The 112,540-nt window shown below is 68.6% G+C and carries 110 protein-coding genes, 3 tRNA genes, 3 pseudogenes and 1 riboswitch (2 of these 117 cut by a window edge); of the genes and pseudogenes, 69 read left to right on the forward strand and 47 right to left on the reverse strand.

The window, feature by feature from the left end:
• The 4 genes from ACFYO0_RS29095 to ACFYO0_RS29110 all read left to right on the forward strand — a co-directional run.
• A protein-coding gene (locus ACFYO0_RS29095) for a DUF6531 domain-containing protein (protein WP_388681893.1) crosses the window boundary here: on the forward strand, positions 1 to 2,957 show its 3' portion. Its footprint begins 1,615 nt before the window's first position; the window shows 2,957 of its 4,572 coding nt (coding positions 1,616-4,572); its start codon lies off the left edge, out of view; the stop codon is at positions 2,955 to 2,957.
• 11 nt (positions 2,958 to 2,968) lie between these two features.
• Positions 2,969 to 3,715 (forward strand): hypothetical protein, encoded by a 747-nt coding sequence (locus ACFYO0_RS29100; protein WP_388681896.1) that lies wholly within the window; start codon positions 2,969 to 2,971, stop codon positions 3,713 to 3,715.
• A complete protein-coding gene (locus ACFYO0_RS29105) occupies positions 3,708 to 4,085 on the forward strand; it encodes a hypothetical protein (RefSeq protein ID WP_388681899.1) in 378 nt (125 codons plus the stop codon). The genes ACFYO0_RS29100 and ACFYO0_RS29105 overlap by 8 nt, the downstream gene beginning before the upstream one ends.
• A 663-nt stretch (positions 4,086 to 4,748) precedes the next feature.
• Positions 4,749 to 4,898: riboswitch (cyclic di-AMP (ydaO/yuaA leader) on the forward strand.
• Between the two features lie 4 nt (positions 4,899 to 4,902).
• Positions 4,903 to 5,637, forward strand: a complete 735-nt coding sequence (locus ACFYO0_RS29110; protein ID WP_388681902.1) for a transglycosylase SLT domain-containing protein — start codon at positions 4,903 to 4,905, stop codon at positions 5,635 to 5,637.
• A gap of 112 nt (positions 5,638 to 5,749) precedes the next feature.
• Here ACFYO0_RS29110 and ACFYO0_RS29115 read toward each other — a convergent pair whose 3' ends face one another.
• From ACFYO0_RS29115 to ACFYO0_RS29125, 3 genes are all read right to left on the reverse strand, one after another.
• A complete protein-coding gene (locus ACFYO0_RS29115; RefSeq protein WP_388681905.1) occupies positions 5,750 to 6,640 on the reverse strand; it encodes a hypothetical protein in 891 nt (296 codons plus the stop codon).
• A gap of 131 nt (positions 6,641 to 6,771) precedes the next feature.
• Positions 6,772 to 7,497: a hypothetical protein gene (locus tag ACFYO0_RS29120; protein ID WP_388681908.1), complete on the reverse strand. Its 726-nt coding sequence runs from the start codon at positions 7,495 to 7,497 to the stop codon at positions 6,772 to 6,774.
• A 132-nt stretch (positions 7,498 to 7,629) separates the two neighbouring features.
• Positions 7,630 to 8,238, reverse strand: coding sequence for a hypothetical protein (locus ACFYO0_RS29125; protein ID WP_388681911.1), 609 nt, complete (start codon positions 8,236 to 8,238; stop codon positions 7,630 to 7,632).
• Between the two features lie 722 nt (positions 8,239 to 8,960).
• On the opposite strand from ACFYO0_RS29125, the gene ACFYO0_RS29130 reads away from it, so the two are divergent.
• The 9 genes from ACFYO0_RS29130 to ACFYO0_RS29170 all read left to right on the forward strand — a co-directional run bounded on the left by ACFYO0_RS29130 (position 8,961) and on the right by ACFYO0_RS29170 (position 15,514).
• Positions 8,961 to 9,695, forward strand: a complete 735-nt coding sequence (locus ACFYO0_RS29130) for a hypothetical protein (RefSeq protein ID WP_388681914.1) — start codon at positions 8,961 to 8,963, stop codon at positions 9,693 to 9,695.
• A gap of 23 nt (positions 9,696 to 9,718) precedes the next feature.
• On the forward strand, positions 9,719 to 10,546 hold the full coding sequence (locus ACFYO0_RS29135) for a hypothetical protein (RefSeq protein ID WP_388681917.1): 828 nt from the start codon (positions 9,719 to 9,721) through the stop codon (positions 10,544 to 10,546).
• Positions 10,543 to 11,853, forward strand: coding sequence for a CpaF family protein (locus ACFYO0_RS29140; protein WP_386340670.1), 1,311 nt, complete (start codon positions 10,543 to 10,545; stop codon positions 11,851 to 11,853). Before ACFYO0_RS29135 ends, ACFYO0_RS29140 begins: the two co-directional genes overlap by 4 nt.
• Positions 11,854 to 11,942: 89 nt before the next feature.
• On the forward strand, positions 11,943 to 12,914 hold the full coding sequence (locus ACFYO0_RS29145) for a type II secretion system F family protein (protein ID WP_388682260.1): 972 nt from the start codon (positions 11,943 to 11,945) through the stop codon (positions 12,912 to 12,914).
• Positions 12,914 to 13,834 carry a type II secretion system F family protein gene (locus ACFYO0_RS29150; RefSeq protein ID WP_388681921.1) on the forward strand — a complete coding sequence of 307 codons (921 nt, stop codon included), beginning with the start codon at positions 12,914 to 12,916 and terminating at the stop codon, positions 13,832 to 13,834. The genes ACFYO0_RS29145 and ACFYO0_RS29150 overlap by 1 nt, the downstream gene beginning before the upstream one ends.
• A gap of 42 nt (positions 13,835 to 13,876) precedes the next feature.
• Positions 13,877 to 14,128: a hypothetical protein gene (locus tag ACFYO0_RS29155; protein WP_388681924.1), complete on the forward strand. Its 252-nt coding sequence runs from the start codon at positions 13,877 to 13,879 to the stop codon at positions 14,126 to 14,128.
• 22 nt (positions 14,129 to 14,150) lie between these two features.
• Entirely contained in the window at positions 14,151 to 14,597 is a 447-nt protein-coding gene (locus ACFYO0_RS29160) for a TadE family protein (protein ID WP_388681926.1), read from the forward strand.
• A 15-nt stretch (positions 14,598 to 14,612) separates the two neighbouring features.
• On the forward strand, positions 14,613 to 15,050 hold the full coding sequence (locus tag ACFYO0_RS29165) for a TadE/TadG family type IV pilus assembly protein (RefSeq protein ID WP_388682262.1): 438 nt from the start codon (positions 14,613 to 14,615) through the stop codon (positions 15,048 to 15,050).
• A gap of 2 nt (positions 15,051 to 15,052) precedes the next feature.
• Complete coding sequence (locus ACFYO0_RS29170) at positions 15,053 to 15,514, forward strand: pilus assembly protein TadG-related protein (protein WP_388682265.1); 462 nt, start codon at positions 15,053 to 15,055, stop codon at positions 15,512 to 15,514.
• Positions 15,515 to 15,530: 16 nt separating this feature from the next.
• Here the strand turns inward: ACFYO0_RS29170 and ACFYO0_RS29175 are convergent, their stop codons facing one another.
• Positions 15,531 to 17,375, reverse strand: a complete 1,845-nt coding sequence (locus ACFYO0_RS29175) for a serine/threonine-protein kinase (protein WP_388681928.1) — start codon at positions 17,373 to 17,375, stop codon at positions 15,531 to 15,533.
• A 95-nt stretch (positions 17,376 to 17,470) separates the two neighbouring features.
• The gene (locus tag ACFYO0_RS29180) at positions 17,471 to 17,809 is read right to left on the reverse strand and encodes a hypothetical protein (protein WP_386340680.1); all 339 of its coding nucleotides are present in this window, start codon (positions 17,807 to 17,809) and stop codon (positions 17,471 to 17,473) included.
• Between the two features lie 490 nt (positions 17,810 to 18,299).
• Between ACFYO0_RS29180 and ACFYO0_RS29185 the strand changes: the two genes are divergently transcribed.
• Positions 18,300 to 18,536 (forward strand): hypothetical protein, encoded by a 237-nt coding sequence (locus ACFYO0_RS29185; RefSeq protein WP_388681931.1) that lies wholly within the window; start codon positions 18,300 to 18,302, stop codon positions 18,534 to 18,536.
• Between the two features lie 192 nt (positions 18,537 to 18,728).
• Here the strand turns inward: ACFYO0_RS29185 and ACFYO0_RS29190 are convergent, their stop codons facing one another.
• Both ACFYO0_RS29190 and ACFYO0_RS29195 read right to left on the reverse strand, forming a co-directional pair.
• Positions 18,729 to 19,232 carry a hypothetical protein gene (locus ACFYO0_RS29190; RefSeq protein ID WP_388681934.1) on the reverse strand — a complete coding sequence of 168 codons (504 nt, stop codon included), beginning with the start codon at positions 19,230 to 19,232 and terminating at the stop codon, positions 18,729 to 18,731.
• 94 nt (positions 19,233 to 19,326) lie between these two features.
• A complete protein-coding gene (locus tag ACFYO0_RS29195) occupies positions 19,327 to 19,437 on the reverse strand; it encodes a helix-turn-helix domain-containing protein (RefSeq protein WP_388681937.1) in 111 nt (36 codons plus the stop codon).
• 209 nt (positions 19,438 to 19,646) lie between these two features.
• Here ACFYO0_RS29195 and ACFYO0_RS29200 point away from each other — a divergent pair, with 209 nt between their 5' ends.
• The 4 genes from ACFYO0_RS29200 to ACFYO0_RS29215 all read left to right on the forward strand — a co-directional run bounded on the left by ACFYO0_RS29200 (position 19,647) and on the right by ACFYO0_RS29215 (position 25,170).
• Positions 19,647 to 22,640, forward strand: a complete 2,994-nt coding sequence (locus tag ACFYO0_RS29200) for a BTAD domain-containing putative transcriptional regulator (protein WP_388681940.1) — start codon at positions 19,647 to 19,649, stop codon at positions 22,638 to 22,640.
• Positions 22,641 to 22,773: 133 nt separating this feature from the next.
• Positions 22,774 to 23,439, forward strand: coding sequence for a prepilin peptidase (locus ACFYO0_RS29205; protein ID WP_388682268.1), 666 nt, complete (start codon positions 22,774 to 22,776; stop codon positions 23,437 to 23,439).
• Positions 23,440 to 23,510: 71 nt separating this feature from the next.
• Positions 23,511 to 24,710 carry a cyclic dehypoxanthinyl futalosine synthase gene (mqnC, locus tag ACFYO0_RS29210; RefSeq protein WP_388681943.1) on the forward strand — a complete coding sequence of 400 codons (1,200 nt, stop codon included), beginning with the start codon at positions 23,511 to 23,513 and terminating at the stop codon, positions 24,708 to 24,710.
• Between the two features lie 7 nt (positions 24,711 to 24,717).
• Positions 24,718 to 25,170, forward strand: a complete 453-nt coding sequence (locus tag ACFYO0_RS29215; RefSeq protein WP_388681946.1) for a hypothetical protein — start codon at positions 24,718 to 24,720, stop codon at positions 25,168 to 25,170.
• A 3-nt stretch (positions 25,171 to 25,173) separates the two neighbouring features.
• Here ACFYO0_RS29215 and ACFYO0_RS29220 read toward each other — a convergent pair whose 3' ends face one another.
• Positions 25,174 to 26,229, reverse strand: a complete 1,056-nt coding sequence (locus ACFYO0_RS29220) for a hydrolase (RefSeq protein WP_388681948.1) — start codon at positions 26,227 to 26,229, stop codon at positions 25,174 to 25,176.
• Positions 26,230 to 26,456: 227 nt separating this feature from the next.
• On the opposite strand from ACFYO0_RS29220, the gene ACFYO0_RS29225 reads away from it, so the two are divergent.
• A complete protein-coding gene (locus ACFYO0_RS29225; RefSeq protein ID WP_388681951.1) occupies positions 26,457 to 27,152 on the forward strand; it encodes a demethylmenaquinone methyltransferase in 696 nt (231 codons plus the stop codon).
• A 38-nt stretch (positions 27,153 to 27,190) separates the two neighbouring features.
• Here ACFYO0_RS29225 and ACFYO0_RS29230 read toward each other — a convergent pair whose 3' ends face one another.
• Positions 27,191 to 27,529 carry a PASTA domain-containing protein gene (locus ACFYO0_RS29230; RefSeq protein WP_388681954.1) on the reverse strand — a complete coding sequence of 113 codons (339 nt, stop codon included), beginning with the start codon at positions 27,527 to 27,529 and terminating at the stop codon, positions 27,191 to 27,193.
• A gap of 169 nt (positions 27,530 to 27,698) precedes the next feature.
• Complete coding sequence (locus ACFYO0_RS29235) at positions 27,699 to 28,205, reverse strand: GNAT family N-acetyltransferase (protein WP_388681957.1); 507 nt, start codon at positions 28,203 to 28,205, stop codon at positions 27,699 to 27,701.
• A 98-nt stretch (positions 28,206 to 28,303) separates the two neighbouring features.
• Between ACFYO0_RS29235 and ACFYO0_RS29240 the strand changes: the two genes are divergently transcribed.
• Complete coding sequence (locus ACFYO0_RS29240; protein WP_388681961.1) at positions 28,304 to 29,608, forward strand: geranylgeranyl reductase family protein; 1,305 nt, start codon at positions 28,304 to 28,306, stop codon at positions 29,606 to 29,608.
• Between the two features lie 111 nt (positions 29,609 to 29,719).
• Here ACFYO0_RS29240 and ACFYO0_RS29245 read toward each other — a convergent pair whose 3' ends face one another.
• Positions 29,720 to 30,562, reverse strand: a complete 843-nt coding sequence (locus ACFYO0_RS29245; protein WP_388681964.1) for a C40 family peptidase — start codon at positions 30,560 to 30,562, stop codon at positions 29,720 to 29,722.
• 785 nt (positions 30,563 to 31,347) lie between these two features.
• Between ACFYO0_RS29245 and ACFYO0_RS29250 the strand changes: the two genes are divergently transcribed.
• The 15 genes from ACFYO0_RS29250 to recQ all read left to right on the forward strand — a co-directional run bounded on the left by ACFYO0_RS29250 (position 31,348) and on the right by recQ (position 49,664).
• Entirely contained in the window at positions 31,348 to 31,707 is a 360-nt protein-coding gene (locus tag ACFYO0_RS29250; RefSeq protein ID WP_033319564.1) for an NADH-quinone oxidoreductase subunit A, read from the forward strand.
• A 32-nt stretch (positions 31,708 to 31,739) separates the two neighbouring features.
• On the forward strand, positions 31,740 to 32,294 hold the full coding sequence (locus ACFYO0_RS29255; protein ID WP_010041554.1) for an NADH-quinone oxidoreductase subunit B family protein: 555 nt from the start codon (positions 31,740 to 31,742) through the stop codon (positions 32,292 to 32,294).
• On the forward strand, positions 32,291 to 33,040 hold the full coding sequence (locus ACFYO0_RS29260) for an NADH-quinone oxidoreductase subunit C (RefSeq protein ID WP_388681968.1): 750 nt from the start codon (positions 32,291 to 32,293) through the stop codon (positions 33,038 to 33,040). Before ACFYO0_RS29255 ends, ACFYO0_RS29260 begins: the two co-directional genes overlap by 4 nt.
• Positions 33,037 to 34,359 carry an NADH-quinone oxidoreductase subunit D gene (locus tag ACFYO0_RS29265; protein WP_388681971.1) on the forward strand — a complete coding sequence of 441 codons (1,323 nt, stop codon included), beginning with the start codon at positions 33,037 to 33,039 and terminating at the stop codon, positions 34,357 to 34,359. The genes ACFYO0_RS29260 and ACFYO0_RS29265 overlap by 4 nt, the downstream gene beginning before the upstream one ends.
• 50 nt (positions 34,360 to 34,409) lie before the next feature.
• The gene (gene nuoE / locus ACFYO0_RS29270; RefSeq protein ID WP_388682270.1) at positions 34,410 to 35,216 is read left to right on the forward strand and encodes an NADH-quinone oxidoreductase subunit NuoE; all 807 of its coding nucleotides are present in this window, start codon (positions 34,410 to 34,412) and stop codon (positions 35,214 to 35,216) included.
• Positions 35,213 to 36,565 (forward strand): NADH-quinone oxidoreductase subunit NuoF, encoded by a 1,353-nt coding sequence (gene nuoF / locus ACFYO0_RS29275; protein ID WP_388681974.1) that lies wholly within the window; start codon positions 35,213 to 35,215, stop codon positions 36,563 to 36,565. Before nuoE ends, nuoF begins: the two co-directional genes overlap by 4 nt.
• The gene (locus ACFYO0_RS29280; protein WP_388681977.1) at positions 36,562 to 39,090 is read left to right on the forward strand and encodes an NADH-quinone oxidoreductase subunit G; all 2,529 of its coding nucleotides are present in this window, start codon (positions 36,562 to 36,564) and stop codon (positions 39,088 to 39,090) included. Before nuoF ends, ACFYO0_RS29280 begins: the two co-directional genes overlap by 4 nt.
• Positions 39,087 to 40,472: an NADH-quinone oxidoreductase subunit NuoH gene (gene nuoH / locus ACFYO0_RS29285; protein WP_388681980.1), complete on the forward strand. Its 1,386-nt coding sequence runs from the start codon at positions 39,087 to 39,089 to the stop codon at positions 40,470 to 40,472. The genes ACFYO0_RS29280 and nuoH overlap by 4 nt, the downstream gene beginning before the upstream one ends.
• Positions 40,465 to 41,106, forward strand: a complete 642-nt coding sequence (gene nuoI, locus ACFYO0_RS29290) for an NADH-quinone oxidoreductase subunit NuoI (protein ID WP_388681983.1) — start codon at positions 40,465 to 40,467, stop codon at positions 41,104 to 41,106. Before nuoH ends, nuoI begins: the two co-directional genes overlap by 8 nt.
• Entirely contained in the window at positions 41,103 to 41,912 is an 810-nt protein-coding gene (locus ACFYO0_RS29295; RefSeq protein ID WP_388681986.1) for an NADH-quinone oxidoreductase subunit J, read from the forward strand. The genes nuoI and ACFYO0_RS29295 overlap by 4 nt, the downstream gene beginning before the upstream one ends.
• Positions 41,909 to 42,208: an NADH-quinone oxidoreductase subunit NuoK gene (nuoK, locus tag ACFYO0_RS29300; RefSeq protein WP_033319573.1), complete on the forward strand. Its 300-nt coding sequence runs from the start codon at positions 41,909 to 41,911 to the stop codon at positions 42,206 to 42,208. The genes ACFYO0_RS29295 and nuoK (ACFYO0_RS29300) overlap by 4 nt, the downstream gene beginning before the upstream one ends.
• 14 nt (positions 42,209 to 42,222) lie before the next feature.
• Positions 42,223 to 44,199, forward strand: a complete 1,977-nt coding sequence (gene nuoL, locus ACFYO0_RS29305) for an NADH-quinone oxidoreductase subunit L (RefSeq protein WP_388681991.1) — start codon at positions 42,223 to 42,225, stop codon at positions 44,197 to 44,199.
• A gap of 5 nt (positions 44,200 to 44,204) precedes the next feature.
• Positions 44,205 to 45,776 carry an NADH-quinone oxidoreductase subunit M gene (locus ACFYO0_RS29310; RefSeq protein WP_388681994.1) on the forward strand — a complete coding sequence of 524 codons (1,572 nt, stop codon included), beginning with the start codon at positions 44,205 to 44,207 and terminating at the stop codon, positions 45,774 to 45,776.
• Complete coding sequence (nuoN, locus tag ACFYO0_RS29315; protein ID WP_388681998.1) at positions 45,773 to 47,422, forward strand: NADH-quinone oxidoreductase subunit NuoN; 1,650 nt, start codon at positions 45,773 to 45,775, stop codon at positions 47,420 to 47,422. The genes ACFYO0_RS29310 and nuoN overlap by 4 nt, the downstream gene beginning before the upstream one ends.
• A 214-nt stretch (positions 47,423 to 47,636) precedes the next feature.
• A complete protein-coding gene (recQ, locus tag ACFYO0_RS29320) occupies positions 47,637 to 49,664 on the forward strand; it encodes a DNA helicase RecQ (protein ID WP_388682001.1) in 2,028 nt (675 codons plus the stop codon).
• Positions 49,665 to 49,715: 51 nt separating this feature from the next.
• Here recQ and fahA read toward each other — a convergent pair whose 3' ends face one another.
• A complete protein-coding gene (gene fahA, locus ACFYO0_RS29325; protein WP_388682004.1) occupies positions 49,716 to 50,930 on the reverse strand; it encodes a fumarylacetoacetase in 1,215 nt (404 codons plus the stop codon).
• A gap of 194 nt (positions 50,931 to 51,124) precedes the next feature.
• On the opposite strand from fahA, the gene ACFYO0_RS29330 reads away from it, so the two are divergent.
• The 6 genes from ACFYO0_RS29330 (at position 51,125) to ACFYO0_RS29355 (ending at position 58,048) form a co-directional block, all read left to right on the forward strand.
• Positions 51,125 to 51,931 (forward strand): Cof-type HAD-IIB family hydrolase, encoded by an 807-nt coding sequence (locus tag ACFYO0_RS29330; protein ID WP_388682007.1) that lies wholly within the window; start codon positions 51,125 to 51,127, stop codon positions 51,929 to 51,931.
• Positions 51,932 to 52,293: 362 nt separating this feature from the next.
• Positions 52,294 to 53,304, forward strand: coding sequence for a polyprenyl synthetase family protein (locus tag ACFYO0_RS29335; RefSeq protein ID WP_388682010.1), 1,011 nt, complete (start codon positions 52,294 to 52,296; stop codon positions 53,302 to 53,304).
• A 172-nt stretch (positions 53,305 to 53,476) separates the two neighbouring features.
• Complete coding sequence (locus ACFYO0_RS29340) at positions 53,477 to 54,505, forward strand: CHRD domain-containing protein (protein ID WP_388682014.1); 1,029 nt, start codon at positions 53,477 to 53,479, stop codon at positions 54,503 to 54,505.
• A 291-nt stretch (positions 54,506 to 54,796) separates the two neighbouring features.
• Positions 54,797 to 56,023 (forward strand): outer membrane lipoprotein carrier protein LolA, encoded by a 1,227-nt coding sequence (locus tag ACFYO0_RS29345; protein ID WP_388682018.1) that lies wholly within the window; start codon positions 54,797 to 54,799, stop codon positions 56,021 to 56,023.
• A 77-nt stretch (positions 56,024 to 56,100) separates the two neighbouring features.
• Positions 56,101 to 57,096 (forward strand): ABC transporter ATP-binding protein, encoded by a 996-nt coding sequence (locus ACFYO0_RS29350; protein ID WP_388682020.1) that lies wholly within the window; start codon positions 56,101 to 56,103, stop codon positions 57,094 to 57,096.
• Positions 57,083 to 58,048 (forward strand): ABC transporter permease, encoded by a 966-nt coding sequence (locus tag ACFYO0_RS29355; protein WP_388682023.1) that lies wholly within the window; start codon positions 57,083 to 57,085, stop codon positions 58,046 to 58,048. Before ACFYO0_RS29350 ends, ACFYO0_RS29355 begins: the two co-directional genes overlap by 14 nt.
• Positions 58,049 to 58,133: 85 nt before the next feature.
• Here the strand turns inward: ACFYO0_RS29355 and ACFYO0_RS29360 are convergent, their stop codons facing one another.
• A complete protein-coding gene (locus ACFYO0_RS29360) occupies positions 58,134 to 58,598 on the reverse strand; it encodes a VOC family protein (RefSeq protein ID WP_388682026.1) in 465 nt (154 codons plus the stop codon).
• Between the two features lie 78 nt (positions 58,599 to 58,676).
• Positions 58,677 to 59,060 carry a hypothetical protein gene (locus tag ACFYO0_RS29365; protein ID WP_388682029.1) on the reverse strand — a complete coding sequence of 128 codons (384 nt, stop codon included), beginning with the start codon at positions 59,058 to 59,060 and terminating at the stop codon, positions 58,677 to 58,679.
• 34 nt (positions 59,061 to 59,094) lie between these two features.
• On the opposite strand from ACFYO0_RS29365, the gene ACFYO0_RS29370 reads away from it, so the two are divergent.
• The gene (locus tag ACFYO0_RS29370) at positions 59,095 to 59,553 is read left to right on the forward strand and encodes a hypothetical protein (protein WP_388682031.1); all 459 of its coding nucleotides are present in this window, start codon (positions 59,095 to 59,097) and stop codon (positions 59,551 to 59,553) included.
• Positions 59,554 to 59,603: 50 nt separating this feature from the next.
• Positions 59,604 to 60,827 (forward strand): 4-hydroxybenzoate 3-monooxygenase, encoded by a 1,224-nt coding sequence (locus ACFYO0_RS29375; protein ID WP_388682034.1) that lies wholly within the window; start codon positions 59,604 to 59,606, stop codon positions 60,825 to 60,827.
• A 3-nt stretch (positions 60,828 to 60,830) separates the two neighbouring features.
• On the opposite strand, the gene rarD is transcribed toward ACFYO0_RS29375, so the two are convergent.
• Together rarD and ACFYO0_RS29385 are read right to left on the reverse strand one after the other, a co-directional pair.
• Complete coding sequence (gene rarD / locus ACFYO0_RS29380; RefSeq protein WP_388682273.1) at positions 60,831 to 61,793, reverse strand: EamA family transporter RarD; 963 nt, start codon at positions 61,791 to 61,793, stop codon at positions 60,831 to 60,833.
• Positions 61,794 to 61,994: 201 nt separating this feature from the next.
• On the reverse strand, positions 61,995 to 62,849 hold the full coding sequence (locus tag ACFYO0_RS29385) for an SDR family oxidoreductase (protein ID WP_388682037.1): 855 nt from the start codon (positions 62,847 to 62,849) through the stop codon (positions 61,995 to 61,997).
• Positions 62,850 to 62,940: 91 nt separating this feature from the next.
• On the opposite strand from ACFYO0_RS29385, the gene ACFYO0_RS29390 reads away from it, so the two are divergent.
• Positions 62,941 to 63,345, forward strand: coding sequence for a winged helix-turn-helix transcriptional regulator (locus ACFYO0_RS29390; protein WP_388682041.1), 405 nt, complete (start codon positions 62,941 to 62,943; stop codon positions 63,343 to 63,345).
• 90 nt (positions 63,346 to 63,435) lie between these two features.
• On the opposite strand, the gene ACFYO0_RS29395 is transcribed toward ACFYO0_RS29390, so the two are convergent.
• From ACFYO0_RS29395 to ACFYO0_RS29415, 5 genes are all read right to left on the reverse strand, one after another.
• The gene (locus tag ACFYO0_RS29395; RefSeq protein ID WP_388682044.1) at positions 63,436 to 64,515 is read right to left on the reverse strand and encodes a 2-oxoacid:ferredoxin oxidoreductase subunit beta; all 1,080 of its coding nucleotides are present in this window, start codon (positions 64,513 to 64,515) and stop codon (positions 63,436 to 63,438) included.
• On the reverse strand, positions 64,508 to 66,439 hold the full coding sequence (locus ACFYO0_RS29400) for a 2-oxoacid:acceptor oxidoreductase subunit alpha (protein ID WP_388682047.1): 1,932 nt from the start codon (positions 66,437 to 66,439) through the stop codon (positions 64,508 to 64,510). The genes ACFYO0_RS29395 and ACFYO0_RS29400 overlap by 8 nt, the downstream gene beginning before the upstream one ends.
• Positions 66,440 to 66,780: 341 nt before the next feature.
• On the reverse strand, positions 66,781 to 67,452 hold the full coding sequence (locus ACFYO0_RS29405) for a response regulator (RefSeq protein ID WP_388682050.1): 672 nt from the start codon (positions 67,450 to 67,452) through the stop codon (positions 66,781 to 66,783).
• Between the two features lie 403 nt (positions 67,453 to 67,855).
• Positions 67,856 to 69,223 (reverse strand): sensor histidine kinase, encoded by a 1,368-nt coding sequence (locus ACFYO0_RS29410; RefSeq protein WP_388682053.1) that lies wholly within the window; start codon positions 69,221 to 69,223, stop codon positions 67,856 to 67,858.
• Between the two features lie 313 nt (positions 69,224 to 69,536).
• The gene (locus ACFYO0_RS29415; RefSeq protein WP_388682056.1) at positions 69,537 to 70,733 is read right to left on the reverse strand and encodes a sensor histidine kinase; all 1,197 of its coding nucleotides are present in this window, start codon (positions 70,731 to 70,733) and stop codon (positions 69,537 to 69,539) included.
• Positions 70,734 to 71,124: 391 nt separating this feature from the next.
• Here ACFYO0_RS29415 and ACFYO0_RS29420 point away from each other — a divergent pair, with 391 nt between their 5' ends.
• The 13 genes from ACFYO0_RS29420 (at position 71,125) to ACFYO0_RS29480 (ending at position 83,861) form a co-directional block, all read left to right on the forward strand.
• Entirely contained in the window at positions 71,125 to 71,547 is a 423-nt protein-coding gene (locus ACFYO0_RS29420; protein ID WP_386340782.1) for an NADH-quinone oxidoreductase subunit A, read from the forward strand.
• A complete protein-coding gene (locus ACFYO0_RS29425) occupies positions 71,538 to 72,188 on the forward strand; it encodes an NADH-quinone oxidoreductase subunit B (RefSeq protein WP_388682060.1) in 651 nt (216 codons plus the stop codon). Before ACFYO0_RS29420 ends, ACFYO0_RS29425 begins: the two co-directional genes overlap by 10 nt.
• Complete coding sequence (locus ACFYO0_RS29430; protein ID WP_388682063.1) at positions 72,185 to 73,441, forward strand: NADH-quinone oxidoreductase subunit C; 1,257 nt, start codon at positions 72,185 to 72,187, stop codon at positions 73,439 to 73,441. The genes ACFYO0_RS29425 and ACFYO0_RS29430 overlap by 4 nt, the downstream gene beginning before the upstream one ends.
• Positions 73,438 to 74,406 (forward strand): NADH-quinone oxidoreductase subunit H, encoded by a 969-nt coding sequence (locus tag ACFYO0_RS29435; protein ID WP_388682066.1) that lies wholly within the window; start codon positions 73,438 to 73,440, stop codon positions 74,404 to 74,406. Before ACFYO0_RS29430 ends, ACFYO0_RS29435 begins: the two co-directional genes overlap by 4 nt.
• A gap of 2 nt (positions 74,407 to 74,408) precedes the next feature.
• Positions 74,409 to 75,023 carry a NuoI/complex I 23 kDa subunit family protein gene (locus ACFYO0_RS29440; protein WP_388682069.1) on the forward strand — a complete coding sequence of 205 codons (615 nt, stop codon included), beginning with the start codon at positions 74,409 to 74,411 and terminating at the stop codon, positions 75,021 to 75,023.
• Positions 75,020 to 75,733: an NADH-quinone oxidoreductase subunit J gene (locus tag ACFYO0_RS29445; protein ID WP_388682072.1), complete on the forward strand. Its 714-nt coding sequence runs from the start codon at positions 75,020 to 75,022 to the stop codon at positions 75,731 to 75,733. The genes ACFYO0_RS29440 and ACFYO0_RS29445 overlap by 4 nt, the downstream gene beginning before the upstream one ends.
• On the forward strand, positions 75,733 to 76,128 hold the full coding sequence (gene nuoK / locus ACFYO0_RS29450) for an NADH-quinone oxidoreductase subunit NuoK (RefSeq protein ID WP_388682075.1): 396 nt from the start codon (positions 75,733 to 75,735) through the stop codon (positions 76,126 to 76,128). The genes ACFYO0_RS29445 and nuoK (ACFYO0_RS29450) overlap by 1 nt, the downstream gene beginning before the upstream one ends.
• Entirely contained in the window at positions 76,125 to 78,119 is a 1,995-nt protein-coding gene (locus ACFYO0_RS29455) for an NADH-quinone oxidoreductase subunit L (RefSeq protein ID WP_388682078.1), read from the forward strand. The genes nuoK (ACFYO0_RS29450) and ACFYO0_RS29455 overlap by 4 nt, the downstream gene beginning before the upstream one ends.
• A gap of 6 nt (positions 78,120 to 78,125) precedes the next feature.
• Positions 78,126 to 79,700: a NuoM family protein gene (locus tag ACFYO0_RS29460; protein WP_388682081.1), complete on the forward strand. Its 1,575-nt coding sequence runs from the start codon at positions 78,126 to 78,128 to the stop codon at positions 79,698 to 79,700.
• Positions 79,697 to 81,220 (forward strand): NADH-quinone oxidoreductase subunit N, encoded by a 1,524-nt coding sequence (locus tag ACFYO0_RS29465; RefSeq protein WP_388682084.1) that lies wholly within the window; start codon positions 79,697 to 79,699, stop codon positions 81,218 to 81,220. Before ACFYO0_RS29460 ends, ACFYO0_RS29465 begins: the two co-directional genes overlap by 4 nt.
• Positions 81,221 to 81,456: 236 nt before the next feature.
• A complete protein-coding gene (gene htpX / locus ACFYO0_RS29470) occupies positions 81,457 to 82,320 on the forward strand; it encodes a zinc metalloprotease HtpX (protein WP_388682087.1) in 864 nt (287 codons plus the stop codon).
• Positions 82,317 to 82,715, forward strand: coding sequence for a YccF domain-containing protein (locus tag ACFYO0_RS29475; RefSeq protein WP_388682090.1), 399 nt, complete (start codon positions 82,317 to 82,319; stop codon positions 82,713 to 82,715). The genes htpX and ACFYO0_RS29475 overlap by 4 nt, the downstream gene beginning before the upstream one ends.
• A 12-nt stretch (positions 82,716 to 82,727) precedes the next feature.
• A complete protein-coding gene (locus ACFYO0_RS29480) occupies positions 82,728 to 83,861 on the forward strand; it encodes a barstar family protein (protein WP_388682094.1) in 1,134 nt (377 codons plus the stop codon).
• A 66-nt stretch (positions 83,862 to 83,927) separates the two neighbouring features.
• Here the strand turns inward: ACFYO0_RS29480 and ACFYO0_RS29485 are convergent.
• A pseudogene (locus ACFYO0_RS29485) lies at positions 83,928 to 84,168 on the reverse strand (amino acid permease); the annotation flags it as partial.
• 190 nt (positions 84,169 to 84,358) lie between these two features.
• On the opposite strand from ACFYO0_RS29485, the gene ACFYO0_RS29490 reads away from it, so the two are divergent.
• A complete protein-coding gene (locus tag ACFYO0_RS29490; RefSeq protein WP_328771051.1) occupies positions 84,359 to 84,625 on the forward strand; it encodes a GlsB/YeaQ/YmgE family stress response membrane protein in 267 nt (88 codons plus the stop codon).
• 88 nt (positions 84,626 to 84,713) lie between these two features.
• Here the strand turns inward: ACFYO0_RS29490 and ACFYO0_RS29495 are convergent, their stop codons facing one another.
• Entirely contained in the window at positions 84,714 to 85,202 is a 489-nt protein-coding gene (locus ACFYO0_RS29495; protein WP_386340809.1) for a YajQ family cyclic di-GMP-binding protein, read from the reverse strand.
• Positions 85,203 to 85,403: 201 nt separating this feature from the next.
• Between ACFYO0_RS29495 and ACFYO0_RS29500 the strand changes: the two genes are divergently transcribed.
• Positions 85,404 to 85,485 (forward strand) — tRNA-Tyr (locus ACFYO0_RS29500).
• A gap of 167 nt (positions 85,486 to 85,652) precedes the next feature.
• Here ACFYO0_RS29500 and ACFYO0_RS29505 read toward each other — a convergent pair.
• The 12 genes from ACFYO0_RS29505 to ACFYO0_RS29560 all read right to left on the reverse strand — a co-directional run bounded on the left by ACFYO0_RS29505 (position 85,653) and on the right by ACFYO0_RS29560 (position 95,849).
• On the reverse strand, positions 85,653 to 87,014 hold the full coding sequence (locus tag ACFYO0_RS29505) for a tyrosine-type recombinase/integrase (protein WP_388682098.1): 1,362 nt from the start codon (positions 87,012 to 87,014) through the stop codon (positions 85,653 to 85,655).
• A 52-nt stretch (positions 87,015 to 87,066) separates the two neighbouring features.
• Positions 87,067 to 87,255, reverse strand: coding sequence for a helix-turn-helix transcriptional regulator (locus tag ACFYO0_RS29510; protein ID WP_388682101.1), 189 nt, complete (start codon positions 87,253 to 87,255; stop codon positions 87,067 to 87,069).
• A gap of 482 nt (positions 87,256 to 87,737) precedes the next feature.
• A complete protein-coding gene (locus tag ACFYO0_RS29515; RefSeq protein ID WP_388682103.1) occupies positions 87,738 to 89,213 on the reverse strand; it encodes an ATP-binding protein in 1,476 nt (491 codons plus the stop codon).
• A 2-nt stretch (positions 89,214 to 89,215) separates the two neighbouring features.
• Complete coding sequence (locus ACFYO0_RS29520; protein WP_388682106.1) at positions 89,216 to 90,055, reverse strand: bifunctional DNA primase/polymerase; 840 nt, start codon at positions 90,053 to 90,055, stop codon at positions 89,216 to 89,218.
• Entirely contained in the window at positions 90,052 to 90,783 is a 732-nt protein-coding gene (locus ACFYO0_RS29525; RefSeq protein ID WP_388682109.1) for a DNA methylase, read from the reverse strand. The genes ACFYO0_RS29520 and ACFYO0_RS29525 overlap by 4 nt, the downstream gene beginning before the upstream one ends.
• A gap of 84 nt (positions 90,784 to 90,867) precedes the next feature.
• Complete coding sequence (locus ACFYO0_RS29530) at positions 90,868 to 91,332, reverse strand: hypothetical protein (RefSeq protein WP_388682112.1); 465 nt, start codon at positions 91,330 to 91,332, stop codon at positions 90,868 to 90,870.
• 31 nt (positions 91,333 to 91,363) lie between these two features.
• Positions 91,364 to 93,268 (reverse strand): FtsK/SpoIIIE domain-containing protein, encoded by a 1,905-nt coding sequence (locus ACFYO0_RS29535; RefSeq protein WP_388682115.1) that lies wholly within the window; start codon positions 93,266 to 93,268, stop codon positions 91,364 to 91,366.
• A gap of 329 nt (positions 93,269 to 93,597) precedes the next feature.
• Positions 93,598 to 93,909 (reverse strand): hypothetical protein, encoded by a 312-nt coding sequence (locus tag ACFYO0_RS29540; RefSeq protein WP_388682118.1) that lies wholly within the window; start codon positions 93,907 to 93,909, stop codon positions 93,598 to 93,600.
• Positions 93,909 to 94,328, reverse strand: coding sequence for an RRQRL motif-containing zinc-binding protein (locus ACFYO0_RS29545; RefSeq protein WP_388682121.1), 420 nt, complete (start codon positions 94,326 to 94,328; stop codon positions 93,909 to 93,911). Before ACFYO0_RS29545 ends, ACFYO0_RS29540 begins: the two co-directional genes overlap by 1 nt.
• Positions 94,328 to 95,290, reverse strand: coding sequence for a DUF2637 domain-containing protein (locus ACFYO0_RS29550; protein ID WP_388682124.1), 963 nt, complete (start codon positions 95,288 to 95,290; stop codon positions 94,328 to 94,330). Before ACFYO0_RS29550 ends, ACFYO0_RS29545 begins: the two co-directional genes overlap by 1 nt.
• Positions 95,287 to 95,583 (reverse strand): DUF6303 family protein, encoded by a 297-nt coding sequence (locus ACFYO0_RS29555; protein WP_388682127.1) that lies wholly within the window; start codon positions 95,581 to 95,583, stop codon positions 95,287 to 95,289. Before ACFYO0_RS29555 ends, ACFYO0_RS29550 begins: the two co-directional genes overlap by 4 nt.
• Entirely contained in the window at positions 95,580 to 95,849 is a 270-nt protein-coding gene (locus ACFYO0_RS29560) for a DUF6284 family protein (protein WP_388682130.1), read from the reverse strand. Before ACFYO0_RS29560 ends, ACFYO0_RS29555 begins: the two co-directional genes overlap by 4 nt.
• Positions 95,850 to 96,393: 544 nt before the next feature.
• Between ACFYO0_RS29560 and ACFYO0_RS29565 the strand changes: the two genes are divergently transcribed.
• Positions 96,394 to 97,776 carry a hypothetical protein gene (locus ACFYO0_RS29565; RefSeq protein WP_388682276.1) on the forward strand — a complete coding sequence of 461 codons (1,383 nt, stop codon included), beginning with the start codon at positions 96,394 to 96,396 and terminating at the stop codon, positions 97,774 to 97,776.
• Here the strand turns inward: ACFYO0_RS29565 and ACFYO0_RS29570 are convergent.
• Positions 97,773 to 98,675, reverse strand: coding sequence for a phosphotransferase enzyme family protein (locus ACFYO0_RS29570; protein WP_388682133.1), 903 nt, complete (start codon positions 98,673 to 98,675; stop codon positions 97,773 to 97,775). The genes ACFYO0_RS29565 and ACFYO0_RS29570 overlap by 4 nt on opposite strands.
• Positions 98,672 to 99,124: a GntR family transcriptional regulator gene (locus ACFYO0_RS29575; protein ID WP_388682136.1), complete on the reverse strand. Its 453-nt coding sequence runs from the start codon at positions 99,122 to 99,124 to the stop codon at positions 98,672 to 98,674. The genes ACFYO0_RS29570 and ACFYO0_RS29575 overlap by 4 nt, the downstream gene beginning before the upstream one ends.
• Positions 99,125 to 99,208: 84 nt before the next feature.
• Here ACFYO0_RS29575 and ACFYO0_RS29580 point away from each other — a divergent pair, with 84 nt between their 5' ends.
• Positions 99,209 to 99,655, forward strand: coding sequence for a hypothetical protein (locus tag ACFYO0_RS29580; protein WP_388682139.1), 447 nt, complete (start codon positions 99,209 to 99,211; stop codon positions 99,653 to 99,655).
• 329 nt (positions 99,656 to 99,984) lie between these two features.
• On the opposite strand, the gene ACFYO0_RS29585 is transcribed toward ACFYO0_RS29580, so the two are convergent.
• The 9 genes and pseudogenes from ACFYO0_RS29585 to ACFYO0_RS29625 form a co-directional block, all read right to left on the reverse strand.
• The gene (locus ACFYO0_RS29585; RefSeq protein ID WP_388682142.1) at positions 99,985 to 100,119 is read right to left on the reverse strand and encodes a hypothetical protein; all 135 of its coding nucleotides are present in this window, start codon (positions 100,117 to 100,119) and stop codon (positions 99,985 to 99,987) included.
• 369 nt (positions 100,120 to 100,488) lie between these two features.
• Positions 100,489 to 101,758, reverse strand: a pseudogene (locus ACFYO0_RS29590) (MFS transporter).
• Positions 101,755 to 101,973 (reverse strand): hypothetical protein, encoded by a 219-nt coding sequence (locus ACFYO0_RS29595; protein WP_388682145.1) that lies wholly within the window; start codon positions 101,971 to 101,973, stop codon positions 101,755 to 101,757. The pseudogene ACFYO0_RS29590 and the gene ACFYO0_RS29595 overlap by 4 nt, the downstream one beginning before the upstream one ends.
• 661 nt (positions 101,974 to 102,634) lie before the next feature.
• Entirely contained in the window at positions 102,635 to 103,495 is an 861-nt protein-coding gene (locus ACFYO0_RS29600) for an ABC transporter permease (protein ID WP_388682148.1), read from the reverse strand.
• An 11-nt stretch (positions 103,496 to 103,506) separates the two neighbouring features.
• Positions 103,507 to 104,439, reverse strand: a complete 933-nt coding sequence (locus tag ACFYO0_RS29605; protein ID WP_388682151.1) for an ABC transporter ATP-binding protein — start codon at positions 104,437 to 104,439, stop codon at positions 103,507 to 103,509.
• Entirely contained in the window at positions 104,436 to 104,777 is a 342-nt protein-coding gene (locus tag ACFYO0_RS29610; RefSeq protein WP_388682154.1) for a transcriptional regulator, read from the reverse strand. Before ACFYO0_RS29610 ends, ACFYO0_RS29605 begins: the two co-directional genes overlap by 4 nt.
• Positions 104,774 to 105,286, reverse strand: a complete 513-nt coding sequence (locus tag ACFYO0_RS29615; protein WP_388682156.1) for a hypothetical protein — start codon at positions 105,284 to 105,286, stop codon at positions 104,774 to 104,776. Before ACFYO0_RS29615 ends, ACFYO0_RS29610 begins: the two co-directional genes overlap by 4 nt.
• Before the next feature lie 113 nt (positions 105,287 to 105,399).
• Positions 105,400 to 105,654, reverse strand: a pseudogene (locus tag ACFYO0_RS29620) (MFS transporter); the annotation flags it as partial.
• A gap of 248 nt (positions 105,655 to 105,902) precedes the next feature.
• Positions 105,903 to 106,559: an SDR family oxidoreductase gene (locus ACFYO0_RS29625; protein WP_388682159.1), complete on the reverse strand. Its 657-nt coding sequence runs from the start codon at positions 106,557 to 106,559 to the stop codon at positions 105,903 to 105,905.
• 162 nt (positions 106,560 to 106,721) lie between these two features.
• Between ACFYO0_RS29625 and ACFYO0_RS29630 the strand changes: the two genes are divergently transcribed.
• Positions 106,722 to 107,747, forward strand: a complete 1,026-nt coding sequence (locus ACFYO0_RS29630; protein ID WP_388682162.1) for a hypothetical protein — start codon at positions 106,722 to 106,724, stop codon at positions 107,745 to 107,747.
• A gap of 105 nt (positions 107,748 to 107,852) precedes the next feature.
• Here ACFYO0_RS29630 and ACFYO0_RS29635 read toward each other — a convergent pair whose 3' ends face one another.
• On the reverse strand, positions 107,853 to 109,103 hold the full coding sequence (locus tag ACFYO0_RS29635; RefSeq protein ID WP_388682165.1) for an amidohydrolase family protein: 1,251 nt from the start codon (positions 109,101 to 109,103) through the stop codon (positions 107,853 to 107,855).
• A 256-nt stretch (positions 109,104 to 109,359) separates the two neighbouring features.
• Between ACFYO0_RS29635 and ACFYO0_RS29640 the strand changes: the two genes are divergently transcribed.
• The 7 genes from ACFYO0_RS29640 to ACFYO0_RS29670 all read left to right on the forward strand — a co-directional run.
• Positions 109,360 to 109,432: transfer RNA gene (locus ACFYO0_RS29640), tRNA-Thr, on the forward strand.
• 44 nt (positions 109,433 to 109,476) lie between these two features.
• Positions 109,477 to 109,549, forward strand: a tRNA-Met gene (locus ACFYO0_RS29645).
• Between the two features lie 89 nt (positions 109,550 to 109,638).
• Positions 109,639 to 109,803 carry a 50S ribosomal protein L33 gene (gene rpmG / locus ACFYO0_RS29650; RefSeq protein WP_003948671.1) on the forward strand — a complete coding sequence of 55 codons (165 nt, stop codon included), beginning with the start codon at positions 109,639 to 109,641 and terminating at the stop codon, positions 109,801 to 109,803.
• A gap of 127 nt (positions 109,804 to 109,930) precedes the next feature.
• Positions 109,931 to 110,383, forward strand: a complete 453-nt coding sequence (locus tag ACFYO0_RS29655) for a MaoC family dehydratase N-terminal domain-containing protein (protein ID WP_388682168.1) — start codon at positions 109,931 to 109,933, stop codon at positions 110,381 to 110,383.
• Between the two features lie 5 nt (positions 110,384 to 110,388).
• Positions 110,389 to 110,817, forward strand: a complete 429-nt coding sequence (locus tag ACFYO0_RS29660; RefSeq protein WP_388682171.1) for a MaoC family dehydratase — start codon at positions 110,389 to 110,391, stop codon at positions 110,815 to 110,817.
• Positions 110,818 to 110,933: 116 nt separating this feature from the next.
• Entirely contained in the window at positions 110,934 to 111,503 is a 570-nt protein-coding gene (locus ACFYO0_RS29665; RefSeq protein WP_388682174.1) for a TetR/AcrR family transcriptional regulator, read from the forward strand.
• A gap of 82 nt (positions 111,504 to 111,585) precedes the next feature.
• Positions 111,586 to 112,540, forward strand: partial view of an MFS transporter gene (locus ACFYO0_RS29670; protein WP_388682177.1) — the 5' portion only. It continues 491 nt past the right edge of the window; the window shows 955 of its 1,446 coding nt (coding positions 1-955); its start codon is at positions 111,586 to 111,588; its stop codon lies off the right edge, out of view.

Raw genomic sequence — 112,540 nt, forward strand, 5'->3', positions numbered from 1 at the left:
TGCTCCGTTATGCCTACAGCGCGGACGGCAACCTCACTGAGGTCTACAACTCCAGCGGCCTGCCGTACCGGCTGACCTATGACGACCGGGCGCGGATCACATCCTGGACCGACCGAAACGGGTTCTGGTACAGCTACACCTACGACGACCAGGACCGCTGCATACGCGGCGAGGGCATGGACGGTGTCCTCGACTGCACCATCGAGTACGACGCCGAAGAGCGGGAGACCCGCTACATCGACTCGCTCGGCCGCACCACGACTCATCGCTACAACGATCTCCTCCAGCGGACGGAGATCGTCGATGCGCAAGGCCGGGCCGTCAGAACCGAATGGGACCGCTACAACAGGCCGGTGTCCAGGACTGACGCACTGGGCCACGTCACCACCTTTGAACACGATAGGCGCGGCAACCTCGTCGCTGTCACACGGCCGGACGGCCTGCGCACCACGGCGGAGTACAACGAGCTGGATCTGCCGGTCCGAGTGGTCGAGGCCGACGGAGCCGAGTGGCAGCAGACCTTCGACGCACGGGGCAATCGGCTGACGATCGTCGATCCGACAGGGAACTCGAGGCAATACGCCTACGACGAGCAGGGGTGCCCAACGGCCGTGGTGGACGCCCTCGGCCATGTAACCCGCATCGAGTGCAACCCGGCGGGCCTCGCGACCGGGGATACCGACGCCCTCGGACACACAACGCGTGCCGAGCGCGATGCATTTGGCCGCATAGTTCGGCTCGTCAACGTAGAAGGCCATGTCGAGGGTATGGGCTGGACTGTCGAGGGAGCCCCTGCCTGGCGCCTTGCGGCCGACGGCAGCCGGGAGAGGTGGGAGTGGGATGGCGAGGGCCACCTGATCGCTCACACCGACAGGTCGGGCAACCGGTCCACCACGAAGACCGGACACTTCCACCAGCCGACCGCCCGCACCGGCCGCGACGGCACCCAGTATCGGTTCACCTACGACACCGAAGTGAACCTGACGAAGGTGACGAACCCGCAGGGCCGGACCTGGGAGTACGTATACGACGAGACCAACCGCCTCGTCTCGGAAACGGACTTCGAAGGGCGCACACTCACCTACACCTACGACGCGGCGGGGCGCGTCGCCTCCCGCACCAACGGCGTCGGCGACGAGATCGCCCTCGTCCGGGACGCACTGGGCCGGGTGGTCGAGCAGCGTAGCGGCGACCGGGTGTCCGTCTTCGCCTACGACCCGGCGGGACGCCTCGTGCACGCTGACAACGACGAGAGCACGCTGGAGTGTGCCTATGACGCCCGGGGGCACCTGGTGCGCGAGGTACTGGATGGTGCCGAGACCACGTACACGTACGACGCTTTGGGGCGACGCACGGAGCGCCGTACTCCCAGCGGGATCGTTTCCACCTGGACGTACGATGCCGTTGGGCGCCCGGCTTCGCTGGACGCCGCAGGACACAGGATCGCGTTCACCTACGATGCCCTTGGACGGGAGCTCAGCCGGGAGTTCGGGGCCGCAGCGACGCTCACCCAGACCTGGGATGCGATGGGGCGCCTGGCTGGGCAGTCGATCCGCGGCACCGGACAGGCCGGCGAGTCGCTCCTGCAGGAACGGACGTATACCTACCGTCCGGACGGGCTGCTCTCCGGGATCGCGGAACTCACCACCGGACAACGCGCATTCGACCTCGACCGCGCCGGACGCGTCACCACGGTCCGCGCGCGCGACTGGACCGAGACCTACGCGTACGACGGCCTCGGCAACGTCCGCGAGTCGACTGCCCCTTCGGCCGGTGACGCTCCAACGACGAGGGAGTACACCGGAAGCAGGCTGCTGAGGTCGGGGCGCACGAGTTACGAATACGACCGGCAAGGGCGGCCCGTCCGCACTGTGAAGCGGCTCCTCAACGGACAGAAGCGCATCGCCACTTTCGCTTGGGACCCGCAGGACAGGCTTACTTCGACCGTCACGCCGGACGGCGACCAATGGCGCTATCGGTACGACCCCACCGGACGGCGCTGCGCAAAGGCGCGCCTGGATACCGACGGGAAGGTGATCGAGGAAACCCGATTCACTTGGGATGGCACCCGTGTTGCTGAGCAGATCACCCACGATGAGCGAGCCACGGCCTGGGACTACTTCTCGGGCACGCATCGTTCCGTGGCCCAGGTAGACCGAGATGCGAGCGGGGTCCGCTGCCATGGTGTCGTCACGGACACGATCGGCACTCCTACTGAACTCGTCAGCTACGAGGGCGAGTTGGTATGGCATCGCAGGACGGAGTTGTGGGGATGCGAGCTGGCATCCGCCCCACTTCCTGCGGTCTCCGGCGCGGAAGTCGACTGCCCGTTGCGGTTTCCCGGACAGTACGCCGATGCCGAGACCGGCTGGAACTACAACTTTGCGCGGTACTACGATCCGCAGAACGCACGTTATGTCACCCCCGACCCGCTGGGACTCGCCCCGCAGCCGAATCACTACGGATACGTCCCGCACCCCTTGTTCTTTATCGACCCGCTGGGCCTGGCGCAGCCCCGCAACGGTCTCGGGCGGTGGGAGAGGGACCCCGACGCTCCGGCGACGCAGCACAACCGGTCGTCGGAGTATCCACACGGGTATTGGCCCGAGACCCACGAAGACATGGTCACGCGATTCACCGACGAGGGCCGTGCGGCCAACGGATGGCCATTGGACGAGAACGGAAACAGAATTCCGAGGGATCAGCTCACCTGGCGCAACAACGCGGGCGAAGTAATTCCGGGAGACTCGGCCATTCTCACGTACGACCACAACCCGCGTGTCGTCGAACATTGGAATGAAACGGGTCATAACAGCAGTTATGCGGACCGTGAAGCTTGGTATAATGACACAACCGATATGGAACCGATGACCCGGGCGGACAATGGCCGTGACGGTCAGCGCGCTCCGCGATACCGTCAGGACACTGGGCCGAATTACTCGTGCAGGGGTGCGTAAAGGAGGTTCATATGGATCCGGCCGCTGTTGTGTCCGGTTTTCCAGGAGTCGAAGAGTTTCCGGGTATCCCGGATTGCTGGCGTTGGTCGCCCGCACCCGGACTGGACTTCGCTGCGGCTCTCAGTGCGGACGGGCAGTACCTCTTCCAGGTCAACGCCCGTGATTCGTACGACGAAGCGCTGGTTGGCGCCATCCTGGCGGCTGCGCGGGAGGACGGTTCTCGTGCGCTCGCGGGTAATGTCTTGCTGAACACCATTACTGGATTCAGGTTTCCTGAGCGTGAATTCGATGTCGTCGGAGTCGCGCGGCCTGGTGTGCATCGTTATCACGAGGTCCAGCTGCCAGAACTCCAGCAGGTTACATGGGCGGTATTTCCTGGGTACGCGTGTGAATTCGCCGCCCCGGACCGGTACTCGCTCGACGACGCGCGCGAGAGTTTCATCAGGGTTCTCACTCCGGCCAACCTCGACAGGGGTCCCGTGCCCTTCCTCAAGATGCGGTACGACAACACCGTGACCAAGGGAGGAACGGATGGCCCGGACGGAGTCCTGGCAAAGCCGGAGACTCTGTACCGCGAAATCAAGCTACTCGACGGTGCGCCGGGAAGTTACGTCGAGTTCGAGAATTTCCGGGGCCAGGTGTTTCGAGTCGACTGGGACGGTGCCTGGGTTCTGTCCGGAGACCCCGAAAGGGCGGAACCGCACCGCGTTGAGCTTGAGGAACTGCTGGTGTTCGCAGAGAAGCGCCTCCGTGGCTGAGGCGCGGCTACGCGTCACCGACGAGACCGGTGAGACCTGGGACGACCCCTCCGAGCGGCAGATCCAGAGGCTCTACGCTGCGCTCAACCTGCGATGCCGGTTCCTCGTCTTGGAGCGACTCGACGTACCAGAGGTCGGCCAGCACTACCTGCAGGTCGCCCTCAACGACGACCTCACCGTCGTGGTCGAGTACCGGGAAGGTGGCTCTCACACGCACTACCGTGCCGAGGTGTCGCTGCCCTCGGACCGGGGTGGTGAGGAACTCGTGGTCCCGGTCCTGCTCGACTGGGCTGCCCGACGCGAGGGCTGGCGCCACGAGCTGCCGTGGGTGCGCTGGGATCCGAAGAATGAGCGGCCCCGGGAAAGCTGAAACCGTGTCTGTTCCTCACCCGCGCATCAGGCTGGGCGCGTCCGCCCCTGCCCTCTCGAAGTGCAGCTGATCGTGGAGGAATCATGGGCATTCGCGCCATCGGGCTGGACGAACTATTCGAGTTCGCGTCGGCTCGGTTGCGAGACTGAGCCGATGTCCCCGTTGTGACACATTACGGGCGATCTGTAACGTTTGTAGATCTGCCTGCCTGAGGGCAGCCGCTGTACGCCACGTGCGTGTACGCAACCTCATCCGCCGAGCACGTCGACGTAGCCGAGGCTGTGCTCCATGGCCCGCGCCTCAGCGGCCCCCCGAACACCGGTGCTCCGGCCTCCCCTTCAAGCTCAAAGCCGGACCGTTCCCCACGGGCGCAATGCCCGACTTGCCTCCATTGCCGCTTTGTTCAGGCTTGATGGTGCTTGATCGCGTGAAATGGGTCACGTTCGGGTGGATTGGGTGTTGAAGTCCCGTCTCGGCAACTTCTGCTTTGCAGAACGTAAGTTGAAGGTTGCGTTCCGGAGTAATCGGGCGATTTCCCCCTCGTTTTGGCTAGTTCATAAGGGGCGCACCGGGATTTCGGGGCTTGTTTCGGGTGTGTGCTCTCGCATACGTTCTCGTCGATCCGGGCGGAACGCCGAATCCTGCCGCCGCCCCGGAACCCCATTCATCCACGCGCTACGGCAGGAGCGGGGGACCCAGGTAAGTCGCCGATCCGGGCACCGGAACGGCTTGGGGTGAAGTCGTACTCACCGTGCGGCCGGGCATCTCCCGCCCGAACCCGACAGCTCACCTCGCAGGCGCCGGAGAGGAATTCGCCATGCCCGCACGAGGTAAGCACCGCCGTCCGAAAGCCCGCCGCATCGCCCGCGTCGTCGTCCCCGTAGGAACGGGCGGGGCCGCGCTCGCGCTCCCGTTCGTCGGGGTGACCGGCGCCCACGCCGCCCAGCCGGCGGCGCAGGTGGCACAGGTTGCGCAAGCCGCGGTTCCGCAGGTCGAGCTCGTCACGCACAAGGTGGTCAAGGGCGACACCCTGATCAGGATCGCGAAGAAGCACCCCAAGAGCGGCGGTTGGCAGAAGCTCTACAAGGCCAACCGTGCGGTCATCGGTGACAACCCCTCGCTGATCAGGCCGGGCCTCACCCTGACGGTCGGTACGAAGAAGGCGACCGCGTCCCCGGCTGCAGCCAAGTCCGCGGCGCCTGCTGCCACCCCCGCCGCCGCGAAGACGTACACGAACGACCTGGACGGTTGGATCAAGGAGGCGCTGGACGTCATGGCCCAGCATGGGATTCCGGGCTCGTACGACGGCATCCACCGCAACGTCATGCGTGAGTCGTCGGGGAATCCGCAGGCCATCAACAACTGGGACTCCAACGCCGCGGCCGGGACCCCGTCCAAGGGCCTCCTGCAGACCATCGATCCGACCTTCAGGGCCTACCACGTGCCCGGTACGTCGATGGACCCCTTCGACCCGGTCGCGAACATCGCGGCGGCCTGCAACTACGCCGCCGACCGATACGGCTCGATCGACAACGTCAACGGCCCTTACTGATCGGGCGTCTGGACCTGCGGGGCGGCCTCGTCACCGGATCGGCTGAGCGCGCCCCAAGGGTCGGCCGATCGGCGCCCGGGGGAAGCCCGGCCCTCTGACGGTGCCGGGACATTCACCGTCGCTCGTCGCCCTTCGCGTCCCGGAACAGATCTTCGACCTTGGCGGCCGTCACGGAGCGCTTCAGCCAGGCTCGGAGGGTCTCCAGGTCGGTGCATTCCATGATGCGCGCGCGTACGCCGTCCGGAACCTCGACGCCACGCTCGCCCAGGACCAGCAGGATGTCCTCGGCGTGACCTTCGACGCGGCCTTCCGCGCGCAGGCGCTGGGAGGTCTCCGAGCGGAAGAAGGAGAGGTCGACGGACATCAATTGCCTCCAGATCTTTGCGGCCGGGGCGGTCCCGAGGCCGAGTTCGGTGAATTCGGCGAAGATCCTCGCGGTCTCTTCGTCGACGGTCTTCAGCGCGGCGGCCAGGGCTTTCAGTATGGCAGCGACGTTGTCGTCCTTGCCATGAGTGATGGCAGACAGTGTCGCCAGGGGAATGTCGCGGGCCGCGGTGGACGGGTCGGTGATGGCGGGGACGTTGTGCGGGCCCAGGACGAGGGGACGCAGTGTGAGAGTGCGCCACTGCCTGGGCCCGATCGTGATGGGTTCGGAGGCCCAGGTGGCGGTGGCCTTGTCCTGGCAGGTGACGAGCAGGACCGGCGGGATGCGGTACTTCGCATAGAGGTGGGCGATGTAGTAAGCCCAGCTTGCGTGCTTCTTCGGGTCTTTCTTGCCCTGGGCTTCGACGACCAGCAGATGGCTCTCGCCGGAGGCGGTGTCGAGCCTGAGGAGCGTGTCCACGCGCCGTTCCAGTGGCTTGATCTCCGTGAGATCGGTGGGCATGAGAGACACCGCTACGGGGTCCGGAAACGGGAGATCCAGGGTCCGGAAGGTCCGCGCGAAGGCGCCGGGGTCCTCCTGGAAGAGGCGGTGCATCGCCTCGTGGGATGAGCTGACCATGTGGCGGCGGACGGTAGTGACGGCACGTCAAGCCGGAATGGAATATGCCGCTGGCTCACTCGTAAGGATGATCAGTGGCACCGTCCGGCCCCGGCTAGCCAGCTACCCGAGGCCGGTGCCGCACGCACCCATCAACCAAGCTTCGCGTTCTGCGCCTTGGCCACGACGGGGGAGACCTTTGTGTCGCTGGGCCTGGAGTCCGCGATGGCCCAGCCGTTCACCGCGTAGTAGACGGCGATCACGTCGTCGCGGCGTACGGCTGCAGAGTGGACCGTGTGGGTGACGCCCCTGAACGCCAACGTGGACTTGAAGGCCAGCGACTCGTCGCCAGCCGGGTCCGCCTTCTCGGCGGTGACCGAGTCGTACGTGCTCGTGTTGCCGTTCGCCTTGGCGGTGAAGCCGGTGCCGCAGGAGTCCACCGCCTCGGCGAGGCCGGCCATGGTCGACTCCGCCTTGCCGGCCTCATAGGCGTTGAGCGTGACGTACGTGTGGCTGTTGATGTCCTTCGAAGTCACTCGCTTGAGGTCGGCCTGCGGCTCTCCGACGGGGAGTTGGTTCATCGCGTACGCCAGTGGGGCGCATACCTTCTTGTCGAGGGTGACCTCGTCCTGGGACTTGGCGAAGAGGAACTCCTCGTCGCTCTTCTCGACCTTGTAGCCGCGGACGTCCGCCGGGACGATCACGAGCTTCGCCAGGCGCTCGGCCGGGCTCACTTCCTTCGCCCGGGAAGCCGTGGCTTCGGGTTTGGGCTTGTCGGCCGCCGCGTCCGTCTGCGCGTCACCGCCTCCGCACGCGGTCAGGCCGGTGAGTACGGCGACGGAGAGGGCACAAGCGACCGGGGCAGCGGATCTCTTCATACGTCGTCCTTTCGATGGAAGTCGATGAAAGTCGATGGATGTCGGTGGGAGATCGGCATGGCGAAGAGCACGGCACGGCAGTGAAGTCCCGTGGCTGTCACGAAGTCATCGACTGCCGTGCCGCCAACCGCCCTACTGGCCAGGGAACTTCCAGATGAACGGCTCCCCGTCCTCCTCCGACCAGTGGACCTCCATCTCCTTCGCGTTCGCCGGGATGAGGTACGACTCGCAGAACGTGTGGCTCTCGCCCGTCTTCCAGCTCTCGACGTCGTACGGGTCCTCGCAGCCCGGCGCGTCGTCGGAGGCGCCGATGAGCAGGGCGCCCCGCTTGCCGTCCGCCCAGATGGTGGTGCCCTCGCCCGCGTCGGAGTCGGACGTCAGGGCCGGGCCCCCCTTGTGCGTGAACTTCACGTGCGCGACCGCGAGCACCAGGCCCTTGGCCTCCGCCTTGTCCTGCACCAGCTCCTGGGCCTCGGCCTCGGTGCCGACGTCGACCTTCTGCGCGGTGATGTCGTAGGTGACGTTGCCGGCCTCTTCCTCGACCTTGCCCTCGGCGCTCTTGCCCGTGGCCATCTCGCCACCGGAGGCCGCCTCGGCCGGAGTTGCCGCCCCCTTGGCCTTGGCCTTGCCGGCGGGCTTCTTCGCGTCGGCCTTGTCCTCCCCGCCACCGCACGCGGTCAGCGCGAGCGCGAGAACGGCGACGGGCGCGGCGACGCGCAGGGCGGATTTCTGGTGCAGCAAGACAAACTCCTTGTGAGTGTTGCGAGTGGGGGGGATGTGGGGATGCCCACCCGCGCGAGCGCCACAGCGGCCCGGCACCAAAGCGGTACAGCGGCACAGCCACACAGCGTTACGCGGTCGAGGTGCCGATTCCGATGCCGGTGCTCTACGGGGCTGTCGGCCACCGGAGTTGCACCAGGAAAGGCCCAACTGCTCGTCGGGCAGACGACGTTCCCCGTGCGCGGATCCGCTCGAAGCGGAAACGCGATCACCAGATCCTGGGGTACCGCCCCTCACGCTGTCAACAAACGTGAACACTCACCGTCACAGACGGCTGGAGAACGCAGTTACGGTGCACCCTCCCACCCGGAAGGTCACCCGCACGCCTTCGGACTCGTGAGTGAATCGTGCAGGAACGGTGGCTTCCGCATGGCGATCACATGTCCGCCGGACGTCACACCCTTCGCGCTCGCACAGCGACACCCGCTCGCGAAGGCCCGTACTCAACGGGGAACCAACCGGCCCGCGTTGCGCGTGGATAACGTCGAGTCCTGTGAGGTTCGCGATCGTTGGCGCGCCTTGAGGGGCTTATGCGCCCCTGATACGGTGCGATGACTTGACACTCATTCCAGCATTTCAGCCGCTGGTTATTCGGCCAGGTCGGGCGGTCGGGCGGTACGTCCGGTGCGGAATGGAGTGTCCCAAATGACAGATACCTTCTTGGGTGTACGGGGAGCGGTTGCGTGAAGATCCAAGAGCGTACGGGGGCGGGTAACAACCGTTCCGGGGCGCCGGCCCAGCCGACGATGGGGGAGCGCCTTCCCGCGCCGCCTCGCGAGCGCAAACCGGCACTCGCCGCTCTCGCCGTGCTGCTCATCCTGGTCGGAGCGCTCGGAGCGACCATGCTCGTGCTGCGCGCCGGGGATCGTGTCGAGGTCGTGCAGGTGAAGGACGGCGCCGACATCCAGGCCGGAGAGTCCGTCAACGACAGCAACATCACCTCCGTAATGGTCGCGGAAGACTCCAGCATCCGTTACGTACGGTGGGAGCAGCGCCAGGCCCTGAAGAGCCTCAAGGCCAAGTCGACCATCTATGGGGGCACTGTCGTCATCGGCGACATGTTCGCGAAGAAGGCCTCCCTCCCCGTCGGCAAGGCCTCCGTGGGCCTCGCCCTCAAGGAGGGCCAGTACCCGGCCAACGTGAAGGTCGGCGACATCGTCGCCGCCTACCGCGTGGGCGGCACCAACGCGGGCTCCAACCCCGACAGCGACAACTCCTCGTCCGGTGGTACCGCCACGGGCACCGACACCCTCCTCGTCGACAACGCGCGCGTGAACACCCGGAGCAGCGGCGACGACGCCACCATCAGCACCGGCAACCTCGCCATCACGGTGCTCGTCGACCAGGACGACGTGCCCGCCCTCACCCAGGCCGCCGCCGCGGGCCAGGTCGCCGTCGCCCTCGTACCCGGCGACTAAGGGCGAGAGAGACAAGAAGAGACATGGCGCTCATCGCTCTCGCCGCCGACAAGGGGTCACCCGGCGTCACCACGGCCGCCGTCGCTCTCGCCGCGGTCTGGCCCCGCCGGGTTCTGCTGGCGGAGACCGATCCGGCCGGCGGTGACCTCGTGTACCGCAGTGCCGCCGCGCACGGTGGTCCCCTGAACCCCAACACCGGCATGCTGTCCATTGCCGCCACCGCGCGCCGGGGACTCGTACCGGATCAACTGTGGGACCACGTACAGCCGTTGAGCGGTGGACTCGAGGTGCTGGTCGGGCTCGGGAACGCCGAGCAGGCCGCCGGGCTCGCCGGACTGTGGCCGACCCTCGGCCGGGCGTTCGCCCACCTCGCCGACTCGCCGAACGCGCCCGCCGACGTCGTCGCCGACTGCGGCCGGGTCGCGGGGGACACGCCCGCCGTCGAGATGTTCTCGCAGGCGGCCCTCGTCCTCCTCATCTCCCGTACGGAGCCGGAGTCCATCGCGCGCGTACGCGACCGGGCCGCCGCCCTCACCGCCAAGCTGCACGGCGGCTCCCGCGGCGCCGCCTCTCTTGCGACCCCGCTCATCGGCGTCATCCTCATCGCCGACCCGGGCGACTCCGCCAAGCTCGTCCACCAGGTCAACGACATGCTGGTGGCCGCGCAGACGGGCGCCCGCGTCGTGGGCACGCTCGCCGACGACCCGTCCGGCGCAGACCAGTTGGCCGGACGCAAGCGCGGCCGGCTCGACAAGTCGCTGCTCATCCGCTCGGCGCGCAAGGTCACCGCGGACCTCTACCAGCAGTTCGGGGCGGCCTGGGCCACGCCCACGGCGGGGGCCGGCCGATGACCGCTGTCGACCACCAGTTGGTCAAGCGGTTCCGGCAGGAGGCCGGCGACCGCATCGCCGAGCAGCGCCGCCTGGACCAGGTCTCCGGCGTCACGCCGATGTCCAGCGAGGACGAGCGGCAGTACGCCCGCGCGGTCATCGCCCAGATCCTCGAGGAGTACGCCCGTACGGAGATCAACTCCGGTCGTACACCGCTGGATGCCGAGACCGAGGAGCAGTACGCGGCCGCCGTGCACGCCGCTCTCTTCGGAGTCGGCCGGCTCCAGCCCCTGCTCGACAATCCCGAGGTCGAGAACATCGACATCAACGGGTACGACCAGGTCTTCGTCGGATACGCGAACGGCGAGGAGGTCAAGGGCGATCCCGTCGCCGAGAACGACGAAGAGCTCATCGAACTCATCCAGATCCTTGGTGCGTACTCCGGACTCTCCTCCCGGCCCTTCGACTCCGCGAACCCGCAGCTCGACCTGCGGCTGCCGGACGGTTCGCGACTGTCCGCCGTCATGGACGTCACCCGGCGCCCGGCCCTGTCCATCCGTCGCGCCCGCATGGGCAAGGTCTTCATGTCGGACCTCGTCGGCAACGGCACGCTCACGCCCGAGATCGGGCACTTCCTCGCCTGCGCCGTCCGGGCCCGCAAGAACATCATGATCGCGGGCGCCACCAACGCCGGTAAGACGACCCTGCTTCGCGCGCTCGCCAATGAAATCCCGCCGCACGAGCGCCTCATCACCGTCGAGCGCGCCCTGGAGCTCGGCCTCGACCAATTCCCCGACCTGCACCCGAACGTGGTCGCGTTCGAGGAGCGCCTGCCCAACTCCGAGGGCCAGGGCGCGATTTCGATGGCCGAGCTGGTGCGCCGGTCGCTGCGTATGAACCCCTCCCGCGTCATCGTCGGTGAGGTCCTCGGCGACGAGATCGTCACCATGCTGAACGCGATGTCGCAGGGCAACGACGGCTCGCTGTCCACGATCCACGCGAACAGCTCCAGCGAGGTCTTCAACCGTATTTCGACGTACGCGCTCCAGGCCAACGAGCGGCTGCCCATCGAGGCCAGCCAGATGCTCGTGGCGGGCGCCGTGAACTTCGTCGTGTTCATCCAGCGGCGCAACAACTACCAGACGGGCGGCCGACTTCAGCGCATGGTCACCTCGATCCGTGAGGTCAACGGCGTCGACGGACGCGTCCTGTCCAGCGAGGTGTTCGCCGAGACGGCCGACGGCAGGGTCGTACCGCATGCGCCTCTGTCCTGCCTCGACGACCTCGTCGCGTACGGCTATCGCGGGCCCGCCGGGAACTGGGGCTGATGGGGATGACGGAGATGACGGCGACGGCGGAGATGACGGAGATGACGGGGGCGACTGTGCAGCTTGCCGCGCTCGGCTCGCTCGGCTCCATGGGCGGGCTCTTCTCCACGACGGTGCTGTACGCGCTGGCGTGCGGCGTCGCCGTCGGCGGCGGACTCGCGCTGTTCGCCGTCGCGGTCCGGGGACTGCCCGCCAAGCCCGAACACGAGAAGCAGAAGTCCGGCGAACGGGCCGGGGAGCTCATCCGGTTCGCCGGGCAGCGCGGTTCGATCGCGGCCGGCGCCGGAATCGTCGTCCTGCTGCTCACCCGCTGGGCGGTGGCCGGTATCGCCGCCGCCGTACTCGTCTTCTTCTGGGACAAGCTCTTCGGCGGCGCCTCCGAGGAGAAGGCCGCCATGCGCCGCGTAGAAGCGCTCGCGTCCTGGACCGAGTCGCTGCGTGACACGATCGCGGGCGCGGTCGGCCTGGAGCAGGCCATCCCGGCGTCCGCGCGAGCGTCCGCCCCCGTACTGCGCCCGCACCTCGACGCCCTCGTCGACCGGCTCCGCTCCCGTACGCCGCTGCCCGAGGCCCTGCAGCACCTTGCCGACGAGATCAACGACGCCTCCGCCGACATCATCGTCGCCGCGCTCATCCTCAACGCGCGGCTGCGCGGCCCGGGACTGCGCCAAGTCCTCGGCGCGCTCGCCAAGTCGGCGCGCGAGGAGGTCGACATGCGGCAGCGCGTCATGGCGCAGCGGGCATCAACTCGCCGGTCAGTACAGATCGTTGTCGCCGTCTCGATCTCCTTCGTGCTCGGCCTGTCCATCTTCAACCGCGACTTCGTCGAGCCGTACGGCACGGCGGTCGGACAGCTCGTACTCGCCTGCGTCTGCGGCCTGTTCGCGCTCGGCTTCTGGTGGCTGCGCAAGCTGTCGACCATCGAGACGCCGGAGCGGTTCCTGGTGCGGGACGAGGCGGCGGTCCAGTTCGTACGTCCCCGAATGCCGGCGCAGTCGCAGTCGCAGCCGTCAGGGCCGGCCCAGGCGTCGACTCCGTCCGAAGAGGGGGTACGCCGCTAATGGACCTGACCATGCCGCTCGTGATCGGCGCCGTTCTGGGCCTGGGCGTCTACGCCCTCGTACGGGCCCTCATGCCGTCGAAGCGCAGCGCGGTCTCCCAAGTCGCGCGCATCGACGCGATGCGGGCGCGGGGCGCGGCGTACGAGTCCTCGCACCGCACCGCCGACGCGGGGCGGCTGGGCAGCCTACGGGCCGGTGTGGGCCAGCGCGTCGCCGAGTTCTATATGCAGCAGGGCTGGGAGCAGCGGTCGCTTCGGGCGGATCTTGCGGTCCTGGACCGGAGTTGGGAGAAGTTCCTCGCCACGAAGGTCCTGCTGGGGGCCGCGGGGCTGTTCTTCGGGCCGCTCCTGTTCGCCGTGGTGTGGACGTTGGGAGTGGGCCGCAGCCCGATCATCCCGGTCTGGCTGGCATTGCTCTTCGCGGTTCTCTTCTTCTTCCTGCCGGATCTGGAAGTGCGGCGGGACGCCGCCGACAAACGGCGTGACCTGCGGCGCGTGATCGGCGCTTACCTGGACCTGGTGTCGATGAGCCTGGCGGGTGGCCGTGGTCTCCCGGAGGCCCTCATGGCAGCCGCCGAGATCTCCGACGGCTGGGCGACCCAGCGGATCCGTAACGCGCTGGCCGACGCGCGGATCACCGGCATCAGCCAGTGGCAGGCGCTCGGTTCGCTCGGTGAGGAGTTGGGCGTCGAGGAACTCAAGGACCTCTCGGCGTCGTTGGCGCTCGTCGCGGACGACGGCGCGAAGGTCCGCGAGTCGCTCGCCTCGCGTGCCGAGACGATGCGGCACCGCGAACTCGCCGATATCGAGGGCAGTGCGGGGGAGAAGTCGCAGTCGATGCTTGTGGCGCAGTTGCTGCTGTGCGCCGGGTTCCTGGTGTTCCTGATCTTTCCCGCCGCGATGCGTGTGTTCCAAGTCTGACGCCGACTACTACTTTCGAGATCACTGAGAGGACAACTCACCATGAACGGACGGAACTTCAGCACCGGGATCCCGGGGGTGGACTTCCTGATCACCTTCCTCCAGGGCCGGGTGCAGCGCGCCCGCTCCGGGGAGCTCGACCGGGGTGCCTCCGCGGTGGAGTGGGTCATTATTTCGGCGGTGGTTGTGGCGATCGTGGGTGTCGTCGCGGCGATCATCAACGAGGCGCTGAGGGGCGGCGCGGACAAGGTGAGCGACTGCATCGAGGGCGCGGACGCAGGCAAGACCTGCTGAATTCTCCTTCTCTCATACGGGGTTGCTGGTGAGCGTACGACGCTGGGTACGCCGCCGGGTGGAGGCCGCCTCCACCCGCGGCGACTCCGGCATGACCGCGATCGAGTTCGTGCTGCTCACGCCCGTACTCTTCTTCATGATCTTCGCGACGGTGCAGTTCGCGCTGTATTTCTTCGCCGATCATGTGGCCCAGGCGGCGGCGCAGGCGGGCGCGCGGAAGGCGCGTGCGACGGCCGACGAACAGCCGGGCGCCTGGCGGGGCGAGGCGCAGGACGTGGTCGACAGCTATATCGCGCAGCTGGGGCCGCAGTTGGTCCTCGCCCCTGACGTGACGATGCTCCAGCCGGAGGAGAACACGGTGGGCGTGGAGATCACGGCCCGGGTGCCGACGGTCTTTCCCGGGCTTGATCTGACGGTGCATGCGGAGTCGTCGGGGCCGGTGGAGCGGTTCGTGGAGGACGTGGACTAGGTGCGCTCTTTCGGCATGCTCGCTTTTGTACGGGCTCGGGTGCGGGTCCTGGCTTCCCGGGACCGGGACCATGGGCTGTCCACGATCGAGGTGGTGATCCTCGCTCCCGTGATGATCCTGTTCATCCTCATCCTGGTGGCTTTCGGGCAACTGGTGGACGGGCGGGGCGCCTTGGACGGGGCGGCGAGGGATGCGGCGCGAGCGGGTTCGATCCAGAAGGACCACGCCACGGCGATGGCGGAGGCAGAGAAGGCCGCGGAGGCGAATCTCGATGACGTCTGCTCGGGCCCGGTGACGGTGAACCAGACCAGCCAGGGCTTCGAGCCCGACACGATCTTCACGGTCGAGGTGAGCTGTGAGGTACGCGGCCTCGACATGATCGGCCTCGATATCCCCACGACGCTGACGGCCAGCTTCAGCTCGCCTCTCGACCCGTTCCGGAGGACGGCGTGACGCTGCGCTCTGCTGTACGCGGATGGGTGTCGGCTCGCCGGGCCCGTGTGGACGACCGGGGCTCGGGCGCGGGCGCGGTCATCATCTTCGCGCTCGTTTTCCTGTCCCTGTCGGCCTTCGTCATTGACGGCGGTCTGTCGATCTCCAAGCGGGAACGTGCCGCCGACATCGCAGAACAGGCCGCCCGCTACGCCGCCCAGGACATCGACCTCGATGCCCTCTACGACAACGAGGCCGGCCCCGCTCCCATCCTCTTCGAGAACTGCAACGCCCGCGTGAAGGCTTTCGCCAACGAGATGGACATGTCCGGCGCGGACATCGGCGCCACGCACTGCGTGGCCGCGAACGCGGATGCGGTGGAGGTCGAGGTCCAGCTCACGTACTCCCCGGTCTTCACCGGCATGTTCTTCGGGGGAGACGTGGTCGTCCACGGCCGGGCGGTGGCGGAGAACGAGGTCGGCTGAGGCCGGTTTGGACGTGTCACTCCGGCTTCCACTGGGTGGCCGTGAGCACGTACGTACGGAGATTGTCGTTCTCCGCCGTCTCCTTGTTGACCTTGGAGATCCACAGGTGGGTGACGGCGCCCTCACTCGACTCGATGCAGATGCCGGTGTCGGCCTTGAGAAGTGAGTCGTCCCTGATCTTGCTCAGGGGGATCGGATTCGGGAGCGCGGCCTCTTGGGCGGCGTCGCGGCACGCGGTGGGGGTGGGGCGGGGTTCGGTCGTGGTGCTGAAGGAACCGCCGTCGTCGGCCAGGCGCACGCCGTTCGTCTTGATCGGGTCCGGGCAGGCGGTGTAGGTGAGCCAGCCACCGGAATCAGGCAGGAAGCCCTGGTTGGTCTCGATCTTGAGGTCATTGATGTCGAGCGTGGTCACATCGGAGGGGCGGCACATCGTGCCGGAGCCGATGTCCTCGGCGGTGGCGATGAACTTGGGAGCCCGAAGCACCAGGCCCTTGTTCTGCGCGCTGACCTGCCACCCCGCCTCCGTCTTCGGCGCCTCCTCGCCTGCCGGTGCGTCGGCTTCCGCGCTCGCCCCGGTGTCACCGCTGCCGGAGCCGTCGGCCACCTCGGAACCGGACTTGGAGTCGCCGGACGCCGTGCTGCCGCCCTCGCCGCTGTCGTCCGCCATCAGCTGGTACGCGGCGACGGAACCACCGCTGACCGCCAGTACACCCGCGACAGCGAGCGCCGCGATCAGCGGCGTACGACGCCGCTTGGCGGCCGGAGCCGACGCGGTGGACGAGGGTGCGGAGGGCGGAGCATAGGACGGTGCGGTGGGCGCGGCGGCCATGAAGCCCTCGGCCGGAGAGTGCGCGGGGCGCGTCGGGGCCGCAGCCGCGAAGGCGGCATCCGGTGCGAGCCCGGGCTGCGTGGGTACCGGATACGCCTGCGGTGCGACGGGGGCCGGGGCGGGGGCGGCGGGAGCTGAGTGCAGGCGCATCGTCTGCTCCTGCTGCGCGATCTGCTGCGCGACGGCCGGAGGCAGCCACCAGCCCTCGTGACGCACCAACCCCCCTGTACCGGCAAGGGTGTTACAGGCCTCGATGAGCTGCGCCGGTGTCGGCCTGGCAGCAGGATCCTTGGCGAGACAGGCGGCGACGATGCCGCGCAGTTCCTCGGGACAGGCGCTCAGATCGGGCTCGTTGGAGACGATTCGGTAGAGCAGCGCCTGCGAAGCGCCGTCGCCGAACGGATGGCGGCCGGTTGCCGCGAAGTACATGACCAGGCCGAGCGCGAAGAGGTCCAGGGCAGGGGTGACCTCGCCGCCCATGGCCTGCTCGGGCGCCATGTAGGCGGGCGTGCCGAGTCGTACGTCCGTGCCTGTCAGGGCGGTGGTGTCGGCTGCGCGGGCGATACCGAAGTCGATGACGCGCGGTCCGTCGGAGGCCAGCAGGACGTTGGAGGGCTTGAGGTCGCGGTGGATGACCCCGGCCGCGTGGATGGTCTGGAGGGCCTCGGCGATGCCCGCGGTCAACTGCAACACCGTACGCAGCGGCAGCACCCCGTGCTCGTACACGGCGGAGGAAAGGGAGGGCCCGGGTACGTAACCGACGGCCAGCCAGGGCGCGGGGCCGTCGGTGTAACTGTCCAGCACCGGCGCGGTGTAGGGGCCCTGCACCCGGCGGGCGGAGGTGACCTCCTGGGTGAAGCGCCGCCGGAACTCCGGGTCCTGCGCGTACTCCCGCCTGACGACCTTCAGTGCCACCGGCTGCCCACCCCGCGTGTGCGACAGGTACACCACGCCCATGCCGCCTTCGCCCAAGCGCGCCTGAAGTCGGTAACCGGCTATCTCGCGGGCGTCGTCCGGCGCCAGGTCCTGCATGGGTGCGTCCCTCCCCGTTGGCATGAACTGGCCATGGTACGGAAGTGACAGGTGGCCATTCCAGGGAGGTCGCGTGCGGTGCCTGAGGGGGCGGTCTACTTGTCGCCGCCGCCCTTTCCGCCCCCGTCCTTCTCCTTCGTCTTCACACCATCCCGGACCTGCTTCGCCAGGTCGTCGTCGAGCTTCTTGAACTCGCGTACGACGGCGTCGGACATGTCGGCCAGCGCGTCGAGCTGCTGGTTGATGTCCTCGCGGCCGTCCTCCCAGTTGGACTCGAACTCCTCGAGCTTGTCGTAGACGCCACCGTCGCCCACGTCGTCCCGGTAGGACTCGAAGAGCTTCTTGGTGTGGTTCATGCGCCGCTTGATGTCACGCAGCCGGGTCCCGTAGTCCTCCAGCTCGCTGAGCGGAAGCGCGAGGTCGGGCTTGGCCATGTCTTCGTCCCCCTATGGTGTCTGCCGCCTACGGACCCATCAGAACGCAGGTGTGAAAGTACCGCATCCCTCTGACAGGCGGGGCTTGCCGGCGCCGACGCATGTGTTGCGTCGAGCAGCGGCGGAAGATCTCGGAAACCTGCACAGCATTCACCGCGAGGTCATGCGGAACCTGAATATCTGTCACACCTGTTTTGCGGCATGAGGCTTTGGCGGTCGGATGTCCGGCTTGGAAACCTGGTGGCAACTGTTGTGCGTGCAGCGGCGTGAACGGGTGTGTGAAGAAGTTGGAGTATTCGGTGAGTTGGTCGTCACGGGTGTGAAGTCGGGCATCGGAATGCGTCTCGCTGGGGCGGGGAGCGGCTGGCCGTGTCTTCGTGGGCGTGCTTTGATCCTGCGCACGGCGTGAGTTGCCGGTAATGGCTCCCGGTTTTGGGAATCGGGCGAACTCCGCCATTGGGAAATTCACCTTCGAAGGGAAACGCGCGTCATGAACTTCACCCCCCAGGTTGAAACCGCCGAGATCTCCGACGCCGGCTTGGACAGCGTGTCCGGCGGTCTCGCGGGCGGCGTGTCCGGTGGTCTCGCGGGCGGTGGTCTCGCGGGCGGCATGTCCGGCGGTGGCTTTCTCCAGGCCGGATCCCTCGACGTCTGCGCCGACGTCTTTGGCGCGGCCTCGGCCGAGGGAGTCGCGGGGGGCGTCAGCGTCCACGCCGGCGCTCACTGACCGCTGACGAAGCGTGGGTCGCGGGGTCGGGCCCCGGATCGCGTGGACCAGTCCGCGAAAAGCCTGAACACTTTCCAGGGAAGTGTTCAGGCTTCGCTCGTTTGAGGGGCTCGTTGCGGTTACGGCGGCGGCTTGGCGAGAGCTCCGGAACCATGGAGCGGAGGAGATGGGCGAGGGCGGTGGGGGCAGTCCTCAGCTGGGTGGTGAGGGTGTCGCTTTCGCGCAGGTGGATCGAGGCGGGGTGCTCGCAACCGCTGTCGCTCGTGTGCCGTCAGGCCTGGCGGCTTTGGTGCGGGGAGTGGTCTCGGTGGACACGTACGCCGATGCGGTCACCCCGAAGTCCACGCCGCGTCCGGGCTTCTTGTTGGGCGCTTGCGGTGTGACGCCCGTGGCGACGCCGAAGGAGACGTGCCAGCCGCTCCCATCACGGCTGACCGTGGCGTTGCGGATCGTGCCTCCCAGCGCTCGCGAGAGCCGGAAACGCACCCAGCCCAGTTTGGGCAGGCGCACTTCGGCCCAATGCCGGTTGATTTTGCGCACTCCCACCGTCTGTCCGGGCAGGGGAACCGATATGCGGTGTGCACGCTTCTTCCGTTGCGGGAAAGCTGCCGGATGATGCGGATTGAAGAAGTTTTCGTACGCCCGATCCAGGTGCCGCAAGACCTGCTGAGCGACTTGGGCGGGCAGCTCGGACAACCATGGCAGCTCTGCCCGACCCAAGGTCAGTCGTTTGCACTGCTTGCTGGCCCACAGTGTGATCCGACGCTGCTCCCACAGGTATATCCGCTGCTCAAGCGTCCATGTTCCACAGGGCGCGACAGGTGTGGCCCCAGCTGGTCAGAACCTTCAACTGATCCGCGGTGGGGTACGACCGGTAGCGGCGTCCCATGTCAGCCTTCACGACACTCATCCTACGGAGAGCGACTCATGTGTCGCAGCGTGTTTGCACGAACTGGGATCTTTCGCGACCAAGTTGGTCACATCGCGGGCATGGCGAGATCCACTTCATTGCTGCCCTGATGGAGGGGGCAGCGCACCCCTTTGGAGCCCCGGTAGGCTCAGTTCACCCCTGATCCCCATCCCCTCACACACGACACCAGGACACCCGCCATGGCGCGACGCACCACTTCCAGTTCGACGGGCAGTTCGCCGGGTCCGAGGAATCGGACGCCGCAGCCTTTGCCTCGGCGGCGGCGTACGTTCGGGGATTTCATCAAGGCGTTCTTCGCATTTATCGCCCTGATTGTTCTGCTGGTGGGGGTGCCGGGGGCGCTGGCCACGCAGATGGGGTGGCCGCTGCCGAGCGGGACGCCGAGTCTGGACTGGCTTCAGCAGGAGATCACGGCCGGCACGTTTTTGAATGTGCTGACCGTTCTCGTCTGGTTTGCCTGGGCCCAGTTCACCGCCTGCGTACTCGTGGAGATGAAGGCCGCGCTGTCCGGCGTCGGGGTGCCCAACCGGGTGCCCGGTGCCGGGCCGAGCCAGTTGCTCGCGCGGCAGCTCGTCGCCGCGTTGTTGCTGGTCGGCGCGACCGCGGCCAGTTTTGCGCCCGGACTCTCGCAGCTGGGACAGCAGTTGCAGGAGAACCAGCGGCCGACCGTCGCCGCCGCGCAGCAGACGCCCGCCGGCCTGCTGGGGCAGCAGGAGCAGGCCGCCTCCAGTGCCGCCGCCGCGGTGGCCGAGCAGGCCGCGAACGCCGCGCACGCCGCCGAGAGCGGGAGCACCGCCGACAGCGGTGACACGAAGTACTACCGGATCCAGCCGCCGGAGGGGCGCCATCACGACTCCCTCTGGGAGGTCGCCGAGCGGCACCTCGGGGACGGGCGGCGGTACAAGGAGATCTACCAGCTCAACAAGGACCGTGCGCAGCCCGACGGTTCGAGGCTCTCCGAGGCCAGTCTCATCCGGCCCGGCTGGATCCTGGAGATGCCCGGCGACGCCCGCGGCGGCGACCTCGTCGAGATGCCCGACGAGGCCCCGGAGGTGTCGAAGGAGGTCCAGCAGCAGATCTCCGACTACTCCAATACCGGGAGCGCGGAACAGCGGGGGAGTGGACAGCAAGGCGATAGCGGCAGTGGCACTGGCAGCGGGGCCGTTGATCATGACACCGCTCGGATCACCGTTCCCGAGCAGCGGCCCGGCGCTGACCAGGGTCAGCAAAGCCAAGGTCAGCAAGGCCAGCAGGAGCACGCCACCTCCGCCGCCGACGACGGTGGCTTCGGGCTGCCGCAGGCCCTCCTCGGTGCGCCCCTTCTCGCCGCAGGGCTCCTCGGGGCGCTGGGGCGCCGACGCCGTCAGGCCCTGTGGCAGTCGGCCCTCGGTGCCGTCGGCGGGCGACGCGGCATGATGGAGCCGCCGACGCCCACCGGTACGGCCGCCGATGTGCAGGACGCGTTGCTCGTGGGGGCCGACCCCGAGGGCGTACGACTTCTCGACCGGTCGCTGCGCGGGCTGGCCGCCGCGCTCGCGGAGGAGTCGCGGCCGTTGCCGACCGTGTACGCGGCCTGGATGAGCAACGGTGATTTGCACCTGCAGCTGGCACAGCCCGCCGGAAGGCCGCCGGTGCCGTGGCAGCTCGGGCAGGACCAGACGTTCTGGATGCTGGCGCGGGCCGACGCCGAGCGGTACGAGGACCTCGACACGGCGGCCCCGTACCCCGGGCTCGTCAGCCTCGGCACGATGGACGACTCGCGGCTGCTGCTCAACCTGGAATCCGTGCCCGGCATCGTCTCGCTGAGCGGCAGCCAGGAGGACCGGGCGGGCGTGTTCGCCTCCGTGGCCGCCGAGTTGGCGACCAACGGCTGGTCCGACCGCATGACGATCACGCTCGTCGGCTTCGGCCAGGACCTCACCCCCCTCGCGCCCAACCGGCTGCGCCACCTCGACGACATCGAGGCGCTCGTCGAGACCATGGAGGCGGAGACCAGGCAGCGACGCGGGGCGCTCGGCGCCGCCGGTCACGACTCCGTCCTCACGGGGCGTACGGGGCCCGCGCAGCACACTCGTTGGGCTCCGCACCTCGTACTCCTCGCCGCCGAACCGTCTGCCGAGGACGCGATCAAGCTTGCCGAACTCGCCTCCGACGCCAGCCGGTTGGGCATCGGCTATCTCGTCGGTACGGAGTCGGGGGATCTGCCCGGTGCCGCCTGGGAGATGGAGATCACCGGCGAGGGCAAGCTGCTCGCACCGCTCCTCGGGCTCGAACTCGACGCCCAGTTGCTGCCCGTGGCCCAACAGCGCGCCGTCGTCGAGCTGTTCGTCGAGGCGGATCCCGAGCGCGAGCCGAACGGTCCGGCCGCCGATCCGCCGTTCCTCGTCGACATCAGCGAGCAGGGACGGCCGGCGGTGTATGCGCGGCTTGTCGGGCCCTACGAGATCATCGGCCTCGATACGCCGGACGGTGAGCGCAGTCCGCTGCTGCACGAGGCGTTGGCGTTGCTGCTGCTGCACCGGGAGGGTGTGCATCCTCGGGTGCTGTCGTCCGCGCTGTGGCCCCGCGGGGTCACCGAGGATGTGCGGGACGCGCTGGTCGAGCGGTTGCGGGCCTGGCTGGGCAATGATCCGGACGGTACGCCGCGACTTGGCACCGACTCGACGGGGCGGCTCAAGCTGGCCAAGTCGGTTGTGTCCGACCTGGATGTGCTGCGGTCGCTGTATCACGAGGCGACTCAGGGGCGCGGGGTCGACAGCCGGGCGGTGCGGGGGCGGTTGCTGACCGATGCGTTGGTGTTGGTGCGGGGGCCCTTGCTGGCGGAGCGGCCTGCGGGGCGGTACGGGTGGCTTACGCACGAGATCATCGATGCGCAACTGCCGCTGCTCGTCGCGGACATCGGGCTTGCGTTGTCCGCGTTCCACTTGGAGAAGGGGCGGGCTGGAAAGGCCATCGAGGCGCTGAACGCGGCGCTTGGCTCCGCGCCGGGCGACGAGCGGTTGTGGCATGAGTTGCTTCGGGCCACGCATGCCACCGGTGACGAAACGCGGCTTCAGAGGCTTGCGGCGGATCTGGTTTCGCGGAGTGGGGCGCGGGGGCTGCCGCCGCGGACCGAGGCCCTGTTGGATGAATTGCTGCCCTCCTGGCGGAGTGGTGTTGCGGCCGTTGGGTGACAAGTTGCCCGGTGCTCCGGGCACAGCCCACAGTGGTAGCGGAACGATTGCCCACAGCGGTGGCGGCGGCTAGGAGCCCTTCGTGGAACTCGCGTTGATCCTCGGTGCCGCCCTCTGGGGCGGGCTTGCCGGGATGCTCGTGCCCCGTGCTGCCTATCGGCTCTCCGTCGAGCCCGAGGAGGAGTGGCGGGCTCAGTGCCCGGATGGGCATGCCATCAGCGGCTGGGTGGGGTGGGCTCGGTGTGCGGGACGGGCGTATGGGCCCGGTACGCCGCTCGTTGTCGTCGTCACCGCGCTGGTGTGTGCCGCTCTTGCCGCCGCTGCCGGTACTCGGCCCGAGCTGGGGGTATGGCTGTTGGTTGCGCCCTTTGGGGTGCTGCTGACCCTGGTGGACTTCTCGGTGCACCGGCTGCCCGACGTCGTGAATCTGCCCCTGGCTGTCGCCGTGCCCGGGCTGCTGGGGATCGTGGCGCTGGTGCCGGAGAACAACGGTGACTGGACCGGCGCGTTGCTCGGCGGGCTTGCGTACGCCGGGTGGTTCTTCGTCTGTTTTCTCATCAATCCGAACTGGGTGGCCTTCGGGGATGTGAAGGTCGGGCTCTGGCTGGGTGCCGTCCTTGGCTGGTACGGGTGGGGGGTGCTGATGCTCGGTGCGTTCGCCGGGTTCTTTCTGGCGGGGTTCTACGCGGCCGGGCTCGTCGTTATGCGCAGGGGCGGGCGCAAGACCGCGGTGCCGTACGGGCCCTTCCTCATCTCCGGCGCCTTCGTCGGCACCCTCATCGGGGCGTTCGCGGCCTGACGCGAGCCGCCCCAAAGGGCTGGCGTACGCTGGATCAGTCCGTCCACACCCTGAGGAAAGGGACCGCCCCGGTGACCGCTAAGGCCGACCTTCAGTCCGTCCTCGACCGTGCCGCCGAGGGTGGGCGGATCACCCCGGAGGAGGCGCTCGACCTCTACCGGGACGCCCCGCTGCACGCGCTGGGCGCCGCCGCCGATGCCGTACGCCGTCGCCGGTACGCGGGTACGGAGCACATCGCGACGTACATCATCGAGCGCAACATCAACTACACGAACGTATGCGTCACGGCCTGCAAGTTCTGTGCCTTCTACGCGCCGCCGAAGGCCACCGACAAGGGCTGGACGCGCGATCTGGACGACATCCTGCGGCGGTGTGCGGAGACCGTCGAGCTCGGCGGTACGCAGATCATGTTCCAGGGCGGGCATCACCCGGACTACGGCGTCGAGTACTACGAGAAGCACTTCGCCGCCATCAAGGCCGCGTACCCGCAGCTCGTCATCCACTCCCTGGGGGCGTCGGAAGTCGAGCATATGGCCCGTATCTCCAAGGTCGGCGTCGAGGAGGCGATCCAGCGGATTCACGCCGCCGGGCTCGACTCCTTCGCCGGCGCCGGTGCCGAGCTGCTGCCGGAGCGGCCCCGCAAGGCGATCGCCCCGCTGAAGGAGAGCGGTGAGCGCTGGCTGGAGATCATGGAGGCCGCCCACAACCTCGGTGTGGAGTCCACGTCCACCATGCTCATGGGTACGGGCGAGACCAACGCCGAGCGCATCGAGCATCTGCGGATGATCCGTGACGTACAGGACCGGACGGGCGGCTTCCGGGCCTTCATCCCGTACACGTACCAGCCCGAGAACAACCACCTCAAGGGTCGTACGCAGGCGACGATCTTCGAGTATCTGCGCATGATCGCCATCGCGCGGCTGTTCATGGACAACATCGCCCATATCCAGGGGTCGTGGCTCACCACCGGCAAGGAGGTCGGCCAGCTGTCGCTGCACTACGGGGCGGACGACCTCGGTTCGATCATGCTGGAGGAGAACGTCGTCTCGTCGGCCGGCGCCAAGCATCGCTCCAACCGGCTGGAGATCATCGACCTGATCCGTAAGGCCGGGCGGGTGCCGGCGCAGCGGACGACCACGTACGAGCACATCGTCGTGCATGACGACCCGGCGAACGATCCCGTCGACGAGCGGGTCCAGTCGCATATCTCGTCCACGGCGATCGCGGGCGGGACGGCTCATCCCGAGTTGAAGCTCCTCGCCTCCAACTAGCTTTCCTGTGCTGACGATTCACGCCGCGGACGAGTTCCGCCACACCTGGGACGACCCCGCTCCGGTCAAGGACGGAGCCGTCGTGGTGGAAGGGGTACGGGTCGCGGCGACGGGTCCGCTCGCGGACCTCCAGGAACGCTTCCCGGGCGCTCGCGTACGGCGGTGGCCCGGGGTTCTCGGGCCCGCCCTGGTCCACGAGGGGCCGCTGCCCGAGGCGCCTACGCCTCGGGAACGGTTGCACGCGGTGCTGAAGCTCGGGGCGGTGACGGTTCTGGAGGAGTACGCCGACACGCCCGAACTCCGGGCCGCCGCCGAGCGCAACGACGTGGTCGTCCTCGCGCGCGCGGCGCGACGGCCCGCGGTCCTCCGGACCGGGCGCGCCGACCTCGCCGTCTTCGACGAGACCGGCGCGTGTGTCGCGACCGTCTGCGCGGGGCGGCTGGTGCACCGGCGCAGATAGCGGTCAGCCCGAGAACGCCTCCGCGAACGCGCCCGAACGCTGCTTGATCCCGCTGCAGTCGGTCTGCGCGACGTTCGCCTTCGCCTTGCCGCGCGCGCACTGCCGGTCACGGGCCGCCGCCCACATCGACACCCACGCAACGTCCTTCTCCTCGGCGAACGACCGGACCTGGGCCGCGTCGGACAACGTGAACGTCTCGTTGTCGACGTCGTTGACGCCGATCATCGAGGTGAGCGCGAGGCCGTTCCAGGCCTCCTCGGACGAGAGGCCGAAGATTTTCTTCAGCTGGCCGTGGGTCGCCTTGGCCGCCTTGATCGCGTAGGTGCCCATGTCGCCGTCGAACGAACTGCCGTAGTTCATCGTCATGATGTTGACCGTGGAGACCTGTACGCCGTTGCTGTTGGCGGACTTCAGCAGGGCCCGGCTGTCCTTGTTGAGGCCGTGCGGCATCACCGGCAGCGTGAAGGACACCCGGACCTCGGGGCGCTGCTTCTGGAGCAGGGCGATGGCCTTGGAACGCACGGCCACCGACTTGGAGTCGCCCAACGGGTCGCCCTCGATGTCGAAGTCGGCCTCTGTCGCACCGGCCGCGTCGAGCGCGGTCGCGTAGGCGCTGGCCAGCTTGGAGACGCTCTTGCAGGTCGTGGCGAGCTCCTTGCCGGAGGCTCCGCCGAAGGAGACCCGCACGCTGCCACCGGACGACTTCAGCGCCGAGATCCTGGACTTCACCGTCGAGTTGCCGATGCCGTACTCGCCCCACGTCGGCGTGCAGCCGCCGCGGCCCGCGATCACGAAGGCCAGGTTGAAGGCCGACGGGGAGCCCGCAGATTCGTTGTCGGAGGCCGCGGTGGCGCTGATGTACGGGACAAACGCGGCATTCGGTAAGGGCGTCTCCGACGGTGACCGTGACGGCGTCTCCTGCGAGGCCTCCGTGGAGGGGGCGGGCGTTCTGGGAAGTGTGGGGGCCGCCTGTGGGGGTGACGGTTCCGAGGAGCAGCCCGTACAGGTCAGCGCCGTCGCGAAGACAAGCCCGGCAGCCGGTTTCAGGAGACTCCTCATTGCACATCCACCTCTCTTGTGACGTACGTCGGGATCTCTCGTGACGTACGTCGGAGAACGGGCAACGTCTCACAAGCGGCCGGTCTTCACGATGACAAGACGGACGCTCCCAGGGAGTGCTCAGGTTCCTCGCGGAGTCGAGGGCTCTCGGGCGCTCGGCGTCGATCCACGCCCGGGCCGGGCAGGCCGGGCGTCCCAGCTCTGTTCTCGGCTGCCACAATGGGCCCGTGACCCGCGCTTCCCTGAACAAGCAGCCGCACGAAGTCGCCTCGATGTTCGACGACGTGGCGGAACGGTACGACCTGACGAACGACGTGCTGTCGCTCGGCCAGGACCGGCGGTGGCGCAAGGAGGTCGCGAAGGCGGTGGACGCGCGGCCCGCGCAGAAGGTGCTGGACCTGGCGGCGGGCACGGCCACCTCGTCCCTGCCCTTCGTACGGACGGGGGCGTATGTCGTGCCGTGCGACTTCTCCCTCGGGATGCTCCGGGTCGGCAAGAAGCGCCACCCCTGGCTGCCGCTGACGGCGGGCGACGCGACGAGGCTGCCCTTCAAGGACGACACCTTCGACGCGGTGACGATCTCCTTCGGCCTGCGGAACGTCCAGGACACGGACGCGGCCCTGCGCGAGCTGTACCGGGTGACCAGGCCGGGCGGGCGCGTGGTGATCTGCGAGTTCTCGCACCCCACGTGGGCGCCCTTCCGTACCGTGTACACGGAGTACCTGATGCGCGCGCTGCCGCCGGTCGCGAGGGCGGTGTCCTCCAACCCCGACGCGTACGTCTATCTCGCCGAGTCCATCCGCGCCTGGCCCGACCAGCCGGCACTGGCCGAGCGCCTGCGCAAGGCCGGCTGGTCGAAGGTGGCCTGGCGCGATCTCACCGGCGGGATCGTGGCGCTGCACCGGGGCTTCAAGTCCGCCTGACCGTTGCGGGACCTGTTTCACCACCGCTACGGACCCGGCTACCTCAGGACCTCGAACGGGTCGCCCGGCGCGTCGAGTTCGCGCTGCAGCCCGCCGGACGGCGGTCGTGGCAGCCGCGGCTCGCGCACCCCCGCGCCTCCGCCGCCCTCTCCTTCACCGAAGTCGAACCACACGGTGACGAAGGCACCGGGTGGCACCACGGTGCCGGGCGGCGGGTACTGGCGTACGACGTAGTCGACGACGGTCAGATGGAAGTCGGGCCGGTCGGGCGCGGCGAGCATCACGCCACGTGCCTCGGCCGTCTCGCGCGCGTCCACGGCCATCAGGCCGACGAGCCGCGGTACACGCACATCGGGTGGTTTGCGCACAGACGTCACCCCCAGCGGTACCGGAAGAGTAAGCCCTGCCGCGCGCTGCCGGAAGCCGGGCGCCGCCGGAAGGCGTCCCCCGGCCCCGGAGGCAGGCCTGCTTGGCGTCACCCGGTCTCGGGGCCCGTCCCGGGAGCCGTCGCCCGTGCAGAGGTCCAGCCGCTGGCAGTGGCCCGTCTCAGAGGTCCAGCCGGTAGCAGTGGCCCGTCTGCTGCGAGGCCGGCGAGGTGAACCTCTCGACCAGGGTCATACCCAGGCGTCTGGTCACCGCGATGGAGCGTTCGTTACGGGAGTTGACCATCGCCACCACGCTGGGGACGTTTGCCGCCCGCAGCCGGTCGATCGTGCTCCACGCGGCAGCGGTGACGTATCCCTTGCCCCAGTACACCCGCCCGAGCCGCCACCCGATCTCGATCTCGCCCTTCGGACCCCAGGCGTGCGGCCACGGCTGGGCGCCCGTGAAGCCGATGACGTCGTCCTTCTCGTCGAGCATGGTCCAGAAGCAGAAGCCGTGCTCGGCGTCGTGCCGGCGCTGCCGCGCGGTCAGCTCCTCGTAGACGGACAGCTCGGCCGGCTTTCCGCCGTGGAACTCCATCACGTCCGGGTCGTCGAAGATCCGGTGCCAGGCGAAGGCGTCCTCGTCGGTGGGGACGCGCAGTCGTACCACGGGGGAAGGTCGGTTCATGGAGCGGCCCTTCAGCAGGGTGATCAGTACCGCTGAATAGACTGCCCATGTCCAGTGCCCGTCGGCACGTTGATTTCGAGTCTTGGGGAGACCCCACCGTGACCGAGCCCCAGCCCCTCTCCGAACACACCGCCGATGTGATCGTCGTCGGGGCCGGGCCAGCCGGTTCCACCACCGCGTACTACCTCGCGAAGGCCGGACTCGATGTCCTGCTGCTGGAGAAGACCGCGTTTCCGCGGGAAAAGGTCTGCGGCGACGGGCTGACGCCCCGCGCGACCAAGCAGCTCGTCTCGATGGGCATCGACATCTCCGAGGAGGCGGGCTGGCTCCGGAACAAGGGGCTTCGCATCATCGGCGGCGGTGTCCGCCTCCAGCTGGACTGGCCGGATCTCGCCGCCTACCCCGACTACGGGCTCGTACGAAAGCGGGACGACTTCGACGAGCAGCTGGCGCGGCAGGCGCAGAAGGCGGGCGCCCGGCTGTACGAGCGCTGCAATGTGGGCGCCCCGATCGTCGACGACCGTACGGGCCGCATCACCGGCGTGCACGCGAAGCTCGGCGACGCCGACTCGAAGGAGAAGCGCGCGGTCACCTTTCACGCCCCGCTGGTCGTGGCGGCCGACGGCAACTCGACCCGGCTGTCTCTGGCCATGGGGCTGCACCGGCGCGACGACCGGCCGATGGGCGTCGCGGTGCGTACGTACTTCACGTCCCCGCGCCACGAGGACGACTACCTGGAGTCCTGGCTTGAGCTGTGGGACCGGCGCGGTCCGGGCGAGGACCGGCTGCTGCCCGGCTACGGCTGGATCTTCGGCATGGGCGACGGCACTTCGAACGTAGGCCTGGGTGTCCTCAACACCTCTTCCTCCTTCAAGGAGCTGGACTGGCGCGAGGTGCTGAAGGCCTGGTGCGCGTCGATGCCGGAGGAATGGGGCTACACCCCGGACAACATGACGATCCCGATCCGCGGCGCCGCCCTGCCCATGGCCTTCAACCGTCAACCGCACTACACGAAGGGCCTGTTGCTCGTCGGCGACGCGGGCGGCATGGTGAACCCCTTCAACGGCGAGGGCATCGCGTACGCCATGGAGTCCGGCCAGATCGCCGCCGACGTGATCGTCCAGGCGCACGCCCGCGCGACCCCCGCCCAGCGGGAACTCGCGCTCCAGCGCTACCCGAAGGTGCTCAAGGAGACCTACGGCGGCTACTACAACCTCGGGCGCGCCTTCGTGAAGCTCATCGGCAACCCGAGGGTCATGAAGATCGCGACGCAGCGCGGACTCACACACCCGGTGCTGATGAAGTTCACGCTGAAGATGCTCGCCAACCTGACCGACCCGACGGGCGGCGACGCGATGGACCGCATCATCAACGGGCTGAGCAAGGTGGCGCCCAAGGCGTGACCGCCACGCGCAATGAGGGCCGCTTCCCCCTGTGGGGAAGCGGCCCTTCACCGTTGAGCGACCGGAGCGACCGGAGCGACCGGAGGCGGGGAGGCGGACGCCCAGGTCCGGTCAGAGCACGCGCACCGCGCCGCTCGCCGGGTAGCCCGACAGCTCCTGGATGACGACGCCCTTGCTGGGGTTCGCGGCGTCCAGGTACTTGCCACCGCCGATGTAGACACCCGTGTGGTACGCGGAGCCCTTGCCGCCCCAGTACAGGATGTCGCCGACCTGGATGTCGGACAGCGGGACGTCGGTCCCGACCGTCGACTGGTCCTGCGAGACGCGCGGCAGGTCCACGCCGACCTGCTTGAACGCGGCCTGGACCAGGCTGGAGCAGTCCCATGCGTTGGGGCCTGTGGCGCCCAGGACGTAGGCGTCGCCGACCTGCGCCTTGAGGAAGTTGATGACCGTACCGACGCTGCCGCTCGCCGGCGCCGGGACATCGGTCTCGGAGCTCGAGGGCGCGGAGGCGTTCAGGGTGGTCCGCTCGGCGGACCGCGAGGCGGCGGCCTCCGCGGCGGCCCTGCGCTCGGCCTCGGCCTTCTTCTTGGCCTCCGCCTTCTTCTTCGCCTGGGCGAGGTCGGCCTTGGCCTGCTTGGCGGCCTTGGCGGCGGCCGCGTCACGCTCGGCCAGCAGCTCGTAGTCGGCCGCGGCCTGCTGGGTGGCAGCCGCGGACTCGGCCACGGTCGCGGACAGGTCGGCCGTGAGCGTGGGCAGTTCGATCGTCTGGGTCACGGGCTCGGACGCGTTCGCCGATCCGGCCGCAGCGCCCACTGCCAGGGTGCTGAGGACGCCACCGGCAACTCCGGCACGCATCGCGAGCTTGGAACTGCTGCGAGGCCGGGGTTTCCGGTGGCTGGGTATGTGAGCGGTGTGGGGCATGAGTCCAACCGGTATCAGGGGCTCCTCCATATCTTCAAGAAACGTGTGGTGCGCCACAGTTGTTCAATGGGCCGCCCAAATTCGGGAAGTGGCGTTCCTTATTGACGCCGTACCGGGCAAAGCGGACACCGCCCAACCGGCCTCTGAGCAAGCTCTTTTCGCATTACGTCCGAATTGCCCGTCACCTACCACTCGTTGAGACCGATGGCCAAGCCCCGCTTATGTGCCAGGGCTTCGAGTGTGACGCAGGTCACGGAATGACCATCTCGGCGGATGCGTCACGCCGTCTGGGTCTCGGTCGGGTCTCAAGTTCGTGTTCCGCTCGTGAACGGATGCACGCTCTCGCGTCTGTCCACACCGGTGTGCCAACTCCCCCCGAAGTGTGAACGAGTTCCTCTATCAAGCGCTGAAGTCCAGCGCCAATTTGCCTGCGGTGGCTGCCTCTTGATATTGGCCCGCACTGCCGGACCTGCGTTAATGAGCGAAATTGTCACTTCTGGTGATCACTCGGACGCTTCCTGGGTGAAGATCGGTACGCCTCCGACTTCATGATCCAGTGCCAGGTGGTGGAGATCACAAAGGCGTTGTCGTACCCCGTGTCGCAGATCACAGACCGGCAGGCATAGGATGCGTGGCAGTTGGGCTTGTGACCTGCTTCACATGTACGCGATCTTCGTGAAGCCGCACGGGGCTTGCGAGTCTCGTGAAGCCGACGGAGCCTGTGGGCTTCGTGGGGCAGGTGAAGCCCGACGGACCCCCAGCCTCTGGCCGGGGGACCCCAAGCAGTCAATGCCGACTGAGAGGAGCGAGGAGCGGTGAACGCGTATGCGCCCATCCTCGTACTGGGAGCCCTCGGGGCAGGCTTTGCGATCTTCTCCGTGGTCATGGCCACGCTTATCGGTCCAAAGCGGTACAACCGGGCCAAACTCGAGGCCTACGAGTGCGGTATCGAGCCGACCCCCACGCCGGCCGGCGGCGGGCGGTTCCCGATCAAGTACTACCTGACGGCGATGCTCTTCATCATTTTCGATATCGAGATCGTCTTCCTCTATCCCTGGGCCGTCACCTTCGACGCCCTTGGGGTATTCGGGCTCGTGGAGATGCTGCTCTTCGTGCTCACCGTCTTCGTCGCGTACGCGTACGTATGGCGGCGCGGCGGCCTGGAATGGGACTGAACCCCGGATAGGGGACAGAGGAGCCACTGAGCATGGGACTCGAAGAAAAGCTGCCGAGCGGTTTCCTGCTGACCACCGTCGAGCAGGCCGCTGGGTGGGTGCGCAAGTCGTCCGTCTTTCCCGCCACCTTCGGCCTCGCCTGCTGCGCCATCGAGATGATGACGACCGGTGCGGGCCGCTACGACCTGGCGCGCTTCGGCATGGAGGTCTTCCGCGGCTCACCGCGCCAGGCCGACCTGATGATCGTCGCCGGACGTGTCAGCCAGAAGATGGCGCCGGTGCTGCGGCAGGTCTATGACCAGATGCCGAACCCGAAGTGGGTGATCTCCATGGGGGTCTGTGCGTCGTCGGGCGGGATGTTCAACAACTACGCGATCGTGCAGGGCGTCGATCACATCGTCCCTGTCGACATCTATCTGCCCGGCTGTCCGCCACGGCCCGAGATGCTGATGGACGCGATTCTCAAGCTGCACCAGAAGATCCAGACCTCGAAGCTCGGCGTGAACGCCGAGGAGGCGGCCCGCGAGGCGGAGGAAGCGGCGCTCAAGGCGCTCCCCACCATCGAGATGAAGGGCCTGCTGCGGTGAGCGACGGACACGACAAAGGCAGCAACGGGGTCAACCCCGAGAAGGACCTGGCCGCCTCCAACCTTCCCGGCCAGCGCGGCGACCAGGGCGAGGAGATCCGCGTCCAGCGCGGCATGTTCGGCGCCAACAACGGCGGCGACACCTCGGGCTACGGCGGCCTGGTCCGCTCCGTCCGGCTGCCGGGGCCCGCCACCCGACCGTACGGCGGCTGGTTCGACGAGGTCGCCGACGAGCTGGAGGGCGCCCTGGAGGAACAGGGACTCGTCCCCGAGAACGCCATCGAGAAGACGGTCGTCGACCGCGACGAGATCACCTTCCACATCGAACGCGAGCACCTGGTCCGCGTCGCGCAGACCCTGCGCGACGACCCGGCCCTCCGCTTCGAGCTGTGCACCGGGGTGAGCGGGGTCCACTACCCCGGCGACAAGGGCCGCGAGCTGCACGCCGTCTACCACCTGCGCTCGATCACTCACAACCGGCTGATCCGCGTCGAAGTCAGCGCCCCGGACGCTGAGCCGCACATCCCGTCTCTGGTCTCCGTCTATCCGACGAACGACTGGCACGAACGCGAGACGTACGACTTCTTCGGCATCGTCTTCGACGGTCACCCGGCCCTGACGCGGATCATGATGCCGGACGACTGGCAGGGCTTCCCGCAGCGCAAGGACTACCCCCTCGGCGGCATCCCCGTCGAGTACAAGGGCGCCCAGATCCCGGCTCCGGACCAGCGGAGGTCCTACTCATGAGCACGCAGTCAGCAGCCGCACGCGAGACCACGGAAGGCACCGTCTACACGGTCACCGGTGGCGACTGGGACGAGGTCGTCCAGACCGCGGCCCGGGCCGACGACGAGCGCATCGTCGTCAACATGGGCCCGCAGCACCCGTCCACCCACGGCGTGCTCCGGCTGATCCTGGAGATCGACGGCGAGACGGTCACCGAGGCCCGCTGCGGAATCGGTTATCTGCACACCGGCATCGAGAAGAACCTCGAGTTCCGTACGTGGACACAGGGCACGACCTTCGTGACGCGCATGGATTACCTGACGTCGTTCTTCAACGAGACCGGGTACTGCCTCGCCGTCGAGAAGCTCCTCGGCATCGAGGAGCAGGTCCCCGACCGCGCCTCCATCATCCGCGTGCTCCTGATGGAGCTGAACCGGCTCTCCTCGCACCTGGTGTGCATCGCCACCGGCGGCATGGAACTCGGCGCCACCACGATCATGATCTACGGCTTCCGTGATCGTGAACTCGTTCTCGACATCTACGAGTTGATCACCGGCCTGCGCATGAACCACGCGTACATCCGGCCCGGTGGCCTCGCTCAGGACCTGCCTCCGGGCGCGGTGGACCAGATCCGCGAGTTCGTGAAGAAGATGAGGAAGAACCTTCCCGAGTACGACAAGCTCGCCACCGGGAACCCCGTCTTCAAGGCCCGTATGCAGGACATCGGCTACCTCGACCTGGCCGGCTGCATGGCCCTCGGCGCCACCGGCCCGATCCTCCGCTCGGCCGGTCTCCCGCACGACCTGCGCAAGGCGCAGCCGTACTGCGGCTACGAGACGTACGACTTCGATGTCCCGACCGCCGACACCTGCGACGCGTACGGGCGCTTCCTGATCCGCCTGGAGGAGATGCGCCAGTCGCTGCGGATCATCGAGCAGTGCCTGGACCGGCTGGAGCCCGGGCCGGTCATGGTCGCCGACAAGAAGATCGCCTGGCCCGCCCAGCTGGCCCTCGGCCCGGACGGCCTGGGCAACTCCCTCGACCACATCAAGCAGATCATGGGCACCTCCATGGAGTCCCTGATCCACCACTTCAAGCTGGTGACCGAGGGCTTCAGGGTCCCGCCCGGCCAGGCGTACGCCGCCGTCGAGTCGCCCAAGGGCGAACTCGGGGTGCATGCCGTGTCCGACGGCGGCACCCGCCCCTACCGGGTCCACTACCGCGACCCGTCCTTCACCAATCTGCAGGCCATGGCGGCGATGTGCGAGGGCGGCCAGGTCGCCGACGTCATCGTCGCCGTCGCGTCCATCGACCCCGTGATGGGAGGCGTCGACCGGTGACCACCACTCCTTCCGAGCAGGGCGTACAGGCACAGGGCGTCAGCCTGGGCATGCCCCGACTGCCCGCGCCCGACTACCCGGACGACGTTCGAGCCCGGCTCGAGGCCGACGCGCGCGAAGTCATCGCCCGCTACCCGGACTCTCGGTCCGCCCTCCTGCCGTTGCTGCATCTCGTGCAGTCGGAGGAGGGCCATGTCACGCGCACCGGTATGCAGTTCTGCGCCGACATGCTGGATCTGACCACGGCCGAGGTCACCGCGGTCGCCACCTTCTACACCATGTACCGGCGCAAGCCCTCCGGTGACTACCAGGTGGGCGTCTGCACCAACACCCTGTGCGCGGTGATGGGCGGCGACGCGATCTTCGAGGCCCTCCAGGACCACCTCGGTGTCGGCAACGGCGAGACCACCGACGACGGCAAGGTCACCCTGGAGCACATCGAGTGCAACGCGGCCTGCGACTTCGCCCCGGTCGTGATGGTCAACTGGGAGTTCTTCGACAACCAGACCGTGGACACCGCGAAGCGCCTTGTGGACGACCTGCGCGCCGGTGCACAGGTCGAACCGACGCGCGGCGCCCCGTTGTGCACGTTCAAGGAGACCGCACGTGTCCTGGCCGGCTTCCCCGACGAGCGCCCCGGAGCCGTCGAGGCGGGCGGCAGCGCGGGACCGGCCTCACTGACCGGCCTCCGGCTGGCGAAGGGCGAGATGGCTCCCGCGCGCGTGGTGCACCCGCGGGGCTCCGGTCCGCAGGACCAGCCGCCCGCCGAGCACCTCAGCTCGCATGACGCGCCGCAGCGGACCTCGGCCTCCGACCCCGCGCATCCCGCGGGCCCGGTCTCCGAGGAGGGGGAGTGATGACCTTGGCAGCCGAGATCAAAGACACCGGCCCGGAGAAGCTGCTCGCTCCCGTGCTGTCGGCCTTCTGGGACGAGGACAAGTCCTGGACGCTGGACGTGTACCGAAGGCACGAGGGGTACGAGGGGCTGCGCAAGGCCCTCGCCATGTCGCCGGACGACCTCATCGCCTACGTGAAGGAATCCGGTCTGCGCGGGCGCGGCGGTGCGGGATTCCCCACGGGGATGAAGTGGCAGTTCATCCCGCAGGGCGACGGCAAGCCTCACTATCTGGTTGTCAACGCCGACGAATCGGAGCCGGGCACCTGCAAGGACATCCCGCTTCTCTTCGCGAACCCGCATAGCCTCATCGAGGGCATCGTGATCGCCTGTTATGCGATCCGGTCTTCGCATGCCTTCATCTATCTGCGCGGTGAAGTCGTCCCCGTGCTGAGGCGGCTGCACGAGGCAGTACGGGAGGCGTATGCGGCGGGATACCTCGGCGAGAACATTCTGGGCAGCGGTCTCGACCTCCAGGTCACCGTGCACGCGGGCGCGGGCGCGTACATCTGTGGTGAGGAGACCGCACTGCTCGACTCGCTCGAGGGCCGCCGTGGCCAGCCGCGACTTCGTCCCCCCTTCCCTGCTGTCGCGGGGCTCTACGCGTGCCCGACTGTGGTGAATAACGTCGAGTCGATCGCGTCAGTTCCCGCGATTCTGAACAAGGGAAAGGAATGGTTCAGGTCGATGGGCAGCGAGAAGTCCCCGGGCTTCACGCTCTACTCGCTCAGCGGCCATGTCGCCCGTCCCGGTCAGTTCGAGGCGCCGCTCGGCATCACACTGCGCCAGCTGCTCGACATGAGCGGCGGGATGCGGCCCGGGCACCGGCTCAAGTTCTGGACGCCGGGCGGCTCTTCGACCCCGATGTTCACCGATGAGCACCTCGACGTCCCTCTGGACTACGAAGGAGTGGGTGCCGCGGGTTCCATGCTCGGCACCAAAGCGCTCCAGTGCTTCGACGAGACGACGTGTGTCGTGCGGGCGGTGACGCGATGGACGGAGTTCTACGCCCATGAGTCCTGCGGCAAATGCACGCCCTGCCGCGAAGGGACGTACTGGCTCGTGCAGTTGCTGCGCGACATCGAGGCCGGCAAGGGCGTCATGTCCGACCTCGACAAGCTGAACGACATCGCCGACAACATCAACGGCAAGTCCTTCTGCGCCCTCGGCGACGGCGCCGCCTCGCCGATCTTCTCCTCCCTCAAGTACTTCCGCGAGGAGTACGAGGAGCACATCACCGGCCGGGGCTGCCCCTTCGACCCGGCGAAGTCGACGGCCTGGGCGGACAAGCACACGGAGGTGAACGCATGACTGTACTGCCATCAACCAGCGGCTCCGCCGCGGGCCAGCGTCCCTCCGGGGGCGGGGAGGCGGCGGTTCCGCCGGAGGATCTCGTCTCGCTGACCATCGACGGCATCGAGATCAGCGTGCCCAAGGGCACCCTGGTCATCCGCGCCGCCGAACAGCTCGGCATCGAGATCCCCCGCTTCTGCGACCACCCGCTCCTCGACCCGGCCGGCGCCTGCCGCCAGTGCATCGTCGAGGTCGAGGGCCAGCGCAAGCCCATGGCGTCCTGCACGATCACCTGCACGGACGGGATGGTCGTCAAGACCCATCTCACCTCTCCTGTCGCCGAGAAGGCGCAGAAGGGTGTGATGGAGCTGCTGCTCATCAACCACCCGCTGGACTGCCCGGTCTGCGACAAGGGCGGCGAGTGCCCCCTGCAGAACCAGGCCATGTCGCACGGCAACGCCGAGTCCCGCTTCGAGGGCAAGAAGCGGACGTTCGAGAAGCCCGTCCCGATCTCCCCCCAGGTGCTGCTCGACCGGGAGCGGTGCGTGCTGTGCGCCCGGTGTACCCGGTTCAGCAACCAGGTCGCGGGCGACCCGATGATCGAGCTGCTCGAGCGGGGCGCACTCCAGCAGGTGGGCACCGGAGAGGGCGATCCTTTCGAGTCGTACTTCTCCGGGAACACGATCCAGATCTGCCCGGTGGGCGCGCTGACGTCGGCGGCGTATCGCTTCCGCTCGCGCCCCTTCGACCTTGTCTCGTCCCCTTCGGTGTGCGAGCACTGCTCCGGCGGCTGCGCGACCCGTACCGACCACCGGCGCGGCAAGGTCATGCGGCGGCTCGCGGCTCACGACCCCGAGGTCAACGAGGAGTGGATGTGCGACAAGGGGCGGTTCGGCTTCCGGTACGCGCAGCAGCGGGACCGTCTGACGATGCCACTGGTGCGGGGCGAGTCCGGTGAGCTGGAGCCCGCTTCGTGGCCCGAGGCCCTTTCGGCGGCGGCCGAGGGGTTGTCGGCGGCCCGCTCCAGGACCGGTGTCCTGACCGGGGGCCGGCTCACCGTCGAAGACGCCTACGCGTACAGCAAGTTCGCGCGCGTGGCCCTCGACACGAACGACATCGACTTCCGCGCGCGCGTGCACAGCGGCGAGGAGGCCGAATTCCTGGCCGCCCGGGTCGCCGGACGCGGCCGGAACCTCGACGGCACGGGCGTCACATACGCCTCCCTGGAGAAGGCGCCCGCCGTCCTGCTCGTCGGCATCGAGGCCGAGGAGGAGGTGCCCGGCGTCTTCCTGCGGTTGCGCAAGGCCTGGCGGGGGCACGGGCAGAAGACGTTCGCGCTCGCCACGCACGCGACCCGCGGACTGGACAAGGCGGGCGGCACGCTGCTGCCCGCCGCGCCCGGCACCGAGACCGAGTGGCTGGACGCGCTCGCGTCCGGCGTCGGCCTGGAGGGCGACGGCGCGACCGCCTCCGACGCACTGCGAGCCGAGGGCGCCGTGATCGTCGTAGGGGAGCGGCTGGCCGCCGTGGCGGGCGGGCTCACCGCCGCCGTACGGGCCGCCTCCGCGACCGGTGCCGAACTGGTGTGGATCCCCCGCCGGGCCGGGGAGCGCGGCGCCATCGAGGCGGGCGCGCTGCCCTCGCTGCTGCCGGGCGGGCGTCCGGCCACCGACTCGCGCGCACGGGTCGAGGTCGCCTCTGCCTGGGGAGTCTCCGAACTCCCGCTCCGGGACGGACGCGACACCGGCCAGATCGTAGAGGCCGCCGCCACCGGTGAGCTGGCCGCGCTCGTCGTGGCCGGCGTCGAGGTCGCGGACCTGCCCGATCCGGCACGCGCGCGTGCGGCACTGTCCGAGGTGGGTTTCCTGGTGTCGCTCGAACTGCGCCCCAGTGAGGTCACCGAGCACGCGGATGTCGTACTCCCCGTCGCTGCCGTCGCGGAGAAGGCGGGCACCTTCCTCAACTGGGAGGGCCGGGCACGGTCCTTCGAGGCGGCACTCAAGCCCGACCAGATGACTCGCCGGCTGGCGCCGACCGACGCCCGTGTCCTGCAGATGCTCGCGGACGCCATGGACGTACACCTGGGGCTGCCCGATCTGCGCACCGCGCGCGTGGAGCTCGACCGGCTCGGCGCCTGGGACGGTGCGCGGGCCACCGAGCCCCTGGCGACAGGAGCGCAACTGCCGCGTCCCGCCGCCGGGGAGGCAGTCCTCGCCGGACACCGGCTGCTGCTCGACCAGGGCCGCCTCCAGGAGGGCGACGAGGCGCTCGCCGGGACCCGGCATGCCGCACGCGCGCGCGTGTCGGCCGCCACGGCAGCCGAGGCGGGCGTCAAGAGCGGCGATGTGCTCGCCGTGACCGGCCCGTCCGGAGTGGTCGAATTCCCGCTGCAGATCACGGAGATGCCCGACCGCGTGGTGTGGCTCCCGCTGAACTCCGCCGGGGGAGGCGTCGCCTCCGACACGGGCGCGATCCCCGGTGACCTCGTCCGCATCGGCCCGGCGACCCTCGCCCCCGAGGCCCCCAAGGAGGTGAAGGCATGAATGCTGTGTACCTCGCCGCGGAGGACCTCTCCATGTTCGGCCGCGACCCCTGGTGGCTGGTCGTCATCAAGGCGGTCTTCTGCTTCGCCTTCCTGATGTTGACCGTGCTCTTCTCCATCGTGTGGGAGCGCAAGGTCGTCGCCTGGATGCAGCTGCGCATCGGCCCCAACCGGCACGGCCCCTGGGGCATGCTCCAGTCGCTCGCCGACGGCATCAAACTGATGCTCAAGGAAGACCTCGTCGTCAAGCGCGCCGACAAGGTGGTCTACGTCCTCGCGCCGATCGTCGCCGCGATCCCGGCCTTCATGGCGATCGCGGTGATCCCCTTCGGGCCGGCCGGCAACGAGATCTCGATCTTCGGCCACCGCACCACGATGCAGCTCACCGACCTGCCGATCGCGATGCTCTACATCCTCGCGGTCGCTTCGGTGGGCATCTACGGGATCGTGCTGGCGGGTTGGAGTTCTGGATCCACCTATCCGCTGCTGGGCGGCCTCCGGGCCTGCGCACAGATGATCTCGTACGAGATCGCGATGGGTGTCGCCTTCGCCTCGGTGTTCCTCTACTCGGGGTCGATGTCGACCTCGGCGATCGTCGAGTCGCAGCAGGACCGCTGGTACATCGTGCTGCTGCCGGTCTCGTTCCTGATCTACGTCGCGACGATGGTCGGCGAGACCAACCGTGCGCCCCTCGACATGCCGGAGTCCGAGGGCGATCTGGTGGGCGGTTTCAACACCGAGTACTCGTCCATCAAGTTTGCGATGTTCATGCTCGCCGAGTACGTGAACATGGTGACGGTCTCGGCCGTGGCGGTGACGCTCTTCCTCGGCGGCTGGCGGGCTCCCTGGCCGGTCAGCACCTTCTGGGAGGGTGCCAACCACGGCTGGTGGCCGATGCTCTGGTTCATCCTCAAGGTCCAGGTGTCGCTGTTCTTCTTCATCTGGCTGCGCGGCACGCTGCCACGCGTCCGCTACGACCAGCTGATGAAGTTCGGCTGGAAGGTCCTCCTCCCGGTCTCGGTCACCTGGCTGATGGCCGTCGCGACCGTACGGACGCTCAGGAACGAGAACTACGAGTTCGCCGACATCGCCCTCTACGTCGCCGCAGCCGTCCTCGGCCTGCTGGTGCTCTCGTTCGCCGTCGACATGTTCCGCGACCGGAAGGCGGTTCGGCAGGCCGCTCAGGGGGCGCCCGTCGAGGCTGTCGCCTTCGATCCGATGGCGGGCGGATTCCCCGTACCGCCGCTGCCGGGACAGACCCCGCCGCCCGTGCCGCGACGACGCCCGCGGCGCGAGCGGGAGTTGGTTGTCAGTGGTGGGGTCGATACTGACAGTGACGAACCAGATGGATCTCGTGACGGAAAGGAGGCGTCCGATGGCTGATGAGCAGAAGGAGACCAAACCCGGTTTCCAGAACCCCGTCGCAGGCTTCGGCGTGACCTTCAAGGCCATGTTCAAGAAGCGGCTGACTGAGCAGTACCCCGAACAGAAGAAGACCACCGCCCCGCGATTCCACGGTCGGCACCAGCTCAACCGCCATCCGGACGGCCTGGAGAAGTGCATCGGCTGCGAGCTGTGCGCCTGGGCCTGCCCGGCGGACGCGATCTATGTGGAGGGCGCGGACAACACCGAGGAGGAGCGCTACTCCCCGGGCGAGCGGTACGGCCGCGTCTACCAGATCAACTACGCCCGCTGCATCCTGTGCGGGCTGTGCATCGAGGCGTGCCCCACGCGCGCGTTGACGATGACGAACGAGTTCGAGCTGGCCGACACCAGCCGCGCCAACCTCATCTACACCAAGGAGCAGCTGCTCGCCGGCCTCGAAGAGGGCATGGTCGACACCCCGCACTCGATCTTCCCCGGCACGGACGAGCAGGACTACTACCGGGGTCTGGTCACGGAGGCTGCGCCGGGTACGGAGCGTCAGGTGGCCCTCTCCAAGGGAGAGGTGCCGCAGGAGGCCGCCTCGACCTTCGGCGCGGACGAGCCTGCGTCGGAAAAGGTGATCGGCCGATGATGGATCTCGCCGCCTACACCACCTCCACCGGAGAGGCCTTCCAGTTCTGGGTCCTCGGCACCATCGCGGTGATCGGCGCCCTGTGCACCGTCTTCATGAAGAGGGCCGTGCACAGCGCCCTCTGCCTCGCCGGGACCATGATCATCCTGGCGGTGTTCTACCTCGCCAACGGCGCCTATTTCCTGGGCGTCGTGCAGATCGTCGTCTACACCGGCGCGATCATGATGCTGTTCCTCTTCGTGGTCATGCTCGTCGGCGTCACCGCCGCCGACTCACTGAAGGAGACCATCAAGGGGCAGCGCTGGCTGGCCCTCCTGTGCGGCCTCGGCTTCGGCATCCTGCTCTGCGCGGGAATCGGCAACGCGTCGCTGAACGAGTTCAACGGCCTCGGCCAGGCCAACGCCGGTGGCAACGTGGACGGTCTCGCCGCCCTCATCTTCACGAGGTACGTCTTCGCCTTCGAGCTCACCGGCGCCCTGCTCATCACGGCTGCCGTCGGCGCCATGGTGCTCACGCACCGGGAGCGCACCGAGCGGGCCAAGACCCAGCGTGAGATGGCCGAGGAGCGTGTACGGGAAGGCAAGCAGCTCCCGCCGCTGCCCGCCCCCGGCGTCTACGCCCGGCACAACGCGGTGGATATCGCGGGCCTCCTCCCGGACGGCACACCGTCCGAGCTCACCGTCAGCAAGACGCTGCGCTCGCGCGGCCAGATCCGCGATGTGTCGGACGATGCGATCAACGATCTCAAGGCGCTGGAGCAGCACGCCGGAGAACGGCTCGGCCGTGAAGAGGAGGCCGCGAAGTGAATCCCGTCAACTACCTCTACCTCGCCGCCCTCTTGTTCACGATCGGCGCCTCCGGCGTCCTGATCAGGCGGAACGCGATCGTGGTGTTCATGTGCGTCGAGCTCATGCTCAACGCCTGCAACCTCGCGCTCGTGGCCTTCTCCCGGATGCACGGCAATCTCGACGGCCAGATCATCGCCTTCTTCACGATGGTCGTCGCCGCCGCGGAGGTCGTGGTCGGGCTCGCGATCATCGTGTCCCTGTTCCGTTCCCGCCACTCGGCCTCGGTCGACGACGCCAGCCTGATGAAGCTCTGAGGGGTCGCTGAATCGTGGAGAACCTGATTGCGCTGCTGGTAGCGGCGCCTCTGCTCGGAGCGGCCGTACTGCTGTGCGGTGGCCGACGGCTCGATGCCGTCGGCCACTGGATCGGCACCGTCCTCGCGGCCGCCTCCTTCGTGATCGGCGCGATCCTCTTCGCCGACATGCTCGGGAAGGGCGCGGAAGAACGGGAGATGGTCCAGCACCTGTTCAGCTGGGTCCCCGTAGAGGGCTTCCAGGCCGACGTCGCCTTCCAGCTCGACCAGCTGTCGATGACGTTCGTGCTGCTGATCACCGGCGTCGGCTCGCTGATCCACCTGTACTCCGTCGGGTACATGGAGCACGACGAGCGCCGACGCCGCTTCTTCGGCTATCTGAACCTGTTCCTCGCGGCGATGCTGCTGCTCGTCCTGGCCGACAACTACCTGCTGCTGTACGTCGGCTGGGAGGGCGTCGGTCTCGCCTCGTACCTGCTGATCGGCTTCTGGCAGCACAAGCCCAGCGCCGCGACCGCCGCGAAGAAGGCCTTCCTGGTCAACCGCGTCGGCGACATGGGCCTTTCCATCGCGATCATGCTGATGTTCGCCTGGTTCGGCACCTTCGCCTTCGGGCCCGTGCTGGAGGCGACGGGCGAGACGAGCGAGGGCAAGCTCACCGCCATCGGCCTGATGCTGCTGCTCGCCGCCTGCGGCAAGTCCGCCCAGGTGCCGCTGCAGTCCTGGCTCGGGGACGCGATGGAGGGCCCGACCCCGGTCTCGGCCCTCATCCACGCCGCGACGATGGTGACCGCGGGCGTGTACCTGATCGTCCGCTCCGGCGCGATCTTCAACGGGGCGCCGGACGCCCAGCTGGCCGTCACCGTCGTCGGCGCCGTCACGCTCCTGTTCGGTGCGATCGTCGGTTGTGCGAAGGACGACATCAAGAAGGCGCTGGCCGGCTCGACCATGTCGCAGATCGGCTACATGATCCTCGCCGCGGGCCTCGGCCCCATCGGCTACGTCTTCGCGATCATGCACCTGGTGACGCACGGCTTCTTCAAGGCCGGGCTCTTCCTCGGCGCCGGTTCGGTCATGCACGGCATGAACGACGAGGTCGACATGAGGAAGTACGGAGGCCTCAGGAAGTACATGCCGGTCACCTTCGTCACCTTCGGTCTCGGCTACCTCGCCATCATCGGTTTCCCCGGTCTGTCCGGCTTCTTCTCCAAGGACAAGATCATCGAGGCTGCCTTCGCCAAGGGCGGCACCGAGGGCTGGATCCTCGGAGGCGTGGCCCTCCTTGGCGCGGCCATTACCGCGTACTACATGACGCGCGTGATGCTGATGACGTTCTTCGGAGAGGAGCGCTGGCGGCATGCTCCGACGCCGTCCCCGGCCGAGCCGAGCGTGGAGCCGGCTGCCGAGACGCTCCCCCAGAGCCAAAAGGGCCTGGGGGGACCCCCAGAACACGCTGAGCCGCATCCGCACGAGTCGCCCAGTTCCATGACGATCCCCATGATCGTGCTGGCCTTCGGGTCGGTGTTCGCGGGAGCGTTCTTCGGTGTCGGCGACCGGTTCATCCACTGGCTGGAGCCCGTCACCGACCACGCGCACGGGCACCCGCCGGTCAGCGCCCTGACGGTCACGCTCTCCACGGTGGCTGTGATGGTCATCGGCGTCGGCCTCGCCTACCTCCAGTACGGGCGCCGTCCCGTGCCCGTCGTCGCCCCGCGCGGCTCGCTGCTCACCCGGGCCGCCCGGCGTGACCTCCTCCAGGACGACTTCAACCACGTCGTCCTCGTACGCGGAGGAGAGCACCTCACACGCTCCCTGGTGTACGTCGACCACAGCCTGGTCGACGGGGTCGTCAACGGCACGGCGGCCTCGATGGGCGGCCTCTCCGGACGGCTGCGCAGGCTGCAGAACGGCTTCGCGCGCTCGTACGCGGTCTCGATGTTCGGCGGTGCGGCGGTCCTCATCGCCGCGACCCTGCTGATGAGGGCGGTCTGATACCGATGTCCTTTCCACTGCTGACAGCGACGGCGGCGCTCCCGGCCCTCGGGGCGATCGCCACGGCCGCCGTGCCGGCCGCGCGCCGCACCGCCGCCAAGTGGCTGGCGCTGCTGGTCTCGCTCGCCACCCTGGTACTCGCCGTGGTGGTCCTGGTCCGCTTCGAGCCCGGTGGCGACCGCTACCAACTCACCGAATCCCACGCCTGGATCGCGGACTTCGGCGTGCGCTACGAGCTGGGTGTGGACGGCATCGGGGTGGCGCTGATCGCGCTGACCGCGCTGCTGATCCCGTTCGTGATCCTCGCGGGCTGGCACGATGCCGACCCGCTGGAGACCCGTAGTAGCCGCTGGCGTCCGACACAGGGCTTCTTCGCCCTGATCCTCGCCGTCGAGGCGATGGTGATCCTCTCCTTCGAGGCCACCGACGTCTTCCTCTTCTACATCTTCTTCGAAGCCATGCTCATCCCGATGTACTTCCTCATCGGCGGCTTCGGAGACCGCGCCCACGCGGGTACGGACGAGAACGCGGCAGCCCAACGCTCGTACGCCGCCGTGAAGTTCCTCCTGTACAACCTGGCCGGCGGCCTGATCATGCTGGCCGCCGTGATCGGCCTCTACGTAGTGGCCGGAAGCTTCTCGCTCCAGGAGATCGCCGAGGCCCGGGCGAACGGCACGCTGGACATGGCGACCAGCACCGAACGCTGGCTCTTCCTGGGCTTCTTCTTCGCGTTCGCCGTGAAGGCACCCCTGTGGCCGCTGCACACCTGGCTGCCGAACGCCATGGGGGAGGCCACCGCCCCGGTCGCGGTACTGATCACGGCGGTCGTCGACAAGGTCGGCACCTTCGCGATGCTGCGCTTCTGCCTCCAGCTCTTCCCGGAGGCATCGAAGTGGGCGACGCCGGTCATCCTCGTACTCGCCCTGATCAGCATCGTCTACGGAGCGCTGCTCGCGGTCGGGCAGCGTGACATCAAGCGACTGGTGGCGTACGCGTCGATCTCGCACTTCGGGTTCATCATCATGGGCATCTTCGCGATGACCAGCCAGGGCCAGTCGGGCGCGACGCTCTACATGGTCAACCACGGGATCTCGACCGCCGCCCTGATGCTGGTCGCGGGCTTCCTGATCTCGCGGCGCGGCTCGCGCCTGATCGCCGACTACGGAGGAGTGCAGAAAGTTGCTCCGGTGCTCGCCGGCACCTTCCTGATCGGCGGCCTCGCGACTCTCTCGCTGCCCGGCCTCGCGCCGTTCGTGAGTGAATTCCTGGTCCTGGTCGGCACGTTCACGCGCTACCCGGTGATCGGGATCATCGCCACCTTCGGCATCGTCCTCGCCGCGCTCTACACCCTCGTCCTCTACCAGAGGACGATGACGGGCCCGGTGAAGCCCGAGGTCTCGGCCATGCCTGACCTGAGGGTGCGGGAACTCGTGGTCGTCACCCCGTTGATCGCCCTGTTGATCTTCCTGGGTGTCTTCCCGAAGCCGATCACCGACATCATCAACCCAGCGGTCGAGCACACCATGTCCGACGTACAGAAGCAGGACCCCGAGCCTGAGGTGGAGGCGGCCAAGTGAGCGCAACAGCCGTCCACAGCCTGTGGACAATGGCGGCCGATCCGATCGAGAAGATCGACGCGCCCAAGATCGAATACGGGCAGTTGTCGCCCACCCTGATCGTCATCGGCGCGGCGATCATCGGCGTGCTCATCGAGGCGTTCGTGCCGCGCAAGGCCCGTTACTACGCCCAGGTGTTCCTGTCCGTCGTCTCGCTCGCCGCCGCCTTCGCCGCGGTCATCGCGCTTGCGGCCAGGGGATACGGCACCACGAAGGCCGGCATCGTGGCGATGGGCGCCGTCGCGGTCGACGGGCCGGCGCTCTTCCTGCAGGGCACGATCCTGCTGGCCGGTCTGCTCGGCGTATTCACCTTCGCCGAACGGCGGCTCGACCCCGTGGCACACGGCAACCAGGTCGACTCGTTCGCCGCGCAGGCCGCATCCGTGCCGGGCAGCGACAGCGAAAAGGCCGCGGTGAAGGCCGGGTTCACCACCACCGAGGTCTTCCCGCTGCTCCTCTTCGCCATCGGCGGAATGCTCCTCTTCCCGTCCGCCAACGACCTGCTGACGCTGTTCATCGCCCTGGAAGTCTTCTCGCTGCCGCTCTACCTGCTGTGCGCCGTGGCCCGCCGCAAGCGGATCATGTCGCAGGAGGCGGCGGTCAAGTACTTCCTGCTCGGCGCCTTCGCCTCCGCGTTCACGCTCTTCGGCATCGCCCTGCTGTACGGCTACGCGGGCTCGGTGTCGTACGCGACGATCGCGCAGGTCGTCGACGGCTCGATCGAGAACGTGACCCCGGCGCTCGCCGAGACGATGGGCAACGACGCGCTGCTGCTCATCGGCGCGGCGATGCTCGTCATGGGTCTGCTGTTCAAGGTGGGAGCGGTGCCGTTCCACATGTGGACCCCGGACGTGTACCAGGGCGCGCCGACACCGGTGACCGGCTTCATGGCCGCCGCCACCAAGGTGGCCGCCTTCGGGGCGCTGCTGCGGCTGCTGTACGTGGTCCTGCCGGGTCTGAGCTGGGACTGGCGGCCGGTGATGTGGGCCGTCGCGATCGTCACCATGCTGGGCGGCGCGATCGTCGCGATCACCCAGACCGACATCAAGCGGCTCCTGGCGTACTCGTCGATCGCGCACGCGGGCTTCATCCTCGCCGGTGTCATCGCGACCTCGGCCGACGGCGTCTCGTCCGTGCTCTTCTACCTGGCGGCGTACTCCTTCGTCACGATCGGTGCGTTCGCGGTCGTGACCCTGGTGCGGGACGCGGGCGGCGAGGCCACGCATCTGTCCAAGTGGGCGGGGCTCGGGCGGCGTTCGCCCCTGGTGGCGGCGGTGTTCGCGGTCTTCCTGCTGGCCTTCGCGGGCATTCCGCTCACCTCCGGCTTCGCCGGGAAGTTCGCCGTGTTCAAGGCGGCGGCGGAGGGCGGCGCGGGCGCGATCGTCGTGGTCGGTGTGATTTCGTCGGCCATCGCGGCGTTCTTCTACATCCGTGTGATCGTGCTCATGTTCTTCAGCGAGCCGAAGCCGGAGGGACCGACGGTGGCCGTGCCGTCACCGCTGACGATGACGGCGATCGCGTTCGGTGTGGTGGTCACGCTGGTACTCGGTGTGGCGCCGCAGTACTTCCTGGATCTGGCAGGACAGGCGGGGGTGTTCGTGCGCTGACGTGCGCACCCGCGCATCGGGCCCCGGCTCCCTTCGCGGGAGCCGGGGCCTTGTGCGTGTCCGCCGAGAGTCGACGGGTGCCATCGAAGGCAGCCTGTGGATAACTCTGAGGCTGTCGGTGGTGGCCCCTATCGTGGACGCAGTGGTCGAGGCACGACGTGCGACGGGGGACAGAGCAATGAGCGGGTTGGGCGGGACAGGCGGGACGGGTGTGATGACCGAAGAGGGCAGGGCCGCAGGGCTTGCCGGGCAGGCCGTGGGGCTCGGCGAGAGCAGGGCCGCAGGGCTCGCGGAGAGCGAGGTGCTGGGCACGCTCCGCCGTGTCTTCGGGTACGAGGCGTTCCGCGGTGAGCAGGAAGCGGTCATCGAGCATGTGGTGACCGGCGGCGACGCCGTGGTCCTCATGCCGACGGGCGGCGGCAAGTCGCTCTGTTACCAGATCCCCTCCCTGGTCAGACCCGGTACGGGTGTAGTGGTGTCCCCCTTGATCGCGCTGATGCAGGACCAGGTGGACGCGCTGCGGGCGCTCGGCGTGCGCGCCGGGTTCATGAACTCCACGCAGGACTTCGACGAGAGGCGCGTGGTCGAGGCCGAGTTCCTGGCGGGCGAGCTCGATCTGCTCTACCTCGCCCCGGAACGGCTGCGCCTGGAATCCACGCTCGACCTGCTCGCCCGCGGCAAGATCTCGGTCTTCGCGATCGACGAGGCGCACTGCGTGTCCCAGTGGGGCCATGACTTCCGCCCCGACTATCTGGCGCTCTCACTGCTGGGCGAGCGCTGGCCCGACGTACCGCGGATCGCACTGACCGCGACGGCCACGCACGCGACGCACCAGGAGATCACGCAGCGCCTGCACATGCCGGACGCCCGCCATTTCGTGGCGAGCTTCGACCGCCCCAACATCCAGTACCGGATCGTGCCGAAGGCCGACCCCAAGAAGCAGCTGCTGTCCTTCCTGAAGGAGGAGCACGCGGGCGACGCCGGCATCGTGTACTGCTTGTCGCGCAACTCCGTGGAGAAGACGGCCGAGTTCCTCTGCCGCAACGGCATCGAGGCGGTGCCCTACCACGCGGGCCTGGACGCGGGCACACGCGCGGCTCACCAGTCGCGGTTCCTGCGGGAGGAGGGCCTGGTCGTCTGCGCCACCATCGCCTTCGGTATGGGCATCGACAAGCCGGACGTACGGTTCGTCGCCCATCTCGACCTGCCGAAGTCGGTCGAGGGCTATTACCAGGAGACGGGCCGCGCGGGCCGAGACGGACTGCCGTCCACGGCCTGGATGGCGTATGGCCTGAACGACGTCATACAGCAGCGCAAGCTGATCCAGTCCGGTGAGGGCGACGCCGCGTTCCAGCGCCGGGCCGCGGCGCATCTCGACGCGATGCTGGCACTGTGCGAGACCGCCCAGTGCCGCCGGAACCAACTGCTCGCCTACTTCGGTCAGGACGCCGAGACCGCAGCGTGCGGGAACTGCGACACGTGCCTCGTCCCGCCCGAGACCTGGGACGGCACGGTGGCGGCCCAGAAGGTGCTGTCCGCGGTGGTGCGGTTGCAGCGTGAGCGGGGGCAGAAGTTCGGGGCGGTCCAGATCATCGACATTCTGCTCGGGCGCAAAACCGCGAGGGTCATACAGTTCGACCACGACCAGCTGTCCGTGTTCGGCATCGGCGAGGAGCTGTCCGAGGGCGAATGGCGCGGTGTCGTACGGCAGTTGCTGGCGCAGGGGCTGCTCGCGGTCGAGGGCGAGTACGGGACGCTGGTGCTGACCGAGGCGAGCGGGACGGTGCTGCGGCGTGAGCGGGAGGTGCCGCTGCGCAAGGAGCCGAAGAAGCCGGTGACCGCGAAGTCGGCGTCGTCCAGGGGCGAGCGCAAGCCCAAGGCCGTGGCGGTCGAACTGCCCGAGGAGCTGGTCCCCGCCTTTGAGGCCCTGCGCGCTTGGCGTGCCGCGCAGGCCAAGGAGCAGGGGGTTCCGGCGTACGTCATCTTCCACGACGCGACACTTCGGGAGATCGTCACGGTGGGGCCCACATCCATCACGGAGTTGGGCGGGATCAGCGGGGTGGGCGAGAAGAAGCTCGCGACATTTGGGGACGGGGTGCTCGGGGTGCTTGCCTCTTTGGCTCCGGGTTCGCCGGTGTCACCGGCTCCCGCGGCCGAGGGCGGGGACTCGGGGGTACGGGAGCCGGACCCGGAGGACTGGGGCGAGCCCGATGAGCCGGACGGGCCGGACGACTGGACATAGAGGCCGCGTGGGGTGGACGACCGGGTGAGGCAGAGCGGATGAGCGAGTTGCTCACACGCTCGGTACGACCCGACCCGTCACCTCGCCCAGTCCCACCCGGGTTCCGTTCGGCCCCGGTCCCCAGGCCGTCAGCGTGACGACGTCGCCGTCCTCGAGGAACGACCGCTTGCCGTCGGGGAGTTCGAGGGTGTCGCGTCCGTTCCAGGTCAGCTCCAGCAGCGACCCGCGTTCGCGCTCGTCGGCTCCGCTCACCGTTCCCGAACCGTAGAAGTCACCGGTGCGCAGGGAGGCGCCGTTCACCGTCATATGGGCCAACTGCTGGGCGGCGGTCCAGTACATGGTGGAGAAGGGCGGCTCGGAGATGACATGGCCGTTGAGGGCGACGGAGATACGCAGGTCGTAGCCGCCGGGTTCCTCGGAGGCGTCGTCCAGGTAGGGGAGCAGGGGGTGGGTACGGGACGGGGGCGCGACCCGGGCATCGTCCAGGGCGTCGAGCGGAGTGATCCAGGCCGACACCGACGTGGCGAAGGACTTGCCGAGGAAGGGGCCGAGGGGGACGTACTCCCAGGCCTGGAGGTCGCGCGCGGACCAGTCGTTGAGGAGGCAGAGGCCGAAGACATGGTCGCGGAAGTCGCTCAGCGGCACCCGTGAGCCCATGGCGGAGGGCGTACCCACCACGAAGCCGACCTCTGCCTCGATGTCCAGGCGGACGGACGGCCCGAAGACCGGCTCGGGGTCCGTGGGTGCCTTGCGCTGGCCACAGGGGCGTACCACGTCCGTGCCGGACACCACGACGGTGCCGGACCGGCCGTGATAACCGATCGGCAGGTGCTTCCAGTTGGGGGTGAGGGAGTCGGCGGCGTCGGGGCGGAACATCTTGCCGACGTTGCGGGCGTGGTTTTCCGATGCGTAGAAGTCGACGTAGTCCGCGACTGTGAAGGGAAGGTGCAGGGTTACTTCGGAGAGCGGGTGCAGCAGGGGTTCGACGGTCTCCCGGTGGGCGGGCACGGTCAACCACGCCGTGATCGCTCGTCGCACATCCGACCAGGCCGTACGGCCCGCCGCGAGCAGCGGGTCGAGGGTGGGGCGGGCGAGCAGACGGACGTACGGGGAGCCGAGCGCACGGGCCGCGCCGCCCGCGTCGAGGACGTGGTCGCCCAGCCGGACACCGACACCGCGCTCCGCGGACCCGGCTGGGGAGAACACGCCGTACGGAAGATTGTGGGGACCGAAGGGATCGCCCTCGGGGACCTCGAAGGGGCGCATGGAGTGCTGCCTCGCTTTCCGTGTGGGTGGGGATCACGTTACGGGGAGTTGACGCCCGCAATCCCTGAACTCCTCCAGCATCCGGTCGGCGTGCCGATTTCTCGGGCGTACGGTGACGCGAGAGATGGTCGAGGTGTCGGACGACGTCCGGTTCGGGGCGGGTCGAGGGGTCGTTCGATCCGTATTCTCTGATCATGGCCGCACCGATCGCATATTCACTTATTGCCACTGACCTGGACGGAACGCTGCTCCGCGGCGACGACACCCTCTCCGACCGGTCACGGACCGCGCTGGCGGTGGCGGCCACGGCGGGGGCCCGGCACCTCGTGGTGACGGGGCGACCGGCGCCGCGCGTGCGGCCGTTGCTCGACGAACTGGGCGGTCAGGGGCTGGCGGTGTGCGGGCAGGGAGCGCAGTTGTACGACGCCGGGGCCGACCGCATGGTGTGGTCGGTGACCCTTGACCGGGAGCTGGCCGAAACGGCGCTCGGCAAGATCGAGGCCGAGGTCGGGGACGTGTACGCGGCCGTGGACCAGGATGGTGTCGACGGGCTCACGTTGATCGAACCGGGTTACGAGATGCCGCATCCGACGTTGCCGGCGGTGCGGGTTCTCCACCGCGACGACCTCTGGACACTGCCCATCAGCAAGGTGCTTCTGCGCCATCCGTGCCTGACGGATGACGAGTTGGCGTCGGCGGCCCGCGGAGCGGTCGGTTCCCTCGCCACCGTCACCATGTCCGGCCCCGGCACCGTCGAACTTCAGCCATGCGGAGTGACCAAGGCGACCGGCCTCGCACTCGCCGCCGCCCACCTCGGTCTCACCCGCACCACAACGATCGCCTTCGGTGACATGCCCAACGACATCCCCATGTTCGACTGGGCAACCCACGGCGTGGCGATGGCCAATGCCCATCCCGAACTCAAGGCGGTGGCCGACGAGGTGACCCTGTCGAACGAGGAGGACGGCATCGCGGTGGTATTGGAGCGGTTGTTCCGCTGACTCGCGGCCGTTACAGAAACAGCTCCTCCCGTGCGCGGGCGTACGCCCTGCCCCCCGCCCGGGCGATCTCCGAAGCGGTGGGAACGGAACCTTCCGTGCCGTGTGAGTCGTTGTCGTAGCAGGTCGCTGGGAACATACCGCCAGTGATCCGATAGTGCCTGGCCTGGACGGGCAGGCGCTCACTGTGATCGAAAGGCGACCGGATACGCTGACTTGAGTGCGAGCAGCGACACATCGACAAACACCTACAGCACACATGGCACACAAAACACAAACAGCACCCAACGCAACAACAGCAACAACAGCAGCAGCAAGAGCACGCAGAGACCGCCCTTGAGAGCGTCAGCAGACAGGAGACCCTCGTGACCGTCGTCGGGCCGTTCGGGCTGAGCGTGCGGGACCAGGCTCTCGAAGCCGATGTCCAGGCCGGACTGGCGGCTGTCGAGGAGGGCCTGCTCGAGGCCACCAAGAGCGAGGTCCCGTTCATCACGGAAGCCGCGCAGCACCTGGTGCGCGCGGGCGGCAAGCGGTTCCGGCCGCTGCTCGTGATGCTCGCCGCGCAGTTCGGGGACCCGTACGCGCCGGGTGTCGTGCCCTCCGCCGTGGTCGTGGAGCTGACCCACCTCGCCACGCTGTACCACGACGACGTGATGGACGAGGCGGACGTACGCCGCGGAGTGCCCAGCGCCAACACCCGCTGGGGCAACTCGGTAGCGGTGCTCACCGGCGATTTCCTGTTCGCGCGCGCCTCGCACATCCTGGCCGACCTCGGGCCGGAGGCCGTACGGATCCAGGCCGAGGCGTTCGAGCGCCTGGTCACCGGCCAGATTCTGGAGACGGCCGGACCACGCGACGGACGCGACCCGATCGACCACTACCTGGATGTGATCGGCGGCAAGACCGGCTCGCTGATCGCCGTGTCGGGACGGTTCGGCGCGATGATGTCGGGCGCCGACGAGACCGTGGTGGACGTGCTCACGCAGTACGGGGAGCGGCTCGGCGTCGCCTTCCAGCTCGCCGACGACGTACTGGACATCGCCAGCGATTCGCACGAGTCCGGCAAGACGCCGGGCACCGACCTGCGCGAGGGCATCCCCACCCTCCCCGTGCTGCGGCTGCGCGAGCGCGTGGAGCGGCTAGGGCTGGCCGACGACATCGCGTTGTCCGAACTGCTCGACTCGGACCTGACGGATGACGCCCGGCATGCCGAGGCACTTTCCCTCCTCCGCGCCCACCCGGCTTTGGAGCAGGCCCGCCGCGACACCGTTCGGTACGCCGAGGAGGCCCGCGCCGCACTGGTGCCGCTGCCGGAGTGCGGTGCGAAGGCAGCACTCGTGGAGCTGTGCGACGCGGTGGTGCACCGGGCGGGCTGACGCCGCCGCAGTCTCTGAACCAAGGGCCCGGACCAGACACACGAACCAGGACCCGATTCAGAGTGATGCACGTCACATAGTTGGATTGAGTCCAGACTCAGATCTACTCCGTATTCAAGCCCAGAAGCTGACGCAGGGGGCGTCAGCTGAATTACGGGGAGAAAACAGAATCATGGGGACATTCACTACGTCCGCGAAGCGCCGTAAGAGCCTGGTCATCTCCGGTGTCGCGGTGGCCGCCGCGGCCGGTGTCGCCGCCGCCGTCATCCCGGCGGTCGCGGACAGCGCGAACCAGGGCAACGGCAAGGGCAAGGGCGCGAACCACGCGCAGCACGGGGGCCAGTCCATCGAGGTGCAGAGCGGCCTCGCGGGCGGCAGTGGCAGCGGCGGCACCATCCTTGCCGCGAGCCTCAATGGCGCGAACGAGGTGCCGGTCCAGGGCGGCCCCGCCGTCGGCGACAAGGACGGCGCGGCGCTCCAGTTCGTGAAGGTCAAGGGCGACAAGGTGTCCGTCGCGGTCAAGTGGCGCGGCACCGACAAGCCGACCCTGCTCCACATCCACCAGGGCGCCAAGGGAGTCAACGGCGGCGTCAAGGTCGACTTCACCAAGCTGCTGGAGAAGGCCAAGGGTCGTACGGTCACCGGCACGGTCAAGGTCGAGGACACCGCCCTGCTCGACCAGCTGAAGTCCAACCCGGGTGGTTTCTACGCCAATCTGCACACCGCAGAGTTCCCGGGCGGAGCCGTCCGCGGCCAACTCCACAAGGTCACCACGGACTTCGACTTCAAGAACGCGCTGCACAACTTCCAGGCCTCCGTCATCAAGGGCAAGCAGATCTACGAGTGCAAGAAGGCGGACGACGGCACCACCGCCTTCGCGCAGCGTGATGTGCGTGCCGTACTCGGCGGTGGCATCGCGCACTCCTTCGTGAGGCCCAACTCCGGTACGCCGCAGTGGATCGCGCCGGACCGCAGCGCGGTCACCGGTGCGCTGATCTCCAAGACGCCGAACGGCGACAAGAACATCCCGGAGCTGGACCTCAAGGCCACTCAGTCCGGCAAGCACCGCGGGCTGTTGGCCGGTACGGCCGAGATCCTTCGGCTGAACACGGTGGGCGGGGTGGCTCCTGCCGGGGCCTGCGAGGAGGGGACCATCGTGGGTGTGCCTTACGGGGCGGACTACGTGTTCATCAACCGGTGACGACCGGCTGTTGACCCGGTGATCCACGGCCTGTTGAAGCGATGACCCACCGGCTCTGAACGGAATTACGGGCGGCGTCTTCCCGCACGACCCTTACGGGGTGGGGGAGGCGCCGCCCACTCGAGTCATACCGCAGCAGTACACGGAGTTGGCTCCGAGGTCTGACGCTTCTCGTCGGCCGATTTGGTCTGATTGGAAACACCACTTCACAGGAGTTCGGGTGACAATGGCGGCCGGGGTGGACGAGTGCAATGACGGTAAGCCGCCGCCGACGACGGAGGTAGGGCACACATGGCACCGTACGAATCCGACGACGACACGAACGAGGAGCTGCGGACCGGCCGGCGCAAGGCGGCGCGGTACGTCGTCCCCGTCGCGGTGATGGGGTTGGCGGCGGCGACCATCGGGCTGGTCCCGGCGTTCGCGGGCTCCGGCGACCCCGACCTGCCGGAGATCACCGCTGAGCAACTCATAGAGAAGATCGCCGCGTCCGACGTACAGCAGCTGTCCGGCACGGTGAAGGTCAGCACGAATCTGGGCCTGCCGGACCTCGGCGGCCTGGAGAGCAGCTTCGCTCCGGGTGGCGGCGGCGCCGGCGGTTCCGACGACGAGGGTTCCTCCGCCGATCCGTCGACCAAGCTCATGGAACTGGCGTCCGGTACGCATACGTTGCGTGTCGCCGCCGACGGCCCGGACAAGCACAAGGTGTCGCTGCTGGACAAGGCCGCCGAGTACAGCCTGATCCACAACGGCGACGAGGTGTGGGCGTACGACAGCGCGTCGAACGAGGCGTTCCACATGAAGGACGCCTCCGGTGCCGCCGAGGGCGAGGACAAGAAGGAAGAGGCGCCGAAGGACGTCCCGACCACGCCCAAGGAGATGGCCGACGAGGCGCTGAAGGCGGTCGATGACACGACGTCCGTGACCGTCGACGGCACGGCTCAGGTCGCGGGCCGCGATGCGTACAAGCTGGTCATCAAGCCGAAGCAGTCCGGTTCGACGATCGGTCAGATTTCGATAGCGGTGGACTCCAAGACCGGTATGCCGCTGAAGTTCACGCTGAGTCCGGCGAGCGGTGGCGCGGCCGTCGTGGACGCGGGCTTCACCAAGGTCGACTTCAGCAAGCCGGACGCGTCCACCTTCGACTTCAGCCCGCCGAAGGGCGCGAAGGTCACCGAGGGCGACGAAATGAAGGCCGAGGACCAGGCACGTCCGAAGGCCGAGGAGGACCTGGGCCAAGGGCTTGAAGGGTTCGAAGGGTTCGAAGGGCTCAAGACCATAGGCGAGGGCTGGACCACCATCGCCCGGTTCGACACCGGCGGCGAGGGCGTACCGTCGGCGTCCGGCGACGCCGGCAGCTTCCTCGACTCGCTGGGCACGAAGGTGAGCGGCAAGTTCGGCTCGGGCACGGTCTTCTCGACCCGACTGGTCAACGCGCTCATCACGGACGACGGCCAGGTGTACGCGGGCGCCGTCACGAAGGACGCACTGGTGAAGGCGGCCAACGCCGCCAAGTAACAGGGCAGAGAAGGACAGGGAGTTGGTGCCCGACCGGAGGGTTCTGGTCGGGCACCAACAGGGAGTTGAGGGAGTCGATGGCGGAACGGTCCACCGCGGAACCGGGCAGCGGGCCGGGACCTGGTCCGGAAACCGGGCCGGACACGGTGATCGCCACTCGTGCGCTCACCAAGCGCTACCGCGGCGGACAACTCGCCGTCGACGGCCTCGATCTGGCCGTCCCGGCGGGCAGCGTCTTCGGCTTCCTGGGGCCGAACGGCTCCGGCAAGACCACCACCATCAGAATGCTGATGGGCCTGATCGAGCCGACTTCGGGCACGGCGCGCGTCCTGGGACAGTCCATGCCCCGCGCCACCCGCACGGTGCTCCCGCAGGTGGGCGCGCTGATCGAGGGACCGGCTCTGTACGGATTCCTGTCCGGCCGCGACAACCTCCTGCGGTACGACTCCGCCGACCCGACCGCCGATCCCCGCACCCGGCGTACTCGCGTCGCGGCGGCCCTCGACCGGGTCGGACTGACGGCCGCCGCGAGCAAGAAGGCGAAGGCCTACTCCCTGGGCATGAAGCAGCGGCTGGGACTGGCGGCGGCACTGCTCCAGCCGCGCCGGCTGCTGGTCCTGGACGAGCCGACCAATGGGCTCGATCCACAGGGGATGCGCGAAATCCGTTCGCTGGTACGGGAGTTGGCGTCGGACGGTACGACCGTCTTCCTCTCCTCGCATCTGCTGGACGAGATCGAGCAGGTGTGCACGCATGCCGCGGTGATGGCGCAGGGGCGGCTGATCACCCAGGGGCCGGTGGCCGAGCTGGCTGCCGGCGCCCGTGGCCGCCTGGTCGTCACGACGCCGGATCCGGGCGACGCGGCCCGTGTACTGAAGGAGCAGGGCGTGGCCGACGTCGTCGTCACGGAGGACCGGGTGACCGGCGAGCCTCCGGACGACCGCGACCTCGCCGAGGTGAACGCGGCCCTGGTGTCGGCGGGCGTTCGCGTACGGGGCTTCGGGCTCGAAAGGGCTTCGCTGGAGGACGCGTTCGTGGCGCTTACGGGGGAGGGCTTCGATGTCGCGGGCTGAAGCATCTGGGGCTTCTGGAGTCTCGGAAGGCTCTCAAGCCTCAGGGATCTCTGAGGTTTCGGAGGTGACCGACGTCAGCGCCGGCTACGGCACCCGCGAGGTCGTCGGCGTGCGGAAGCCGAGTCCGCTGTGGACCGTCGGCCTGCTGCGCAACGAGCTGGTGACCACCCTGCGCCGGTGGCGGACGATCGCGCTGCTGGGCGTGCTGGCCGCGGTGCCGGTGCTCGTCGGGATCGCCGTGAAGATCGAGACGAGTGACGGCGGGGGTGGTGGCGGCGCGGGACCGGCGTTCGTCTCGCAGATCACCAACAACGGACTGTTCCTGGTGTTCACCGCGCTCGCCGCGACGCTGCCCTTCTTCCTGCCGATGGCGATCGGAGTGATCGCGGGGGATGCGATAGCGGGTGAGGCGAACGCAGGGACGCTTCGCTATCTGCTGGTCGCACCCGCGGGGCGTACGCGGCTGCTGCTCACGAAGTACGCGACCACGCTGGCGTTCTGTGTAGTGGCGACGCTTGTCGTGGCGGTGTCGGCACTGATCGTGGGCTCCCTGCTGTTCCCGCTCGGCGAGCTGACGACGATCTCCGGCACGCGGATCAGCTTCGGTGAAGGGCTGGGGCGGGCGTTTCTGATCGCGCTGACCGTCGCCGCCTCACTGATCGGGATAGCGGCGCTCGGCCTGTTCGTCTCGACGCTCACCGGCAGCGGCATAGCGGCGATGGCGACGACCGTGGGCCTGCTGATCACCATCCAGATCCTCGACCAGATACCCCAACTCCACGCGATACAGCCGTACTTCTTCTCGCACTACTGGCTGTCCTTCGCGGACCTGATGCGCGATCCGGTGTACTGGGACGATCTGCTCCGCAACCTCGGCCTTCAGGGCCTGTACGCGGCGGTGTTCGGCACTGCGGCGTGGGCGCGGTTCACGACGAAGGACATCACCGCCTGACCGATCACCGCCTGACCGATCACGGTCTGACCCATCGCCGCCCGACCGCTCGCCGCCTGGCCGGCGGCTTGTATGGGCGGGGCGCTCAGTGGACGCAGAATTCGTTGCCCTCCGGGTCCGTCATGATGACCCACTCGCCGCCTGGCTCCTTCACCTCGCGCACTACCGCAGCCCCCAGGTCCGTCAGTCGCGCGACCTCCGCCTCGCGTTGCCCGGGCTCGGCGTGTACGTCGATGTGCAGCCGGTTCTTGACGGTCTTCGGCTCCGGTACGCGCTGGAAGAGCAGGCGTCGGCCGAGACCCGTGCCGCTCTCCTTGTCGTACGGGTCCTGCGGGTGTCGTACGGCGACGAGATCGCGCCAGGCCTTGCGGCCGTGGGACTCGACGGTGATCTCGAGCGGTACGGCGCCGAAGCCCAGCAGGCGTTCGATGAGGACGCTGTTGTCCTCGACTTCGTAGCCGAGGGTGGCGGCCCAGAAGTCGGCCTGGGCGTGCGGGTCGGCGGCGTCGATGACGAGCTTCCAGTGGAGGGGCGTGGGCGGCTGAGTCATGGGTTGACGGTACGTCGGATGGGGGTTTCCCACGGGCTTTCGCCCCGCCGCATCTACCCTCTCCCACTCTCGGCCGCGTCATACGCCTGCCGGGCCGCCGCGATCTCCCCCTGGTGTACCGCCGCCGGAGCCATGCTGCTCGCCGCGTAGGCCGTCATACGACTCGAACACGGCCTGGACGGCTGGCAGCTGACGGCCGGGGCGGCAGTCGCCGCCGCACTCCTCGCCACCGCGTTCGTCGTCGTCGAACGCCGCAGCCCCGCGCCCCTCGTACGCCTGGGCATCCTGCGCAAGGCATCCGTCGTACGGGCCGATCTCGGCGCGCTGCTCTTCGTCGGTGCCTTCTTCGGCTTCCAGTTCGTCGTCACGCTCTATCTGCAGGAACTGCGCGGCTGGTCCTCGCTCCAGACGGCGATCGCCCTGGTGGTGATGGGCTGCGACGCGATCCTGGCGCCAGCTCACGTCCCGGCTGGTCAACCGGTTCGGCAACGGGCGGGTGATCCTCGGCGGCTTCGTCCTGGGGATCGTCGCGTACGGGCTCTTCCTGCCGGTCGGCATGGACTGGACGTACGCCGCGATGTTCCCCACTCTCCTCATCGCGGGCATCGCCTTCGCCCTGGCCTACGGTCCGCTCACCATCGCGGCGACGGACGGCGTCACGGAGTCCGAACAGGGCTTGGCGGGTGGCCTGTTGAATGCCGCGACCCAGTTCGGTTCGGCCTTCGGAATCTCGGCGGTGACGGCGGTGTACGGCCTGGCCTCCTCGGGTTCGGACCCGGCGTCCACCCTGTCCGCCTTCCGTACGGCACTGATCGTGCCCGTGGCGATGGTGACGCTGGGTGCGCTGATCTCGTCCTTCGGTCTGCGTGGCGGGCGAGGGAGGCGGGTGGCCGGAGCGACTGCCGAGGCGAGCTCCGATGTGAGCGCCAACGCGGCCCGGCAGACGGCGAGTTGAGGATGCGCGGGCACGCCACACAGCACGGTGCTCGCCGACATACTGTCCTTATGACGGACACCGCCGCCCCCTCCTCCACCTCGTCCACAGAGCGCACCTCGGTCGTCGTCGTCGGCGCCGGCCCCGCCGGTCTCACCGTCGCCAACATCCTGCGTGCCGCCTCCGTCGACTGTGTGGTGCTGGAGACGGAGAGCAGGGAGTTCATCGAACAGCGGCCCCGCGCGGGCTTCCTGGAGGAGTGGGCGGTGCGCGCCCTGGAGCGGCGCGGCCTCGCCGACCGGCTGCTGGAGAACGCCCAGGTGCACAGCGAATGCGAGTTCCGGTTCGCGGGGGAGCGGTACACGTTCCGGTACGGCGACATGTCCGGGCACCACCACTTCGCCTATCCCCAGCCGTTGTTGGTGACGGACCTGGTGCGCGTGTATGCGGACGAGCGGGGCGGTGACATCCGTTTCGGCGTACACGACGTGGAGCTGGGCGCCATCGACTCCGATCAGCCCTCGGTTTCGTACACGGATCCGGACACGGGCGGGCGCGTACGACTCGACTGCGCGGCCGTGGCGGGCTGCGACGGTGCGCGCGGCGTCACGCGGGCGTGCCTGCCGCCGGAGCACGTCGGCGTGGCCCGGCACGAGTACGGCATCGGCTGGCTGGCGCTGCTCGCCGAGGCGCCGCCGTCCAACGACTGCGTCGTCTTCGGTATCCATCCGCGGGGCTTCGCGGGGCATATGGCCCGCAGCCCGCAGGTCACCCGCTACTACCTGGAGTGCCCGCCCGGCGACGACCCCGAGAACTGGCCGCACGAACGCGTCTGGGCCGAGCTCCATGAGCGGCTCGCGGCGGACGGGGCCCAGCCGCTCACCGAAGGGCGGCTGATCGAGAAGCGGGTCCTGGACATGCACAACTACGTCGTGGAACCGATGGGGTACGGGCGGCTGTATCTGGCCGGCGACGCGGCTCACCTCCTGGCGCCGATCGGCGCGAAGGGCATGAACCTCGCGATCCACGATGCCCTGCTGCTCGGCGACGCGCTCACCGCGTACTGCGGCAAGGGCGACGAGAGCGGGCTCAGCGGTTACTCGGCGGCCTGTCTGGGGCGGGTGTGGCAGTACCAGGAGTTCTCGACGTGGCTGTCGGACATCTACCACGGCGCCTCGTCCGGTGACCCGTTCCGGGCGGGCATCACCGCGGCCCGGCTGCGGCGGACTCTCGCCTCGCCCACTGCCGCGGCCGGGTTCGCGGGGCTGTACATCGGCAAGGACGCCGATTACTGACCTCTAGAGCCGGGGGCTCGAGGTTGGCTTCTCGATCTCCGGGACGTCCGCGTCGACCCCTGCTGCCTGCAGAGTCAGCCTTGCCCGGTGTGACGTCCGCAGCGCGTCCCACGTCAGCAGCGACAGCGCGGCCCACACCAGCGCGAACCCGGCCCACCGCTCGGCGGGCATGGCCTCATGGAAGTACAGGACGCCGAGCAGGAACTGCAGCACCGGTGCCAGGTACTGGAGCAGTCCGAGCGTCGACAACGGTACGCGGATCGCCGCCGCCCCGAAGCAGACGAGCGGCGCCGCCGTCACCACACCGGTCGCGGCCAGCAGTGCCGCGTGCCCGGCGCCCTCGGCGCCGAACGCCATGTCGCCCTGCCCCGCCAGCCACAGCAGGTAGCCGAGCGCGGGCAGGAACTGGATCGCCGTCTCCGCGGCCAGCGACTCAAGACCGCCGAGGTTGACCTTCTTCTTCACCAGCCCGTACGTCGCGAAGGAGAAGGCGAGGCAGAGGGAGATCCACGGCGGCTGCCCGTACCCGATCGTCAGCACGAGGACGGCGGCGAAGCCGATGCCGACCGCTGCCCACTGTGCGGGCCGCAGCCGCTCCTTCAGGAGCAGGACGCCCATCGCGATGGTGACGAGCGGGTTGATGAAGTAGCCGAGGGACGCCTCGACCACGTGACCCGTGTTGACGGCCCAGATGTAGACACCCCAGTTGATGGTGATCACGGTGGCCGCGACCGTGATCAGGCCCAGTCTGCGCGGCTGCCGCAGCAGTTCACCGGCCCAGGCCCAGCGCCGTATCACCAGCAGCGCGATCGCGACGACGCCGAGTGACCACACCATGCGGTGGGCGAGGATCTCGACTGCTCCGGCGGGCTGGAGGAGCGGCCAGAAGAGGGGGACGAGTCCCCACATGCCGTACGCCGCGAAGCCGTTCAGCAGGCCTATCCGCCGCTCACCTCTGGACTCCACCGGCACGACCTCTCCCCTCTCGCACGGCTGCGAGCGCGCAGCCGTTCACGACGGTAGCGCCGAACACCCCCACCTGTCATGGCCGTATCCGCGATACGGTCATGACAAGCGGGGGTGAAGGCGACGAGGCTCGAGAGCGACGGGTGGAGTCGGACCTCGGGCGCCGTCGCCCTGGAGGAGGCTCGGGCGAGATCGATCAGGTCAGCCCTTGAGCGCCGTCGCGACCGAGTCCGCGATCGGGGTGGTCGGGCGGCCGGTCAGCCGGGACAGGTCGCCGCTGGTGACGACCAGCTCGCCCTTCTCGATGGACGCGTCCACGCCGGCGATGGTCGCGGCGAGCGGCTCGGGCAGGCCGACGCCGGTCAGGATGCCTGTGAAGACCTCGACGGATACGGGGCTGTACGCGATCTCCTTGCCGGACTGCTTGGCCACCTCGGCCGCGTACTCGGCGAAGCCCCAGGCGGTGTCGCCGCCCAGCTCGTACGTCTTGTTCTCGTGGCCCTCGCCCGTCAGCACGGCCACGGCGGCGGCCGCGTAGTCCGCGCGGGAGGCCGAGGAGACCTTGCCGTCGCCGGCGGCCTGGACGACGGCGCCGTGCTCGAGGACCTGGCCCAGGCTCTCGGTGTAGTTCTCGTTGTACCAGCCGTTGCGCAGCAGGGTGTACGTCACGCCGGACTCGAGGATCGCGGCCTCGGTGCCCCGGTGGTCGTCGGCCAGCGCCGCGGACAGGCTGCCGGGGGCGCTGGTGTACGCGAGGAGCGCGACTCCGGCGGCCTTGGCGGCTTCGAGGACGACCTTGTGCTGGCCCACGCGACCCTTGTCGAACTCGTTGCCGGAGATGAGGAGGACCTTGTCACCGGCGGAGAAAACGCTGTCGAAGGTCTCGGGAGCGTTGTAGTCGGCGATGGCCACCTTCACGCCGCGGGCCGCGAAGTCCGCGGCCTTCTCCTCGCTGCGGGCGACAGCCGTGATCTGGTCGGCCGGGACCTTCTCCAGCAGCCCTTCGATGACGAGACGGCCGAGGTGTCCGGTGGCTCCGGTGACGACAATGCTCATGATGTTGCAGCTCCTTGTGGTGTGGGTATGCACTAACCATAGGGGCTGCACTAACTCTCCGAAAGTACCCACTTTGAAGTAAGGTACTTGCATGGCCGTAAGTGATGCAGTTGTCACAACTCCCGTACCAGCCGGCAAATGGAACGTCGAGGGCGAGGCGATGTGCCCCCATCGCCTCGTGCTGGAGCACGTCACCAGCCGCTGGGGCGTCCTCGTCCTGATCCGGCTCCTGGACCGCCCGCACCGCTTCAGCGAGCTGCGCCGTGCCATCGGGCGCGTCAGCGAGAAGATGCTCACGCAGACGTTGCAGACCCTGGAGCGGGACGGGCTGGTCCACCGGGACGCGAAGCCGGTGATCCCACCGAGGGTGGACTACTCGCTGACGGACCTGGGCCGCGAGGCCGCCGAACAGGTGCGGGCGCTGGCCGACTGGACGTCGCACCGCATGGACGCGGTGCTGAAGGCGCGTGAGGAGTATGACGCGGCCAGGGAGTAGTTCCCTCCCCGACGAGTGACGTGAGGGCCTGGGCGCTGCTGTACGTCATGCACGTACAGCAGCGCCCAGGCCCTCAGGCCCGACTGCCGGTCAGCCCACGACAGTCCAGGTGTCCCCGCCCGCCAGCAGTGCTGCCAGGTCGCCCTTCCCGTTCTGCTCGATCGCCGTATCCAGCTGCTCAGACATCTGCGTGTCGTACACCGGCCGGTCCACCGAGCGGAAGACGCCGATCGGGGTGTGGTGCAACGTGTCCGGGTCGGCCAGGCGTGACAGGGCGAATGCCGTCGTGGGGGACGGGGAGTGCGCGTCGTGGACCAGGATCTGCGACTCGTTCTCCGGGGTGACGGTGGCGACCTTCAGGTCGCCCGTCAGCTGATCCCGTACGACACCCTTCGTGCTGTCCGTGCCGAAGCGGATCTGCTGGCCGTGCTGGAGGCGGATGACCGCCTCCTCGGCCTGCTGCTTGTCCTTGAGGGCCTCGAAGGCGCCGTCGTTGAAGATGTTGCAGTTCTGGTAGATCTCCACCAGCGCCGTGCCCGGGTGGGCAGCGGCGGCCCGCAGCACTTCCGTCAGGTGCTTGCGGTCGGAGTCCACGGTGCGCGCCACGAAGGACGCCTCCGCGCCGATGGCCAGCGAGACCGGGTTGAAGGGCGCGTCCAGCGAACCCATCGGCGTCGACTTCGTGATCTTGCCGACCTCGGAGGTCGGCGAGTACTGGCCCTTCGTGAGCCCGTAGATCCGGTTGTTGAAGAGAAGGATCTTCAGGTTGACGTTCCGGCGCAGGGCGTGGATCAGATGGTTGCCGCCGATGGACAGCGCGTCGCCGTCACCGGTCACCACCCAGACGGACAGGTCCCGCCGGGACGAGGCCAGGCCCGTCGCGATGGCGGGCGCGCGGCCGTGGATGGAGTGCATCCCGTAGGTGTTCATGTAGTACGGGAAGCGGGAGGAGCAGCCGATGCCGGAGACGAAGACGATGTTCTCCTTCGCCAGGCCGAGCTCGGGCATGAAGCCCTGCACGGCGGCGAGGATCGCGTAGTCACCGCAGCCGGGGCACCAACGCACTTCCTGATCGGACTTGAAGTCCTTCATGGACTGCTTGCCCTCGGCCTTGGGCACGAGAGAAAGCGCCTCGATCGTGTCCGCGCCTTCCGTGGTCGTCTCAGCCATCGATGGCCTCCTTGAGAGCCGTGGCGAGCTGCTCAGCCTTGAACGGCATACCGTTGACCTGGTTGTAGGAGTGCGCGTCCACCAGGTATTTCGCCCGGACGAGCGTGGCGAGCTGCCCGAGATTCATCTCGGGGATCACCACCTTGTTGTAACGCCCCAGCACCTCGCCGAGATTCCGCGGGAACGGGTTGAGATGGCGCAGATGGGCCTGCGCGATGCTCTCCCCGGCCGCCCGCAGCCGCCGTACCGCCGCGGTGATCGGCCCGTACGTCGACCCCCAGCCCAGTACGAGCATCTGCGCGCCGTGCGGGTCGTCGACCTCGATGTCCGGTACGTCGATGCCGTCGATCTTCGCCTGGCGCGTACGCACCATGAAGTCGTGGTTGGCCGGGTCGTACGAGATGTTGCCCGTACCGTCCTGCTTCTCGATGCCGCCGATACGGTGCTCCAGGCCGGGCGTGCCCGGGATCGCCCACGGGCGGGCGAGAGTCTGCGGGTCGCGGCGGTAGGGCCAGAAGACCTCGGTGCCGTCGTCCAGGGTGTGGTTGGGGCCCTGCGCGAACTGCGTGCGCAGATCCGGGAGTTCGTCGATGTCCGGGATGCGCCAGGGCTCGGATCCGTTGGCCAGGTAGCCGTCTGAGAGCAAGAAGACCGGGGTGCGGTAGGTGACCGCGATCCGGGCGGCTTCCATGGCAGCCTCGAAGCAGTCGGCGGGCGTGCGCGGGGCCACGACCGGGACCGGGGCCTCGCCGTTGCGGCCGTACATCGCCTGCAGCAGGTCCGCCTGCTCGGTCTTGGTCGGCAGGCCGGTGGACGGGCCGCCGCGCTGGATGTCGATGACGAGGAGAGGGAGTTCGAGGCTCACGGCCAGACCGATGGTCTCGCTCTTGAGGGCCACACCCGGACCGGATGTCGTGGTCACGGCGAGCGAGCCGCCGAAGGCCGCGCCCAGGGCTGCGCCGATGCCGGCGATCTCGTCCTCGGCCTGGAAGGTGCGTACGCCGAAGTTCTTGTGCTTGGACAGCTCGTGCAGGATGTCCGAGGCCGGTGTGATCGGGTACGAGCCCAGGTAGAGCGGCAGGTCGGCCTGGCGGGAGGCGGCGATCAGGCCGTACGAGAGGGCCAGGTTCCCGGAGATGTTCCGGTACGTACCGGTCGGGAACGCCTGCGAGGCCGGGGCGACCTCGTACGAGACCGCGAAGTCCTCGGTGGTCTCGCCGAAGTTCCAGCCCGCACGGAAGGCGGCGATGTTGGCTGCCGCGATGTCCGGCTTCTTGGCGAACTTCGACTTCAGGAACCTCTCGGTGCCCTCGGTGGGCCGGTGGTACATCCAGCTCAGCAGGCCCAGCGCGAACATGTTCTTGCTGCGCTCGGCCTCCTTGCGGGAGAGGTCGAACTCCTTGAGTGCCTCGACCGTCAGTGTGGTGAGGGGGACGGGGTGGACGTGGTAGCCGTCCAGAGAGCCGTCCTCCAGCGGGCTCGTCGCGTAGCCGACTTTGGTCATCGCCCGCTTGGTGAACTCGTCTGTGTTGACGATGATCTCGGCGCCGCGCGGCACATCGCCGATGTTGGCCTTCAGCGCGGCCGGGTTCATCGCCACGAGTACGTTCGGCGCGTCGCCCGGCGTGAGGATGTCGTGGTCGGCGAAGTGCAGCTGGAAGGACGAGACGCCCGGCAGGGTTCCGGCAGGGGCACGGATCTCGGCGGGGAAGTTCGGCAGTGTCGACAGGTCGTTGCCGAAGGACGCCGTCTCCGAGGTGAAGCGGTCGCCGGTGAGCTGCATACCGTCACCCGAGTCCCCCGCGAACCGAATGATCACCCGGTCGAGGCGGCGTACGTCCTTCGCGCCCGCGCCCGCCGGTCTGCGCTGTTCTCCTACGACGGCTCCGTCGGCCTGTTCGGTTGGACTGACCTGGCTGGTCACTGAACTGGACCTCCCTCGAGGCGGCTGTCTGGGAACGACCTGCCCGCAAGCGCTCCCACCCTTCAACCCTACGTCTGTAAGGGTCGCCTTCCCTCGGCCATTCGCATGATGGACACCACCTTGAGACCGTATGACGCCCCGATTTGCCACGACTTATTCACCCTCTGGCCTCTATGTCTGAGGACGCTCATGGCTCGTCCTTTGGTTCTAGGAGGTGGTTCCAGTGGTTCCCGGACTTCTGCTGAGGAGGGTTCTCCCGGGCGATCGCGGCCTTCATCAGTTCGGGTCGCGCCGCTTCCGAGGCCGGGTGGGCCCCGATCATCGGCTCGGGTGGGGTCGGATCACGAGTTCAGGTAGGTCAGGACCGCCAGGACGCGTCGGTGGTCGCCGTCGCTCTGGGACAGGCCGAGCTTCAGGAAGATGTTGCTGACGTGCTTCTCCACGGCGCCGTCGCTGACGACCAGCTGCCGGGCGATCGCGGAGTTCGTCCGCCCCTCGGCCATGAGTCCCAGGACCTCTCTCTCGCGGGGGGTGAGTCCCGCGAGTACGTCCTGCTTCCGGCTGCGGCCGAGCAGCTGGGCCACCACCTCGGGGTCGAGCGCCGTGCCTCCCCGGGCCACGCGTACCACCGCGTCGACGAATTCACGTACCTCCGCTACCCGGTCCTTGAGCAGGTAGCCGACGCCGTGGCTGGAGCCGGCGAGGAGTTCTGTGGCGTACTGCTCCTCCACATACTGCGACAACACGAGTACGCCGAGTCCCGGGTGGTTTTTGCGGAGCTGCACCGCGGCCTTGACGCCTTCGTCGGTGTGGGTGGGCGGCATGCGTACGTCCGCGACGACGACGTCCGGCAGTGTGTCCTGGGCTGCCAGTTCGGTGATGGTCTTGATCAGCGCTTCGCCGTCGCCCACTCCGGCGACGACCTCGTGCCCCCGGTCGGTCAGCAGCCGGGTCAGGCCCTCCCTGAGCAGCACTGAATCCTCGGCGATGACCACTTGCACCCTGTCCTCCACGATCTTGGCCCCCCAGCCTGGCGCAGGCTTGCGCGTAAGGGGTCCAGCATTTCACCTCCGGCGGTTGGGCGGGGTGGGTTCGCGGGTCGGCGCGGGTTCGTTGTGGCTGGTCGCGCCCCGCGGCGGAGCCGCTAATGTCACAGCCCCGAGCCCCTGGGTGGTCGGTGGGTCGGGGCCGTGGGCCGGTGCGTCAGCCCGTCGTCAACAGGGCATAGAGCCCTGTGCTGATACAGGGCGGCAGGTGGCCTGAGACAGAACCTGCGCGACGGCATACGCCGCACCGGCCCACGTCCCCTCCCGCCGTTGGGATTTCGATTCAGGGGCGCGGGGAACTGCGCGACAAGCCACGATGCACCCGCAGTCGCCAATGAACCGAACCCACCCCTCGAGTAGGCGCCCCCGCTTAACCGCCGGAGGCAACCCGCCAGGGCAGCTCCGCCGTGATGCGGGTCGGGCCGGCGACCGGGGAGTCGACGACGAGGATGCCGTCGACCGCGTCGAGGCGTTCGGCGAGGCCCGCGAGACCGGAGCCGGCGGAGGCGTCCGCACCGCCTATGCCGTTGTCGACGACCTGAAGCATCAGGCGATTCTCGACGCGCCAGACGTCGACGTACGCCCGCGTCGCCCGCGAGTGCTTGCTGACGTTCTGGAGAAGCTCGGATGCGGTGAAGTACGCGATGCCCTCGATGGCGGGCGCCGGCCGGGACGGCAGGTCCACCTCGACCTGAACCGGCACCGTGCAGCGCGAGGCCACCGCGGACAGCGCGGCATCGAGCCCCCGGTCGGTGAGGACGGCGGGATGGATGCCACGAGCCAGGTCCCGCAGTTCCTGGAGCGCCGTCTTCACCTCACCATGCGCCTCGCCCACCATCCGCGCCGCCGCCTCCGGATCCTCCGTCAGCTTCTCCTTGGCCAGCCCCAGGTCCATGGCCAGCGCGACCAGCCGCGCCTGCGCCCCGTCGTGCAGATCCCGCTCGATACGCCGCAGGTCGGCGGCAGCCGTGTCGATGACGACACCGCGGTCCGACTCCAGCTCCACGACCCGCGTCGCCAGCCGCGAAGGCCCGAGCAGCCCGTGCACCAGCAGCCGGTCCACCAGCGTCAGCGCCCGTACGATCCACGGCGTGGCCAGTGTGAGCAACAGCCCCAGCAGAGCGGTGACGGTGACCTCGAAGGGGTTGTCCAGGTAGATCCGGTGCGCTTCGTCCCCGTAGAGCTGAAGCCCGCCCTGACCGCCGTACACCGGAAAGACCCAGAACCACAGCGGATACGTCAGCATTGCCCAGCCGTACGCCCAGAAGCTGATCGCCACCGCAAACGCGAACACGGCCCACGGGAAGTGCAGCACCGCGTAGAGCAGATGCCGCCAGGACGCTCCGCTCTTGAGCATCGCGCCCATCCACGCCATGGGGCCCTGCTTCCGGACCCGCAACGGCTCCGGCGCCGCGACCTCCAGACCCAGCAGCCCGCGTGCCCGCGCACGCTCCAGCGCGCCGAATCCTCGGCAGCCGGCCAGCGCCGCCGCAAGCACGGGAATGCCGAGGAAGGTGATCAGCAGGCCCGCGCCCAGCGACACCATCGTCACGGCGAAGGCGAACATCAGGATGCCGACCGGCAGGCTCAGCATCAGATAGCCGAATTCTTTCCAGCTGCGCGCCTCGATCGGCGCCCGCAGCGCGGCCGGGAGCCGGTGCCGCCGCCCCTCGACGCCCTCCCCGAGGAACCCGGGCCCAGCGTTTCGCCCGTAGCCCTGTCCGTACTCCGTCGCCATGGCCGCCGTCCGTTTCTACTAGGTCCTTACTCGGTCCAGTTGTCCGATGTCGTAGTTCCACACTGCTCGGTGCAAGGTCCGCGGACCATGGAGTACGTCGGCGTCTTGAGGCGGGGGTTTTCCCTACCTCTGGGCCGCCTCGGGAGTACGCGGGGTGGTGCAAGTGGTGGGGTGGCGCCTCGGATCGCGGCGGGGTGACATGGGGCACAGCACGGCCGGGGCAAGTGGCTGTACGCCCGGAAGGGCCGCACGGAGGCGCGTACGAGACGAAGGGCCCATGAGAGGAAGGGCCGTACGACCCGCAGCCGTACGCCTACCCTCGCGCCGGCTCCTCCGTCCGGTCCCGCCACGGGAGTTCCGCAGTGATCGTTGTCGGGCCGCCTACGGGCGACTCGATGACGAACAGGCCGTCGACCGCGCCGAGCCGGTCCGCGAGGCCCGCCATTCCCGTGCCGCCGTCGAGTGAGGCGCCGCCGCGGCCGTCGTCCCAGACCTGTATGAGCAGGCGGTTGTCCGACCGCCAGACGTCTACGGAGGCGGACCTCGCCCCGCTGTGTTTGCTGACGTTCTGGAGGAGCTCGGAGACTGTGAAGTACGCGATGCCCTCGATGGCCGCGGCGGGACGCATCGGCAAGTCGGCCGTCACCTTGACGGGGACCGTGCAGCGGGAGGCCACCGCGGACAGGGCGGCGTCGAGTCCGCGGTCGGTGAGGACGGCGGGATGGATCCCCCGGGCCAGGTCGCGCAGTTCCTGGAGCGCCATCTTCACCTCGCCGTGCGCCTCCTCGACCATCGATGCCGCGGTGTCGGGGTCCTCCAGGAGCTTCTCCTTGGCCAGACCTAGCCCCATCGCGAGGTTGACAAGGCGCGCCTGCGCCCCGTCGTGCAGATCCCGCTCGATGCGCCGCAGGTCGGCCGCGGCCGTGTCGACGACCACACCCCGGTCCGACTCCAACTCGGCTATACGCCGCTCCAGTTCGTCGGAGGGCGACAGCAGCCCGCGGACCATCGCCCGGTCCGCGTTCGCGAGCCCGCGCGCGATGAACGGCAACACCGGCCACAGCACGAACAGCGAGGTCAGCGTGATGGTGAAGGTGAGGATGCCCCAGGGCAGCCGCATGAAGTCGTACAGCACCGTCCGCCAGCCGACCGGGTCCCGCAACGCCATCCACAGTCTGGAGAGGAACCCGCTCTGGCCGTGGAACGGCAGCGGACTCGGCTCCTCCACCCGTACCCCGAGCAGAGCCCTGGCCCGGCCCCGCTCAAGCCGGCCCAGCAGACGCGCGCCCATCAGCCCGCCCGCGAGCAGCGGAAGACCGACCACCGTCAGGCTCAGAAAGGCACCGGTGGACAACACCGTCACCACGTACGTGAAACCGACCAGCGACACCGGCAGGTTCGCCAGGAGATGCGCGATCTCCTTCCAGGTGTGCCGGTCATAGGCGAAGCGCGCGGGTGGCGGGCGGTCGCCGCCGCCCCGGGTGTCGGTGGCGAGGATGGATTCGGTCATAACCGCTAGCGTGCCGGGCCGCGCGCCGGAGCGCCATGAGGTGAACTGCCGGGATTCCCTGGGGAAAACCCCACCTTTCGGCCCGCCCTCGGACCCGCCCTCGGACCCGCCCTCGGACCCGCCCTCGGACCCGCCCTCGGGGCGGCCGTGGCACATCCGCGGGTGGCTGTCGGGTGCCTTTCGCCATCCAGCGGGTGCCTGCGGGGATCCTGCCGGAAGCCTGTCGGCGACCTCCGCGCATGCCAAGGCGTGACGGGCTGCTTACCGTTTCTTTAGCAGGGCCTAGACTCCGGTGCGTACAGATCGTCGAGCACGGCGCATCGCACGGCGCACATCAGGACGCGCACGAGGTCATACGCGGTCATACGAGGTCAGGGAGCGAGGGGCGGACGTGCCGGAACCGACCAGGGGCGCGGGAACCGAGGCCGCCGGGATCACGGTCGCGGCGGACTACTTCCAGTCCTACTCGGTCGTCGGACTGCTCGCCGTAGTCGGCGTGCTGTTCGTCGCCGTCGCCTTCGGAGCCGGGCGCCTGCTGCGGCCCGTCGTCCCGACGCCCGAGAAACTCCTGACGTACGAGTGCGGAGTCGACCCCGTCGGTGAGGGCTGGGCCCACACCCAGGTCCGCTACTACGTCTACGCCTTCCTCTACGTGATCTTCGCCGTCGACTCGATCTTTCTCTTCCCCTGGGCTACGGTCTTCGCCGCGCCGGGCTACGGGGCGACGACGCTCGTGGAGATGTTCATCTTCCTCGGCTTCCTGGCCGTGGGACTGCTGTACGCATACAAGAAGGGCGTCCTCACATGGACGTGACCCAGCCCGAGCCCGTGTCCGAGCCGGAGCCTGTGCTGCTTCCGGAGCCGAAGCGCCTGGGTGCGCTCGCGCGTCTCGCCCCCGAGCCGATGAAGGTGGTCCTGAACTGGGGCCGACGCTACAGCCTGTGGGTCTTCAACTTCGGCCTCGCCTGCTGCGCCATCGAGTTCATCGCCGCCTCCATGGCCCGGCACGACTTCATCCGTCTGGGAGTGATTCCGTTCGCTCCGGGGCCGCGTCAGGCCGACCTGATGGTGGTGTCGGGGACGGTGACGGACAAGATGGCGCCCGCGGTGAAGCGGCTGTACGAACAGATGCCTGAGCCCAAGTACGTCATCTCCTTCGGCGCCTGCTCCAACTGCGGCGGGCCCTACTGGGACTCGTACTCCGTGACCAAGGGCGTCGACCAGATCATCCCGGTCGACGTGTACGTCCCCGGGTGCCCGCCCCGTCCCGAAGCGCTGCTCCAGGGCATCCTCAAGCTTCAGGAGAAGATCGCCCGCGAGTCGCTGGGGGAGCGGTACGGGTCCGCTCACGGGTCTGACCGGTACGGGCCCGCCGGCGCCCGGCCTTCCGCGGGCGCGCTGCAGAGCGGGCTGGTGAAGCCGCCGGTCACGGCCGGGGAGGAGGGCGAGCGGTGACCGGCTGGCTGCCCTCCCCGGTGGAGGAGCTCTTCGGTACGGAGGCCACGGCCGAGGAGTCGTACGAGCTCCTGACCGTCGACGTGCCGCCCACCGCCTGGATCTCCGCACTGGAGACCGCGCGCGGCGAGCTCGGCTGCACGTATTTCGACTGGCTGAGCGCCGTCGACGAACCCGGCATGGGCTTCCGCGTCTCGGCCCATGTGGTCGCGCTCGCTCCGGTACGCCGTCTTCTCGTGCGGACGACCGTCCCGCACGACGCCCCCGTACTCCCTTCCGCCGTCGACGTCTACGCGGGCGCCGCCTGGCACGAACGCGAGACCCACGAGATGTTCGGCGTCACCTTCGAAGGCCACCCGGGGCTCGCGCCGCTGCTCCTCCCGGAGGGCTTCGAGGGGCACCCCCTGCGCAAGGACTTCGTCCTGGCGGCCCGCGTCGCCAAGGCCTGGCCCGGCGCGAAGGAACCGGGGGAGCCTGCGGCGGGTACGGCACACGGCGGCCCGAAGCGCCGCCAGATGCTGCCACCGGGCGTCCCCGATCCGAACGAGTGGGGCCCTCTGAAGGGTCAGCTCCCGCCTGCTCCCGCCCGCCCGGCCCGCGGCGCTGCTCGGGCGGCGGGCGAACGCCCGGCCCGGCGGGCTCGCACAGCAGGGGAGGGTTCGGCGAGCCAGGCCCCGGCTTCGGGTGCGCCCGCTGCGGGTCCGGGTACGGACGCGGCGCCGGAGGGCAGGCCTGCGGGACGCCGGGCGCGCAGCGTGAGCGAGGGCTCGGCGACACAGCGCACGGAGGCGACACAGCGGACGGAGGGGGCGGAGGCGGGCTCGGCGGGTGCTCCTCCGGCCTCGGCTTCGGGTGCCGAAACGCCGCCCGTGGCGTCGCGTCGCTCCCGCAGCGCCGGCGAGGGCTCGGCGTCGCAGCGCGAGGCGTCAGTTGCTCCCCCGGCTGATCAAGCCGGCAGCGAGCAGCCGCCCGGAGGCGGTCGGCCCGCCCGCCCGGCGCGCGCCCGCAGTACGGACGCCCCATGGCACCACGCGCGCCCCGCCTTCGACGACGCCGATCAGCAGCCGCCCACGGGGCCGTCCACCGAAGAGTCGCCAGGGGGGGAGTCGCCCACTGAGGATCGACTCCCGCCCGAGCGGCAACCGGACGACGAACCCAAGGCCAAGGCTCCTGAGGAGACGCAGGCGGAACCCTCCGAGGCCCCGGAAGCCCAGCACCCCACCGACGACAACCCCCCAGGAGGCCCGCAGTGAACGACGTGCTCGACGTCACCCTGCGACTCCTGATGGTCTTCGTCGTGTTCCTCACCTTCCCGCTGATCGTGGGCCAGACGGAGCACAAGGTGATGGCCCATATGCAGGGCCGCCTCGGCCCCATGTACGCGGGCGGCTTCCACGGCTGGGCCCAACTCGTCGCGGACGGCGTGAAGTTCGCCCAGAAGGAAGACGTGGTCCCCGCGGGGGCCGACCGCCGCATCTTCCAGCTGGCCCCCGCCGTCGCCCTTCTCCCATACCTCCTCGTCCTCCTCGCCATCCCCATCGGCCCGGGCGAAGGCGCCGTCGGCGAGGTCATCGACGCGGGCATCTTCTTCGTCCTCGCCGTGATGGGCGTGGGCGTCCTCGGCTCGCTCATGGCGGGCTGGGCATCGGCCAACAAGTTCTCCCTTCTCGGCGGCCTCCGTACCGCCGCCCAGCTCCTCGCGTACGAACTCCCGATGCTCCTCACCGCGGCCTCGGTCGCGATGGCCGCGGGCACGGTCTCGCTCCCCGGCATCCTCGATGCCTTCGAGTGGTGGTGGCTGCCCTGGCAGATCGTCGGCGCGCTCGTCTTCTTCGTGGCCGGCCTCGCCGAACTCCAGCGCCCTCCCTTCGACATGCCCGTCGCCGACTCGGAGATCATCTTCGGCGCGTACACCGAATACACCGGCCTACGCTTCGCTCTCTTCCTCCTCGCCGAGTACGCCGGAATCATCGTCCTGTGCGGCCTGACCACCGTCCTTTTCCTGGGCGGCTGGCACGGCCCGTGGGGCGCCGACGGCCTCGGCTGGGTCTGGACTCTGCTGAAGACCGCGGTCCTCGCCTTCCTCGTGATCTGGCTGCGCGTCACCTATCCCCGTCTCCGCGAGGACCAGCTCCAGAAACTCTCCTGGACCCTCCTCGTCCCTTTGTCCCTCGCCCAGATCGCCCTCACCGGCGTCGTCAAGGTGGTGATCCAGTAGCCATGGCTGAGTCCCTCCCGCCCACTCGGTCCCGCATCCCCGGCAGCGGCCTCGCCAAGGGCCTGGCCGTCACCCTGCGCACGATGACGAAGCGCGCGCACACCGCGCAGTACCCGGACGCCCAGCCCGAACTCCCGCCCCGCAGCCGCGGCGTCATCGGCCTCTTCGAGGAGAACTGCACGGTCTGCATGCTCTGCGCCCGCGAGTGCCCGGACTGGTGCATCTACATCGACTCCCACAAGGAGACGGTCCCGCCCGCCGCCCCCGGAGGCCGCGAGCGCAGCCGTAACGTCCTCGACCGCTTCGCCATCGACTTCGCCCTGTGCATGTACTGCGGTATCTGCATCGAGGTGTGTCCTTTCGACGCGCTGTTCTGGTCCCCGGAGTTCGAGTACGCGGAGACCGACATCCACGAACTCACCCACGAACGCGACAAGCTCCGCGAGTGGATGTGGACCGTCCCGGCCCCACCGGCCCTCGATCCCTCCGCCGAGGAACCCAAGGAACTCACCGCCGCCCGCAAGACCGCCGACAAGCTCGCCGCCGAACAGACAGCCCGGGCGGACGAACAGGCCCCCGGGGCGGAGCCGACCTCGCCGCAGGAGGGAGAAGCGTGAGCCTCGCCGCCGTCGCCGCCGCATCGCCGGCGACGACCACCGCCGCCGAAACCAACTTCCTCTCCCCGACCGGCGTCGAGATCGCCTTCCTCCTCGTCGGCCTCGTCACGCTCGGCGCGGCCGTCGTGACCGTCACCACCAGGCAACTCGTCCACGCCGCCTTGTGGCTGGTCGTGACACTCGGCGGCCTCGCCGTCGAATACCTCCTGCTCACGGCCGAGTTCATCGCCTGGGTGCAGGTCCTCATCTACGTCGGTTCCGTCGTCGTACTCCTCCTCTTCGGTCTGATGCTCACCAAGGCCCCCATCGGCCGGTCCCCGGACGCCGACTCCGGCAACCGCTGGGCCGCCCTGACCGTCGCCGTCGCCGCGGCCACCGCCCTCGTCTGGGTCGTCGTCGACGCCTTCCGGACAACCTGGATCGATCTGGACGGCGCCGCCGCCGGTTCCACCGCGGACACCGGCGCGAGCCTGTTCCGGAGCTGGGTGCTCCCCTTCGAGGCACTCTCCGTCCTGCTGCTCGCCGCCCTGGTCGGCGCGATCGTCCTCTCCCGCAAGGCAGCCGCCGGCGATGGCCCACCGGGCGACACGGCACCCGGCACCCGGCCTTCGGGCAAGGAGGCCCCCACGGAACAGCCCGCGGGCCGGACGACCCCCGGCGAACAGCCCACACAGCCCTCGGGCAAGGCACCCAAGGAAGGTGCCCGCTGATGCATCTCGCCTATCCCGCCGTGCTCTCCGCCCTCCTTTTCTGCACGGGCCTGTACGGAGTCCTTGCGCGTCGCAACGCGATCCTGGTCCTGATGTCCGTCGAGCTGATGCTCAACGCCGTCAACCTCAACCTGGTCGCCTTCGACGTCTGGCTCAGCAAGACCGCCCAGGACACCCTGCACTCCGGCCAGGCCCTGACCCTGTTCACCATCGCCATCGCCGCCGCCGAGATCGGCATCGGCCTGGCGATCGTCCTCGCCGTCCACCGCAACCGGGGCACCTCGGACATCGACAAGCTCCGCGACACCGCCGAGACCGACGACGGTGACGACAGCGACGACGCCCCCGGATCCGCCGCGTCCACGACGGCCGAGAAGGCTGAGGCCACCGCGTGACCACGACCACCCTCGCCGTTCTCGTCCCCCTCCTTCCGTTCCTGGGCGCCGCGGCCGGTCTGCTCCTGGGCCGCACGGCACCCGGCTTCGTACGTCCTCTCGCTGTCCTGCCCTCGCTGGTCTCCCTGGCGCTCGCCGTCGTCGTCGCCGTACGCCAGGGCGGCGACCAAGCCGTCGACGCCGCCACCGAGCTCACGCCCACCGGCTCGGTCCCCATCGAACTCGCCCTGCACATCGACGGCTTCGCCGCCCTCGTCGCCGTCCTGGTCGGCGTCGTCGCCTCCTGCGTGCAGATCTACTCGACGGGCTACCTGCGCGACGATCCGCGCTACCCCTCGTACGCCGCTCTCGTCTCCCTCTTCACCTCCGCGATGCTGCTCGTCGTCTACTCCGGCGACCTGATGGTGCTCCTGGTCGGCTGGGAGATCATGGGCATCTGCTCCTACTTCCTCGTCGGCCACTACTGGGAGACCCCGGAAGCACGCGCCGCCTCCCTGAAGGCCTTCCTGGTCACCAAGCTCGGCGACATCCCCTTCCTGATCGGTCTGTTCGCGCTCGCCGCCGACGCCAGCTCCTTCCGCATCAGGACCGTCCTCGGCACGGTCGCGAGCGGCGGACTTGACCATCCGACGCTGATCGCCCTGCTGCTCCTCGCCGGTGTGGCGGGCAAGTCGGCGCAGTTCCCATTGCACACCTGGCTGCCCGACGCCATGGCGGGCCCCACACCCGTCTCCGCGCTGATCCACGCCGCGACGATGGTCGCCGCCGGTGTCTACTTCATCGCCCGGCTCCTTCCGGTCTTCGCCGCCTCCTCGGCTGCGCTACTCGTCCTCGCTGTCATGGCCGCCGTCACGATGGCCGGTTCGGCGCTCGCCGCGCTCGCCCAGGACGACATCAAGCGCGTCCTCGCGTACTCGACGATCGGCCAGCTCGGCTACATGACCGGCGCCCTCGCCGTCGGCGACCGCGGTGCCGCCGTCTTCCACCTCCTCTCACACGGCGCCTTCAAAGCGCTGCTGTTCCTCGCCGCAGGCGTGATCATCCACGCCGCCGGCACCAACTCGCTGGCCGCCATGTCCCGCATGAAGGACCTGCGCGCCCGCGTCCCCGACGCCTACTGGACGATGACCGTGGCGCTCCTGGCCCTCGCCGCGATCCCTCCCTTCAGCGGCTTCTTCTCCAAGGAAGCCGTCCTGGGCGCCGCCGAGCATGCCGCCACCGGTCACGCCGAGGACATCCCCGGTGCCGCGGGCTGGATCGTCCTCGTCGCCGGCCTGGTCACGGCCCTACTCACCGCCGCGTACGCGATGCGCCTGTGGCTGCTCGCCTTCCGCGGCCACGGAGCCGAAGCCCCCGACCACGGCAGGCAGCCCCTCGCCATGAACGCCGTGCTGTGGGTGCTCGCCGTTCCGTCGCTCGCCTTCGGGCTCACCACCGGTCTGCTGCCCGACTGGTTCGACGGACGCGAACTGACCCCGACCCTGACCACCTCCGTACTCGGCACGGGAGTCGCGCTCGTCGGCGGCATCGTCACGTACGGTGCCTGGCGTCACACCACCGCGCTCGCGGCCCGCGTCCCGCTGGGTGCAGTCGCGGCCCACCCCGAGGGCGACGCCGGACTCGTCGAGGCCGAGGCGATCGCCAGCCATGCGCCCGCGTACGGAGACGTGGCCTCCGCGCCCGACCCGGCGGACCCCGGACGTCTGCTCCTGGGACCGCTGCACCGCCACGCTGCCGTCGGCTTCCACCTCGACACCGTCTACGCGGCCCTCTTCGTCCGCCCGGTCCAGGCCGGAGCCACGCTCGTCCGGTTCCTCGACCGCGAGGTCGTCGACACCTACGTACGCGGCGCGGGCGCGCTGCCCCGCCTGCTCGGCGCCGCCGTCCGGCGCGCCCAGACCGGCAATGTGCAGACCTATGTGAGCGCCCTGCTCGCCGGCACCGTCGTCCTGGCGGTCGCCGCCCTCCTCGTCGCCACCGCGGGAGCGTGAGCAGGCGTGATCGATATCAGCGAGTCCGTGATGCAGTTCCTTCTGGCGTTCATCGTCGTCGGCCCGCTCCTCGGTGCCGCCGCCGCTCTCCTGCCCGCCCCGCCCGGGCTGAAGGGGAAGTCCCCCGAACAAGCTGTGCTGCGCCACGGCGTGACCGTCACCGGCGCCGTGCTCATCGCCGCGATCGTCCTCGCGCTCGGCTTCGACCACGACCAGCCGTCGAAGATGCAGGCCACGACGGACATCAGCTGGATCCCTGCACTCGATGTGCGGATCCACCTCGGCACCGACGGCATTTCCCTCCCCCTTCTGGTCCTGACCGCGCTGCTGACCTTCCTCTGCGCGCTGTACTCCTACTTCAAGATGCCTTCGGGCCCGACCCCGAAGGCCTTCGTCGCACTGCTGCTCGTCCTCGAGTCCGGCACCCTCGCGACCTTCGCCGTCCTCGACCTTCTGCTTTTCTTCCTCGCGTTCGAGATGGTGCTCATCCCGATGTACTTCCTCATCGCCCGCTGGGGCGGTGAGCAACGGACCCAAGCCGCTTGGAAGTTCATCCTCTACACACTGCTCGGCTCCGTCGTCATGCTGCTGGGCCTGCTCCTAGTCGGGCTCAAGTCCGGCACATTCGACATGGTGGCACTCGCCACTGACAACGTCCGGTCGCTGACCGCATCCGTGCAGGTCATCGCCGTTTTGGCAATCGGAATCGGGCTCGCGGTCAAGACGCCGATGTGGCCGTTGCACAGCTGGCTGCCGGACGCGCACACCGCCGCGCCGACCGTCGGCTCGGTCTTGCTGGCCGGTGTACTGCTGAAGATGGGTACGTACGGGTTCGTCCGGATTCTGCTGCCCATCACGCCGGACGGGATGCGGACCTTCGCGCCTTACCTCGCCGCCTTCGCCGTCGTCGGGATCATCTACGGATCCCTCGCCTGCCTGGCGCTCGCCAAGCAGGGCGCGAAGGGCGACCTCAAGCGCCTCATCGCGTACTCCTCCGTCGGCCACATGGGCTTCGTACTCCTCGGCATCGCGACGATGACCCCGACCGGCGTGAACGGCGCGCTGTTCGCGAACATCGCCCACGGCCTCATCACCGGCCTGCTGTTCTTCCTGGTCGGCGCGCTCAAGGACCGTACGGGCACGACCGACCTCGATGCACTCGCGGAGAAGTCCGGCGCCGCCCTCTACGGCAAGGCCCCGCGCTTCGGCGGTCTGCTCGCCTTCGGTGCCGTCGCCTCGCTCGGGCTGCCGGGCCTCGCCGGGTTCTGGGGCGAAATGCTGGCGCTGTTCGGCGCCTTCGATCCCGCCGACGACCTCAGTCGGCCCGCGTTCCTGACGTTCATGGCGATCGCCGCATTCGGCACCCTCCTCACCGCCGCGTACATGCTCATCGTGGTACGCCGCGTCTGCATGGGCGTCGTTCCGCAGGACAGCCCCGGGCTCGCGGACGTCCAGACGTACGAGTTCGCCGCCTGGACCCCGCTCGTCGCCCTCACCGTCGTCGCCGGACTCTGGCCCAAGGCTCTCCTCGGTCTGAGCGACCCGGCAGTGCAGCAGCTCCTCGCAGGAGGCACCCGATGAGCAGCCTGGCCCAGCCTCTGGCCCAGTCCCTGGTCCAGTCCGTCGACTGGCTCGCGATCGCCCCGCCCACCCTCGCGGCGGTCGCCGGCCTCGCGGTGCTCGTCGCCGACCTCTTCGTGGGCGACGCCAAGAAGGCGCTGCTCGGCTGGGCCTCCGTCGCGGGACTCGCCGTGTCCGCTCTTATGCTGCTGCCCCTCCTGGACGGCGACCGCTCCACCTTCTGCCTGACCGGCGACCCAGACGTCTGCAGCTATACGGCGGACCGCTTCACGCTCGTCATACAGTTCCTGGTCCTCGGCGGAGCCCTCCTGGCTGCCCTTCTCTCCGTCACGGCACTGAAGGACGCCAACAAGGAACTCCCCGAAGGGGAGTTCTGGTTTTTGCTGCTCTCCTCGGCCGCCGGCGCCGCCCTGCTCCCCGCCTCCCGCGACCTGGCGACCCTGATCGTCGCCCTGGAGGTCGCCTCGCTGCCCGCCTTCGCTCTGGTCGGCATAAAGCGCGGCAACCGGAAGTCCTCGGAAGCGGCCCTGAAGTTCTTCCTGTCCTCGGTCACCGCGACCGCAGTGAGCCTCATGGGCGTCAGCTTCGTCTACGCGTCGACGGGCACCCTGTACCTCACCGAGATCGCCACCAAGATCCAGGACGTCGACGGACAACTGCACACGCTCGCCCAGGCCGGCGTCGTCCTCACCCTCGTCGGCTTCGCCTTCAAGACGGCCGCCGTGCCCTTCCACTTCTGGGTGCCCGACACCTACGTAGGGGCACCTTTGCCGGTCGCCGCCTATTTGTCAGTCGTCGGCAAGGCGGTCGGCTTCACCGGGCTGATCCTCGTCACCGTGATCGCCCTCCCGTCGTACGCGGATGTCTGGGGACCGGCGCTCGCCGCCCTCGCCGCGCTCACCATGACGATCGGCAACGTCGGCGCCCTGCGGCAACAGGCCACGCGCGCGTACAGCGCCGTTCGCCTGCTTGCCTGGTCCTCCGTCGGGCAAGCTGGCTACCTCCTGGTGCCGATCGCTGCCGCCGCGTATTCGCAGGACGCCGAGAAGGCCATCGGCTCCACCGTCGCGTACGCCCTGATGTACGCCGCCGTGAACCTCGGAGCCTTCGCCGTTGCCGCCCTGGTAGCCCGTACGAAGCCGCTCAACCGCATCAGCGACTACCGCGGCCTGTACGCCTCGCGCCCCCTCTCCGCGCTCAGCCTGGGCTTCTTCCTGCTCTGTCTGGCAGGCCTGCCGCCGGGCATCATCGGCCTCTTCGCCAAGGTCACCGTTTTCTCGGCGGCTGTGAACGCGGGCCTCGGCTGGCTAGCCGTGGTCATGGCCGTCAACGTCGTGATCGCGCTCTTCTACTACCTCCAATGGACGACGCTCCTGTTCCGCGCTCCCGAAGGAGAGCCCGAGAGGCACCGCGTCCCGGTCCCACTGACCGCCGCCATCGCACTGACCGCGGTCCTTGGAGTCGCCCTCTCCGGAGCACCCCAGTTGGTCCTGCGCTTCTCGGACACCGGCCTCTTCTGAGCCGCTGACGGCATCCGGCACGCGCGCGTGGGGCACCCGAACCGCACGCGCGCGTGTCAGGCGTTGCCGCACTCACCCGGACGGCCCACCCGCGCCGCCGCGCGCACAAGGGAACTAGGGCTTCCTGCCTGGCGTTGACCAGTGAGGGAGGGTCCACTGGACCGTGGAAGCACGGAATCAGTGACAGAGATCAGCAAGCAAAGGGTTCCCCTGCCGCACAACTTGGAGGGCGTACCGTGCACCGCCGGCACAACGGGCTCAGGACCGCCGTACTCCTCGGGGGACTGTCCGCACTCATCATCGTCATCGGCAGCTTCTTCGGGCGTATGGGCCTCGTCGTCGCGCTGCTCATCGCGATCGGCACGAACGCGTACGCGTACTGGAACAGCGACAAGTTGGCGCTACGCGCGATGCGCGCGCGCCCGGTGAGTGAGTTCGAGGCCCCGGCCCTCTACAGGATGGTGCGCGAACTCTCCACGCAGGCCCGCCAGCCCATGCCCCGCCTGTACATCTCACCGACCGAGGCACCCAACGCGTTCGCGACGGGCCGCAACCCGCGCAACGCGGCCGTGTGCTGCACCGACGGCATCCTGCGGATCCTGAACGAGCGTGAGCTGCGCGGCGTCATCAGCCATGAGTTGAGCCACGTCTACAACCGCGACATTCTGATCTCGTCGGTCGCCGGCGCCCTCGCCTCCGTGATCATGTTCCTGGTCAACTTCGCCTGGCTGATCCCGATCGGCCGCTCCGACGACGACGAGGGCCCCGGCCTCCTGGGCCTGTTGATGATCATGATCCTGGGTCCGCTCGCCGCCTCCTTGATCCAGCTCGCCATCAGCCGCTCCCGGGAGTACGAGGCCGACGCGTCAGGCGCTCAGCTCACCGGCGACCCGCTGGCCCTCGCGAGCGCCCTGCGCAAACTCGAAGCGGGTACGAAGCAGCTTCCGCTGCCCCCCGAGCCGCGCATCGAGACCGCAAGCCACATGATGATCGCGAATCCCTTCCGTCCGGGTAAGGGGATGTCCAGGATGTTCTCCACGCATCCGCCGATGGCGGAGCGCATTGCCCGGCTCGAGCAGATGGCAGGTCACCACCAGTGAAGACGATCCTGAACGTCATATGGCTCGTGCTGAGCGGCTTCTGGCTGTTCCTCGGCTACTTGTTCGCGGGCGTGCTGTTGTGCATCACGATCATCGGCATCCCGTTCGGCATCGCGGCTTTCCGTATCGGCGTCTATGCCCTGTGGCCGTTCGGACATACGACGGTCGAGCGTTCTGGTGCGGGCGCGGCCTCCTTCATCGGCAACATCCTGTGGCTGATCCTCGCGGGCTGGTGGCTCGCCCTCACCCACATCGTCACCGGTGTCCTCCAGTGCGCCACGATCATCGGCATCCCCCTGGGGATCGCCAACTTCAAGCTGATCCCGGTGTCGCTGGTCCCCTTGGGACGCGAAATCGTGCGTACGGACCAGCCGTTCGCGACGTCTCGCTGGTAGAGCGGCGCGCGGGTGCGGCAGCCGAAATACGCCTTGGCGGCCTATGACGTCGAGGCCGAGGACGACGAGATCTGGGCCCTGTGCGCGGACGCCGAGAACCTCTTTGGCGATCCGCGTCCTCCCGCGCGCGCGACGTACGCATTGCTGGGCTGCGCACCCGAAGGGGAGTTGAATACCGCCCTGGCACGCGCGCGGGCCGATGGCTCGGCGCCGCTCGGCTTCCTCGCTCTGCAGATCCTCGACAAGAAGGGCGAGCGGGTCGACGAGTGGTGCCTGGAGGACGTACGTGTCCTCAGCGACCGCCCGTGCGTGCGAGACCTGTCGCTGCTCGACATCACGATTGAGGCGCGCCAGTCCCCGCACAACTCGTTCGACTATCCGCAGTGCCCGCCGCTCTCCCCGGGCTACCGGCTGCTCGGTGCGGAGGACACAGAGCGGGGCAGCTGCCGGGATCTGGCATACGTCGAGAACAGCAGACCCGACCTCGTCGAACCGTCCGTGCGGCTGCTCGGCTGTTCTCCGCAAGGAGCCCTGCGTACGGCGCTGAACGCGGGCGAGGAAGACCTCGGGCACGCCAAACTGGTCCGCCTCGACGCATCCGGCCGCGCCATTCAGTGCGCCGTCGAGGGCGAGCTCATCGCGTGGATCCCATCCGGCCGCGGCCTGGTGGACCTCACGCTGGAACCGTGGTCCGAGCGGCCGCCGAACGCTGCCCGGGAGGTCTGGGAGCTGTGGGACGACGGACGCCCGGCTCGGCCCAACTCCTGGGCGCGGTGCGGCACAGAGGGACGCCGCTACTGGCTCAACACGGTGCGGGACAACCATGTCGCGCACAAACCGGACGCCGCACCCGGCGGTACGTACCACCTCGACGGCTGTCACATCACCGACGAGCCCGGCTTCTTCTGCGCACTCGGCGAGGCGGTGAACGGCCCCGGGGGCTACTTCGGCTGGGGTCTCGACGCGCTGGCCGACTGCCTCTGCGGCGGCTGGGGAGCCGGCTGGCCCTTCAACCTGGTCTGGCACGACGTGGAGGTCGCACGCACCTGCCTCGGTCTCACGCCGCGCATCGACAACCGGCCCTGGACCTTCGAAGAACTCCTCGAATTCCTTGCGGCCAAAGGCATCCAGGTCCACCTCGCCTAGCGCAGCACTACCTATCCACAGCCTGGTTATCCACTGCGCGCCGGATTGTCAGTGGCGCCGGGCGCACAGGGCGGCGAGGTACGCCGACGACATCGCGTTGCAGTACGTGACGACGGCGGCGGGTACGCCCAGGCCGAGGAGCAGCCCGGAGCCGGCGGCATGCGCCGCTGGCCCGAGAGCGGCGAAGATCCCCGCGCCGACCATCGCCCCGAGGCCGATGACCACGGCGTCGCCGACGTGCGAGCGTCCGCCGCAGCTCCGCTTCGGGCTGTGGCGAGCCGACGCGGCCAGAACCGGTCTGCGTCATGAGTGGCACCCTACTGATCAGTGCAACCGGTTGACGCCGCACGGGCGTCCTCCCCAGCAACAACACACGATCAACGGCAAGAACCGCAGTACATGCGAAGCCGCGAACAACAGCACATGAGCGGCATGAGCACAGCCTTGCGAGAGCAAGATCACAGCACGGGTACAGCACGGAGGGGCAGGTTCACGGTATGGGCATCATCAGCTGGATCATTCTGGGGTTGCTGGCCGGCGCCATCGCCAAGTTCCTGCTGCCTGGCCGCGATCCGGGCGGCTTCATCGGCACGACGCTCATCGGCGTCGCGGGCGCGTTCATCGGCGGCTGGATATCCGCCCGCTGGCTGGACAACCCGATCACCAAGGATTTCTACGACGGCGCCACCTGGGCCGCCGCGATCGGCGGTTCCCTCGTCCTGTTGGTCGCCTATCGCATCCTGTTCGGCCACTCGCGCAACTGAGTAGACACCCTCAAACCGCAGCCAGCGGGCGGGAAGGGTGGGCATCTGAGGGCGCCCACCCTTCCCCGTACGCGCAACGAGCGTGATGTCACCGGTAGTTCACGAACTGCAGCGCGAAGTCGAAGTCCTTGCCCTTCAGTAGTGCGATCACGGCCTGCAGGTCGTCGCGGTTCTTCGAGCTGACACGCAGCTCATCGCCCTGAACCTGCGCCTTCACGCCCTTCGGCCCCTCGTCGCGAATGATCTTCGCCACCTTCTTGGCGTTCTCCTGGGAGATGCCTTCCTCGATGGAGGCGAAGATCTTGTACTCCTTGCCGGAGAGCTGCGGCTCGCCCGCGTCCAGGGCCTTCAGCGAGATGCCGCGCTTGATCAGCTTGGACTGGAAGACGTCGAGGATGGCCTTGACCCGCTCCTCGGAATTCGCCTCCATCAGGATCTTCTCGCCGGACCAAGAGATGGAGGCGCCCACATTCTTGAAGTCGTAGCGCTGCGAGATTTCCTTGGCGGCCTGGTTGAGGGCGTTGTCGACCTCCTGCCGCTCGACCTTCGAGACGATGTCGAAACTGGAGTCGGCCATGTCCTGTGGCTCCTTGTATCGGGGTGCGTTGGGCGGCCGTCGAGCCCGGCATCGGTCCCGGCCGCATCCGCATAAGCCTAGCCACCCCCCACCCTCCGAGTGCCGATCAATCGGGTGGCGAAGCACCCCTGGGCATCGGGTATCGTTTACGTCGTTGCCACGGAGCACCGCCGAAAGGCGGTTCGAAGGGCAACAACCCCAGGCGGTGTGCCCGAGCGGCCAAAGGGAGCAGACTGTAAATCTGCCGGCTCAGCCTTCCCAGGTTCGAATCCTGGCGCCGCCACACGGAGAGAAAGGGTCCGTGACCAGCGTAAATGCCGGTCACGGACCCTTCTTCTGTTTCATGATCGGTGGGTAGTGGATTCACGTGGAATGCCCCACTGTGTCTCACCCTGATTCGCGTGCTGACCAGCGTGTGTGGGGCAGCTGTGGGGCAGCTCCATACGCGCATCAGCCCCTCAGGGCGCGCTCGATTCGGGCGTTTGCCGTGGCTGCGGCGTTGTCCAAGCACTTGGCGTAGACGCGGAACAGCACGGCGACGCTGTGGCCGGCACGCTGAGCTACTACCTGCGGCTCCACACCCGAGCTGAGCCAGGTGGACACAGCGGCGTGCCGAAGGTCGTACGGTCGCTTGGCCAGAGGTGAGGCGTACTGGGAGCTGGTCAGCGCGCGGAGTCGCGCCTCGGCCCATACCTCGCCGTATCCGGTGTCCTGGATGAGCCCGCCTCTGGAGGTCCGAAACAGCCTGCCGTCGGACGCCGTGCCATATGCCGTGACGTGCCACCGGAGCAGCGCGACCAGATCGGGCGGGATGGGCACCACCCTGACGGCCTTCCGGGGTCGGTGCTTCAGCCCGCGCTTGTCGTGCGGAGTCGACGTGTCGGTCCACGCGGCCCCAGATCTGGGCCGCGTCTCGCGGAGACGCAGGGTGCCCCAGCCACGGCGCGGAAGGTCGCAGTCCTGTTTGCGCAGCCCGATGACCTCGGCCGGTCTCGCTGCTGCGAAGTACATGCACCCGAAGAACGCCACCAGGTGGCGCCCCCGAGGGCTCTGTGTCCGCACGGCGTCGAGCAGCGCTGCAGCTTGGCGAGGGCTCGGCACGTACGCCGGATCCACCTCATCTGTGACCTGCTCCGGGGCTTTCCACTGCACCTGCGGTAGCGGGTTGCCGGTCAGGCGCTCTGCGTCGACCGCGTAGCCCAGGGCGTTGTGGAAGATGGCTCGCTTCCTGCGGATGGTGCTTGCTGCCGCCGTGGTGCCGTCCAGTCGTCTGGTCAGTGCGTCGAGTGCTGCGCGGACCTTCATCCGGTCCGCGAGGGCGGAGGTGGGGAGCGACTTCCGCTCGAACCAATCGAGCACCTTGGCCACGTCGGTCGGCGGCTCTTCGCTCTGGCGCTTCATGTTGAACGCCCAGCTGTACAGGGCCCTTCGAACGGTGCTCGGGTCCGCCATGCCCTTGGTGTCCTTCACCAGGACGGGCGTCACAGTCGCCATGGCCTCTGCGAGCGTGCGACGCGTCGAGCCGGGGGAGTGGGGCCACTTCATGGCGATGTACTCGCGAGCATGCTGGTACCAGGTCACATCGTTCCGGTCTCGCAACTCTTTGGCGGGCACACCGGATTCCTCGTCGAACGGCTCGCCAGCGTGCACGGCGCGCAGCAACTCCGCCCGGCGGCCCTCGGCGAGCGTCTTCGTCTTGTAGGTCTGGGAGTGCGGGGTCTCGCCGGTCTTCCAGCGGAGTTCCGCTGAAGTCTGCCCCCGGTCCTTGCGCTGCCGGACGGCCCAGATGCGTACGTCGTACGTCATGCCCATGAGGGGCCTTTCGAATGAAGCGGGGCCCGGCTCTCGCCGGGCCCCTGGGTGGTCAGTTGGCGGCTGTGTCGAGCTGGCTCCACCACTCGTCCAAGTCGGCGCGGCTGACGCGGAGATGGCCGTTGGGGAGCTTGCGGAGGCGGGGAGCTTGGCCGCGAGCGCGCATACGGTAGAAGGCGGCGCGACTCATGTCGATCTCGCGGAGAACTTCCTGGAGCTTGAGCATCTGGGGGCGTGCCACAGTCGACTCCTTCGAGGTTCGGGCATGGCGGGGCTTGGCCCGGTCGGGCCGTGACTTCTTGAGCTGCGCAGGGCGCGTGTGTCCGAGGTGCGGATTTCTGCGTCATTGCGTCATCAGCGGCACACGGGCCTCTGACCTGCGGTTTTGCTTGACGCAGTGGTTTGCGGGTGCGTCATCCGTGCGGCATGGGCTGCGTCATCGCGTGACGCAGATGACGCAGGATGACGCAAGGGCCGGTGTCTGCGTCATGGCTGTAGCCGCAGGTCAGGGGCCGTCTTGGCGTCGGCGTGACGCAGATGACGCAGCGTTTTCCCTCTTAGGAAAAAAGGAGGGGGTGTCTGTTGTGGGCGGGTGCCGCTCAAAGAGCGAAGAAGGAGCCGCTTCGCGGCACGTCCTTTGGGCGGCGCGTTGCGCCGAACAGCAAGAGGAGCACCTCGCGGGCGCTGGTGCTCTTCTTGCTTGTCCAGGCGCGCGGTCGCGGGTCAGAACGCCCGCGTGTGCTCGTGTGGGGGCGGGGCTGCGACGCGGGTCATTTCGAGGTAGCGGCCCGCGCTGGTGCGGCCCGAGTCGATCAGGACGCCCCTCGCGGCCAGGGTTGGCTGCAGCCGCTTGAGACGGTCGGACAGCACCTTTCCTGTGGTCGGCCACCCCTTGGGCAGAGGACGCAGCCCGTCGCCGTTGTAGAGGCCGCTCAGGAGGTGCAGCCACTCGGTGGACGTCATCCTCTGGTCCGTGCCCGGAGTAAGGGTGTTGGCGTGCCTGAGGACGGTCTGCGCGAGCAGGTCGCCTTCGATCACGTCGTCGTTCAGGTCGTCCAGACTGGCCCGGTACGCCGCGAGAGCCCCAAGGCCGGTTGCGGCGTCGAACTGCGCACACAGGTGCGCGAAGTCCGCCATCCGCAGGTCCGTGGGGGTCTCCGCTTCGGATGCGCGGACTTTGACCGTGAGGTCCAGGAGCGAGCCGAGCACGATGGGAAGGATCTCCTCGTACTCCGCCCACAGCTCGGCTTCCGTGCGCCGGACTTTGGGGCGCTCCAGCCGCAGCGTCAGGAGCCGTTCGGCGAGGTCAGGGCGGATGACGCCGACGTCGATCCCGGTCAGCAGGAGCGGGCGGCGGTAGCCGACACGGAAGACGTCCCCGTCGGTGAACAGGGCCCGCTTCACGTTGTCGGCGCCGGTGACGATGCAGCACATCGCGTCGGCCAGGTCCGGGGTCATGTGGGAGAGGTTGTCCAGGGCCGTGACCCACCCGGCTGACACTGCAGCGATCAGGTTCTCCTCGTCCTTCGGGGCACGCCGCAGGTCGCCGCTCATGCCCTCCACGATCCGGATCAGCATGCGGCCCCCGGTGGACTTGCCCGCGCCCTGCGGACCGGTGAGGAAAGGGGCGGGGACGGGCACGGACGGCCCGAGGCAGCCGATCAGCCAGGCGATCGCCAGGCATTCGGTCTCGGCGTTGGCGAAGTTGCACAGCCGCATCAGCAGGTCGATGCCCTTGCCGTCGGTGTCCTTGGCCGGCAGGGGCAGTTCCCCGGTGAGTTGGGTGCGACGCCAGGACACCTCGCGCGGGTCGGGGACGGTGATGTCCCAGCCGGTGGGGTGGATGCGGACCGACTGCCCGTCGTCGCGGCCCAGGTCCAGCCACGTCGCCCCGTCGAATCCGGGGGCGACGCGGATGTGGACGGGCTGGACGTCCTCGCTCAGCGCGAGTGCTTCGATCAGGTCCAACGCCTCTTTGAGCGCGGTCCCGTTGAACACACCGAGACCATCGCGGAAGAGACCGACCATGAGTTCCTGGCGGTGGCTGCCCGTGGTGCCCTGGGAGCGGATCGGACGGGCCACGGGGTGGCCCTTGCGCTGCGCGTACACCACCCCGTCGGGGGTGCGGAAGTACCGGAAGTGGGCCTGCGCGTAGTCGGTGATGACTTCGCGGGCCGGTGTCTTGTCGTCGTCGGTCATGGTCACAGTCCCAACCTGGTGCGGGCGTTGGTCCACGCGTCGGTGCAGTGCCGGGGGGATTCGCCTTTGGCCTGCGCGGCTGTGAACAGCCGCGCGACGTGGGTCTCGGTGAGGCAGCCGCACCGGCCGTGCGTGGACAGCACGGCGAGGAACGTGCTGAAGACGGTGGCGTGAACCTGGCTGCGGGCCGCGCTGATGCGCTGCTCGGCCATGGCGATGCCACGCTCCAGGTAGGCGGGCGTGCGGTGACGGCACTCCCCGCCTCCGGCCCCTGCGGGCACGGTGACGGCCTGCGCAGCCGGCCGGGCCGTGGCGGGCTCCCTCACGACCAATGCGCGGACGACGTCCGGCAGGGGCGTCATGGTGCCGGTGCCGAAGCCGAGCCAGCGGGCGTAGGCCATCGTGGACTTGATATCCACGCCGGGCCGCACGGCGTTGGCCGACCGCATCGGCCCTAGGTAGAGCCAGTGCTCTCCCCGTGTGGTGGGCACGGTTTGGGTCGCAGGCAGGTTCTCGCGAGCCCATGCGACCGCGTCGGCGTCGTCGAGATCGACGACGGTGAGCCCGGCCCCGCCGGGGTGGTAGGCGACCGCAGCCGCTTGTACCCATGCGCGCCGCCAGACGCCGGACTGGATGACGTCCGGGTCCGTGGTCGCGGCGGCCCATGCGTGGCACGGGCCGGGGCAGGTGCAGGGCCCGGCGGTCTTCATGTTCGGCCGGCCGCCGCACGCGTTGCCCGCGCACCTGCGGCAGTTGCCGAACGGCACCTTCCCCACCCGCAGGGGCAGGACCGGAATCCGGGAAGCCGCCAGGTCAAGGGCGGTGCGCAGGTGCTCGTTCATGCCGCCACCCCCAGCGCCGCGCGGGAGACGAGGAAGGCACGGCCGATGTACTCGCTGTAGGCGGGCGGGATGGCCTCGGTCAGTTCCTCGCGCACGTCGGTCCACGTAATGCCCATCGCGGCCTGAAGCTCCGGGATGGACGGCTTGCCCCCGCCATTGCCGTAGGCGGCGACGTACGGACCGTTGAAGTACTCGCCGTGCCTCCAGCCGCGCACGCGGCCACGGTGCGGGACATGCGCCGGCCGGGCGATGGTCCAGCCGCCGAGTTCGAAGTTGCGGTGGCGGATGACCCCGAGTCCGAACATCTCGCCGCACAGGGTCAAATCTTTTCGGATCTTCGCGCGGCCGTTGGGCTGCTCGATGATGTACGGCAGACCGGTCCGGTCCAGCAGTTCACGGGTGGGCGCCACGAGATCCTCATGGGTGCCGCCCCAACCGCGCGAGCGGTTCGTGCCCACGGTCAGCGCGCACTTGTCCTGGCACGGCGGAGAGGCGTGCACGAACGCGTACCGCTCGATCTCCCCCGAGGTGATCAGGTGGGCGAGGTATTCGAGCGCATCGCCCCGGTACTGCGGGAACGGGTAGTTCGGTCGGTCGGCGATGTCGACGCCGTCCACGTCGAACCCTGCGCGGTGGTAGCCCATGCCCGCGCCGCCGGCGCAGGAGAACACGTCCAGCGCGCGCGGCCGTGGGCCGCAGGGTCGCCGGATGTCGGTGGGTTGAGTCATGCTGGGAGACCTCCACAGGTCTGTTGTGGGCAGGTGGACAAGGGCGGCCCGGTCTTTGGCGAGAGGGGGCCGCCCTTGGCGTAGCTACTGGTCGGCGGTGAGGCTGCGGGCGTACTGCTGGCGGACGTAGGCGCGCGGGTCGCAGATCACGCCCGGCTGGTCGATGTCCAGCAGGAACAGGGCCGCCGCAACGGCAGTCTCGGTGTCGTCGTGGAAGCCGTCGCTTTCGCCGTAAAGGGCGATACGGTCGAGCAGGGCGGCCTTGCGCAGGTAGAACTCCCGCCCCAGTTCGGTAAAGCACTCGGCCGTGGCGAGGGTGCGTGCTGTCCAGCCGATCTCGCTGTTGAGGCTGGGGGCGTTGGCGTACGCCTGCTCAGGCGTGGGCCAGGACTCGGAGACGGTGCGGTGGTCGGCCCGGACGTAGAGGCGGTTCCGCGTGCGGTCACGGGTGGGGTAGACGGTCACGGTGCCGGTGGTGAACGTGCTGTCCAGCGCGGCGACGACGCGGTCTGTGTCGGACGGGTCGCAGATGACGCGGATCTCGAACACGGTGGTCCTTTCTGGAGTCAGGCGGCGATGCTCACGCAGCCTCCCGGCCGGGCAGGAGCATGCCGTCGTCGGTCCTGCGGAGGGCTCCCGTGGCCGTGAGGGTCTTGATCTCGCGGGACACGGTGCCCTTGTTGATTCCGGTCCGGTCGGTGATGTCCCGCAGGGTCCGGGCGCCCTCCTGAACGGCTCGCAGCACCCGGTCACGATTCGTCTCGACACCGGCCGATGCAGGCACAGCAGCCGTGGCGGCGGTCGGCTCCTTGACCAGGCGGAGCGTGCCGCCGGACGGTCGGGAAGGCCCGCGGTGCCAGGTGGGCCGCTCGGGGAGGGCGATCACGTCTGCGGGGGAGAAGGCGCGGGTGCTGATCGGGTGGGGCTTGGCCTTCGGCCCGGAGCGCAGCATCGCCACGCCGGGCATGGGCAGTTCGTGCGCGTGCCAGCCCTTCTCGGTGGCGTCCTCTCCGAAGACGACGCGGGACTCACCGGAGGTGGACAGCGCGAGTGCGGCCCGGTAGGTGATCTGCGCGCTGATCTGCGGGTCGATGCCGCCCTTGGCGTCCATCGTGGGCTTCTGCGTGGCCCAGATCAGGATGATCTCGGCCGCGCGTGCCATGCGGGCCAGCGTGCCCAGGTTCTCCATGATCTGCGACCAGTCGGGGTCGCCCGGCTCGCCGTCGCTGCCCTTGGCCCGCTTCTTGCGGGCCATGGTGATGACTTCGGCTCCCTCGTCCACGAACACCGTGATCCGGGGCCGCTCTTCGGAGATCTCAATCGTGTCCCGACCGCGCGGGATCAGGGCGAGCCGCTCGTGCATCTCGGCGACCAGCTCGTCGGTGACCTCCAGCACCTCATCGATCGTGATCGCGGTGCGGGCGCGGTGTTCCCAGTTGATCGCCTCCACCCGCTTCGGGTCGATGACCACCAGGCGGTGATCCGGCGCCTCGGACGCCTCGGCGAGAAGAGCGCGGGTCGACCAGGACTTGCCCGAGCCGGAGGTGCCCGCAATGAGCATCCGGCGCCCGAGCGGGACCATGACCGGCTCGCCCGTGACCGTGTCGACGCCCCACGGGTCGCCCGGCGTCCAGCCGTTCAGGTCGATGCCGTCGGCCGCGCTGCGGGTCCGCAGCGTGATGGTGGCGCGGTCGCCGTGGCTGCCGGAGGTGATCTCCATGCGCAGGTCCGTGCGAGCCCCGATCAGGGCCCGGATCTCGTCCGCCTTGGCGCGGAACGTCTTCGGCGTCCACCGGCCGTCCAGGCGCACGTGCGAGACCAGCCCGGCCGGGGTGAGCTTGGCCGGGGTGGGCACGGTGCCCGACAGGCCGCGGGCGTCGGCGTTGGGCACCCAGAACGACGGATCCAGCCGGGAGGCAAGCCGCCGCTCCTCTGCGGTCATCCCGTCATCGAGGCGTACCGACGGCTGACGGCGACCCAGCCACAGACCCGCCACGTTCAGCCCGATCAGCCCGACGGACACGGACGCCGGCCACAGCGTGAGCGCGTGGGCGGCCTCCGACATCAGCCACGAGGCCAGCCCGCTCGGCACCGTGTGCGCGACGTGCGCCTGCACCGCGCGGGCCGCGAGGGTGGCGGGGTAGTTCTTGCGTGCCGCCTTGAGCCCGGTCCGTGCCTGGCTGTGGTGCTGGCGGGCGGCCTTGTGCGCGGTGCGCGCGGCCCGACGGTTCGCGGACAGCGGGTTGTTGGACGCCTTGCGGGCCGCGCTGCGCTGGTTGCGGGCCATCGCTGCGGTGGAGCGGGCGGAGTTGTGTTCCCGCTGCGCCGCCATGAGCGCCTTCAGGTTCTCCGGCGTCCGCATCTGCGTCCGACGCTCCGCCTCGCGGTCCCACCATGAGGCGAACGGCGCGCACATCGGCGCGAGTGAATCCAGTGCGGTGTTGGTCGTAGTGGTGGTGGTCGACCATGCTTGCTTCCAGTCCACGAAAGGGTCCTCCAAGACCGTGGATGAGGGCCGGTGCGCCGTCGCGTGGCGTCACCGGCCCGCCCGATTTGCGGTAGTTGGCACTGTCGGTTGCGTCGACAGCGCCGGTTGAGCCCCGCAACCCGCGTCTGACCTGCGAAGTTGCAGAGTTGCGCCGTTCCGGGGAGAGGGGCCCTACGCGCACGCGCGCGTAGGGCGGTGGAAAACGCGGTCACGCAGCGTCTCCATGGGGGCATGGCCGGCCGTTCACGACCCTCGGGGTCTTCCACCCCACGCGAGCGGGTCCAGACGCTCTACGGGCCGCCTACGGCCCCCGCCCCGCTCGGCCCTCAACTGCCCTTGGAGCGGGCGAGTTTGAGGGTGAGGCCGCCGATACCGACGGGTCCGGCGGTCTGGGCGATGACGGTGACCGTGTGCGCGGCAGCGTCGAGCAGCGCGCACAGGGCGGCCACCAGTCCCCAGCCACCCATGGCGGCTGCGCCGGCGATGACGACCGGGAACAGGTAGTGACGCAGCGGCCGGCCGGCCGGGTCGGTGGTGTGGACGACGATGACCACGGGCTGTCCGGTGGCCTCGGCACGGCGGTAGTCGTCGGCGGGAATGTGCGGGGCGATGATCCCCAGCGGGTCACGGTGGGCCATCACGCCTCCTTTGGTAAGCCGTGGCCGTTGCGCGGGCCGGCGGGCGAAGAGCTGTCGGGGAAGGCGCACAGCACGCACATGCCGAGCGAGCGCGGCATGCAGTAGCCGTAGGTGATCTGGCACTTGGGGCAGGTGCGGCGGGCGAGCATCGCCAACGCGAGCGCACCCCACTTGCGCGACGTCATCGGCCGCACCGGCTTGGCCAGGTCCTCGCGGTAGAGGTAGGCGACCCGGACGTTTCCGGCGCGCCGGTTGAGGACCATGAGCTGAGCGGCGATCGGCTGCCCGCCGGGCCGCAGGCCCTTGGCCCGCAACTGCCGGCGGGTGGCGTAGCCGTCCGGAGCCATGCGCCACGGGTAGGTGGGCACGCCGTAGCGGGCCCCGGTCGGGTCGAAGCACTTGGCGTAGGCGGTCTGCATCAGTCACCGCCCACGGCCACCAGGTGCGGCCGGTCGGAGCCATCAGCAGCGTCGCGCAATTCCTGGTAGCGGGTGGAGACCCAGCCGACCGACCAGCCGCACAGTTCGGCAGCGGCCCGCACCGGCAACCCAACCTCGAACGCGGCCTGAACGGTCGCGCGGGCCCGCTCCTCGGGGAACTTCTCGACAGCGGGTCCGGCGGCCAGCAGCGCGGCGCGTTCACGCTCCGCTCGCTCCTCACGCTCGGCCCGTTCACGGCGTTCACGCTCAGCACGCTGCTGCCGCTCCTGTTCACGCTCGCGCTCAGCGCGTTCACGCTCCTCGCGCTCGGCACGCTCCCGAGCCTCAGCCCGCTCGCGCTCCTCGCGCCGGGCCCGCTCCTCCCGCTCAGCTTGTTCACGGGCCAAGCGGGCTTCGTGCTCACGCTGTTCACGCGCCAGCATCGCGGCGTGCTCGCGCTCCTCACGCGCCATCCGCACCGCAGCCTCACGCCGCTCGACAGCCGCCTTCTCGCGCGCCTCCCGCTCCGCCTGCTGCTTCTCCTCCAGCGCGGCAACGGCGGCGGTGATCGCGCGCCGGTAGGCAAGCCCGGTCTCGGCTGTGACGATCAGCAGCAGCGGCGCGACCGCGTGCACAGCCACGCCCACCAGGTCTTTCCTCAGCGCGGAGTCCGCGACATTGAGCGCGAGGGTCATGCAGCCGGTCATCCAGCGCAGGACCACCGGCCACTTCCCGCCGTCGCCACCAAGCCGGGCGAGCACGGCATCGAGGCGGACCACGATGACGACAGCGGCGTCCACCACGAGCGGCAGGATCGGCGCCGTCCAGTCCCACTCATCCGGCGTGTGCTCGGCCGCGAGCGGGGTGACGGTGAGAATCGAGTACAGCATCGCGCCCGCCACGATCAGCCACGTGCCGGCCGACAACGCGCGCTCCGCTGAACGGATCTGGACGGCGTTCACGCGCTCACCCCCGACCATGAACGGACCCGGATCGCGGCGATCAGCACGACCGGGGAGGCGGGGTCGTCGGGGTTCTCGCTGTCCTCGGTCCACGTCCACTCGGCGCCCGGTACCGGCTCGAAGCCGAGCACGCTGAGCGCGTTCGTACGGTCCGTGAACGTGGGGACCGTGCGCCCGAACCGGTGCTCGGGCCACCTCTCGGTGGTGTTCAGCAGGACCACGTACAGACGCCAGCGGCCGTGACGGACGGACATCTGCGCGGTGAATTCCCGCGCGGTCTTCTGCCCGCTCACGCCGCACCCCCCGGCAGCATCGCGCCGGCCGCCCGGTTGGCGAGCGTGCGACGCTCGGCCAGCAGCTTGCGGTGCGCCCGGCGGATGCGCCGCGCGTCCAGCTCGGTCGGCGTGCGGTCGATGGTGATGATCTGCGCGTCCAACAGCTCCATCTCGGCGCGGATGACGGGCATCTCGCGCTCGATGGTGTCCAGCTCCGCGTCCGTGGGCTCCATCCACGGCTTGAACGCGGTAACAGCGTCCTGAACAGTGACGATGTGTTCCATGGGTCGTGTTCTCCCTAGCAGGTAGCAACGGCCCGAACAGAGCCCCCGGTGTTCGCGCACCGGGGGCTCACGCCGTTGAAGTCGGAATCTCCGGCTCCCCTCAGCGCTGCTCGTACGAGACGAGCAGCGGAGGCAACCGGCGCGGCAAGGCCGCGGAGGTCGATGCACGGCGTTCGCCGCGCGGTCCGTCTTTTCGACTCGGGGAGACGGGGCCCACCTATTCAGTTCTCAAGGAACGACCAGCAAGGGGCTCCCATGGAGGCGAGCACTCCCAGACCGGCATCACACGCCACTGCGTGGTGTGTATTACCTACCACTCACGTTGGCATAGGGATTCCGCGTCGTCAAGCGCTCTGGCTTTTGATCTGGGATCCGCCTGCCGTGCGGCGGTGATTCAAATATCGCCAGGTGGAGGGCAGTTCGGGAGCGTGTACTTGGGGGTGCACTTGTGCACTCCCGTGGGCTATCTCCCCACTCACTGGCCCTGACCTGCGTAGAGTGACAGTGCGTCAAGCTCGGACTTTGGTCGTTCCGTGGGGGATTGATGGCAGACCCGAACGCCAGGCTGGCCGCGCTGATGGAAGAGGCCGGCTTCACGCGCAAGTCGCTTGCCCGCGCGGTGATTGGTGCCGCTGCCCGCGCTGGCGAGGACGTCACCTGTGATCACACCTACGTCAGCAGGTGGCTCAACGGATCGATCCCACGCGGCGGCATGCCGCAGCACATAGCTGAAGCCATCGGCCGCAAACTCGGGCGCCGCCTTGGGCTCGATGAGATCGGCATGGGCGAAGCTGCGGTCGCGACCATGCAGCCGGATCTGGGACTCGACTTCGCGGATCGTCCTGAGGCGGTTACGACCACGGTTGCTGATCTATGGCGCGCTGACCTCGCTGAGGCGGAGCCACTGGTGCGGGCGCTGCCGGATTCAGCTGCGTGGCATGAGGCCTCTGTTCGATGGCTGGTCGCCCCGCCGGATGGAGGGCTGACACGCTCCGGCAGCCGATCCGTTGGCGCGATGGACGTTGAGATGGTGCGGTCGACTGCCGACGCGTTCAGCATGCTCGATGGAAAGTTCGGTGGTGGGCATGCGAGGCGAGCGCTGATCCAGTACCTGCATACCGACGTGCGCCCCATGCTTGCCGGCAAGTACTCCGATGAGACCGGCAAGCAATTGCACTCGGCTGTGGCCGAAGCCCTCATGCTCGCGGGCTGGATGTCGTACGACAGCGGCCTGCACGGCATTGCGCAGCGGTACTTCATCCAGGCTTTGCGGATGGCACAAGCGGCCGGGGACCGGTTACTTGGCGGGAGCATCCTCTCCGCGATGAGCCATCAAGCGACCTTCGTTGGACGATTTCGTGAGGCAGCGACTCTCGCTCGCGCCGCGTTGGCCGGGCCGGCGGGAAGCCTCACACCCACCATGACCGCACAGTTCAGAGCCATGGAGGCACGAGCGCTCGCGCGCCTAGGTGACGAGCGAGGCTGTGACCTTGCGCTTTCAGAGGCAGAGCGACACCTCGGCCTACGCACCGAGGGCAGCGATCCGGCGTACATCGCCTATTTCGACGAAGTCGAGCTTGCTGCCGAGTTCGGGCACTGTTTCCGGGATCTCGGCCGGTGCGCCGCAGCCACGGAACGGGGAGCAGGCTCCATCTTTGGCGACGGTCTGAACAACAGGAGCGACTTCTTCGCGACGATGGTGCAGGCAGAGGCGTACATCGTCCAAGGCGAAGCCGAGCGAGGGTTCGAGGTGGCGCTCACAGCCTTGCAGCTCGGGGAAGGGCTGAAGTCGGCCCGATGCGCCCAGTACGTGCGGGAGTTTCAGGGGCGCATCACGGACGGCATGAAGAGAGCCTCGGAGTTCCGAGGCTTCATCGATCAGGCGCGAGGCTTCCGTCTCTGGAGACAGGTTTCGGCGCGCCCCTAGAAGGGCGCCCAGCTGCGGCGCGAGCCGCCCGAGCGCATGGTCTCCACGCGCTTCTCCACCTCTTCGGCAGCGCGGGGGTCTGTCCCGGCATTCTGCGAAAGCCACGCGACCATCAACAGTTCACGGACGCTGCGGAGCACCTCGTACCCGGACCACTGCCGGACGTCGTAGCCGTAACCCTCTACGAAGTCGGCGTACTCGGCGTCCGTGTGCCACCCGAAGCTGTCGTAGTACATGGCGGTCTGCATGAGGTCCCACTCACGCGGGCCGCTCACGAAACCGTCCAGGTCGATGACCTTGGGGTGCCCTTCGTCGTCGTGCAGAACGTTGCCGATGTTGTAGTCGCCGTGCAGCGGTCCCGACGGCAGCTCGAAGTCGAGATCGTCGTATGCGCTCGACAGCGTGTACGCCAAGGCGGTGAGGAAGGCGCGTGTTGCCGCCGGGATCTCGGCGCGCTGCAAGCGCTGAGAGACCTTGTCGAAGGGGCGAAGTGCGGGAAGTGCGAAGTCCGGCGGCGGAAGTTCGTGCAGCTGCCGCAGCAGTGCACCCATCTCGCGCGTGCTCGCATACGTGTCCCCGTCGGCTAGCCCTTCCCAGAAGGTGACGGGATGACCGTCGATGACGACAGGCTGCTTGGCAGCGGTGGCCAGCCGGGCAGCCGGGTACCCGCCGGCAGCGAGCCACCCCGCGACGGCAACCTCTCGTTGCACGGATGGCAGTCGGTCGGGGCTACGGCCGACGCGCGCGATGATCCGCCCGCCGTGGATTCGGAAGACGGCATGGTCTCCGAAGCGCAGTATCTCAAGGTCGTCCGGGGCCACTTCAGCGACGACGCACGCTCGCCGCAAGATGTCTGCGGCTGCTGCAGCGTCGAACGCGGTGCGCTCGCTTGTCGTCATGAAGTCGACGCTCCCTGGTCGTCCGGCAGTGCGCGAACTTCCCGCCCCCGTGTCGCACCCTTGCCGATGAGCCCTCGCCCTTCCAGCTGGGCGAGAGCTGAGCGCACCGCCGTGCGGGACGCGCTGAACCTCTCGCAGAGTTCCTTCTCGGTGGGGAAGCGGTCACCGACCTGGAGCCTGTCGGTCTGCCATAGTTCGGTCACCCGCTCGATCAGCGGCCGACGGTCGCCGCTCCCCGCCACGAACCACCCTGAACCCTGGACAGACTCGATCACCCCTTCGGCTTTGAGAGTGGCGAGCGCTCGTTCGATGGTGCTGCGACTGACGTTGTAGAGGCTGATGAGCTTCGCCTGTGACGGAAGCTCCGCAGTGATCTCTCCCTTGCTGATCTTTTGGCGCAGAGACTCGGAGACCTGCAAGTACGTATCGCGAGGACTGGCCTGTGGCACCTGTCCCCTCCCCTTCTTCGCCGATGGGCTGTGACAAGGCGTTTCCAGCTTCCCACGGGCTGCGGGCGGCACAGCGGGTCTGCCGTGATGATGGGCGTTCACCTGATCTGTGGCGTGAGTGCCTGCGACGATGTGGGGATGCCGACGCCTGGAATGCCACTCCAAGCTGAACTCATCCCCGACTGCACCGCAGAGAAGGCCCACCGCGCGGCCTACAAGAGCGCAAAGGCCAGCGACACGATCTTTGTGTGCATCGCTCGCCACGGTCAGCACTGGAAGGTGCAGCTTGATGCGATGACGAGCAGTAAGCCGTTCATCCCAGATCATGCGGTGAAGGTCTTGCAGTCCGCCGCAGAAGCCTTGGTGATCGCTGGCACTGTAACGACGGCCAACGTTGGAGCTGATTACATCTCCATGTGGCCGATCGAGACCGAGGGCAAGGCACGTGAGATCGCGGCTGCGTTTCATGCCGCTCTGTACGGTCTCCAACAGCTCCACGCTGCCGTTCCGAGCGCGCGGAAAGGCCCGTAGCCCTTGCCGCCGACCTGCTTCCCCAAGGCGCCTTGTGGGGCCCCTGTGGGGCAACGTCCTGGAGCTGGACTGAAAACGCAGGTCAGGCGTCCCTGATCGAGGGGACTGTAAATCTGCCGGCTCAGCCTTCCCAGGTTCGAATCCTGGCGCCGCCACGCTGAGAGAGACCCCCTCTGACCAGGTTACTTGCCTGGTCAGAGGGGGTCTCTTGTTGGCTCTCCCTGTTCGATTCGTTGTGGGCGGGGCGTGGACGTGTCTCACCTTGCGCCGCCCGTATCCCACTGTTGATCAGTGCGTGTCCCCCAGGCGTCCCCCGGGGGAGAGCTTGATCACTCCGGCTCGTTCCACTCCCGAAGGGCTGCGTCGATCCGGCTGTTCGCACGTTCCCGCGTCTGGTCAAGCACCTTGGCGTACACCTTGTGCAGCACCGCGATGCTGTGCCCGGCACGGCGAGCGCACTCCATCGCATCCACCCCGGAACCGCTGCCAGATCACGCACCGGCCAGACCACGTCACCGCCGGCGAACCGCCATGTCGACGACCACCGCCGCAGTCCGCCTTCGCCCAGCGCAAGACGCTCACGTACGGCGTCAGAGATGGAGTACGGGGCAATCAGCTGATCCAGCCGCACGTGTCCGAGCCGCACCACGGCCCGCGTAGCTACCCCACCAGCACAGCATCACGCGAGAGGGCTGATTACGAACTTCAGCAGCATGCTCACAACACGCACCAAACCGATCAGGCCAGCAAGCATTGGTCATCATGACATGACCGAATTCGACTGTCGGTGACTAGGGACCAGGCGGTCTTCACTCTGTCGGCGTACCCCGTATCTACGAGGGAAGGACACTGTCGCTGGTCTCGGGACTTCTGGGTGCCTGCAGTTCGGCGCGGCGCAACACCGAAGCGGAGATGCCGAGAACGGCGGCGAGCAGGCAGATTCCGCCACATACGGTGAAGAACGCGGCGGCTCCCCATGCGGCCACCGTGATGCCGACGTCGGGAAAGAGGAGCGGGGCGAGGCCCAGAGCGCACAGTGTCGTGACCGAGGTGACCCGGCCGAGGTATCGAGGAGCGGTCTCCGTCTGGACCAGAGCACTGCTCACCGTCGTGGTGATCCCGTTGGTCAGCCCGATCAACGCGCCGAACGCGACCGCTACCGGCAGGGAGGGCGCGTGCCCCAGGGCGACCGTCCCCACGGCCGTGACGAGCAATGCGCCGGACATGGCCGGTCCGGCGCGCGGTATGCGGGCACACACGGTGAGCACTAGCGCGCCGGATCCGGCTCCGACGCTGAACGCGCTCGCGATCCACCCCATGCCCGCGGCGCCCCAACCGCGTTCGTCGGCCAAGGGCACCAGGCCGGCGGCGACCGGACCGCTGAAGCACATCTCACTCAACCCGATCACGGTGACCAGTGGTGCGAGCATCCGGTGGCGGCGGACATAACGCAGGCCATCACTCAGCTCATGCCAGGCCGAGACATGCTGCGGTATCGGTGGCGGAGACGTCATCCGAACGGTGAGCAGGAGGGCCAGCGAGGCTGCGAAGAGTACGCCGGCGGCTGCAAACGCACCGATTTGCGCCACCCAGGGCCAGCACAGCTCCCGCCACCAGAGGGCCTATGGCATTGCTCAGCCGGATCGAGAGCCCGCGCATCCCCTGGACCCGGGCGAGTTGCTCCGGTGCCGTGATGCGTGGTGGAAGCGCACCTAGTACTGGCATGAACACCGCGTCCACCGTGCCGAACAGCAATGCCACGGGGATGAGCAGCCACAGATTTGGCGAGGTCAGCAGGAGAGCCGCGGCGGCGACAAGCATCACCGTGCAGCGGATCGCATCGCTGGCGACGGCAACCCGGCGTGGCCCGAACCGGTCGGCCGCGACACCTCCGCCGAGCATGAGAACTGCACGGGGTAATGCCCCTGCCGCGATGACAAGACCGACCTGCGACGGCCCCGCAGAGCGAGTGGCGGACCAGGAGAGAGCGAGGAAGTACACCACGTCGCCAGTGACGGTGGCGGTGTAAGCGGCAAGCCAGCGCAGGACATTGATGTCCTGGTACGCGGGCCGCGCGGACGCAGCCATGGGGTGCGCGGTCATACATCACCCGCACTGAGCTCAACGGTGCCAGGCACCGGAAACGCCTGCACCTGCAGCGATACCGGCGCGGCGCCTTGGGGCGCTTCGGTCGCACTGTGTCGATAGCGGGAGATCACCTCAAAGATCTCGGCTCGCAACCGGTCGACGTCGCCAGGGGTCAGCCACAGAGCGAAATCGCTGTAAGAACTGGCCTCGTACCACTCTGCGGGAAGCACCGGCACCTCCAGCGCAGCCTTCTGTAGGCGATCGATACACGCGAGGACGACCGCGTGTGCGTAGGCGCGTCCGGCTTCGCGCTGTTCAACGGGTTCGGCCGCCGGGTCATGGATCGACTGGCGGTGTGCGGACTTCCAGCATTACGCCCCCGCTCGCACGGCTTGCCTCGCACCCGTTCCGGGAGATGGAGGCCAGCCGGTCATCTGAGGCCCGGGTCGAGCTGCGCCGACAGGTCAGAGCGGAGGGAAGCGCGCGGGTTCCCGGAATCCTGAGCGTTGGTAAGCCGGAACCTGCATGTCAGCTGATGGCTGTGATGGTCCCGCGCGCGCGTTCGCCGTGGTTGACGGAATCCGGCTTCCCGAGCGTTCGCCGTGCCGCATCCGACTGGCTAGGAGCTCTCTTTCGGATCACTTGGTGGAGGTTCGATCTCAGAGCTGCTGGCGCTGGCGGCACTGCCGCCTGCGACGATGCGCTGGTGAGCTATGACCTTGCGGTGTGGGACGGCGACCGTCCACTCGATGACGACCAAGCGGGCTCGACGTACGACTAGCTCTACGAGCGCTACTTGGAGTCGGTAGAGAGCAAGTGCTGGCCCGCAGGGTCTAGGTGGGCCGTGCCGTCGAGGCAGGCCACGGCGTAGCCCGGTGCTCGCGAGGCCGCTTACGCGGGCAGCGCGCCGCTCTGTGCCGCCTTGCGGTGGCGCGCGGACAGGCGGGAGCCGGACTCGCGGCGGGCGGCGCGGCGCAGGAGGGGCACCGCGAGGAGGAACCCGAGGACGGCCCAGGCGGTCAGGACCAGGGCGACCATGGGCAGTTCCCAGGAGCCGGCCACCTCGGCGGTCCGTGCGGCGTCCGGCAGCAGCGCCGAACGCAGGCCCTGTGCCATCCACTTGAGCGGGAAGACGGAGGCCACCTGCTGGACCGGCACGGGCAGCGAGGTGATCGGGAACACCACTCCGGAGGTGATCAGCAGCCCCATGGTGGGCAGCATGATCAACGCCAACGCCTCGCGCGGGTTGGGCAGCACGGCGCCTATGGCCGCGCCCAGCGGTACGACGGCGAGCAGCCCGAGCGTGGTGACCCATAGCAGCGTCAGCCAGCCGCCCGGCCCGCGCGGCAGTGGCCCGTCCACCAGCAGCGCCCCGGCGACCAGGAGCAGGGCCAGGGTGCCGAGCGCCATGACGACCACCAGCAGGCACTTGGCGACGAGGTAGGCCGGTATCCCGCCGGGCGTGGCGCGCAGCCGCAGCAGGGCGCCCTCCTCCCGCTCGGTCACGAGGATCTGCGGGAGGTAGATCAGCCCGACCTGGAACAGCAGGTAGGCGGCGAAGCCCGCCAGCACCAGATGAGTCATCGGGGTCCGGGTGCCGGGCACGGCGTCGTCGATGTAGGCGGCGACGAGCAGCGCGGCGACCACGTTGGTCAGATGGCCGGACATCTCCTTGCCGTTGCGCAGGAGGTGCCGCAGCTCGATTCCGCCGCGCTGGAGCCCGGCACGCCAGATGTTCGTCCTGTTCGTCATGTGTGCCCCCCTCATGCGGCCGGTGCCTCCTCGTCCGCGTCCCTGTCCGTGCCGTCGGCCCCATCCGTGCCATCGGCCTCCCGGTGCACCATGTGCAGGTAGGTGTCCTCCAGCGTTGGGCGGCGGACCTCCAGGTCGGCGATCGGGTCGGCCGCGTGCCGGTGGAGTTCCCAGACCAGCCGTGAGGGGTCCTCGGTGCGTTCGCGGCGGGGCGTCCCGTCGTCGGCCGTCCAGCGGACCTCGGCCTGTGCGGCGGCTCGCTGGGCCAGTTCCGCGGGTGTGCCGCAGGCCCGGATCCGGCCGCCGACCAGCATGGCGATCCGGTCGGCGAGCCGCTCGGCCTCCGCCAGGTCGTGGGTGGTGAGCAGGACGGTGACGCCCTCGTCGCGGGCCAGCCGTTCGACCAGGACGTGGAACTCGTGCCGCGCCTGAGGGTCGAAGCCGGTGGTCGGCTCGTCCAGGAAGAGGAGTTCGGGGCGGCCGACGATGCCGAGCGCGACGTCGAGGCGCCGGCGCTGGCCGCCGGACAGCCGGTCCACCTGCCGGCCGGCCTGGTCGGTGAGGCCGACAAGGGCCAGCAGTTCGGCCGGGTCGCGTGGGTCGGGGTAGTAGGTCGCGAAGTGCGTCAGCAGCTCGGCGACCCGCCAGCGGCGGTGGTCGCGCCAGGACTGAAGGACCAGGCCGATCCGGGCTCGCCACGCGTCGCCGCCCCGCTCGGGATCCGTAGCGAGGACGCTCACCTCCCCGCCGGAGCGCTGCCGGAAGCCCTCCAGGATCTCGACGGTGGTGGTCTTCCCCGCGCCGTTGGGCCCGAGCAGCGCGAAGACCTCGCCGTGGTGGATGTCCAGATCGACGCCGCGCAGGACGTCGACATCGCCGTACGCCATGGTCAGATCGCGTACCTGGATCACGGGCTGGACGTCGGTGCGCCCGAACGTCGTCATCGGCCCGCCTCCGCGTGGGGCTGTTGTGCCGCCCCGGTCGCGGGTCCGGCGCTCTCGACGATGGCCCGGAGTGCCGCCACATGTCCCTCGAAGGCGGTGCGACCGCGGTCCGTCAGCCGTACCTTCGTACGGCGGTTGCGGCCGCCGCCCTCCTTCTGGATCTCCAGGTATCCGGCCCCCTCCAAGGTGTGCAGCTGCTTGGAGAGCGCGGAGTCGCTGAGCGAGAGGCTGTCGCGGACGAACGCGAAGTCCGCCCACTCGGTGGCGGCGAGCAGCGAGACCACCGACAGTCGGGTGGCGGGGTGGATCAGCTCGTCGAAGCCGGCGGGGGTGCTCATCGGCCCGCCTCCTCGTCGGCCGCCGGTTCGCCGCCGCTCCGCACCGAGTCGGCCGCCCAGCGGTTGGCGGGACCGAGGGAGAGCAGGTACACGGCCACCGCGGCCGTGGCCTGGATGGGGGCGGCGTAGATCGGCTCCAGTGGCTCGGTCAGGTGGTCCGACAGCACGATCGTCCCACCGACCAGCACCGCCGCCGCACCGAACGCGGCCCACATACGCCCGGGGCAGCGAGTGTGGTGCAGTCGCATCCGGCTCCTGCGGCTGCTCATCACGACCAGCACGCTCAACAGGCCGACGTAGGCGGCCATGAACAGTCCGACGCCCCACTGGGGCAGGTCCATGCCCACGCCGGCAAGGAACACCCACATGAGCGCGGCCGTGCCGTAGGTCATGCCGCGCCCGCCGGACACGGAGCGCTCGAACTCGTCGTACACCCGCTCCTGCGGCACTCGGATGCGCTGGAGATCCTTCCATGCCTGTTCGGCATCCACCGGCATGCTCACGGCCATCGCCCTCCCGTCCCCGATTACTTTCCTGCCAGGAAAGTTACTCTTGGCTTTCCTGATAGGCAAGTCGGAGGTTTGCCGGTACTGGGAGGCGGGAGCCGCGACGGTTACGACGGTCAGGCCACGGTCTCCAGCCGCTCGTCCCGCCGCTCCCGCGGCACGAAGCGCACCTGCGGATGCCCGTGGTTCCAGCCCACCGACAGCCGCAGGCCCCCCACCCGCGCCAGGACCAGGTCGATCGCGACGGCCGCGGTCGCCGCGATCGCGCCGCCGACCGCCAGGCCCGCCCGGACGCCGTACGCGCCGGTGATCCAGCCCGCGATCGGCGCGCCCAGGGGTGCGCCGCCCATGAACACCATCATGTGCAGGGCCCCTAGCTGCGGTATCGGGCTCAGGGCGGTCCTGCTACCTGGGCAGTTTCGCGGTTCGCTCCAGGTAGGCGGTGCCGGCGTAGCGCATGGCGGTCTGTTCGGTGATGCCGAAGAGCCTCATGAGCTTGAGCGGGTCGCCGGTGGCGAAGGCTTCTTCGGCAGGTCCCGCAACAACGTCTCGGGCGCCGTCGTGAAGCCGCTCGCCTCGCGCACGGCCAGAGCGAGGCGGCCGAGTTCGTCAGGCCTCCTCAGTTCCCCGCCACCGACTTCACCGCCACGGAAACCGGCGCCGACCCACTGATCAGCTCCAGCGTCAGCCCGGCCGTCGCCGGAGTGTCCAACAGCTCCGCGAGGACGGCCGCGACGTCATCGCGCGGTATGGGCCCGCGCCCGGTGGATGCCTCCAGGCGCACGAGACCGGTGCCTGCGTCGTTCGTCAGCATTCCGGGACGCAGGATCGTCCAGTCCAGGCTGTTGAAGCCGCGTATGTACGCATCGGCTTCGCCCTTGGCGCGCAAGTACACGTCGAAGACGTCGTCCCCGGGGTGCGACGGGTCCGCGCCCATGGATGACACCACCACGTACCGCCGAACGCCGGCCCGTATCGCAGCGTCCGCGAAGAGGACGGCGGCCCCTCGATCCACGGTGTCCTTGCGGGCAGCGCCGCTGCCCGGACCCGCACCGGCCGCGAAGACGGCGGCGTCGGCGCCCTGCAGATGCGCGGCGACCTCCTCGACCGAGGCCGACTCCAGATCGCACAGGACCGGTTCGGCGCCCGCCGCCCGCAGATCGTCGCCGTGCTCGGATCGGCGGATGACGCCCGCGACCTCGTCACCGCGCGCGGCGAGCAGGCGCTCCAGCCGCAGCGCGATCTGACCATGACCTCCAGCGATGACAATGCGCATGTCTTCGACCGTACGCCCGGACACTGACACGCGCCGCACAACCCTGTGGATACCTCATGAGTCTCCTGAGCGATCAACGAATTGCGACAACGATCGCCGAGTTACGAGGGTGACGCCGCGTGGCGTCAAAAGGAGACCGTCATCATCGCCAGGACCGTAACCATGACTGCCATACGCAAGCCCCTCACCGCGGCCGGTTGCGCAGCGGCCCTGTTCGCTGGTGTGGCCGCTTGCGGCACGGTCGAGAACCTCACCGCCGGGCAGAAGGTGGACCGCGCCGTTGAGGGACTCGGCGAACAGAAGTCGCTCTCCTTCGAGTTGGGGCTCCACGCCAAGCCGTCCGCGCTCACGAAGCTGGCCTCGGAAGCGGAGCCGGGCGAGGAACTGCCGCCCGAGCTCGCGAAGTTCTTCACCGGGCTGCGCGTCAAGGTGTCCGTCGAGTCGAAGAAGCCGCTCGCCGACTCGGGCGAGAAGGACCTCGTCGGTGTGGGCATGCGGGTCTCGGGCGCCGACGGCGTCCTGGCCGAGTTCCGGGTCGTCGGTGACTTCACGTACTACCGCGCCGACATGGAGGCGCTCGGCGAGGTGATGGGCATCCCGTTCCCCACGGTCGATGAACTCCCCGAGAGCGAGAAGGAGTTCGGGAAGGTCCTCGAGGGTGAGTGGGTCAAGGTCGACAACGCCGAGCTCGAGAAGTCCGGCAAGAGCACCTCGGGCTCCGATGAGATCGACACCAAGACCCAGCAGAAGATCCTCAAGGCCGTACGCGGTGTCGTAGCGCGCGAGGTCACCTTCAGCAGCAAGGGCGGCAGTGACGGCACTGAGCGGATCGTCGCCACAGCCTCGTTCCGGGACCTGCTCACGGGGGTCTTCGACAAGCTCCGGCCGTTGACCGACGATCTGCCGGCGGGCACCGAACTGCCCACCGACAAGGACCTGAAGGAGGCCCCCGACAAGAAGATCGCCGTCGACTTCTCTCTGAAGAACGGCGACCTGACCCGCGTCTCGGTCAACCTCGCCGCTCTTGCGGACAAGCCGCAGGGCGCCCGGCTCCCGCTCGTCCTCACCTTCGGCAAGGCGTCCGACGTCAGCGCCCCGTCCGACGCCACCGAGGTGCCCGGAGGAGCGTTCATGGGCCCCGGCAACCCGTTCACCGGCGGGATGCTGAGCGGCGCTTCTGACGGCTGAAGCCCTCGGGGGCGGGCCCGTCGGCGCGCCCCAAGCCCATCGGTACAGGGGAAAACACCGGCACGCGCGCGTGGACCTCAAGAACGACCACGCGCGCGTGAACCCTCACGACGGCCCCCCACCGCGCCCCTGCCGAGGCAGATCCAACGCCACAGCAGCAGCCGAGCCGCAGAACTCCCGCACCGCATTCGTCCGCGCCACCACCCGCCCCTGGTGCACCACGATCCGGCTGTACGCCAACGACAACGCCCCCGCCAGCCGGTCCCCACGCACGGCGAGCAGTTCAGCCGGGAATCCGGCCTCCACTCGAACCTCGGGCAGCCCGAGCGCTGCCCGCGCCGACGAACTCACCGCGTCGTACGCGTCCTCGGGCCGCAGCCCGTAGCGGGAGGCCAGCAGATACGCCGCCTCCAGAGGATCTCCGCGCCCCACAGGATTCGATACGTCCCTCAGGGCGCCGCTGCCCGCAACGACCCGTACCCCGGCTGCCCGCAGCAGTCGTACCGGAGCCGTCCCGCGCCGCTCGACGCCCGAACAGCCGCCCTGGGGCAGGCAGACGACGGTCACCCCGGCTGCGGCGAGCTGGTCCGCGGCCCGGGACGCCACCTCCGAGGGCAGCCGCCCGAGTCCGCCGCACGGGCCGAGCGTCACCCCGGGCCGCAGCCCGCCCGCCATCGCCGCGAGCCGCGCGAGCCGCGCCGGATCGTCACCGTCCGTGTGCAGATCGACTGGGCAGCCGTGCTCCGAAGCGACCTCCAGGACCGCCTCCACATACCCCGTCGGATCGGGGTCGAGATCCGGACAACCCCCCACTACGGAGGCGCCCATTTTTACCGCGTCCCGCAGCATCGCCAGCTCCTCGGCCCCGGCGAGCCCGGTCAGCATCCGCGGCATCGCCACCGCCGTCAGCTCGGCGAGTCCCCGCAGCGCGCGCCGCGCCTGGAGCACCGCCGTCAGCGCGCCGAGCCCCTGGACGTCGCCGACGCGTACATGGGAACGCAGCGCCGTGGCCCCGTGCCCGAGGTACAGCAGGGCAGCCTCGGTCGTACGGCGCTGGACCTCCTGATCGTCGTACGAGACCGGACCGTCGCCGTCCGCTGACAGGGCCGTGTCGCCGTGGGCGTGCGGTTCCGTGGGAGCGGGCAGGAGGAGATAACCGGTGAGGTCCACGCGCGCGGTGTGCATGCTGAGACTGCCGGCCGTGCCGACCGCCTCGATGCGCCCGCCGCCCAGCCGCACGTCCACGGTCCGGCCGTCGGTGAGTCGCGCACCGCACAGCAGCAGGGCCGAGCCGTCGGTGCGGCCCGACGAGGAACCCGACGACGAAGGGGGCTGCTGCGGCCGGCTGTCGGGCATCGCGCTCCTGGGTCTCGGTGCTGCTGCGCGGGGGGAACATGTGATCACGCAGCGTGAGTCGAGCCTAGGGTGGCGGGCAGCGCGCTTCGAGGAGGAGCGGAATAGTCGTACCGGTGTGGTCCGCCGTGCACAGGGGGCTGTTGGAGCGCTTGCGGAGCTGCTGGGAGCTGCGCAGAACGCCGGGAACGGGGGCGGACAGGTACGGCGAAACGGATTTGGGCGAACGGCTGCCGAGCGTGTAATGTCTTCATCGCTCGCCCCAATAGCTCAGTCGGCAGAGCGTCTCCATGGTAAGGAGAAGGTCTACGGTTCGATTCCGTATTGGGGCTCTGGTGTGTGAGGTCTCCGCCGCGAGGCGGTCCGATCGCATCGCAGCGGTGTAGCTCAGTCGGTAGAGCAAGCGGCTCATAATCGCTGTGTCACCGGTTCAAGTCCGGTCACCGCTACTGACAGTAGCCGATTGTGGGGTCGGTCCTTCGATCGGCTACTCTTCTGTGCGTTGTACTGTCCCATCCGTTCGTCAAGGAGCACTCACGTGGCTGCCACCGACGTCCGCCCGAAGATCACGCTGGCCTGCGTGGAGTGCAAGGAGCGGAACTACATCACCAAGAAGAACCGGCGTAACAACCCGGACCGTCTTGAGATGAAGAAGCACTGCCCGCGTTGCAATGCGCACACCGCGCATCGCGAGACGCGATAAAACAGGCTCGTACACGAGGCCGTCCCCAGTAAACGGGGGCGGCCTCGCGTCGTTGTCGGCTCGCCGGGCCGACCGTCACGCATGCTTGTTCCGGGCAATCACAGCGAACATCAGGAGGTACCGGGCCATGGCGCTCGACCAGTCCTTCGTGGGGCGGTCCTACCCGCCCACCGACCCCTATGAGGTCGGCCGGGAGAAGATCCGCGAGTTCGCGGAGGCAGTAGGGGATCCCAACCCCGCCTACACGGACCCGGAAGCCGCCAAGGCACTCGGGTACGCCGATGTGATCGCCCCGCCCACCTTCGTGTTCGCGATCACCTACAAGGCCGCGGGACAGGTCGTCCAGGACCCGCAACTGGGCCTCGACTACAGCCGGGTGGTGCACGGCGACCAGAGGTTCGCCTACAAGCGCCCGGTGCGCGCGGGGGACCGGCTGACGGTCGTCTCGACCATCGAGGCGATCAAGTCAATGGCGGGCAACGACATCGTGGACATCCGGGGCGAGGTCCACGACGAGGCCGGCGAGCATGTGGTGACCGCCTGGACGAAGCTCGTGGCCCGCGCGGCAGAGGAGGGCTGAGACGTATGACGGCGAAGATCGCGTACGACGACATCGAGGTCGGCACCGAACTGCCGGCTCAGACCTTCCCGGTGACCCGTGCCACGCTCGTGCAGTACGCGGGCGCCTCCGGGGACTTCAACCCGATCCACTGGAACGAGAAGTTCGCGGTCGGGGTCGGCCTCCCGGATGTCATCGCGCACGGCATGTTCACCATGGCCGAGGCGGCCCGGGTCGTCACCGACTGGGTGGGGGATCCGGGCGCGGTCGTCGAGTACGGCGTGCGCTTCACCAAGCCCGTGGTCGTTCCGAACGACGACAAGGGAGCCACCATCGAGATCGGCGCCAAGGTCGCGGCCAAGCTCGACGACAACACCGTGCGCGTCGACCTCACGGCGATGAGCGCGGGACAGAAGGTCCTGGGGCGGGCACAGGCGGTCGTACGACTGGCTTGATGGCAGCGCATGAGTAAGGGGCACGCTCAATGGAGGCGTGCCCCTTACTCATGCACTCTGTACGGCTCTCCGAGATTCCCTTGACTTAGGTAGTTATTGGCCACTAACTTAGCTGCATGGTCAGGATGAGTGCAGAGGAGAGGCGCGAGAGCGTCATCCGGGCGGCCATGAGCGAGTTCGCCCGGGGCGGCTACTACGGGACGTCCACCGAGGCGATCGCCAAGCGGGTGGGTGTCTCGCAGCCGTATCTCTTCCGCCTCTTCCCGGGCAAGAAGGCGATCTTCCTTGCGGCGGCCGAGCGCTCCATGGAGGTCACGCGGCGCACCTTCGAGGAGGCTTCCGAGGGGCTGGAAGGAGAAGAGGCCCTGCATGCCATGGCGAACGCGTACACCAAGGTCATCGCGGAGCGTCCGGAGCAACTGCTGATGCAGATGCAGACATACGTCGCGGTGGCGGCCGCCGAGCAGGCCGGAGATCAGGAGCTCGGCGAGGCGGTGCGTGCCGGCTGGATGCGCGTGTGGGACGCCGTTCACCTGCCGCTCGGTGCCGACATGGACGAAACCACGACCTTCATGGCCTACGGAATGCTCGTCAACTGCCTGGTGGCCATGGGCTTTCCGTCCGATCACCGGGTGTGGGAGGGGCTGTACCCCTCGGCCCGGGCCAAGGGGCGGCTCGAGAAGTGAAAGAAGGGTGGCAGGACGTCGGTGCATTTTCATGCCAGCGAAAATTAGTAATCAATAACTAATCGAACCAACTGGGGGAGCAATGCCACAGCAGACAGCACGTCGCGGGGGAGCGGTCTGGGCCCTCGTCATCACCAGCGTCGCCGGGTTCATGGCGGCGCTCGACAACCTCGTCGTCACCACCGCCCTGCCGTCGATCCGTGAGGACCTCGGGGGAGGGATGGACGACCTGGAATGGACCGTGAGCGCGTACACCCTGACCTTCGCCGTGCTGCTGATGTTCGGTGCGGCGCTCGGGGACCGGTACGGCCGCCGTCGGCTCTTCCTCGCCGGCATCACGATCTTCACCGGGGCCTCGGCCGCCGCGGCCATGGCGCCCGGTATCGACTCGTTGATCGCCGCCCGCGCGGTACAGGGCGTAGGTGCCGCGATCATGATGCCGCTGACACTGACCCTGCTGACGGCCGCCGTGCCCGCCGCCAAGCGCGGTATGGCGTACGGGATCTGGGGCGCCGTGAACGGCCTCGCGGTCGCGTCGGGGCCGCTCATCGGCGGCAGCCTGACCGAACACGTCTCCTGGAACTGGATCTTCTGGCTGAATGTGCCGCTCGGCCTGGCCCTGCTGCCGCTCGCGCGGCTGCGCCTCTCGGAGTCGTACGGCTCGGGTGCGCCGCTCGACACAGCCGGCACTCTGCTCGCCAGCGGCGGTCTGTTCGGCATCGTGTACGGCCTGGTCCGCGCTCCTGTCGTCGGCTGGACCGACGGACTCGTCCTCCTGGGCCTGTTCGGGGGCACGGCCCTTCTCGCCGGCTTCGTCCACCACGGCAGCCATGCCAAGCACCCGATGCTGCCGATGCGGCTCTTCCGCAACCGGGCCTTCGCCGGGATCAACGCGGCCAGCCTGCTGATGTTCCTCGGGATGTTCGGCTCGATCTTCCTACTCAGCCAGTACCTGCAGGGCGTTCTCGGCTATTCACCCACTGAGGCGGGACTGCGGATGCTGCCCTGGACCGGTATGCCGATGCTCATCGCGCCGG

Source organism: Streptomyces sp. NPDC006365, assembly GCF_042870755.1.
GTDB classification, from domain to species: domain Bacteria; phylum Actinomycetota; class Actinomycetes; order Streptomycetales; family Streptomycetaceae; genus Streptomyces; species Streptomyces xiangluensis.

Excerpts from the sequence above, each read along its gene's own strand:
- ACFYO0_RS29100 (WP_388681896.1), top strand. The coding sequence starts at position 2,969 with ATGGATCCGGCCGCTGTTGTGTCCGGTTTTCCAGGAGTCGAAGAGTTT.
- ACFYO0_RS29110 (WP_388681902.1), top strand. The coding sequence starts at position 4,903 with ATGCCCGCACGAGGTAAGCACCGCCGTCCGAAAGCCCGCCGCATCGCC.
- ACFYO0_RS29115 (WP_388681905.1), bottom strand. The coding sequence starts at position 6,640 with ATGGTCAGCTCATCCCACGAGGCGATGCACCGCCTCTTCCAGGAGGAC.
- ACFYO0_RS29120 (WP_388681908.1), bottom strand. The coding sequence starts at position 7,497 with ATGAAGAGATCCGCTGCCCCGGTCGCTTGTGCCCTCTCCGTCGCCGTA.
- ACFYO0_RS29135 (WP_388681917.1), top strand. The coding sequence starts at position 9,719 with ATGGCGCTCATCGCTCTCGCCGCCGACAAGGGGTCACCCGGCGTCACC.
- ACFYO0_RS29140 (WP_386340670.1), top strand. The coding sequence starts at position 10,543 with ATGACCGCTGTCGACCACCAGTTGGTCAAGCGGTTCCGGCAGGAGGCC.
- ACFYO0_RS29145 (WP_388682260.1), top strand. The coding sequence starts at position 11,943 with ATGGGCGGGCTCTTCTCCACGACGGTGCTGTACGCGCTGGCGTGCGGC.
- ACFYO0_RS29150 (WP_388681921.1), top strand. The coding sequence starts at position 12,914 with ATGGACCTGACCATGCCGCTCGTGATCGGCGCCGTTCTGGGCCTGGGC.
- ACFYO0_RS29155 (WP_388681924.1), top strand. The coding sequence starts at position 13,877 with ATGAACGGACGGAACTTCAGCACCGGGATCCCGGGGGTGGACTTCCTG.
- ACFYO0_RS29165 (WP_388682262.1), top strand. The coding sequence starts at position 14,613 with ATGCTCGCTTTTGTACGGGCTCGGGTGCGGGTCCTGGCTTCCCGGGAC.
- ACFYO0_RS29175 (WP_388681928.1), bottom strand. The coding sequence starts at position 17,375 with ATGCAGGACCTGGCGCCGGACGACGCCCGCGAGATAGCCGGTTACCGA.
- ACFYO0_RS29180 (WP_386340680.1), bottom strand. The coding sequence starts at position 17,809 with ATGGCCAAGCCCGACCTCGCGCTTCCGCTCAGCGAGCTGGAGGACTAC.
- ACFYO0_RS29185 (WP_388681931.1), top strand. The coding sequence starts at position 18,300 with ATGAACTTCACCCCCCAGGTTGAAACCGCCGAGATCTCCGACGCCGGC.
- ACFYO0_RS29200 (WP_388681940.1), top strand. The coding sequence starts at position 19,647 with ATGGCGCGACGCACCACTTCCAGTTCGACGGGCAGTTCGCCGGGTCCG.
- ACFYO0_RS29205 (WP_388682268.1), top strand. The coding sequence starts at position 22,774 with ATGCTCGTGCCCCGTGCTGCCTATCGGCTCTCCGTCGAGCCCGAGGAG.
- ACFYO0_RS29220 (WP_388681948.1), bottom strand. The coding sequence starts at position 26,229 with ATGAGGAGTCTCCTGAAACCGGCTGCCGGGCTTGTCTTCGCGACGGCG.
- ACFYO0_RS29235 (WP_388681957.1), bottom strand. The coding sequence starts at position 28,205 with ATGAACCGACCTTCCCCCGTGGTACGACTGCGCGTCCCCACCGACGAG.
- ACFYO0_RS29245 (WP_388681964.1), bottom strand. The coding sequence starts at position 30,562 with ATGGAGGAGCCCCTGATACCGGTTGGACTCATGCCCCACACCGCTCAC.
- ACFYO0_RS29255 (WP_010041554.1), top strand. The coding sequence starts at position 31,740 with ATGGGACTCGAAGAAAAGCTGCCGAGCGGTTTCCTGCTGACCACCGTC.
- ACFYO0_RS29265 (WP_388681971.1), top strand. The coding sequence starts at position 33,037 with ATGAGCACGCAGTCAGCAGCCGCACGCGAGACCACGGAAGGCACCGTC.
- nuoE (WP_388682270.1), top strand. The coding sequence starts at position 34,410 with ATGCCCCGACTGCCCGCGCCCGACTACCCGGACGACGTTCGAGCCCGG.
- ACFYO0_RS29280 (WP_388681977.1), top strand. The coding sequence starts at position 36,562 with ATGACTGTACTGCCATCAACCAGCGGCTCCGCCGCGGGCCAGCGTCCC.
- nuoH (WP_388681980.1), top strand. The coding sequence starts at position 39,087 with ATGAATGCTGTGTACCTCGCCGCGGAGGACCTCTCCATGTTCGGCCGC.
- nuoI (WP_388681983.1), top strand. The coding sequence starts at position 40,465 with ATGGCTGATGAGCAGAAGGAGACCAAACCCGGTTTCCAGAACCCCGTC.
- ACFYO0_RS29295 (WP_388681986.1), top strand. The coding sequence starts at position 41,103 with ATGATGGATCTCGCCGCCTACACCACCTCCACCGGAGAGGCCTTCCAG.
- ACFYO0_RS29310 (WP_388681994.1), top strand. The coding sequence starts at position 44,205 with ATGTCCTTTCCACTGCTGACAGCGACGGCGGCGCTCCCGGCCCTCGGG.
- recQ (WP_388682001.1), top strand. The coding sequence starts at position 47,637 with ATGACCGAAGAGGGCAGGGCCGCAGGGCTTGCCGGGCAGGCCGTGGGG.
- fahA (WP_388682004.1), bottom strand. The coding sequence starts at position 50,930 with ATGCGCCCCTTCGAGGTCCCCGAGGGCGATCCCTTCGGTCCCCACAAT.
- ACFYO0_RS29330 (WP_388682007.1), top strand. The coding sequence starts at position 51,125 with ATGGCCGCACCGATCGCATATTCACTTATTGCCACTGACCTGGACGGA.
- ACFYO0_RS29340 (WP_388682014.1), top strand. The coding sequence starts at position 53,477 with ATGGGGACATTCACTACGTCCGCGAAGCGCCGTAAGAGCCTGGTCATC.
- ACFYO0_RS29345 (WP_388682018.1), top strand. The coding sequence starts at position 54,797 with ATGGCACCGTACGAATCCGACGACGACACGAACGAGGAGCTGCGGACC.
- ACFYO0_RS29350 (WP_388682020.1), top strand. The coding sequence starts at position 56,101 with ATGGCGGAACGGTCCACCGCGGAACCGGGCAGCGGGCCGGGACCTGGT.
- ACFYO0_RS29355 (WP_388682023.1), top strand. The coding sequence starts at position 57,083 with ATGTCGCGGGCTGAAGCATCTGGGGCTTCTGGAGTCTCGGAAGGCTCT.
- ACFYO0_RS29360 (WP_388682026.1), bottom strand. The coding sequence starts at position 58,598 with ATGACTCAGCCGCCCACGCCCCTCCACTGGAAGCTCGTCATCGACGCC.
- ACFYO0_RS29375 (WP_388682034.1), top strand. The coding sequence starts at position 59,604 with ATGACGGACACCGCCGCCCCCTCCTCCACCTCGTCCACAGAGCGCACC.
- ACFYO0_RS29385 (WP_388682037.1), bottom strand. The coding sequence starts at position 62,849 with ATGAGCATTGTCGTCACCGGAGCCACCGGACACCTCGGCCGTCTCGTC.
- ACFYO0_RS29390 (WP_388682041.1), top strand. The coding sequence starts at position 62,941 with ATGGCCGTAAGTGATGCAGTTGTCACAACTCCCGTACCAGCCGGCAAA.
- ACFYO0_RS29395 (WP_388682044.1), bottom strand. The coding sequence starts at position 64,515 with ATGGCTGAGACGACCACGGAAGGCGCGGACACGATCGAGGCGCTTTCT.
- ACFYO0_RS29410 (WP_388682053.1), bottom strand. The coding sequence starts at position 69,223 with ATGGCGACGGAGTACGGACAGGGCTACGGGCGAAACGCTGGGCCCGGG.
- ACFYO0_RS29415 (WP_388682056.1), bottom strand. The coding sequence starts at position 70,733 with ATGACCGAATCCATCCTCGCCACCGACACCCGGGGCGGCGGCGACCGC.
- ACFYO0_RS29425 (WP_388682060.1), top strand. The coding sequence starts at position 71,538 with ATGGACGTGACCCAGCCCGAGCCCGTGTCCGAGCCGGAGCCTGTGCTG.
- ACFYO0_RS29440 (WP_388682069.1), top strand. The coding sequence starts at position 74,409 with ATGGCTGAGTCCCTCCCGCCCACTCGGTCCCGCATCCCCGGCAGCGGC.
- nuoK (WP_388682075.1), top strand. The coding sequence starts at position 75,733 with ATGCATCTCGCCTATCCCGCCGTGCTCTCCGCCCTCCTTTTCTGCACG.
- ACFYO0_RS29465 (WP_388682084.1), top strand. The coding sequence starts at position 79,697 with ATGAGCAGCCTGGCCCAGCCTCTGGCCCAGTCCCTGGTCCAGTCCGTC.
- ACFYO0_RS29490 (WP_328771051.1), top strand. The coding sequence starts at position 84,359 with ATGGGCATCATCAGCTGGATCATTCTGGGGTTGCTGGCCGGCGCCATC.
- ACFYO0_RS29495 (WP_386340809.1), bottom strand. The coding sequence starts at position 85,202 with ATGGCCGACTCCAGTTTCGACATCGTCTCGAAGGTCGAGCGGCAGGAG.
- ACFYO0_RS29505 (WP_388682098.1), bottom strand. The coding sequence starts at position 87,014 with ATGGGCATGACGTACGACGTACGCATCTGGGCCGTCCGGCAGCGCAAG.
- ACFYO0_RS29515 (WP_388682103.1), bottom strand. The coding sequence starts at position 89,213 with ATGACCGACGACGACAAGACACCGGCCCGCGAAGTCATCACCGACTAC.
- ACFYO0_RS29520 (WP_388682106.1), bottom strand. The coding sequence starts at position 90,055 with ATGAACGAGCACCTGCGCACCGCCCTTGACCTGGCGGCTTCCCGGATT.
- ACFYO0_RS29525 (WP_388682109.1), bottom strand. The coding sequence starts at position 90,783 with ATGACTCAACCCACCGACATCCGGCGACCCTGCGGCCCACGGCCGCGC.
- ACFYO0_RS29540 (WP_388682118.1), bottom strand. The coding sequence starts at position 93,909 with ATGGCCCACCGTGACCCGCTGGGGATCATCGCCCCGCACATTCCCGCC.
- ACFYO0_RS29545 (WP_388682121.1), bottom strand. The coding sequence starts at position 94,328 with ATGCAGACCGCCTACGCCAAGTGCTTCGACCCGACCGGGGCCCGCTAC.
- ACFYO0_RS29560 (WP_388682130.1), bottom strand. The coding sequence starts at position 95,849 with ATGGAACACATCGTCACTGTTCAGGACGCTGTTACCGCGTTCAAGCCG.
- ACFYO0_RS29565 (WP_388682276.1), top strand. The coding sequence starts at position 96,394 with ATGGCAGACCCGAACGCCAGGCTGGCCGCGCTGATGGAAGAGGCCGGC.
- ACFYO0_RS29570 (WP_388682133.1), bottom strand. The coding sequence starts at position 98,675 with ATGACGACAAGCGAGCGCACCGCGTTCGACGCTGCAGCAGCCGCAGAC.
- ACFYO0_RS29585 (WP_388682142.1), bottom strand. The coding sequence starts at position 100,119 with ATGGAGTGCGCTCGCCGTGCCGGGCACAGCATCGCGGTGCTGCACAAG.
- ACFYO0_RS29600 (WP_388682148.1), bottom strand. The coding sequence starts at position 103,495 with ATGACGAACAGGACGAACATCTGGCGTGCCGGGCTCCAGCGCGGCGGA.
- ACFYO0_RS29605 (WP_388682151.1), bottom strand. The coding sequence starts at position 104,439 with ATGACGACGTTCGGGCGCACCGACGTCCAGCCCGTGATCCAGGTACGC.
- ACFYO0_RS29610 (WP_388682154.1), bottom strand. The coding sequence starts at position 104,777 with ATGAGCACCCCCGCCGGCTTCGACGAGCTGATCCACCCCGCCACCCGA.
- ACFYO0_RS29615 (WP_388682156.1), bottom strand. The coding sequence starts at position 105,286 with ATGGCCGTGAGCATGCCGGTGGATGCCGAACAGGCATGGAAGGATCTC.
- ACFYO0_RS29625 (WP_388682159.1), bottom strand. The coding sequence starts at position 106,559 with ATGCGCATTGTCATCGCTGGAGGTCATGGTCAGATCGCGCTGCGGCTG.
- ACFYO0_RS29630 (WP_388682162.1), top strand. The coding sequence starts at position 106,722 with ATGACTGCCATACGCAAGCCCCTCACCGCGGCCGGTTGCGCAGCGGCC.
- ACFYO0_RS29635 (WP_388682165.1), bottom strand. The coding sequence starts at position 109,103 with ATGCCCGACAGCCGGCCGCAGCAGCCCCCTTCGTCGTCGGGTTCCTCG.
- ACFYO0_RS29655 (WP_388682168.1), top strand. The coding sequence starts at position 109,931 with ATGGCGCTCGACCAGTCCTTCGTGGGGCGGTCCTACCCGCCCACCGAC.
- ACFYO0_RS29660 (WP_388682171.1), top strand. The coding sequence starts at position 110,389 with ATGACGGCGAAGATCGCGTACGACGACATCGAGGTCGGCACCGAACTG.
- ACFYO0_RS29665 (WP_388682174.1), top strand. The coding sequence starts at position 110,934 with ATGGTCAGGATGAGTGCAGAGGAGAGGCGCGAGAGCGTCATCCGGGCG.